Genomic DNA, 115,343 nt, shown 5'->3' on the forward strand with positions numbered 1-115,343 from the left:
AAATGTTTGGAATGGACAAACTGAGCCCAAACCGCGTTGCATCGCGGTTTGGGGTTACCCGAAGGCGTACAAAGGTACGTCGAGAGGCGAAGTTTGTTCATAGCAAAAACGCATTTATCAAAAGAAAACACGCAAAATTTTGCGTGTTTTCTTCATTTCGTGTCTTTCTCGTAAGTTTGCACAAACTTTGTTCGCCTTTATACTCGCGTTTTTGCGATCCGGACTTTTTTTACATTCCCTTTTTATTTTGTTTTCGCCATTCTCTGGGTGTTAGTCCTGTTTCTTTTTTAAAGCATTTGGAAAAATAGCCACGGTCTTCAAAGCCAGATAGGGTTGCCACCTCTGTTATTCCTGCATCCGTCGTTTTTAAAATGTGTTTTGCGGTCTTTATACGATAAAAATTAATGTATTCGGGCAGGCTTTTTCCCGTTTCTTTTTTAAACATATGTGCCACATAGGAACGACTGCAGAAAAACTTGTTACAAATATCTTCTGTGGTGATTTTTTTCAGAAAATTCCATCGACAGTGTTCTAAAATTTTTTCAGAGAGCGGTGTGCTCGGCTCGTTCTTGATTTTATCTTCGTAGGATAAGAGCTCTATCATGCTGAGAAGCGGATAAATCAATACATCCACGTCTTCTTTCGACGGAATATTTGTTTCAAGGGTTGAATAGGTTGTTTGCGTTACACGTCTGTCCAGACCGTACACTTTTTCAAGTTTATCAATATATTCGCTTTTATTTTCAGCAGCATAACCGCTTACACATAAAATTCCATCTGTTTTGCCGTTTATGGTCACGGGATAAACATACTCAAACACACCCGCGTGGCATACACCTGAAAAAGCGCCTGATTTCCGTACTTTTGATACCGCCTTACGCTGACATTCCAGACATTTGTTATGCACTTCATTGTTGTTTTGAGAGATATAAACACAATATGCCCCCTCATGTTCGCGAAAAGCACCCATTATTCTCAGAATACATGATGCGGGTGCCATATGAAAATGAATGGAAACAGAAAATCCAATCTTTTCTTTTAAATAGTGTATATAATTCAAAATTCTTTGCGCGGTTTGCATTTTTCTCCTTTACATGCACAATCATCATCTTTCTGTGCATTATCTTCCTTTTCATTTGGATTAAATCATGTTATAATAGTATTATAAAATACAAAAATGCACAAGTCAAGAGCCTTGTGCACAATTTTACACATTTTTTCAAGGAGGACAAAAAATGAAAAAAACAATTGCGTACCTGGTTATGGTTTGCTTGTTACTTTCCTGCATTCCCGCTTATGCGGCGGAAGCCACTGTAACCAGACCATCTGTAGGGTCACAGACCTTCACCACCGATTCTCTTCCCGGAGAAATTATCATTCCTTACGGTGAACAAACCGGCGAATGGAGAACATCGAGTGCAATCAAAGGCTACAACGGCGGTAAGCACATTTACAGTGCAACAGCAGGTTGCTCGGTAACTTACCCCATTACAGGTATTTCTGCCGGCAACTACGAGCTGTATTTCTGGACTATGCCTCACTCCAAAAGCTCTTCCGAAACCGTTTTAGATATTCAACACAACGGAAAAGTTTCTAAAGCGGCTGTTTACAGCAAAACAAACGGTGAAGAATTAGCACCCGGTTGGGTTTCCATGGGTGTTTACGATTTTGCAGGCAAAGGCGATGAAAAAGCATTACAGATTTCCAACAGCATGTCCGACCGCGCTTCTGCCATTCGTTTAGTTCCCACTAAAAAGGATTTACAGGCAGGCAACCAGCCTGTTGAAGAACGTGTAGAGGTATCCAAGCCCGCTCCCGAAACACCGGCAACACCCGGCAAGACAGATGGGTCTGCCACTTCTCTTACCCCTGCAATTCACACTTTTACTACCGAAAAATTTGCAAATGAAATTGTAACGATTGTAACTGAGCAGGTAGGTGGCTGGAGAGCATCTAATGCCGTTAAGGCTTACTCCGGCAAATCCGTATACTCCCAGACATCCGGTGACTATTTAACGTATGTGCCCAAAGGTTTAACGAAGGGCAATTATGAAGTATACTACTGGGCTATGCCTCACAAAAACAATGAGGCGGAAACTGTAATTGATATTTATCATAATGGACAGAAATCTCAAGCTGCGGTTTACACCCATGGTGACGCAGAAACCTATGCCTCCGGCTGGGTATCCATTGGTATTTACGATTTTGCAGGCACAGAGGACGAAAAGATTATGCAGATTTGCAACGGCGATACCGTTCGTGCAAATGCAGTTAAATTTGTTCCCACCTCTGCTGCTGTAAAACCGGGTCTTACCCCCACAAGTGCAAAGGATGTGGAGCTTAACACCCCCACCGAACCTGTTGTTCCCGAAACGCCTGCAGGCGTGATTGATGCAAATGCACAAACCGCACCCGTTCCTGCTTTTTCAGTTGCTGCTAAGGCAAAAGGCATCCCTACGGGTTCTGTTGGTGAATGCGTAATGAGCGAAAATTGGAAATCCTCTACTGCAGCTTCCTCACCCATGGTTCGTGCATCTATGACTTTTTATGTACAAAACAGCACAGATGCGGACACTATTTTGTACAAGCCGCAGTTAACCACCCCCGGAAAAGTACGTATTTCGGTATACGGTGTATTTTATAAAGCGGGCGATTTGACAAATGATGTGCGTTATGATGTGTTCTCCGCAGGCAAAACCGATGAAAAACACATTGACTTTTCAAAACTTTCCGAAAGCAAATGGATTGTTTTAGGCACCTATGATTTTTCGGGCAACGCGGATGAATATGTAAAGCTGATCTGCACCGGTGCAACCGGAAACGTGCGAGCATCTACCATAATGTTTGAGTACTTAAACGATGCAGGCGATGCAGTAACTTCCACACACTTTGTGACCCCTGATGTGGACTTAAACAAAGTTAAAGAAGAAAAGCTTGCTACCCTCGCCCCCTTGAACAAATTTACTGACATGGTAAGCCATTGGGCACACTATGATGTGGAATACATGGCAAACGAAGGTTTAATATCGGGCGTTGGCGAAGGCTTATTTGATCCCGAAGCGCAGATCACAAGAGCTGAATATGTAACCATTTTGGACAGAGCACTCGGCTACGAACTGATTACCGGTGAATCTTACGCAGATGTTCCTGCTTCCGAATGGTATGCAACCTATGTGGCAACCGCAAAAGCAAACGGATTGTTAAACGGCTTGCCCACAGACGTTGGCTTTAAACCCGAACAACCTATTACCCGTGAGGAAATGGCACTCTTTACTTACAATGCCATCAAGCAGATTGGTAAAAACGACGAATGGCTTTCCGATATGGCTGATGGCTGGGCAAGCTTTACCGACACCGATTCCGTTTCCCCCTGGGCAAAAGAAGCTTTGCAGTACTTAATCAAGACCGGCATCATCAAGGGTACCTCCGAAACCACCGTTTCTGCTCTGGAAAACGCAACAAGAGCACAGGGTGCGGTTATCTTGAAGAGATTTATGCAGATGTTTGTATGGGCAGGACCGCCGACAGACGAAGAATGGGTTTTAACCTTTAACGACGAATTTAACGGTGATTCTGTTGACTGGTCTGTATGGATATCGCAGGCAAGCACTGCCTCTAACGGCATTTCCAGATGGCCCGAAAATGTAATTGTAAAAGACGGTGCGGTACACCTTGAAATACAGCAGCGCGATGATATTCCAAGAGGCTGGACTTCCGGTAATATCTGGGTACGTCCCGAAGTATTCCGTCAGAGCTACGGTTACTGGGAAGCAAGATATAAAATTACTGATATCCCCCTTGCAAACAACTCCTTCTGGACCCACTCCGGTCTGGTAAAATTACCTGAAGTAACTGATGATACTTTAAAATACGAGCAGGACATCAACGAAGGTAAATATCCGAATATCGTAGATGTAACCTATCATCACTACAAGAATGGTCACGAAAAAGACCACGTTCGCTACGAAGCACAGTATGACCTTTCGGCAGACTATCATGTATATGCTATGGAATGGGATAAAGACGAAATGATTTTCTATTTTGACGGCAAAGAAGTTATGCGTTGCCCCACTTTAGACCATGTTCCCGTTTATCCGCTTTTATCCTCTGCTATCATGGTAAATTGCGGTGAAATGCGCAACTATCCGGCAGACGGTAAAGCACAGATTGTAGACTATGTTCGCATCTGGCAAAGACCTGCCGATGCAGAAAATCCGCAAATCACCATGTTTGGTGAGGTTGTGGAAGGCTTAGGACCTGCAGAGGCTTACCCGACAAAAACTGCTGAACAATAAATTACAAAACGGGTCGCTACATGCGACCCGTTCTATCCTTAAGGAGGAAATTCAATGAAAAAATGTATAGCATTTTTGGTATTGCTTTGTCTGCTTCTGGCATGCATTCCTGTTTTTGCAGACGAAGCACCTGTTGATGACGGCATGATTCACGATCCCCTCTCCGGTTATGTTTCGGTTAAGGGGAACTGGACATTCAGTTCCCGATTAAAGGGACCCATGGCGGATGCACCCCACTCCATGTGGATTGCAGGCGCAGGTGAAGAGGCAACCGTTACCTACTACCCCGGCATTACAAAAGCGGGCAATGTGCGTGTTCAACTTTATCTTTTATACTGGAACAAATACCAGACCACCGATGTTTTGTATGAAGTGCATCACAACGGCAAAGTAGACAGTTTCCATATTGACTTGTCTGCAGTAGAAAAAGATGGCTGGCGTGACATCGGTACCTTTGATTTTTCAGGCAATCCCGAAGAGGAATTTGTACGTTTAATATGCCAGGGCGTTGGTGACGAAATGACCAACAACCGTGCCTCTACCGTTGCGTTTGAAGCATTAAACGAAGCAGGTGAAATAGAAAAGACCTACTATGTATCTCCTCAAATGAGTGCAGATGTACTCTTAAATGCCGCAAAAAGCTTTTTTGCGCCCATGGACAATTTTGATGATATGACAGAACATTGGGCAAACTATGATGTGGAATACATGGCATCTAAAGGCATGGTACAGGGCGTAGCTGAAAAAACATTTGATCCGGAAGCACAAATCACAAGAGCAGAATACATCACTATTTTAGACAGAGCAATGGGCTATGAACTGATCACAGGTGAAAGCTATACAGATATTCCGTCAGATGCCTGGTATGCAACCTATGTAGCAACCGCTAAAGCAAACGGATTACTTAACGGCTTGCCCACAGAAGATGGTTTTAAGCCTGACCAACCCATCACCCGTGAGGAAATGGCACTGATCACCTGCAACGCGATTCGTGCAATCGGCAAAAATGATCAATGGGTAGAAACCATGCCTGAAAAGTGGGATACTTTTACAGATACTGAAACCGTATCCGAATGGGCAAAAGAATCTTTGCAGTACATGGTTCAGGCGGGATTGATTCAAGGTGTATCCGACACTTTAATCGCACCACAGGAAACTGCAACCCGTGCGCAAGCCACCGTGATTTTAAAACGGTTTATGGAGATGTGTGTATGGTCAGGTCCCCCGGCAGATGAGGACTGGGTATTAACCTTTAACGATGAATTTAACGGTGACAGTTTAGATTGGTCGGTATGGACATCCATGTCCGGGTTGCGCGGCGCATATTCCAGATGGCCTGAAAACGCCGTTGTAAAAGACGGTGCGTTGCATTTAATGATTTTAAAGGGCACACCCGAACAGCAAGCGGCATGGACATCGGGAAGTGTTTATGTGCGTCACGAGGTATTCCGTCAGGCGTATGGATATTGGGAAGCCAGATTTAAACTTCCGAAGGTACCTACCGTAAACAATTCTTTCTGGGTGCACTCCGGCTTTGTACCCGAAACCGCAGAAGACGAAACATTAAAGTTTGAATTTGACATCAACGAGGGCAAATTCCCCAACCTGGTGGACGTAACCTATCATCACTATAAAAACGGACATGAAAGAGATTTCATTGAATACAAGGCGAAATACGATTTATCTGCAGACTATCACACCTACGCATTAAAATGGACTCCCGAAGAGGTTATTTTCTATTTTGACGGCGAAGAATTGCTTCGGGCAGATAATTTAGAGCATTTGCCGGTGTTCCCGTTCCTGTCCAACGCAGTCCCCGGCGGACTGGCTGAATCCGAAAACTTCCCCATTGAAGGACAGGCACAAGTTGTAGATTACGTTCGCGTATGGCAAATGCCTGAATATGCAGAAAATCCTGAGTTTACCCGACACGGTAAGATTGTAGAAGGATTAAAGGCGACCGACCCATATCCCAGCGAAGTTTTACAATAATATAAAAAAATCCCGAAACGAATTCGTTTCGGGATTTAATTTTACAGTTCATAAACATGAGAAATAGGCGTAAATCCGGTATCTTCTTCCCACAGCATAATTTTATAGCTGTTATTTGCATTCTGCAGAACAAAGGTTTCGGTTTTGGAAGCCTTTTTCTGTTGTACATTTTTCAAGAATCCGTTTGAATCATATTCTGCAAAAATCAGTTTACCTGATTGATTTTCCGCAAAGTCCGAAAGAGTAACCGTAACAGAAGCATTTTGTTGCGTAACCGAAACCTCGGGACGTAACCAGTTTAACCGAACGCCTGCAACGCGCAACGTTCCGTTCTCTCTCCTTGAAAGCAACAATGCAAACTCTTCATTGGCTTCAAGCTCGTATGTGCCCACATCATACCAACCTGCCACACCTGTTTTTTCGTTCAGAAGGAAAGATTTCTGTTCTTTGTCGGTATACACGGTCACTAACGCCTCAGGGGTACTGTTTTCATGCACCGCAGAGCAGAATTGCAGGTTGTATACACCTGTCTCGGGGACTTTCTTAACCCACGCGGATCGTCCTGACCCCTGATTGTAATAGTTTGGAATAGAAACACTCGATTTCTTCCATTCACCCTCTTTTAAAGCATCATTGATACCGTATTCTGTGGTGCTGAGCGTCGAAACCGTCTCGCTTAAAGCAGGCTTTCTGATTTCCACACTGTGCTGTGCGGTCAGCAAATCAATAATCAAGGTCGTCAAAGTTGCTTCGTTCAGCGAATCAAAGCCTTTTGCAAGGTACAGGTACTCATCCTGCCATATTGCCTTTGCGCCGGTTTGCGAAAGAACTTCACTTAAAGAAATGTATGCATCATTTTCAGGAAGTGTAAGCCCAAATTCAGTGCACTCTTCGAGCAAAACACAAGGGATATAATACGCACCGTCTTTTTCATGCAAGGTTATATTTTTATTCTCGGGATCTGCAAAATAAACCTGACCTTTATAGCACATACGCATGTCATTCAGCTTGAATAGAGGTGTATAATACATTTGGCTCGTGGCTTCAGGTACAATGTTGATTTCCTGAAAACGCATGGTCCCCTTGGTCGAGCCGGGCGAAAGTTTGATTTTAACTATATCGTCTTTTTCAAGCTGAACTTTCCCTGCAACGGTCCAACCTTCCTCAACATTTACGGTCTGAAGCAAAAAGCTCTCTTTTTCTTCTTCGTTTACATAGATGGTGTATTTTTGCTTTTCCATCGTGCTTTCGTGATCCAAACGATACACCTCAAGATTATACATTCCGCTTTCTGTTGCTTTGTATTCCCATTCAAGGGCATTCTCTGCGGAGTAATAAGCAAATACAGCACCTTCACCTATGCCGGACTCTTGCCAGTTACCGACAACAGAAGTTGCCTTGTCAAAGTCCATAGCACCCTTACGGTAGTTTTTTTCGCCCGACTGAGAGGTGCGGAAATTGTAACGTTCATAATCAGGTGTTGCAGTCTGGTCATAAGTTATGCCATCCTGGATATAGAATGCTAAATTATCTACCATCAAAAACTTTTCGCCTGTTTCGGAAGAAGATTCAATGGCAACATAAGCGTAACCGTCAATTTCGATATCCGAAATGGACAACTCGGTCCACTCGGCAAGCCTTGGAATTGTTTTTTCAGCAATCACACTTCCGTCTTTGTCATAAATAACCATGCGCGCAGTTTCAGGTACATTTTCTGCCTTAAACATACCGGAAAAAGTGTATTTACCCGGAAGCAGACATTTCATTTCGTGTCCTGCAAAGGTAGAAAACGGTTCTTCACTCCCTTGTACCATACATTGAACGCCTTCATACGCATCCAATGTGCTGCAGCTTCGGGTTGCCTCCACATCTCCCTTTACATAAAAGCAACGGGGATACAATTCGTTTGTAGCCTGTCGGTCATACTCAAAATGTCCGTTTCCCAAAAGATTTAAGCCTTTGATGGGCATCTGATAATACCGCATATAATCAAACTCCGAGTAGCCCGGAAGTAAAGTATCGTCAATCTTATCTTCCCTGCCCTCAGGTTGCGCCAAAGCGGTCAGCCACATGAATGATGGTCCATATACACCAAAATTATAATGCGTACCAACCAATTCACCGTTAATATAGTAATTCATACGGTCGGGTAACCATTCAAAGCCGGCAATAAAGAAGTCCTCGCCACTGTCAATTTCTTCATAATGGAATCGTGGAATCTGTCTTTCCCCTTTTGCCCAGTTGAAATACGAGCCAATGGATATATCCGTGGAAGAATGCGAATTAATTTCAAAGCCGTCAATTTCAACCGTGTTGCTTTTCTGCGGTATATTTGCGGGTCGTCCGTCCGATTCGCTGAAGCCGTGCATCCAGAACGAAGTATGTAAAGCACCTGTGTCCTTAAATACTTTTGCACGGGTTTCGTAATAGCCGTAGCCCATGGAAAATTTGCTGATAACACCACCACAGTAATAGGTGCCGTCTTCTTTTGTGTAATCAATATAAAGCATACCATCCGCAACGCGAACATTCTCAGGACGGTTTACACCACCCGTTTTAGTGTTGGTACGGTATGCCCAATCATCCGTATTCAATGCGTCACCGTCAAATTCATCGGTATATACCAATGTATAATTTTCGTTAGGCGGTGCAGCATGCGTTACAACTGCAACAGCAAGCACCATGCACATAACAAGTGCTAAAAAAACAATCTTTTTCATATTTCCAATCGTTCTCCTATCTTTTTCTCCTAAGTATATCATAGCATAAAATTCAAAATCTTTCTTTGCAAATATTGTTGTAAACGTTGCATTTCTTGCGTTTTTTATATATATTCTTTTACAAATAATATTTTATAAATTCTTGACATCCAATTCACCGCATGGTAAAATGACAAAAAAGGAGTGATTTCATGTACAACAAAATACGATTTGACCGTGCTGCGTCCCTTTGGGAAGAGGCACTCCCTATCGGCAACGGAAGCTTTGGCGCTATGGTTTGGGGCGGTCCCGATATACATCGTTATTCAATAAATGCTGATACCTTCTGGAGCAATTCGGTGCGTGATGATTCGGTACCAAACCGTGCTGCACAAATCAAAAAGCACCGCGAGTTGATTGAAAGCAGACAGTTCGTGGAAGCCGAAAAACAGGCGTGGGATGAATTGGAATGCTTAAATCCCAGCGCACTTTATATGCCGCTTGGTGACATTGTGATGGAAAAAATAAGCGGTGCTGCTTTAAAAGGCTGTGTAAGGGAGTTGAATTTGCAAACCGCAACAGTAGAAGAAACCTACAGCTATTACTATCCCCGCAAGCACACCTGTCGCACTTACATTGCAAAGGATGCAGATGTATTGGTCAGCGAACTTCACTTTGATTATGCTTTGTCTTATGCCGTTTCTTTTACCAATCATTTGCCAAAAACGGTAAAAAGCGACGAAGACGGACTTTGTTTTATATTCTCCGCTCCCGACAACGCACGCTCTGTTCCGATTATCGGCGAACCGAAAAAGCAAACCATTTCTGCAGGTGTGTATATCAAGGTTATCACCGATGGTACACTTTCCGTTCACAATAACGAATTTTTTATACAAAATGCAACGCACATAGTCTTGCTTGCTGCAACCGAAACCAATTTTGTGGCATGGAACAAATATCCTGACAAAGAAAAAGACCTTTTCGGCATTACAAAAGCAAAAATTGAAAAAGCACTCGAAACCGGGCTTGACAAGGTATACGAAGAACATGTTCAAGCACACCGCGCTTTATATGACAGAGTTACCTTAGAGCTTCCCTTTACTAAGCCCGATACATTTACTGCAGACGCTGAGCGTTTTGAGGCTTCTAACGAAGCGATTGAACTGATGTTTAATTTCGGCCGTTATCTTTTGATCACCTCCTCTGCTCCCGGTGCACAGCCTGCGAATTTACAGGGCATTTGGAACAACAAATTCATTCCGCCCTGGTGCTCGGGATACACCTCAAACATCAATCTGGAAATGAATTACTGGCTGGCAGAGCCTGCAAACCTCTCGGAATGCCATGAGCCTTTGATGCAGATGTTAAGAGAGCTTAGAGAGGCAGGAAAACAATCCGCAAGAGATTACTACGACTGCGGTGGCTGGGTAGCACACCACAACATTGATATCTGGCGCAAGTGTTCTCCGGCAGACGGATACCCACAGCATGCCGTATGGCCCATGGGCAGCGGCTGGTTGTGCGAGCATTTGTGGACACATTACGCTTACACACAGGACGAAGATTTCCTGAAAGAAACGGCGTACCCCATTACCAAAGAAGCGGTACAGTTCTATTTAGATTTTCTTTACGAGGACAAAAACGGTCAACTGGTCACCATCCCGTCCGTGTCTCCCGAAAATGCCTACGATATTGACGGCAACCGTGTGGCAGTAACTAAAATGTGTGCCATGGACAAGGGCATTTTGTTCGAATTGTTTGAAAATTTCATGAAAATGACTGAAATTTTAGGCATTTCGGACGATTTTACCGAAAAAGTAAAAGCTTCGTATTCAAAACTTGCCCCCTATAAAATCGGTTCGGACGGCAGACTTTTGGAATGGGACGAAGAGTTTATTGAAATCGAAAAAGGACACAGACATTTGTCGCACCTTTATGGCTTATACCCGGGCAACACATTAGTGCGTGACGAAAAGCTGAAAGAGGCTGCAAAGCGCTCCCTTGAATGCCGTCTGGAAAACGGCGGCGGACACACCGGCTGGAGCTGTGGTTGGATTATTTTGCTTTGGGCAGCCCTGAAAAATGGCGAAAAAGCAAAACAATATGTGGATCATCTTCTTCAAAAATCTTCTTTCCCGAATTTGTTTGACGCACATCCGCCCTTCCAGATTGACGGAAACTTTGCTTTTTCAACCGGCATCATCCATATGCTGATGCAAAGCCGTTTTGAAAATGACGAGATTGTGCTTGACCTGCTCCCTGCCTGCCCGAATAAATGGAACAAGGGCGCGTTAAAAGGTGTTTGTGCTGTAGGCGGTCTTACTGTGGATTTAGAGTGGAACGAACAAAATGTAACCGTGAAAATCCAGTCCGACACACCGAAAAAAGTACATATTCTCTGTGGCGATAAAAAAGCTTCTGTCCTTGTTGACGGAACGCTCACAAAAAGCTTATAATAAAAACAAGGCTACCATAAGGTAGCCTTGTTTTAGTTTGTTTTGTTTATTGAATCTGAATTTCAAACACACGGGTTTCGGGATTGAAAGCAGCTGTACCGAATGCCAAAAGTTCATCTGCCTGAATTACAATTCCGCCATTCACCTTATACGTGTTTGCCAATTTCCCGTTTATATAAACCGGATTCTTGTTTTCCGATACCGGAAAATAATCCTGATTGATATCATTTCGGGCAGATACACCTGTAAAGTCCGTTTTACTGCTTCGCTCCAAAAATCTGTCATCACCATTTTGAGTTACGGCAAAACCATAATTAGGAAGCATGTACAACGGAATATACTGATTACCCGCAATAGCAAAACTGTCTACCATAATGCCGTTAATAGAGCAACGAATGTCGGTAGGCTCTGTATATTTAGTCGGGTCGGTAAGAATGGTTGCTGTATTGGTCTCATCATCCCACAATACGGTGTAGCCTAAATTTTCCGAAAGGAACCGCAAAGGCACATAGGTTTTGTCGTTAATCAGTCGAGCAGGCACATCCATAATTTCAGCTTCACCATTCACGGTTGCATTTACATTATCAATACCAAAAACAATAGTATTTTCTCCATTGGATGCTGTTGCAGTCATGGTCTCTTCATCCCATGTAACGGTATCACCCATTTGTTCAAACAGAAAACGCATTGGTACTAATGTTCTGTCATTTTCTACAACAGGAGATTGATCAAAGCATAATATTCTCCCATTCAAAACCACATAAATGGCCGGAGCCGGATCAAATTTATATTTATATAATGTATCTCCTGTTTCTACCATAACATAGCCATTTGCGTACCATATGTTGCTGTCAACCCTAATTTCAGACAAAATACTTCTTTCAAGCATTTCCGGCACTCTGGTAAAATAAACGCCATCCAAAGAGACGCAATGGTACATACTTTGTTGTAATATATAATAAGTGCCACACCAATCTGTTAAACCTTGTATTTGTTCGCTCTCATAAATCTTTTGATATTTGGAAAATCTATCTTTGAACTCGTATTTTATGCCATCAAAACCAAAAGTATCATAGCTGTCACTTGACTCAATATTTTCAAAATCCCTTGTCCTGAAATAGGTGTACTTAAAGTCAGACGAATCAATTGTGTTGGATGGATATTGTGGCGATATCCGTTCCATAGTTACATAATGAAACATCCCATCCCGGAAACCATATCGAATAATAGCTCCTGGGTGTTCTATTGTTTTTAATATGTTGAAATTTTCGTCCAGAATATAAAATGGGGATGTATAGTTACTGCTGTCAAAAAGATAGTCCTGTCCGGGTAAATATGTCGATATAGACAAGTATACAGATTTCTCCTTAAGCCAGATTAAATCCATTTTCTTCCACTGAGAATATTGCTCAATCTTTTCCAAGGAAAATCCGTCAACATCCACATACCAAAGCTCAAACTCGTCCGTTTCTTCGTTATATTCTTTGTGCAATACTTCTTTTCCGGTCCACACCTGTGTGCCGGGATATCTTTCTGCCTCTTCCTTTGTTATCACTTCAACATCTTCATTGCTTATCCGTGGTACATCTGCAAATACCACCTCAGCAGAAAAGATGCAACTTATGAAAAACAAAATAAATGTTAACATAATTTCTCTCTTCATAAGAGCGCCCCCTTTATGCAAGATTAGTATAGTACAGTTTTTTATTTTTGTCAACAATTCGGAACAAACGTTGCGTTTTAGGGAGCAATCGTATAATTAAATCTAAAAAAGTCAGATTTTGCAAATTTGTCCCGCTTCAGGGTTAGCAATTTTTCATAAATTCGTGAATATAACATAAATTGATTGACAGAAATTCTGTTTTGTGATAGGATTAACTCATCAAAAAACGGGAGGAAATACTATGCAGATTGTTCCGAAACCAAAACAGTATTCCGAAAACGGCAGGATAACCATTCCGCCTGAAATTACGGCAGACGAGACACTTTTATTTTGTGTAAAGGCGTTTTCACGCATGGTTAAAAAGCTGTATGGCATTTACTTAAATCAGGGTGACAACGGCATTAAGCTTTGCTGTAAGGCTGATTTGCCTGCTGATGCATATGAAATAGACGGTGCGACCATTTTTGCATCTTCTCCCGAGGGTGCAAGATACGGCTTAGCCTCGCTTTTACAGTTGATGGAGGTCAATGAAGATAAAAGCATTACCCTTGTCAATGCAAAATTCGCAGAAAAGCCCGATAAAGATTTCCGCGGATTTATGTCTGACCTTGCACGGCAATGGCATCCGGTTGAGGTCATTATTGAATACATTGATTTGTGCTATATCAACAAGATTAAATATCTGCAGCTGCATTTTACTGACAATCCCAGCTGGACATTGCCCTTTGATGCGTTCCCAAAAGCTGCAACACCGGGCAGAAGCTACACCAAGCAGGAAATTGCATTTATTGTAGAATATGCGCACGAGGCAGGCGTGGAATTGGTGCCCGAATTTGAGGGCATCGGACACTCGGAAGCCTTGATTGATACATATCCTGAGCTGTTTGGTAATGTATTCGAGGACGAAATGGACAACCGTGCCGCAGTGAGTGCCCACGCAGATGCTTTGCGTGCCGCAAAAGACAGACTAATGTGCATCGGCAGACCCGATATTTTCCAAAACATCCGTGCATTTTTAAAGGAAATCTGCGAAACGTTTGTGTATTCAAAATACATTCATGTGGGCTGTGACGAAGCGCGCCACGAAAACTGGGCAAAATGCACCCTATGCAAAGCGTATATGGAAAAACATAATATTCCCACTACCCTTGCCCTTTACAGCCACTTTGTAAAAAAGGTCACCGACATCTGCTTAGAGCTTGGCAAAACGCCAATCGTGTGGGAGGGCTTCCCCAGAGAAGGGGCAGACGACATTTCAAGAGACGTAATTGTTATGGAATTTGAAAGCTATTACCAGTTAGCGCCCGACCTGTTAGAACAAGGCTTTCGCGTAATCAACACCTCCTGGAAGCCTATGTACATTCTTCCGCCCTCCAGAAAGGACAGACAATGGACCGTTATCGAAAAGGACTGGAACGTACACAACTGGCAGCATTTTGCTGACTTTTCACCGGCATTCAAAAACCCCATCAATGTTACGCCCACCGACATGGTTTTAGGCGGTATGCTTTGTCAATGGGAATGCACGCCCGAGCAGGAAAAAGGAAGCTTTCTTACCAATCTGCCCATGGCTGCAGACCGCTTATGGAACGAAAAAAGCTACTATTCGGCAGAGGAATTTGAATCCGCGTGCAAAAAGCTTCGCTCACTCCAAAGCAAACTTACCCAATAATACAAAAGGAGAAGCTTATGGCATTTGAAATCATTGATTTTCATACACACCCCTTTACCTGTGCAGAAAATAACATCTGTGCGCACAAGGATGTGTGTGACATGGACATTCAAAAAACAAAAGAAGAATTCCTAAGCTTTGGGGTTTCAAAAATCTGTGGTTCTGTGGTATCGACCCAAAAGCCTGAAGACGGAAATTATTTATCCAAAATCAAAAAGAATAACGATGATGCATTACGTTTGAAAGAAATCTACGGTTCGTTTTATGTGCCGGGTTTTCATGTACATCCGAAATTCGTGGATGAATCGGTTAAAGAAATTCACAGAATGCACGAAAAGGGCATCCGACTAATCGGCGAACTGGTTCCGTATCTTGATGGTTGGGATTCTTATGCATGCGACGAATTTTCCTGTATTTTAGAGGAAGCACAAAAGTTTAATATGGTGGTAAGCTTTCATTCTTCAGCTGACGAAGACGGCATGGATGCACTTGTTAAAAGGCATCCGAATGTAACCTTTGTGGCAGCACATCCGGGAGAATACAACCATGTTATGCGTCATTTAGAGCGCATGAAAATGAGTGAAAACTATTACCTGGATTTATCGGGCACGGGACTCTTTCGTTACGGCGTGCTCAGAAAATTGATTGACAAAAGCAGTGCAGAACGTATTTTGTACGGTTCGGACTATCCCATCTGTAACACGTCAATGTTCTTAGGCGGTGTGCTTTGGGATAACCGCATTAAAGACAGCGAAAAAGAAATGATTCTTTCAGGAAACGCAAAACGTATACTTGGCATAAAATAAAAAAACAGCCTTGCATTGCAAGGCTGTTTTTATGCTTAGTTTAAGCCCATAGATTTTAAGTAATCGTAGCTCTTTTTAAGATTTACGAACGGGTCTTCGCCATAAGAATTATCCTGTTCTACAAACGCAAATTCTACGCCTAAGTCCAAAGAGGTCTGAATGATTTTTTCAAAATCCAGTTCACCGTGGCCAACAGGCGCGAATCTCTTTTCGCCGTCGGGCATTGTGATTAAATCTTTGTAATGCACGCAGGGAATTCTACCTTTAAAGCGGTTAAATTCCGAAATAACATCCTCGCCGCCGCGAACAATCCAATGGGTATCCAATGTAAAGCCCATCAAATCTGCCGGGAATTCATCTTTTAAGAAATCCATAGCACGTTTGCCGTTTACATCCATGTATTCTTTGTCATGGTTATGGTACATATAGTACGCACCGTTTTCCTGTAAGATTTTAAGTGCCGGCAACGCCTTTTCTTTAAATTCTTCCCAGTAACCGTTGTTTTGTTCACTAACGCTGTCCCAAAGATGCGGCATTGAGCCAAGGCCAACATATTTGCAACCAAAAATTTTGTGATCCTCTGCCACTTTTTTTGCATCCGCTACCACGGCATCAAATGCAAAATGTGTTAAATCACAAGTCAAGCCATTCTTTTTCAGTTCATCACGAAGCCATTCAGGCTCGTATGCGCAGGTACCCGAAACCTGCACAGAGGTATAACCGATATCTGCTACCTTTTTTAAGGTTTCGGAAAAATCTTCTAAAGTTTTGGTGTAATCATGTACAGTGTAAAGCTGTGCACCAATTTTCATAATACATCTTCTCCTTTGCATTTTTTCTTATTTTAATTGTACCACAAATCAGGAATATGTCAAGGTATTTTTCTTTCTTGACAAAGAATTTTTGCTGTGCTAAAATGACAATATCGAACAAAGGAGGAAAAGCAAATGTTAAACTATTCCGCATACATAAATACTGCATCCGACACCGTCTGCAAAGACATTGTCACCGTTTACGAAAAAGCCTCGGATAACGGTGTTACCGCTGTTTTTATTGACGCAATTGCTCCAAACAGTATTGGAATCGGTGAAGATTATACCATTCATCCCGATAAAGGTGTTGTGGCAGATGTTGCGATAAACGCCGATATCAAAAGCTGTATGGCAAACTACAGAAGATGCGAATACTGGTGTGCACCGTATTTTGCAGACAACACAAAGAATTTGCCCGACGAAACACAGCTTTTGATTATAAAGCTTAAAACCAATGAATTTTTGGTTGTTGTACCCGTGGTGAACGACAAATACAAGTCGGTTATCCGCGGTAAATCCGAATCAGAGTTTTCGGTGCGTTGCTTTTCCCACTACGAGGGCCTTTTTGACTGCAAAGGCTTATCCTTCTTGTACGCAGTTGGTAAAAACCCCTTTGAGCTTACCGAAAAATGTGTTAAAACAGCTCTTGAAATTTTAAACAACGGCACAAGACACCGTCACGACAGAAGATACCCTGCTATTTTTGATACCTTAGGCTGGTGTAGCTGGGATGCGATGCAAATCCGTGTCAGCGAAGAGGGCTTGCTTGAAAAGTGCGAAGAATTTAAAGAAAAAAACATTCCCGTAAAATGGGCAATTCTTGATGATATGTGGATGGAAGTGCATAGCTTCTACGGAAAAGAGTATGCAAATTTCGGGGAAATGGTAACCCTTATGCATCGGTCTGCACTCTCCCACTTTGACGCCGACCCCATACGTTTTCCGAACGGTTTAAAGCACACCATTGATAAAATAAAGGAATATGGCATAAGTGTTGGCTTGTGGCATCCCACCACAGGCTACTGGCGCGGTATCGAAAAGGACGGTGAAGCTTACCGCCGTTTAAAAGATTGCCTGATAAAGACTAAAAACCACCTATATGTCCCCGACTGGCACACCGAAAAATCCTATATGTATTACAAAACCATTCACGATTTTTATAAAAAGTGTGGTGCGGAATTTGTAAAAATTGACAACCAATCTATGTCAAACCGTTATTATAACGGCTTAGCACCTGTCGGGCAGGTTGCAAAGGAATTCCATGACGGTATGGAAGCCTCGGTGGGTGAACATTTTGATAACCAAATGATTAACTGCATGGGTATGGCAAGCGAGGATATGTGGACAAGAACCGTAAGCCCCATTTCCAGAACCTCGGGCGATTTCCAACCCGAAAACAAAGAGTGGTTCCAAAAACACATTTTGCAATGTGCCTATAATTCTATTTTGCAGGGACAGTTTTACTGGTGCGACTGGGATATGTGGTGGACAGATGACGGTCAGGCATCCAAAAACAGCCTGATGCGTGCGGTAAGTGGCGGTCCGATTTACATCAGCGACAAAATCAATCGTAGCAATGCTGACCTTTTAAAACCGCTTGCACTTGACAATGGTCAGATTCTCCGTTGCGACCGACCGGGCGTGCCTGCCATGGATTGCGTAACCGAAGACTGTACAATAAACGGCAAGGCTTTAAAAGTACAAAACATTGCAGGTGAACATGGCGTGCTTGCGGTTTTGAACATTGATAACGACGAAAAAGCGGTTACCGCAACCATTTGCATTGAAGATGTTGACGGATTAAAAGGTGAAGAATATGCGGTTTACGAGCATTTTTCCAAATCGCTTACTTTCTTAAAGCCGGGCGAAAGCTTTGAAGTGACTCTCGCCTCTCCCGATGCATACAAGCTATACATTTTCGCACCTGTAAAGGACGGCTTTGCAGTAATCGGCAGAACCGACAAATTTATTTCACCTAAAACCATAAAGTATGTTCATAACAAGGAAGTTGTACTTACAGAAGAGGGGCCTTACGCCTATGTAGAAAACGGAAAACTCATTTTTAAATAAAGCAAAAGTGCAGTCAATCTGACTGCACTATTTTTTACAAACATGTGGTTTTTCGTGCCACCACATCAATTCTCCGCATTTTTCGCAGAGATTTTCCTTTGTTTGCCGGTCTGCCCAGGCTCTTGCTCCGATTTGCTTCATCTCATTTAAATCTCTGATGATGTTTTCGTGATGGCAAATGCCGTTTACAATGTGAATTTTGCTGAAATCGAAAAGTCTCTGACACGGAAACGCACTGCATTCAAAGCAGTATGTTACACCGTGTTCTTTCGAGCAAGTGCGAAAACCGGGAACGCACTCTACACAGTTGCTTCTGACCTTATCGGAAAGACAACCGTGACACGCCTCCGGATAGCTCGGACAAGTCCCGCAAAACAAACCGCAGATACCCACCGCTTTTTCATCGGGTTTTCTCATTTTTATCTTCCCCCTTTTTTTACTTAGTATACAACTGTTATAAACACAGAATTATCGCTGCCATAGGCTTCACATCCCTTAGGCTGCATCCATTCCGCTGCCATCACAACCGCCTTTCCCTCTTTATAGGGCGCAACGCAAAAATTTCCGAGTCTTGCGCCTCTTTCTTTCACAACTACAAATTCGCTGTCCTTTAAAAGACGCATATTTTCAACCTTAGCTGCAAACAAGGGTGCTCTGTGGCGAAATACATGGTCATTATCCGCTCCTCGTCTTGTGTACACCAGATAAAGCGCATCACGAACTTGCATAAAATGCTGTTGGGTGTTGTAATTCTGTAAAATACTTCCATCCTCCCATTTCCAGAGCTGAAGATTTTTATAATGCAATCCGTCCTCACTTTCGGCAACCATACCGCATTCATCATTGCGAAGCGTCATGTAGTAAACACCGTTATGAAAAACAATGGATGGTTCATAAAGGCCTCTGCCTATTTGGGCGGTAATAGAATTTCCCATTTCCAGAAGCTTTACATTTTCTCCGTCAAAGGCGCAACGAATAACCATGGAATGATAATACTTTTCGTCCGCTTTTTTATAGTACACCGGAATAAGCAAATCACCGTTTGCAAGCTCTATACTTTGTCCGCTGCCGTTTCCGCAATCGAAATACCCCTCGGGCATTTCAAGAAACTTCATTCTAGAAAATGTCTGCGATTTTTCATCATAAATGCTGTAAAAGGTATATCTTCTGTTGTCAGCAGATGTCATCGCACCCTTTTCATACGCTGTAGTATGACCAAGCAAAAGAATTTTTCCTGTTTTTTTGTGATACATCGGCGTTGCATCGCAGCCAACCGTTATTGTATTTCCCTCCTCGATAGGCGCAAGTCCTGCCTGCGGTTTAAAAGGGCTCCAGGTTTTACCCCCGTCTGAGCTTAAACTTGAATAAAGTCCGGAAAAAAGATCACATCCGTCCACACTCAAATATTGCGCTGTTGCCAGCATAAAAGCATCGGTATAACAGCACCGTGCGTGTACAAAACACTGTTTTCCGTCATATCCGTTTTCAATTACATAGGTTTCACAGTTCACTCCCAATCACCCTCTTCCTTTCTGTAACCAGTATAACAGATTCAAACATTTCTTGCAATAAAAAAACAGACATTTTTGAAAGAAAATGTCTGTTTTACCATATTTATTTTCCTAAAAGCTTATGTACATACGGCCATGCGTCGTCTGCATAAAAGCGATGTCCGCCGTTTCCTTTAACCAGTACGCAGTTTTCTTCTTTACCCATGGAAGCATAGGCGTTTTTACCGTCATTAAATACTTTTTCTGCCGCCTGAACCGGGAAAATCGTATCTTCCAAGCCCGAAACCTGTATAAATGGCTTCGGATACGCCATCGCCATCAAATCGCCCATATCAAAGTATTCTGCAATATGCGGAACATAATTGCACGCACAATGACGCATTGCACCGATGGAATCTTTATATGTACACATTGCACAAGACGGCATAGCAAGCTTAATTCTGTCCTCTAACGCCGAAACATAAGCGGTTGCCGTACCGCCGCCGGAGTTTCCCATGCAACAAACAGTGTTTACATCTACTTTATCCGAAAAATCCTTTTCCAGAACGTCAATCAAACGGCAAACATCCCACACTCTTTCGCCAACTGTGGTTCTGCCCATCAAAAGAGCAGTCAGTGCAGGCTCAAAGCATTTCGGTCCGGTTTCGTCACCGCCGCATTCACCAAAGTTTCTCTGTTCTAAGGCGATTGCCGCAAAGCCTTCTTTTACCGCACGCACACAAAAATCTCTGTCGCCTCCGCTGATGGTAATTTCGTCTCCCTCAAACTTAGGTCTGCCTAACGAGATGTGCATCCCCTTAGAGTGCCCCTGCAGACAAATCATAACAGGCGGATTTTCAATGCCGTCCGGCAAAAGCAAATGGCAAGGCACACGGTATCCCGCTTCAGACTGAAAATTAAAACGGATTTCGGTTGCCCCCTCTATTTTCTGCTCATATTCGATGACTGTTTCAGGCAAAACATATGAAAATTTATCCATACCCAAAAGCTTTTTTAACTTTTCTCTGGCAACCGGCTGCCATGCGGAAAGATTTCCGTCATACGGCATAGACGGTGTTTGTTCCTGCACTTTTTCTTTTAAATACTCGTATGCTGTTTTCATAATTCCAAAACAACCTCCTTTAACAAATATTCGCTTCATATTAGCACATTTTTCACGCCTTGTCAAGTAAAAAGGAATACCCGGAAACGGCTATTCCTTGTTTATTCAGCTGTTCAGCAAAATGACCGATAAAACACCAGTACAAATGCCTGCAATCTGCAAAAGCGTAAATTTTTCTTTGAACATGAATCGGGATGCTAAAACGCTGAACAGCGTGCCGTAGATTGCATCTAACGGGAACATAATCATAGCATCCACTCTTGCGGCAACAAATAAGCAAACATACTGCATCGCTGCCACGCAAATGCCCGCCAGAGAACCATAGAATACTTTTGCAGAAGTTTTTTCCCGGTCTTTGCCGGCTTTCTTTTTATGTATGAAGCCGTTTATAATCATCAGCACCAAAAACACCACAAACGCAACCGCCAATGCATCGGCAACCATTTCATTCTGATACTGATTGGGGAAATGTGTCTGGTGCATTTTATTAATTACCAACAAACCGCCATTGCAAATGAACGAAATGCACACATATAATGGCCAGCCTTTTTGGGTTGTTTTATCTTCATCATCCTTCTTGTTAATCAGCAACATAGAAACGAGCAGCAAAAGGATACCGGCAATCCGCATGACTCCCAAAGCTTCATTTAAAAAGAACAAGCCGTAAAAGCAGGGTATTACAATTGCATACGAGCAAATAAGTGATGTTAACGCAAGCGGTCCTGCAGACAAAGCCTTGTAATCGGATATCATACCCACAAGATAAAAAACAGCATATGCCATTGCATAATAAAAAGTTGGCAGATGGAAACGCAGACTAAAGCCTGACATCACAAGCATTAAAAGTATGCCTGAAATACTTTGTACTGCATTAAAAGCAAAAATGTTTACCTTCTTTTCTCCTTTGGAGGATTGCTTGATGAATGCACAGCGAATAACCGACAAAAGCGGAATCAGCGGAATCAACAACATAGCCATAGTTAACTCTCCTTAATTTATTTTTTCAAAAGTTGCACCGGCATTTAAGGTGATTTCACCGAGTTTAAAACCGATTGCGTATTGGGGATTAACCGAAATTTTTAAGACCCGGTTTTGTGCAGAATTGTTTTGTAGCTTCAGATACACCATTTTTCCGTTTTCCACCTTCAGACTGACCGCAATGTTTCCGCTGACCCGGATATCTCTGCAGGAAAACGTTTCCCAGGGTGCATCTATACCGCCTGCTATAAGAATTTCATTTTCGTCCGTTGCACAGGCAAACGCCTCATTCACGGCAGCAACGCAAAGCCCTGCCGGTGAAGGGTAATAATAATTAATCGGGCATCCATCCAGACGGATTTTCTCGGGTAACGCCCCGAGCGAGGATGCCCCGTAACCGAAATGCCGAATCAACTCCATTGCCTTTTGGCTTTCTTTCAGCCGTATATAGCAACGTGCCGTTTTGGAATCATTCCAAGGCCAATGCCTGTATTCTTCCGAAGTGGTGTCATTATCCATGCCCCACGGTGTCTTCCCCACTTCAACTTCTGCATCCATAGATGCTTTTATGTCAAATCCCTTTGGCAAAAATTTATACAACTCTTTCATCGTGCCACCGATATAGGGGGCATTTTCATGGGAAAGAAGCACACCGTCGGCACGCACATTTTTTTGTAGTGCACGATACATTTTTTCAGAAGTTTCTATATAGGTTTCATCCTCTAAAATGATGCCTGCGTAGCGAAACGCCGCTGCAAAAAGCGCTTGTGTAAAGCTGTCCACCTCAACCGCATAGCCGGCTTCGGTCGCAGACTCTACGCTTTTGATGTATGCTACATCTTCTTTTTCAATCAGCATAGAATCCGTATAGAACAAAAGCAATTCTTTAAGCACTTCTTTCAAATCCTCACCGATTGCTTCGGGTTGATACACCCACTCGGAATAAATGGCAACCGCACAGTATGCACTAAAAAGCGGCTTAACCTGCGTAATCCAGTCAAAGGGATCGATATAGTGGGTCACATACGTTCCGTCAGTTGTTGTCCAGCCGTAAAAGGTTGTTCCTTTTACGCCTTTACTGCTGAGTATTTCTCTGCACACATCCGCAAACATAAAATACGAGTGCGTATATGCAAGGGATTCTTTAAAGTTGCCTGCGGTTAAAAACGCATCATGGGCAAAGGACGCATCGTACGCACAGCATATACCGCCCTGCCAGAGATTCGGAAGCATACCCAGACACACAAGTCCGCTTTCGGGATGCTGATGCGCCCTGATAGTATAACGGCTGAGCTCATAAACACCTTTAAGCTTTTCGTCGGGAATTTCAATGCCACAGCTTGAAAAATAGGTTTCCCATCCCAATTTATGCGCCACGTAGAGCACCGAATAGTTTTCTTTTGCTTTTTGCAAAAGCGAAAGATAATCAATCTGCTCTTCCGCGCCCACGCAAATCATTGCGCGTTCCACACAAAAACCGGATTTTACATTTTTATACATTCCCTTTGCGAAAGCACGTTTTTTGTTTTTGCTGTCTGCCGTGATTTCATCAAAGGGTATGGAAGGAATTAATGCACCTTTTCCTCTATAGGCAGACTTTTCCGGCGGTTGGTTTTCGTAGGCAAACAAAAGCATATCCCGCTTCGCATCTGTCGTCACCGCGGAATCATTTGCAAACTGCATACACCGAAAACCTGTATCGGGTGCGCTGATTTCAAAGCCTAAATCCAGTTCCGCACCATCAGGATTTTCAAGAACCGTCACTCTTTCGCACCAAATACTTTCGGCGTTAAGAAAGGCATCAATAGAAATCTTTATGCCTTTTGCAAAGGCAAGAACAGTGTGTGCTGTTGCCGTTTTTGCATCAAAGCTCTGCTCAAAAAACTTAGGCTCTGCAGGCGCGTTATATAAAATCACCTGCACACCTGCACGGATAAGCGGCTGCTGATTGGCAGCATAAGCAGCGGTAGACATTTTGTACCATCCGCAGGGCGCACCCTGATGGGATTCAGCGTGCGTATGTCCGTTTCGGGAAACATAATTGCTTCCGTCATAATTAATCAGCACGCCATCCCTGCCGTTTGCCAAAAGCAACGGATAATATGGTTCATTGGATAAAGGGGTTGCCTTCATAAAATTCTCTCCACTCTTTTTCTTTCATTTATGCTAAGATGCCTGCCGCGCTGTCTTCATCCAAATACAAAACAAAGTCGGGATGTGTTTTTAAAAGGGTTGCAGGGACCAAATTTGTTACTTCTTTGGCTTTAATGGTGTTCTCAATCGCCTCCGCCTTTACTTTATAGGGTACACAGGAAACGATTTTTTTGCACTGCATAATCTGGTATGCAGTCATAGAAACTGCCTGCTTGGGCACATCATTAATGGTAGCAAACCAGCCTTCACCCATCTGCTGCTGCTTGCAACGTTCATTTAAATTAACAATAATATAAGCTTCCCTGGTATCAAAGTCAGCCGGCGGGTCGTTAAAAGCAATGTGCCCGTTTTCGCCAATGCCGATTAACCCGATATCAATGGGTTCTTTGCGGATTTCTTCGGTAAGCTTTGCAATACATTCTTCTGTACCGTCCACAAAATGTGCAGCTTTTAAAGTGCCAACCTTTGCCACAAAACGTTCCTTTAAATATTTTCTGAAAGAAGCACCGTGGGTTTCGGGCAAATCCACATATTCGTCTAAGTGAAACATTTCCACGCAATCCCATTGAATGCCCGGTTCTTTCACCAAAGCTTTCAAGGTATCAAACTGCGATGCACCGGTAGAAAGCACAATTCTTGCACTTCCCTTTTCCGCAATTGCTTCTCTTAACACCTGTGCAGTGTATTTTGCCGCACTTTTGCCCAATTCCTCACTGTTTTTACAAATTCTGATTTCCATAATTTTCCCTCCGTTTTATCTTAATTTTTTTCCGTTTATTATAACTTCTTTTACGGATATGTTTGCATCAAAAAATACTAAATCTGCAAAATATCCGTCTTTGATTGCACCGCGTTTTTCAAGTTTCATGATTTTCGCAGGCGTTTCGCACATCATTTTAACGCATTCCGTAAGGGGTAAGCCTACCTCCTTATGCATCACGCGCATCAGCCGGTCACAGGTGGCAACACTCCCTGCAAAGGCGGACATATCGGTAAGATATGCCACATCATCCTTTTTTACAATGCAGTCCATGCCGTCTGCTTTCGGTCCTAAAACAGACGGACCGCTTTCCTGACAGGCACCGCGCATGGAATCTGTCACCATGCACATTTTGTCCGCACCTTTTATCTTATAGACAAGTTTTAAAAGCTCCACAGGCAAATGCACACCGTCTGCAATAACTTCAACCGTAACATCCTCTTCTAAAAAAGCCGTTTCCACCGCGCCAAGCTTTCGGTACATATTTCGTCTTGTGACACCGTTCATGCCCGAATACAGATGCGTTGCAATTTTGCACCCCATATCCACAAGGGGTTTAATTTCCTCATAAATCCCGTCGGTGTGGGCAAATGCAGACACTATCCCGTTTTCATTCAAGTATGTGCAAAGTGCTTCACTTCCCTCTCGCTCGGGCGCATAGCTGATTCGCTTTAATGTGCCGCAGCTCGCCTTGTTCCACGCCTTATATTCTTCGGGCACGGGCGATTTGATGTATTTTGGATTCTGCGCACCTCTCTGGGCATCCGCGAAATACGGGCCCTCCAGATGCGAGCCTGCAATATAAGGCTTGCCGGGTGCATTTTGCTTCATGGCATCTCTTACATTTTCAACAAATTTCAAAGTATCTTCGAAAGACACGGAAGGCGCGGTAGGATAAATGGTTGTAGTGCCGTGCTTTGCATGGGCGAAGGCCGCATTTAAAACATCTGAAACCGCTCCGTCTGCAAAATCGTATCCGCCGCCGCCATGCACATGAATATCTATGAATCCCGGAGAAACATACAATCCCTTTGCATCTATTTCCGCATCGAAATCCATTTCTTCATCTGTAAGCGCAAGAATTTTTTCATCTTGAATATATAAGCTTTGCCCTTCCACCGGTCGGTCGGTCAAAAAGACAGCATTTTTGATTTTTGTAATCACGGCTTCACTTCCTTTAATTCGTCATAAAATTCCGAAAGCTTCACATTTCGTCCTTCTGCCATGGATGCATTTGCCGCCATGCCGATGCCGATAGACATCATGCCTGCTCTTAAATCTGCCATCTGCGTGATGGGGTCTGTCCTGTCGGGATGGCGGAACAATCTGTCCCGAAGCTCGGTATCTGCACCACCGTGTCCGCCTGCTGTTGTTTGCGGAATGTACATGTTAATAATTTCACCCTTGCGATTGTAGATGGTCAGCGAGCTATTGGATTTAGAGTCATAATTGGCTGCAGTCGCCAAACCGTTCTGTTTGATTTCCATTCTGCCCTCTGTACCGTTTAAAACAAGGTTTAATCCTTCGTAGGGTGAATGCGCCGTAAGAGAATAGCTCATAATCGCACCGCCCGAATATCGCACATTTACGCTTACGCTGTCTTCAATATCAATTTCGTCTGCAAAAACACATTTATCTCTGTAATAACCGTCCACGTCCTCACAATCGCGGTAAATTTTTTTAAGAGAGATTTCTTTATCAATATCCAAAAAGAATTTGCAGGTTTCTTTATGCGGACAGTTTGTGCAACGCTCCGCACGTTCTTCCCGCGTATTGCCGTAAAAACGTCTGGTACCAAACGCCATAACCTCAACCGGGTCTTCTTCCAAATACCAGTTTACCAGGTCAAAATGATGGGTAGATTTATGTACCATAAGCGATCCGGAGTTCTTCCGTTCTCTATGCCATCTTCGGAAATAATCTGCCCCGTGAGAAGTGTTTAACATCCACTCATAGTGCACACTTAAAATTTTGCCGATTGTGCCCGATGCCACAATTTCCTTGATTCTTTTAAAAAACGGATGAAAACGCAAATTAAAGGTAACAATGACCTTTTTTCCCGTTTCCTCCTGTGCTTTTTTGATGCGCAATGCCTTTTCAAAGGTGGTGGTCAGCGGTTTTTCGGATATTACATCACACCCTGCATAAAGTGCTCTTAAAATGTAATCGTCGTGCGCACAGTCTTTGGTGGTAACAATAACCGTATCAGGCTTTACGATTTTAAGCATTTCGTCAAAATCGTCAAACACAGGAATATCCTTCCCCGAAAATTCGCTCACCAGCTTTGCACGCTTGAAATTAATATCATACACACCGCAAAGCACAGCACAATCTTCATATTCTTTTACAAGCGGTACGGCATAGGAATGAATGCCTCTGTGTCCGCATCCGACCAAAACGTATTTTTTCAAAGTCAAACAACCTCTTTCTCCACAAAAAGTTTTTTCTCTTGCATTATAGTATGGAATCCGCACAATGTAAAGAGATTATATTATGTAGTTCATGATAAAATTACGTTAAAAACAAAAATTCAAATCGCTATTTTAAAAGGTTTTTCCGACGAGTCAGGATTTTTTTATACTTCATCGGATTATATTACAATCCATTTTTCCTTTACTTTTTGACTGCAGTATGGTATACTGAATACAAGGAGGCGATAATATGCCAAACCAAATTTTCGAATTAAAAGAATTGTCTGTCTCACCCAAAGAGCTTTCTCTATACGTTCCGCCTATTGTTTGGAAAGGCGACTCTGTCGGTCACATTGGTGTAAACGATTTATTCTTCTGGGTGCTTGAAGGGGAATGCTTTTTAAATATTGATTCCAAAACCCACATCATAAGACCCAACCAGCTTGCGTTTTTGCCCAAAGGCAAAATGCGTGCCTATACACACGCCTCAGAACACTTTTCTATGTACGAAATGGCATTTTCCGCCACCTCAAACGGAGAAAACCTGATGAACATCTTAGGACTTTGTGAACAAAACTTTGTAGTTGATATTCCAAATCCTGCCGAAATGACTGCTCTGTTTGAAAATTCCAACCGGATTGAGTTCACTAAAAATCCCTTGCATGATTTAAAATGGTGTGCAAATATCATCAACATCATCAGCATATATACCGAGGAAAGACGCAAGCTTTCCGATAACGACAACAACACTTTCAAAGTTGTTTTGGAATACATGTCAAACAACCTTTCAAGCCCCATAAAAATTGAAGAACTTGCTTCCCTTGTGTATATGCAACCCACCTATTTTATCAAAAAATTCGGTGATACATATGGTCTGCCTCCCATGACCTATCTAAATCGCATGCGTATGTATAAAGCCATGGGTATGCTTGCAGGAACAGAAAAGAGCATAGAACAGATTTCACACGAAATCGGCATTTCGGACGTTTCCTATTTCGCGCGTGTATTCAAAAAGCATTGCGGCATTTCCCCGACCGCTTATCGGGCGGAATTTAAAAAGCTTTAACAAAGGAGAACAAAAATGAAAACATTAGATAAATCCCTGCTGTACGAAAAGGTTTCTGCCACCATCCAAAAAGATATTGAAGAATGTAATCTTGCAGGCGCAGCGGTCATGGTGGCACAGCACGGCGAGCTTTTGTTGGATGCGCGGTTCGGATTCAGCAACTATTTAACCCAAAAACCGCTTAAGCGAAATGCAATGTTCCGTTTAGCATCCATGACAAAACCCGTAACTGCCGTGGCAACAATGATTGGTGCACAAAAGGGCTGGTTTGACTTAAACGCCCCTGTAAGCAAGCATTTTCCCGAATTTGAAAAAGCTTTATGTAGGTCGGTTGGAAGGAGGAAGAGTTGTTCCGGACCATAAGCCCAAAAAGGCGGTTTGTCTGCATCAGCTTTTGTCCCACAACAACGGATTTATGGCATCAAGTCCCCTTTATGAAGTGCAGGAAAATGCCATGCCCCTTTCTGCTTTTGAAAACAACAAGACCGCTGTCAGATATTGTCTTGAAAATACCTGCTTAACTTTAGAGCCATACTTTGAAACGGGCTACAGTGGATATTTTGCCTATGATTTAATCGCGCTTTTACTTGAACGGCACAGTGGTCTGCAATATGCCGATTTCATTGCCGAATATATTTTTAAACCGCTCGGCATTCGGGATATTACCTACACACCCACAAGCGAGCAATGGCAACGCGCCGTAACCATGTTTGATAAAACCGTTGGCAGATGTGGTGCAAATGTGGATATGGGCAATCACACCTTTGAAGGATTTCCTTTAAGCTACACCTGTGCAGGTGCCGGGCTGATGGGCAGTATTGAGGATTATTTTGTGTTTGCCGAAATGCTTCGGAATGGTGGCACTTACAACGGCGTGGAAATTGTAAAACCTGATCTTTTTTCAAAAATTTATCAAAAATATGTACCTATGGAATATATGCCGAAAGGATCACGGCACACCTGGGGCTTAGGTGTAAGAATCGCCGTAAACGATTTAAACCTCCCGGACGGTTGCTGGGGCTGGAGCGGCGCTTATGGCACCCATTTCTGGATAGACCCTGTAAACGATATAACTGCTGTTTATATGAAAAACAACCGCTGGCACGACAGTCGAGGCTGCGGAAGCACCGGCGGAAAATTTGAAGCCGACGTTATGGCTTCTCTCAGATAAGAATAAAAAGGAGTGGTTTTATGTGGTATTCGGATTCGTACAGACGGCATTTGTGTGATATGCACATTGAGGATTGGAATGAGCAGTTTTTATCAGCGTTTTCCATTGAAGATTATGTGCAAAACTTAAAAACCGCAAACATTCAGAACGCAATGATTTACCTGCAGTCGCATGTGGGCTTGTGTAACTTCCCCACCAAAACGGGACATATGCACAAGGCGTTCATCGGAAACGAAGATAAGATTAAACGTCTGATTGATTTGTGTCATAAGAACAATATTTTAGTGACCGGCTATTACAGCTTAAATTACAACACAATCGAGCACGATATGCACCCCGACTGGCAGATGAAAACCCTTTCGGGCAAGTCACAGCGCGAGGGTGGAATGTCAGACGGTGAAACGCTCGACTTTGCATCTGTACGAAAAACCAGATACGGTTTTTGCTGTCCCAACAACCCCGATTACAGAAATTTTGTGTATGCACAGATAAAGGATATGACCGATTATTTTGATTGCGAGGGCTATTTCTTTGATATGCCCTTTTGGCCGCACACCTGCTATTGTGACAAGTGTAAGCAACGCTGGGCAAAAGAATTCGGTGGCGACATACCTGTAAAACCGAAAAACGGAACTGATGATTTTTACAGACTTGTAGAAGCTAAAAACAGATGGATGGGTGAATGGATACAGTCGGTAACCGATTGTGTGAAAAAGATAGATTCATCCCTTTCTGTAGAGCATAATTTTGCTTCTGCCATTGCTGCAGACTACTATTCCGGATGTACAGAGCCCGTAAATGAAGCCAGCGATTTTGTGGGCGGTGATTTGTACGGTGGTATTTTAAACCATTCCCTTGCCTGCAAATTTTATAAAAACATCACAAAAAATCAGCCCTTTGATTATATGTTTTCAAGATGTAAGCCCGCGCTTCAGTCCCACACACTTACCAAATCCTCTGACGAGATGAAAACAGAGGTTATGCTAACTGCCGCACATCACGGTGCAACCATGGTGATTGACGCAATCGACCCGATTGGTACCCTTGATAAACGCGTATACGAACGCATTGGCGAAGTTTTTGCATTTCAGAAAATGTACGAGCCGTATTTTAAAGGCGAAATGTTGGAAGATATTGGCCTTTATTACAGCTTAAAAAGCAATTTTATATTCAGGGATGAGCCATTTACTTCCAAAACCGCCTGCATAAACGCCTCCAAATTTATGATAGAGCATCATATTCCCTTTGGCGTCACAGGTCCTTATCATTCTCTTGACAAGTACAAAACCGTCATTTTGCCTTTGCTTGCCAAATCTGAACAAAATGACAACGAGCGAATTATAGATTATGTAAAAAACGGTGGAAAAGTCTTTTTAAGCGGCGCAGACAACCCTACGCTGATTGAGGCGCTTTTGGACTGCAAGATACAGGGCAGAACAGATGAGATAAACATTTATATTGCTCCCGAGCAAGGCTGTGAAGACTTGTTTTACGGATTCAACCAAAAGTATCCGCTACCCTTTTCGGGAAGCGCGCCTATCCTGCAATTAAAAGACAATTGCGAAATTCTGGCAAAAATCACACTGCCCTACACAAAGCCTTCCGAGAATCGCTTTGCTTCCATTCACTCCGACCCTCCGGGCATACCAACAGACTTCCCGGCAGTTGTTTTAAAAACTTACGGCAAGGGTGAAATTCTCTGGTCTGCCGTTAATTTGGAGAGTATGGGATTTTATGAATACGGCGAAATTTTCATGAATTTGCTGAAAAAATTAACAGATTTTGAGGCATTATCCTTTAAAAGCAATGCGCCCGAGGATGTGGAAATCACCGTTTTTGAAAACGGTGACGAAATGACCGTAAATACCGTTCTTGTAAACGAAAAAACGGTTGCCCCCATCATTTCTCCCTTTGAAATTCGGGTAAAGACGGCTCAAGAGCCAAAATCCGTGACCCTACTCCCCGAAAATGAAAGCATAAACTTTCGCTTTGAAAACGGATACACCGTTTTCAACACACGAGAACTTAAAATCTTTGATATGTATCGTATTCAAAAGTAATAAAAAACAGCCCGATTGTCCCGATTCTTCACAGATTTATAAAAAGTATGTACCCATAGAATATATGTCAAAAGGCACACCCGTTCTGACAGAGCAGGTGTGCTCGATTTTCATATGATTATGGTACATTTGTCCATTTACAGATATGCAGTTTAATGGTATAATAATTGCGCCCACAGAAAAAACACTTCGTGTTTTACATTTATGCAATTATTGTACCACGGAGTGATGAAGCAAGCCGACTGCGGCTTGCACTTATGGTATAATAATTGCGCCCACAGAAAAAAACACTTCGTGTTTTATATGTATGCAATTATTGTACCACGGAGTGATGAAGCAAGCCGACTGCGGCTTGCACTTATGGTACAAAATATTTAAAAAACAGAAATGGAGTGTTTTGACATGCAGTATCAATCCTTTTTGTTAAACGGTAATTGGGAGATGAGCTATCAACGCAAGGCATACCAAGGAATGGAAAACCCCTGGAATGTGTCAGATATGGCACTTTCTTCCAAAACAGCATTTGTCAGCAACGCAATACCCGGCTATTGGGAGGATATGACCGAAATTTTCACATCTTTACCTTTTGCGAATGACATTAAAATCAATCCGGAATTTGGCGGTCAAAGATACCCAATGACCGGTCGCTGTCCCGATATGGCGCTTCCAAATGTAATGGGTAATTTCTTTTATCGGCGTACCTTTGATTTTAAGCCCTCAGACGGAGAAAAAACACTGTTTTTTGAAGGCGTACAAAACACGGTGATGGTCTGGTTAAATGATGCATATATCGGCAGACACGAGGGCTACAGCACGCCCTTTGAACTGCCCGTTCCCGAAAACGCACTGAAGAACGGCGAAAATACGGTGGTGCTTTCTGTGTCTAACGATCGCCTTGCAGGGTATGGCGGTTATCCCGTTTCAGGTTTGACTTCCCGTGCCGCCAACGAATATACCGGCGGTATTACCGGAAAAGTAGAACTTAGAGTTTACGAATCACCTTTACGGGATGTGGTAATTAAAGTTTCCGAAGATGTCAAAACCGTTTCGGTGGAGGTTATTGCAACCCAAAAAGCACCCATTACCTGGAAAATCCGGGATGGCGAAACTGTATTAAAAAGCGGAAGTGCTACGGGTAATTTTTTGTTTGATACAAAGGGACTTGCGTGTTGGAGTCCCGAAAATCCGAAGCTCTACACACTTATTGCAGAATGCGAAAAGGGATATATTGAGCGAAAGTTCGGTGTACGGAAGTTGATTGCCGACGGACCGCATTTTAGTTTGAACGGCTATCCTTATTACTTAAGAGGTATTTGTGAGCATTGTTATTTCCCCGAAACCATACATCCCGCACATGATTTGAAGTATTATCGCAGTATCATCAGGCATATCAAAAAGCTTGGCTTTAATTTTATCCGTTTTCACACCTATATTCCGGAAGAGGAATATATGCAGGCAGCGGATGAATTGGGTGTTTTGGTGCATGTGGAAAGCCCGGGCAACACAACACTTGCTGAATGGGCAGAGATTGTACGGTTTTGTCGCCGACACCCTTCGGTAGTGATTTACTGTTGCGGCAACGAGTTACAGATGGATGACGCCTTTATTGGCCACTTGGAAAAGTGTGCTGCTGAAGTGCATGCGCAAACAGATGCTTTATTCTCACCCATCAGTGCACTCCGGGGATTAGAATATAATTTTATTGAGCCGGAGCAGGAGCAACACTTAAAGCACGAACCTTTTAAGCATCATCCGCCGCGGTTTAAGCGGACGAGTGGCTTTTGTGATTTGTATTCCAGCTACGCCGGCGGAGATCACAGCTATACTTCGATAAAATGTGACCCTGCCGCAGAGGATGCGAAAAGTGTAGTTTATCACCACAAGCCCAGAGTCAGCCATGAAATCTGCATTGACGGTACATACACAGATTTAAGCTTAAAGGACAGATACAAAGGAACAAGAGTGGGTCGAACAGAAATGTTTTCCTCCATTGAAGAACATCTTGCCGAAAAAGGGCTGTTAAAAAACGCGCCACTGTATTTTAAGAATTCTTGTGAATGGCAACGACGTGTCAGAAAATACTGCTTTGAAGCGGTACGGCGCAGTGAATATATTGCAGGCTATGATTTTTTAGGCCCCATTGATACCCATTGGCACACTTTTGGTTATGATGTGGGTATGATGAACGAATTTTACGAGTTAAAACCCGGGGAGTCGGTTCGCAATGTACGTATGTACAATTCCGAAACCATTTTGCTGACCGATCTGGCAAGGAAGAGAAATTTCAAGTCGGGTGAAATACTGTCCTGTAAAATTCTTTGCTCGTCCTATCACAAAGCAGTTCTAAAAAATGCTGTACTGGATATCCGACTCACCTTAAATGGGGATGTGATCGAAAGACAACAGGCTGTAATTGAAGAAATCCAAAACGGAAAAGTGTCGGAAATTTATCATTTGAAAATGACTCTGCCGACTGTACAAACGCCCGGTGCCATAGAGCTTTGCGTTGCTTTGAACGGAGATGTGCTTTATACTGAAAACGAATGGGAGCTTTATCTGTTCCCCGAGCATATAATTTCAGAACGAGATATTCTGGTATCAAGCGGTATGACAGAACAAGAACTGATTGCGGCACTGCGGGCAGGCAAGGATGTTCTGCTTCTTGGTGCAGACCCCTTTGCAAGTCTGCCGTGCACCTTTAAAATAGCGCTTGCAGGGCGTTGTGCAGGTAATCTTGCAACGGTCATAAACGACCATCCTGCCATAGGCGATATTCCGCATGAGGGCTTTTGCGGGTGGCAGTTTGCCGAGCTTTTTGAGGGTGGCAGGGCGGTTTGCTTTGAAGATAAGAGCCTGCCTTTCCATCCCATTATAGAGGTTGTGTCCACCCATAAATGTGTCATTCGTCAGGCAGCACTTTTTGAATTTGCGGCGTTTGACGGAAGATGTGTGGTTTGTTCCTTTAAGTTTGACTCAAAGGATCCGGCGGCAAATTATTTAAAAGCACAACTTATAAATTATATGCAAAGCAAAGCTTTTACCCCCACCGATGTTCTGTCCGAAGAACAATTGGGGGCACTCGTTCATCAAGAAGTGACAAATGTTTCGGGAAACACAAACTTTGCAGTAAATCCAAACGACAAAACGGCTGTCCGGAATAAATAAAGAGGTATACAAAACGAACTTCGCAGACACAAAAAGAACATTTTTAAACCTGCCTATTGGTTCAATGGGCAGTAATTGGTTCCCTTTGCAATGTACCGGAAGCTCCTGTAAACGATACAACCGCTGTTTATATGAAAAACAACCGGTGGTATTTCATTTCAGGGCTATGCCTTACCCGATACCGGCTGTGCACAAGTGCGCTTTTACCCATCTGCCAGCCATGCAATTATTACTTGCTGCCCATAAATGGATCGTTTTTTTGCAATCTTCCCCTTGAGGGCGATGATTGCCCATGGCAATCGTTTATCGCCGACCGAGTCGGCAGACGAGACAGCTGTCGAGCATAGCGAGACTGATGAGGTGTTAATTTTATAATCTTTCCATACCTACATTGCCACCTCATCCGAGTTTTTCTCTGCAAAACCCACCTTCCCCTCACGGGGAAGGCTTTCCACCAAATTGTTTGTGCAATTTTACAATATTTAAAAGTAATATACTTTTTTATACGCTTTACTTTGCTGTCCGTTCATCGGTTAACCTTTATTGAATCACGCGACCATCGCGTGGTTTTCGTTGCAAACAACGAAAAGAGACCGGCATATGCCGGTCTCTTTTATCGCTCATTTTCTCGCATCAAAGTTTTATAAAACGTATCAGCAATACACGCGCGTTTCTGCAAGCACATTAACTATCTGCTTTGCTTCAAACTGATTAAACAACCTCACTTTATCGGCTTTAATGTACCGCTTCCGCCGCTTACTGTCTCACCTGATAAAAGTTCGGATGACAAAGTATACTCAAAGGTTTTTGTTGAATCATCTACCTTTACAATAAATTCATACGGATATACATCGTCAGTCATTGTCATGGTTTCTCCACCAATACTGTAAGACAGTGTTACGTTCTTTGTAGTATTGGGTTTATCTGTTACATAAACATATGCATAGTATCCATCGGGAGACATCTGCAAAACGTAACCCTTACCATTTGTGTGTGTTGAAACGGTATTTTCAATTTTTGAATTTGTAGTAGAGTATTCTACCTTTGAAAATGCAGGTGCTTTTACTGCATCTGTTTTAATGATGATTGCCTTTAATGCTCTTGCAGGAATGGTAAGTTCGGCTTTTCCGTCTGTAAACATAACGGTTCCGATATTGCCTGTTTTATCATAAAGTGTTGCGCTTCCTGTGTAAGCACCAATCTTTTCACCTAAGGAAATGGTGGTTGTTACATCTTGTTGAGACTCATTCATAAATGCTATACCGGCAACGCCATCTTTCTTGGCTGCCATAAAGTCAATTTGAATATTTCCGGTTTCAACAATGCCTTCATCCAGCCATGCCCACATATTTTCTTCATCATAGAACTTTCCTGCTTCATGTCCGTACTGATTGGAGTTAAAGTACGCATAACCTTGCTGACGGAGGGATGGGAACTTAATATTTCCGTTTGACCACAGAAGCGTCTGGTTGATTAAGAAATCTTCCAGCATTGCCAAGAACGGCGTAATATGATGTGCATAAATAGCGGTATAGTCCGGTCCTTCAAACGGATATTGTTCGGTTTGCTGATATGTAGTAAAGCCTGTTAATTTATAACCCGGATAATTTGAAAATCTGCCGATGATTACATTTCGAGCAAGCATTTCATAGTATTCATCATCCGTATACAAGGAAAGTCTCATCAAATCCCCTGCCCATGTATTCATGGTAATATGTCCGGATGATCCCTGGAAAGTAGAAGATTGTTCAAGACCAAGACCGACACGAGACGGAATCCAGGAGGGTACTTCACCTGTAAGCTTAGTGATATTCACATTACTGGACAAGTCGCTGAAGTGTTCTCCCGGACGTCCTACACGGAATCTCTTGTCGCCTGCCCACCAGGAGTCGTTACCGTCTTTGTCCGCATCTCCGTTCCATTTCATGATTTCATTTATATCGTTCGCCAGTACAGTGCCGTTTTTCTTTTCTCCATCCAGACCCGGCACCCAAAGCGTGGTTGCAAGATAACGTGCAACTTCTTCTGCTGCATCTAAAAATCTTTGCTCTCCTGTTATCTCATAAATGTCGATTAATGAAGCTAAATTGGGGAAGTATGAAATGTTGATAAAGGAACTCCAGCCAATCATTGAGGTAGGTGTCGCATATACCACTTCCTCTAAATATTTATCGGCATCAGCAACAGCTTTATCCAAATACGTCTTGTCTCCTGTGTATTTATACATGTTCAGGAGATTTGAAAAAGATGCGATAGAACCATAGGAGTTGGTAACCTCGCTCGTTCCTTTTTTCAATGCATGTTCATGTAAGAAAGGAACCATACCACGTGTCATTTCATACATACCGCCATACACATTGGCGTTGAAACCTGCAATCGGTTCACCAATCGGCATGGGCAATTCTTTGAATGACCAGTACGAAAGTCCGCCTTTTCGGTCTGTAGAATTAAAATGTATATCCCCTCTTGTGAGTGTGGACGCAATGGTCGGAATCGCTCTTTCGGTTAAGACATTTTCATCTTCTGTCAGCAAATACTGTTGCATTGCATACATCGGATTACCCTGGGATGTAACATTCATACCTTCCATATTGTAGTGTCCCATGTTGTTTGCATCCCAACCACCGTAATAATCATCCATCATAAGTTTTCTTGTATTGAAGATTGCGGTTGTCAAAGATGTATTCACATTTTCACGGTAATCGCTTACATCAAATAATTCCTGTGTGATATATTTATAGGTATCAAACCAATCTCCCGGTGTACTTACAATACGATACTTAAAGGTATAACTGTCACCTGCATTCATTTTTGAGTCTTCTGTACCTAAAACAGGGGCAAAAGCTGACGCACGGTAATTGCCGTAAACGCCTTTCATATTTATACCAAATATACCATTGTCGTTATAAACCCAACGAAGCGGAATGAATGAGGGCTCTACTACAACACCTTTGGTAACCTGAACGCCGTTTTTGGTTGTTGTATATGTGCCCATAGGCGTAAAGAGATATTGTTCAATAAGAAGACATTTATCGCCATGAATTCTCTTACCTTGTACACGATAGGGTGCGAGAGCGAACGAAATGTCATCATAAGCCATTTCACTGCCTTCCCAACCGCCCATGGTATAGAAGCCTTCTTTGTTTGCCACCATATTCATTGTAACAAGAGGTGTTTTGGTATCATCCAGCGACCAGATAACTTCTAACGACACCCCATCTTTATCTTCAAAGAGGAGCTTCAACTGATTATCTGCAATTTTTTCCATTCCGATGGGCACAAACCAAGTTTTTAAACCACTTGCGTACAAATCATTACCTGCATACAGACGACTGATTCCGTCTTCTTTGAATTGCGTGCTGAACGTATACTTATCCTCAGCAGGCGCCATTTCCTGGGCATTATCTGCCGAAATAACCACATAGCCCAATTCTTCTTTACGTTCTTTTGTTAAAACGTATTGACCATTCTGTTTTGCGTAAATTTCGTTTTGAATTACAGGTCCTTTTGCAGTCGGAACATTATAAAATACAACCTTTACATCTGCATTTTCGAGTACAATTTCTTGTGTCGGTTCTGCTTGTTCTTTTGCATATTGCGGAAAACCTGCAGACTTGCCCGATGTAGGATTGAACGGAGATGCAATTGCATACATACTATTCATATTTTCCGGCGGAACGTAATTGGGATCCTCTGTCAATAAAATCGCATCACATCTTGCGCCAAAAGCGGAGGTATCTATCAGCGAAAGCTCGTTTTCACCTTCTTTTACAGATACTTCGCCTGCACGCATCCATATAAATCCTGTCTTTCCATGGGTACCAAATTCTGCATCCACACGTTTGCCGTTAACTTCAATCTGAAACTTTCTGGTTCCCTGCTGGTTGTACTGGAAGTCTTTAGATCTTGCCCAAAGGGTATATGTTCCGCTCTCAGGCGCATCAAAAGTAACCTTTGCGGGTTTTGTTTTAGATGGATCCGCGTCCTTGGGCGTAGGATTGCCGACATTCGGATGCATACCTCTTAAAGCTTTTCCGTCAAAAGCACCCGACACACCGGTTTCAAACGACCATGTACCGAGTTCTTTAAAAGAAGAAGGTACAAACCAATAGGTTCTCGGTGTAACACGCGCCATAATAACTACGGTTTGTGTTTCGTCTATCCATTCTACATTTGCGCCCAATGCTTCCGATACAAAACGGAGCGGAACCAAAGTTCTGTCGTTTACAACAATGGCAGGCTGATCCATAAACTTGCCTTCGTTGTCAATTCTTGCCATACTATCCCCGATGGGAAGCATTATTGTTTTACCGTTTCTTATACCGATTGCGGTCTGGTTGTCATTATCCCATTGTACATCGCAACCAAGTGCCTCAAAAATAGCACGGAACGGAACCATAGTTCTGTCATTCATTAAAATCGGAGGCACATCAAATTGCATATATTCGCCATTTAATTTTACCGCAATTTCATCTGCAGGTCTGCCAGTATTATCTTGTGCCTGTTGCTTTACAGTGCCCGGTACATATTGTTTTTTGGAAAGCTCTTTGAAATTTTCAACCGAATCATCCACCTTAAAATACAAGTCGTCCGTAATGATGATCATATCCACACGTGCATTGTATCCTTTATAGTCCATCACTTTCAGCAATTTTTCGCCGGAAGAAAACGGAAGTACGGCACTTTCCTGCCATCCCCAGGCATCCTTTCCGAGTGCACCAAAAACGATATCCGGATTTTCGCCGGCTTTCACCTTGAACAATCGGGTGCCCGGCATAGACGCAAAATCTCTTGTATGTACCATGACTTTGTAAAAACCGTCTTTAGGAATGCCAAACTTTGCTGTAGCCGGATTATTCGACGAATCCTTGTTATCATTTCTTCCTACCATAATATTGGGAAGCACGCTGTTTTTGGTATCCTGATTTGTAATTTCCCAACTTCCCAAGCTGTTCTTAAAGGTTTCGGGTGTATATACATAGTAGTTATACCCCTCTTTAAACTCTACAGGTTTTGCCTCTACGGATGGTGTATCGGAACTTTCTGTCTTGGTTTCGAAATCGGTAGCTAAGTAAGGAAGAACCCATGCCGGATAGGTTTCGGTCATTTTTTGGATTTCTTCTGCCGTTTCAGGCAAAGGAAGATTGTCATTTGTTGTTAAAATAATGCCCTCTAATCTTCCGTAAAACGCAGCAGTATCAAACACTTCTATTGCTGTTCTGCCCTCCTTGAGGGTAACAGAACCAACCTCTTCCCAGGCAAATCTGCTCTCGCCATGGTCGCCGATAACCGTATCAAAACGTGTGCCGCCGACCGCAATATGGAAAAATCTTGTTCCGGATTCTACGATTGAGCCGTTTGAGCTTATAAAAGCTGCATAATCTCTTGCCCTTGCATAAACCTTATAGGTGCCATCCTTCGGCACATATATACTTACCTGTGCCGACTTTGCGCTTTGCATGCTTGATGCGTTGGATTTTAAGATTTCTAAGGTTGCGCCCACTTCAGGTGCAGCAATATTCCAAGAGCCGGGATGTTCTTTAAAATCCTGTGCTTTAACAAATATCGTAGGTGCACCTGTATAACCTGCCGGCGGATCAGGCAATTTTACCGGCTCCGGCTTGGAAATAGTAAGATTCAATGTGTAGTTATTGTACGTATCTTCACCCTTAGGTCTTGAAGGCGCCGCCGCAGTTGCTTTGACAGCCAAAACCGTACGACCGCCATCTCTCATTTCGTTGGAGATGATGGTACTATCTAAGTTATACTTTACGTTTGCATCACTTAAATTTACAAGTTCAGCCGTAACTTTATAACCTGCAAGACTGTTTTCAGTAACCTCCATCGGAAATTCGCTCAAAGGCACAACAAAGCGAATGCTGTTGTCCCCTACACCGGAAGAAACAGCCGTTACCTGAAATGAATCCTCTTTTGTTCCTGCAAAAACGTTCATGCCAAGCAGGTTGCACAGCATACAAAAGAGCATAAAAATTGCAATCCATTTCTTCATTTTCTTCATCCTTTCTTTTAGTTGTAATTCTAATTTCTACCGACATTATGCTTGCAAACAAGCTTGGTCGATTAAAGTTTACATTTTTATTATAACATTTTTCTATTTACAAAGCACGAAAAAAGTTGTATAATACTAGATAAAAGTTATTATTTCAAAGGAGGAATCACAATGGCATTGCATCATTCTCACAATTCTGTCGGAAATTTCGACTATAAGGCAAGCATCTATAAACCCTGGTCGATACCTGCACATTTCCATAGAAATTATGAATTGATTTACATTTACGAAGGCACCTTGGACATATTTGTTCACGGAGAGCGCTTCACCCTTTCAGAAGGTGATTTTTTCCTGATTCGCCCCAATTCCATACACTCCTTCACGGTAACCGAAGAACAAAAGGTATGGGTAGCCGTATTTTCGGATGATTATGTCTATAAATTTGCAAAAGAGTATGAAAACTCCCAGTTTTCAAAATTCAGATGCGACCCTGATATTGAAGTATTCTTAAAGAAATATTTATTAATAGGCGGAATACCTCCGCTGTATATAATCATTTCATGTTTAAACTTAGTTTGTGATGCCTGCATCAACAATGCAACCGAAATCACAACGCAAGAAATAAATATGAATGTATTTAATCAAATTTATGAATATATATCGAAAAATTACAATAAAGCACTGTCTTTAAAAGAATTAGCCCGTGCGCTTGGCTATGAATACCATTATGCCTCCCTTTTGTTTCACAAATATTTTAATATGAATTTCAAAGCCTTTATCAATCTGTACCGGGTGCAGCTTGCCTGTGATTTTTTATTAACCACGAGCAAGGATATCCTCTCCATTTCCATCGAATGCGGCTTTGACAACCTACGTAATTTTAATTATGTATTCAAAAATTATACCGGTCAAACACCTTCACAATACAGAAAGCATATTAGCAAACCAAATATACAAATTTCAAATTGATAATAACTTCTATCTAATATTATACAACTTTTATCGTGCATTGGAAAGATAAATACGTTAGAATAAAATCAATAACTGGTATCGGAAATAATGAAAACGAAAAGAGGACAAACTTATGAAAATTGTTCAGTTGACCAACAAAACCGCTTATCAGACCATGGGTTATGTTTTACAGTCAAAAACTGGCGAAGTACTTGTTATTGATGGCGGTATAACAGGAAATGATGCGGAACTTTACAGGGTTATAAAAAAACTCGGCGGTAATATTTGCTTATGGCTTATTACGCACCCGCACAATGACCACTATGATGCAGTTATTGAGCTGCTTGCCAAATATAAAGATGTCACCTATGAAAAAATGGGCGCCGCTGTGTTACCTGATTCGTGGGCAGACGATATAAACGAAGAAGAACGAAAAGAACTGCATAACTGGAACGCTTTTGCCAAAACACTGGGTGACAGACTTTTTGAAATCAAAGAAGGTATGCAGTTTTCCCTTGGCAGTATGAAAGTGGAGGTTCTTGCCGGAAACAATCCCGATTTAAAGACAAATCCTATTAATGATCAGTCTTGCGTCTTTAAAGTTTCCGAAGATAATTTCAGCATTCTGTTTTTAGGAGATTTAGGTGCTGAAGGCGGAAACCGTCTGCTTTCCAAGCCCTGCGATTTAAAATGTACGGCAGTTCAGATGGCACACCATGGACAAGGCGGCGTTACGGAAGAAGTGTATAAAGCCATTGAGCCTGAATTTGCTTTTTGGCCGACACCCGACTGGTTATGGGAAAACAGAAAATATTTGGGAGAAGGAGAAATCGGAGAAGGTCCTTTTGAAACGCCCAAAACTGCAGAATGGATGAAATCCCTTGGCACAAAAAACATTTTTTCTTTTGACCACACGATACTATTTGATACAACCACAATGACCACAACCGAATTTTAGTCAAAAATTACACAAAAACGAAACACCCCCACCATTTCAGGTGGGGGTGTTTATTAAGCTAATTAATTGTTTTTGCAGGCAACAAAGGCGTCAGATTTGTACCATTATACAAGTCATTTTCCCAAACAAACAGCTTCTGATTTTCATTCAAAGTGTACACTTTAGAATTATTGACGCTTACAATTGCTTTATCCACCGTAAAAGATGTCATTCTGTTATCATCATAAGTAACAATTGCAACAAAGCAGTACTTTGCACCGTCACATTGCACAATGTACTGATTTCCATCCTGCACAATTTTAAGTTCTCCGTCTGTTTTGGCATCTACAATATAAAGATTTGACCAATCATAGGCTGTAGTCGCGCCATGGGTTACATTGATTACACCTTGTTTTTCGCCTATGTAATTTCCGTCACTATCATATTTGTGACAGTTATCTATATGCGCAAGATAAAATTGGGATACCGTAAAATCAGTTCTGGACTTTGATGAATTGTACATACTTTGCTCAATTTTCACCTTGTCAAAGATAATGTATCCGCTTTCCACAACATCCGTAGTAGCCTCCACATCTTTTACTTCCAAATAACCGCTCAAATAGCAATCAGTCAATGCATCGTCTGCTTTGAAATCAAATCCCCCAAATGTTTCTTCAGAATAATTTGAATCGCCAAGACAGAATTTCAATCTTCCTTTTGTGACAGGCGCACTCACACCTCCTGCTTGTGTAAGGTCTTTTAGTGACACAGGTTCAAAATGATTTTTACTAACCGTTTCTTCCAAAACAACAGCCATCGGTTCGATTGTATGCTCTTCTGCCAGAGTTTTAACCTCGCCGTTCCCAAACTCTGTTTCTACATTGAATACAATTTTCTTTGCTCTGTCATAAACCGGCAAATAAAATTCATAAGGAAAATGCGTGTCGGTTTCGGTATGCACCTCGGTATCTCCTTCGTAATGCCATGTAAGTGTGGATTTTACAATACCATTTTTGCCATCACCTGCCGGCACCCCTTTTTCATCAATGCGTGCTTCGGTAGACCTTCCGCCAACAAAGATATAGCCCATATAGTTTCTTGGGTCAACAGAAAGTGCATAAGCTTTTACATCATAACCCGTTTCTGTTTTATAACCTTTCCAGGTGTTTTCTTCGTAACTGCTCTTATATGTATTTCCTTTATACATAAGTCCCATAGCAGAATTTCCCATATAGAGGTTGTTAGCATTCGGTTCATTTTCAAAAACAACCTTGCTATACATAGGTGCTGCAATTCCGCTGCCTGAAACCGCAATTGTCCGAATACCTTTTGCAGGAATTGTAATTGTGACTGCACCATCCGTAACATCAACCAAAGATGCATTTCCTGCTTTGTCGTAAACGGTTGCTTTTGAACCGTCTTTAACCTTCATATCGCTGTTAAAGGCAATTGTCACTGTTTGATCGACATCGCTTGCATTGGTAAGCGCAAATGCCGCTCTCCCATCTTTTCTGCCACCAATCCAGTCAATTTGTTGTGCATCGTATAAAGATGCACCTGTGATGGTCAGCGTCCCTTCTTTAAGCCACGGCCACATATCCGTTTCATCATACATTACGCCTGCCTCTGCACCGTAATGACGGGTATTAAACCACACATAGCCTTGGCTTCTTGTGGTCGGAAAGTCAACTTTTCCCTCGGATTTTACCCAGGCATTTGAGAACAAATAATCCTGAACTGCCGCCATAAACACCGGAATATGATGAAAATATAAGCTTGTGGAATCAAAACCATCTATCGGATAATTCGGAAGACCGGGGGTTAAATAATAGCTGTCGATATAATAACCGGGATAGTTTGCAAAGCGACCGACGATAGAGTTTCGCGCCATATCCATCATCAACTGGTCATCCGAAAGATAACCCAATCTCAAAATATCTCCTGCCCAGGTTGACATAAAAATATTTGCATTTCGGCCATAGCAAGTTGTAAACTGCTCTAACCCAAGACCAACACGAGAGGTTACCCAGAAAGGATATTCCGTATCATCAACCTGAAGAGCACTCTCCAGGGCACCGGCGGTTGCGCGCTTTACATAATTGCTGTCATTCGTGTTATCGACAACATCAACCATGGTTGCACCTCGACGGTAGCCTTGTCCGTCTTTCCACCACCAGGTGTCTTTATTAAAAATCCGACTTTCGTTTTTGATTTGCTCAACATCTGCCACATACATATCTGTTTTGCTGCTTGGCATATCCGTTGTTCTTAAAGATGGCAAAAATCTTCTTGCCGCTTCTACAGCACCGTCTAAATACACCGCATTGCCCGTTGCTTCATACATATCTAGCTGCGATTGAAAATGAGGGCTGTAACTGACGTTGATGAACAATTTATCATTCAAGTAATTTGTTGCAGCAGAAAAGCTTCTGTTTTCAATATAGGAATCCGCATATTCAATAGCTGTAGACAAGGACACATTTCCTGTCGCTCTGTCGTACCACAAGGCATCAGAAGGGTTTCCAAGTCCCAGACCGCCCGATTCAACGCTTGTTAACATAAGATTGCTTTTTGCAATATTCCGAAGGATTGGCATTTGACCGCGCGTCATCACATAAGCGCCTTCAAAGTTGGAGTTTCCAAGGTCAAATTGCGTTTTTGTCAATTCTTTATTAATGGGACCTTCTGAACGGGATTCGTATGAAAATTCACTGTTAAAATGTGTGCTGTTGCGGGTAAGCTGTGTACCGATAGATGGTAATGTTCTTTCCATTAACAGTTCCTGATCCTCTGTTAACATATAGCATTGAAGATACGCCAATCCGTTAGAGTTGGTTACACGATAGGTATCTTCTATATTGTAGTGTCCCTGCATTTCTTCATCCCAACCGCTCTTCTCATCATCTTTCATCAAATTCAAAAGATTAAATACGGTATCTGTCATGGATGCATAGTAGTTATCACGATAGTCGTAAACATTTCTTAAATCTTTTACCACATGCGCATAGCAGTCATACCACCCTCTGTTGTCACCGCTTGTTGAAATGGAGGCAAGCGGTCTGTATGCAAAGGTATATGTATCACCTACAGAAAATGTTGAGTCCAATGTACCCATCAAAGGTGCAAAAACAGAAGGTTGCACACCACCGTTTTCACCCATCGTACCTAACCCAAAGTTGGATTGTTCCTCTGTGTAATCGATCGTAAATTCTTTGCCAAGCACATCCTTTTTGGTGTAGCCCGGAACGGTATGGGTCCAGCGATAAGGTGCAATGGAATCTAAATCTACTGCAACACCTAAGGTGATTTCCTGCCCATTTTCATTTGCTTTATAGGTCATTTGGGTATGGTCGGTGGTAGAAAATTCTTCAGGAATCAATCTGGGGTCTTCCGGAAATCTTCTTTCCTGCCACCGGAATGGGGTTAAGATATACCCAACATTCGCTCTTGAAATTTCATTGGGATCATTAAAGAATCCGAAAGAATACTCACCGTCTAAGTTTGTGGTGGCTGTCACCTCAACCTTTGGCTCTAAATCCCCTTCCTCCAATGTCCAGATTGCTGTTATATCTGCAAGCTTTCCTTTGGCTGTCATTTTAATTTTGTTTAGCGCAAGTTGTTCTAACGTGCTTGGTATTAACCATTCCGGTTCACCGGAACGATATATATCATACGAATAAAAATTATATTTCTCACCATTTACGGTGTAATCAACATAAAACCTCGGATAACGTCTCTCATCAACTATTTTTTGTACCGAGTCCGCACGAACCGCCAAAAAACCTAAGCCGGTTTCATACTCTAAAACAACTTGATTCTGAACTTTCAATTCACGCTGTACCAAATTGGTTCCATCCGCTAATGTGCCTAATTTAAAGTTCAATTCGGTTTTATCATTTTTCAATGACAAGGTTTGGCTTACACTTGTCATGGTTTGCTTTGCACTTTCAGGATAAGCAATTTTATCTCTGTATGCTAAATATGACGGGAAAGCATCTGCACAATCCGCATAAGATTTAACATTTTCAAGTGTGCAGAAAGGATCCTGCGTAATCAAAATAGCGTCAAGTCTTGCAGAATTTGCTTTTGCATTCAGTTTGATTTCTATTTGCCCATTCTCTACCATAAACGCCCCTGAAGGGTAAGTTGCCTGCTCCCACGCCCATGCCGGTGTATTGCTGCTTGCAGTTCCCGTATTTGTTCCCGGATATTGGTGTGTGCCGAAAAATCTTGTATTTTTTGACGAATCCCCATCTATTGCGTTTTCTCTTTTGCGATATTCGGTACCATTTACAGAAATACTGAAAATTCTGTTTGCTGTTGAATAATCCGAATAATCACAGGTTCTGGCAAAAAGGTAGTAAGCGCCGTTTTCAACATCGTCAGTCTTAAAAACAGCGGATTCTTTCGTTCCGACGCTTTTTAAAATATCGGACGAATACAGGTTATATTTACCACTCTCATCATGAATAAAGTCATCTTGCCAGCTACCGAGCATCTGACTGCTTGTTGCAGGAATAAGATAGGAAGCATATCCATTTGGATTTGCAACCAATTTAAAACCAGAAAGTCTGGTGGTGCCGCCATTTGTTGAAGATTTAACCTCAAGGGTTTCTCCGCCCTTGCCACTAAATTCAACCGTTGCAACCTTTACCCAACCTGCCGTTTGTTTTGCACTTCCCACTTCACAAGTGCGTTTATTTTCCTCAATATCCGTAAATGTAACCGAAACACTGCAATCCGACAATCCTTCGCCTACAAAGGATTTGTTCTCAGGCAAATAATAGTAAACATCAGTTTTACCTGAAGCAGTTGCGGGCACCGTCCATTTTGCGTAGCCCGATCCATGATATGTCTTTGTTCCGTCAAAATTTTTCAATGATGAAGACCACCAGTCTCTGAACTGATGGATATCTGTTTGATCCAAGTCGGCAGTCGATAAAAAGATTGGATTTGCACTTTCTGTTTTTAATGAGCCAATAACAGCTGTTTTACCATTATCCGTAATGGTTACTGTATCTCCGTTTGTAAAATTGTAGCATCCGAGCTCATACCAATTATCAAAAGCTGCAATTAAGTTCTTTGTTGTCACTTTCCCTTCTGAAGAGATGTCGATTTTAATATTTGAATTTTTTTGGACATATAATCTTAAATTTGATTCACCTGTATCCGGCAATGTCCATACAGCTGTTGCGCCCTCCGTCATTGCCGTTGCAAAATCAGAAGTTATCGTAAAACCATTGGACGAAAACGCACTGCTTGTTACCTTATATTCGATATTTCCTGTTGTTTCCGCTGTAGCCGGAACCGTTACCAACATGAATATAATGGCTACAATCAGCAATAAACTAATCTTTTTTTTCATACCTTCCCCCATCACTATAGAATTTGTTCTTTTTTGCAAATTTTGTAGTTAATTCGTATGCGTTTTTAAAAGCGCATGCCTACTATACTATGCATACTATACCCACATTAATTGTATAGCTTTCTCACTATTTTGTCAATTTTTCATGTAAAAAAGTTAATTTTTTTCGATAATATAGTAATTTTTATTCAAAACCGATAGCAGTTACATTATCTCCCCCAAAAGATGTAGTATTTCATATCGATAAGGCATTGTGCAATGGCTGTTTCTTCCTCGCTAAGACGGGATTCTTTAAAGGGAAACGCATATAAAACCTTGTCTTTAAATATCATTTTGTCGATATAAAATCCATCAAGCAATCTATATATTGAGTTTATTAGCAAGAACAAAGTATCAGCATATCCGGTATCAATTAGTATTAGCCCATCTCCTGTGTCTATCAAATGTGAAGATGCAGGGAAAGTTCCCACGAAATATGTGTTTCCAATAATTTTAAAAGGTTCAATCGCTCCCTCATAATGATTTTTAAAAGTCTTTCTTTCAAACATTTTAGTGTTTTGCTAACGGATGTTTTTTATTGCGTTTGCGTATATTTTTTGGGAGAAATTCCCATTTCCTTTTTAAAAGCTCTGCTGAAAGCATATATACTGCAGAAATTTAAGTATTCTGCAACCTCGCTTATGTTCATGTCTTCAGATTTTAGAAGTGCCGATGCATACCTCATCAGTAATGCATTTTTATATTTCACAGGCGACATTTTTATTTTTTCGCGAAACAGACTTCTGAAATGGGATTCGCTCAACCCGCAAAGTACGGCAAGCTCTTTAACAGACACAACTTTGTCGAAATTGGCTTCCAGATATTTTACAGCGGGACCGATTTTACCTAAGTCGTCGTTTTTATTCAGCTTCATCTCGAACATGGCGGCGATGCCGAACAGATTTGACAAAACGACATACTGCTCATTTTTGTAAAAGGCACGATGCAAATCATAAAACAGCCGTTTGCCATCTCCTCCTGCCTGAATCACTTCGGGATACACAGAAATAACAACTTCCTCATCTGTTTCCGGCTCAAAATCAGTTATGATAACCTCAGCAGTTTCAGATGTAATCACAAAGCTGTAGTCTGACTTTTTGGGCAGATACACCGCATCATTTTCTTTGGCACAAAATGTACCTACCTTAGTTTCAAATATAAATTCACCCTTAACAATAAAGAAAAACGCCGCTCGTATTCGATTGTTTTGAGCAAGTTGTCTTTTATTCGGATTTCTGTGTACCACCGTTATATCTTTTACGGAATATCCTTTATTCATAGGTAATTCACCTCTTTTTTCATTATATATAACTTTTTTGGACAAGTCAATAAAAATCGTCGAAATGGTTAAAAAATAGTTATATTCGTTATTGTAAACAGCCAAATAATCTTATATACTTTTTAAAAAAAGGAGGTTTAATTATGAGACTGATTTTAGCACAAATCGGCACAAACCAAACGGTTGCGCTTGCCGTAAAGGAAATTGTGCGTCTGATTAAAGCCATGGACAAAACAATCGCTTTGGATGTAAGACGCTACGATGAGAAAAAAGCAGACGTTAAAAATGCCTTATGGGTAGGTATTGACGGATCGGTAGAAAAAAGCAAAGACGACCATATCGTTATAAAGGTAAAAGATGCAGAGGGTATTATTACAGGTAGTAATGAAAGAAGTGTACTTATCGCTGCATATCGTTTTATGACAGAGCTTGGTTGTCGCTTTTTGCGTCCCGGTCCTGCCGGAGAAAAAATTCCGGAACAGCCCCTTGATTATGCGGATTTAACAGTAGATATTGACGAGTTGCCCAGCTACAGACACAGAGGTATTTGTATTGAAGGTTCTGTTGGTTATGAGCATGTGATAAACACCATTGAATGGTTGCCTAAAGTGGGCATGAACAGTTTCTATATTCAGTTTTTCACCCCCACAACCTTCTTTAAGCGCTATTACAGCAAATACTACGAAAACGAGCAGGATAAGGATTTTGGAAACAATCTCACCGATGCAGATATTGATGCAATGATGGAGCTTGTAAAAGATGAAATTCAGAAAAGAAGTCTGGTGCTACATGCAGTAGGACACGGCTGGTCAAGTGCACCGTACGGCTTTGTTGCAACCGGCTGGGAAAAATATGAGGGTGAAATTGATGATAAAATGAGAGCAGCACTTGCTCTTTACAAAGGCGAACGCAAGTTCTTCAACGATACGCCCATCAGCACCCAGCTTTGCTATTCCAATCCCGGTGTTATGGAGCATGTTACTGATTTCGCTGTAGAATACTGCAGAAAAAATCCACACATTCATTATCTTAGCTTTGGTATGGGTGACGGTGGCAGAAACCATTGTGAATGTGAAGAATGCATCAAAAAAACGCCTTCTGACCATTATGTGGATATGCTTAATTTGCTGGATATCAAGCTGGAAAAAGCGGGTCTTGATACAAAAATTGTATTTACCGTCTATGCAGACACCCTGTTTGCACCAAAACAGGAAAAACTGCGTGACAGCGGTCGTTTTTGTCTTAAATTTGCACCCATCGCCCGTTCTTTCTCGCAGTCTTATGACGAAATTGACCTTGATAATCTGCCCGAAACCGCACCCTTTGTGTTAAATCAGGATATGGTGCGCAACACGGTAGAGCTGAATGTGGCATATCTTGAAAAATGGCAGAGAAATTATAAAGGAGACGCATTTGTTTTTGATTATCACCTGATGTGGGACCACGATACCGACCCGGGTTATTATAATGTTTCAAAAATCATAAACCGAGATATGGCAGCCCTTGACAGAATCAAGCTCAACGGTATGTTAAGCTGTCAGTTACTCCGCTCGGCATTCCCGACAGGACTACCGACCTACACCATGGCAAAAACACTCTGGAACAAAAAATGCACCTTTGAAGAAATTAAAAACGATTATTTCACCACCGCCTTTGGCGAAGACGCAAAGCTGGTAGAAAACTATCTTTCTGAAATTTCAGACCTTGCCTGCCCACCCTTTGTGAGAGGCAACTTAAAGCTTTCTCCTGAAGAAGTGATTGAACGGTATACCAAGCTTAAAGAAGTCGTTATTGCATTCCGTGAAAAACATGCACAAAAAATGGCAGATGTATCTCCTGACTGGGAACATCTTTACATTCACACATTTATGATTCCGATATTTGCGGATGTGTATATGGCAAGATACAGCGGCGACGAAGATGCCGTGCAGGTTCATTCAGATGCGTTCCGTGCCTGCGTCCAAAAATATCAGCCTATGATTGACGATGTTTGCGACGATTATCATATGAAATTTACCTTACTTAAAAAATATCTGGCACGGCATAAACCCGAATAAGCAAAAAGGAGCTGTAATTTTATTACAGCTCCCTTTTATTTCGTCACCCATTCAAAAACATGGACATTTATTTTTTATGCAGTTTTAAGAATGCACCGTCACATTTTGAAATGCAATCGGCATTGCCGTAAACGGTTTCGGAGATTTCCCAGCCATCCTTCATTATAATTTCAGGTTTTATGTCTTTATCCGAATAATTAAGCAGCGTTGCATAACATTCATTGTCGTTTATGGGATGAATGGTAACACCGATATTGCGGTCATCCACTCTGACAATTTTGTCTTTGAGGATATCTTTACCCACCTCCATATAAAGCTTGTAGTAAGGCATCGTATTATACAGGTCGGTCCCTTCAAAAGCAATGCGTTCAACGGGCATATTCAGGAAATATACCGTACCTTTTCCGTACTTATTTTTCAAAAATACGGGATTGTCATTGTCGTTTGTCAAAAGCACCTCTGCTGTGGTTGGTTCAAGAATAATTTCTTTGCAGGTATAAGGAACTTCTTCCCCATCTATGTCAACTTTTCTGCTTGCATTATTTAAAAAGCCACAGGATTTTGCACCCACAAGTTCGGGAAAATCGGTAATCTGACCGCCATTAAATGACAGATACATGGTTGCACCCTTTTGCACACGGTCAAGTAAGGTCATCCAGGTTTTCTTGTAGAAATTTTTCCAACCGCCGATACAAGGAACAAAATAGATATCCCGTTCGGGTATATCGCCATTTTGCGTGTATACAACATCCATCTCGATACCTGCCTGTTTCCCCAGTAAAATGGAAGATATTGCGGTGTGTTCTCTGTTTTGTTCAATGGAAAGTACGCAAACTGCATTCACTTCTCTTTCAGGAAGACCATCGGGAAGCTTGTCTACAAGCTTAGACATTTCCTGCATGGTAAATGCTACAGGCTTCGGCGAAACATCCTGATTGAATAAGCCAAGCTCTCTTTCAATCATAGACCAGGAGTAAGGCGGAAAATCAAGATGCTTTTGTTCCCACGCACACCACCATTGATAGCCCTTTAAATTGTTTGCAAGGGCGGATAAAATCTGAATACGCATAAAGTCGGCACTCATATCCTGACTGCCTATGGTTTGCGAGAAAGTACCGCTTTCCTGTATGTAGGCAGGTTTGCCTGAAACCCCTGCATAGTATATGGTCTGTGCGGTGGGAAGACAGGTGGTGCGCATACGGTTGTAAGGCTCTACATCACCACATACAGTCAGCGACGGATAAGGATGTGTACAAACCATGTCGTTCAGCTCGCCCTGGTGCTCAAGCAGCCAGAGATTATTTTTAGTAGAGGACCCCCACACGCCCGATTCTAAGCTGTGCATATCGCTGCAAACAGGTCTTGTGGTATCCTCACTGCGTATAGCATCTACAACAGCAGCAGTCCAGTTGTAGGATTTGTAAGCATTATCAGCAGGGCTTAGACAGTTACATTCATTGCCAAGTCCCCACATGACAATCGCCTTTTCGTTTTTCAATTCACGCACAAAGCGTTTGATAAAACGACGCATCCACATCAAAGCTTCCGGGTCGGTAATTAAGTTTTTATCATTAAGTACGGGCGGACAGTATATTTTGCCACTCATCCAGCCTGTGACAATCGCTACAACAAGCTCTATTCCGTTCTCTTCGGCAGCCTTGCAAAAATCGCGGAAATGTTCAATCATTTCCATATCCACACCGTCGTCATATACAGGCTCGCCTGTTTTGGCGTTTATATATTCACCATGCAGACCGCACCATTCGCTTGCACGTTCAACCGGCTGAAAATCTCTCCAGTTAGGGAATACGCGCAGATTTTTCACACCGTATTCTGAAAGTAACTTCATTTCCTCGCGGATTTTTTTACCGTCATAGTGCAGCCACATTTCGGTCCCCCAATCACGTCCCCAATAATTTGCGCCTAAAATAAATTTCATATATTTACCTCCTTTGTTTGTTGACAAATTTCTTTTATAATGTTAAAATAACATAAATTTAGTTTTTTTGCATCATAAAACAAAACAAAATCTTCCCATTTATTTACTTTTTAAGGAGAAAATATGAATACTATCTTTTACGAGGCGATAAAAGATTCTGCAGATGCCGTTTTTGCAGAAGAGCAAATAGCTTACAGCGGACGGTTACATTTTCATCGCGCTTTTGAAATTGCGTATATCATAGACGGCAGAGCCGAGTACACCATAGAGGATAAAACCTTTATAGCAGAAGCAGGCGATATTGTTTTTGCCCATTGTTATTACAGGCATACCAGCTCGGACAGAATACCGCACCGAAAACATGTCATCGCTGTACCTGAGCGCCTGACCCGTGATATCGCCAAGCTTTTTGAAAACAAAACACTGCCTATGTTGCTTTCGGATAAGGCATTTAACCTGACCTTGTTTCCGTGCTTTGATGCTTTGGTGAAAAACCACGGAAAAGCACTTAAAATCACAGAAAAAGGGTATGCAAGTGTAATTTTCGGGTCGGTTGCGTCCCACTACGATATGGAGGACATCAAAAGACCACTAAGAGCCGTATCTCAGATTTCGGAAATTTTGCAATTTGTGGACGATAACTATACCGAACCGCTTTCACTGGAAAGTATTTCTGCGAATTTTGGTTATAACAAAACCTATTTTTCAAGAATGTTTAATCGGTATATCGGTATGTCGCTGACTGATTATATCAACATGGTTCGCTATGATAACTTTGAAAAACTACTTAAAAACAATCCTGAAAACAACATCACAAGCCTTGCCTTAGAGTGCGGTTTTTCTTCGCTCGCAACCTTTTACCGCGTGAGAAATGTGAGAAATAAATAATAAAGTTCCCATGCTGTTGCTACCTTATATTATCACTTGTCTTTATGTTTGATACAAAGAGTCTGCGCACTTCGATTCTTAGCATTTTTTCTTTTTTTGTAATGAACATATCTCCATAAATTTAAAGGTACAGCCCATAAGTTTCACGATTACTGTTAAACTTTCACGATTTGAATATAAAAAAATAACCGCCACCCAAAATTTAGCTCTCGGATGGCGGTGTTTTTGTGTGTAAAATTATAACGAAAAGCCCGAAAAAGGCTTAAATAAAGGCAAAAATAAAAGGACAACAATTCTATCAAAACTGTTGTCCTTATGTGGATAAAGACCACAACTTTAATAGAAAGTTTCATCTTTGAACCACAAGGTTTCATTTTAAAGTCAATGATAAATTTCAATATGAAAATTAAAGAAATTACAGATGGCGGTTTAAATACATTTCGAGTGTATTTCTACAGTAACTTGTTTCAGCGCAAACCATATCAATTATTTTTTCCGACTGTTTGACATAAGCACGAAACTTTTCTTTCAAAGCAGGAACTTTTTCCTTTTCACCGCTGTATGCGGCAATGTATGCATCTGCAAGAATATCGGTAAGCATTGCATGGACAGCTAAATATTGCCATTCCTTTGACAAGTCCCGGTACCGTTTAATATATTTTTCGGAAAAATCCTTTATAACAGCTTTAACTTTTTTGCAACGTCCTACATATTCTTCTTTCTCAAAAAGATGAACCTGACCGCGAATAAAATTCGGACAGAAAAGCGCAGAAATTTCCGCAAGATATTGCGAAACCGCATCTGCATTATCCTGAAAAGCGGCTGTAAAATATTCATTCTTGACATCTTCAAAGCTTTTGCTCTTATTCCACAAAGCCGATGCCATACAATATTGGGGCAAGCCTGTCGGAAAAGCAGAACGAAGCAGTTGACAACTTACCATACCGTCAAGATTCAATTTTTCCAATGCAACCATATCTCTGTGCATAAGTTCTGCCACGTTATAGTATCCCGGATCTGCGTGGTGGTCCCACATCAGATGATAATCAAAATCAAAAGCTTCGCCATTGTAGTGCTTTTGCCACTCTTTCAAATACGAAATGTTTATAGCGGTGCCGCATCTGTTAAACTCTTTGTTGCGTATATAAGGCGGAATTTTCGGCAAATTATCCAAATCAATTTCATCATAAAATTCAGAATACCAACGATTAATCGGTGCAAACATAAGCGTAAATCTGTCGGGATTTTTAAATTTTTCCTTTTCAGGTGCAAACAACAAATCCACATATATCAGAAAAACAATTTTGGTATCAATGCCTGCTAAGCTCAGCTTTTCATCCAGCATATTGAGCATATCCACATAATAGTCAGAGGGTCTTTTTTCAGCACATTTCTCACACTCACACTGATTAAGCGCCTCGTCTGCCAGCCAGAAATGCAAATAATCTACCGCTGGATGATTTTTACAGTACTCTACCACAGCATCCGTCATTTTATTTTGCACATATGGGTTGGAATAGCAAAGATTTGTGTTTTTCGGCACTCCGCCGAAAAATTCTCTTTTTCCATTTCTCAACGCAAGAATGTTTTTAACACTTTCATCTATCTCGCCCTCAAATTTCTCCCAGCCTGAATCATCAATGCCGAAAGGTGCACAATTCCATCCGTGTCCTACCGCATGATAAACAAGACCTCTTGTTTCTATTTCGCACAAAAGCGAGTCAATCATCGCATCAATGTCCCGGTTTGGAATTTCATTGCCGAAGTCACGGTCTTTGCTATCTTTATAAAACTTTTCATAATACTTTCGGAAGAAAATGCCGGGAGTGGAAAACTGTGTGAAGAAAGCACTCATTCCCACTTTAGGAAGCCAGTCAATGGTATTAAAAACATGCTCATACCCAACCGCTCCTTCAATACAAATACCTCTGTGATTATAGCTTGGTGTTTCTTGTACGTCTGCTGAAACATCTGCATAATCAAGTGTCCGTTTTGGAATTTTTTCACCGTCTGTGCCGGGATAAAGATATCTGCATCCCATCTCGTACATAAACCGATATGCCGCAATAAGAACACTTCGTTCATTTGCACCGGTTATTATACCTGCACCATTTTTGACTCTGATAAAAATGCCGTCTTTCTTTTGGTCATATTTCATAGAGCCGTCAAGCCCTACCCAAAGTGCATTTTTAACCGATTCATTCTTTTCGGGATATTTTCTGACATCCAAAACAAGCGAGTTGTCCATTGTTTTAATCAGACGCATAATTTCTTTTACGGCAAATCTTATCGTTTGGTTATCCCCGATTTGTGCCAATATCAATCGCATATCTATTCCTCCACTATTAAGACTTAAATATATATAATGCCGTTTCGTAAGCTTTTAATTGTAACGAAACCTCTCTTCCCGTTCCGCTTTCTGAAGTGCCTGCTTTTTTCCAGGCTTTTTCTTCGCCGAAATCCAAAGTTCCCGAAAACCCTTTATCATTTGCAATCACGGCAAGAAAACGGTTGTCGCCATATAAGATGTACTCTGCATCACAGTAAATATGACACCCTGCTTCTGCTGCAATTTCTTTCAAATCGGCAACAGAAAGAAACGGAATGGTATTCATAATAATTGTTCTGTCTTTTTCTTTTCTTTGTGCCAATGTCCCCTTTACAAACTTTTGGTAGATACAAGATACATCATATTCCGAAGGTCATTTATAAGCCAAATCCATCTGCCTTTTACCTCCTTGGGAGTGTGGCTTAACGAGCGCAGAATTTCATCTGCCTGATTAAAATATTCCTCCAACAATGCCATTTTTCGGCTTTCATCATAAGTAAGTGCCTTTTCTCTGAAATTCGGGTCATCTGTCAGTTTTTCAAGCGGCTGACGGGAAAGGGGCATAGCCTTCACCCGTTCACCCAACATAAGCATACGACCCTTGATATACAAATTTCGCCAGCACAAAGCCATTCCCGTACCACCATACAACGGATCAAGGGTTCCGGCATAAAATTTGTCTATGGACAAATTAAGATTTACTTTTCCCAATCCGCAAGCCTCTTCAAATGCCAGATAATTTGCTTCGTTGGGCGGTGCAAGAAAAGATTCTTCCCCGAATATGCTTACACCGTTTACATTGTGTTTTCTTGCTTCTGTAACCAACTGCCATATAAGCTCCACACCCCAATCGGCAGACCCGAGTATAGAATACTGACTGCCTGCGTGTACACGCAAAATGTTATCGGCTTTTGGGGTATAAATATTCTCCGTCCAACAATCTGTTGCATAATCGCCGATTGCTCTGTCGCCTGCCCACTGCAAAATGGCATCATCCGGCAAGGCAGACAACAGTTTTCGATCTTCATCGGGCATCGATTGCCAGTTGCCGTCAACATATCCACCTTTAGGATAAGCAAATCCCGAATAGGTTTCGCAAATCACCCACGCATCCGCCTTTTTCTTTTTGGATACATCAACTGCAACACGATAAGTATTTATCATATCCTCTACAGAATAATCCCGTTTTACATTTCTGTTTTTTCTGCGCTCTTCACAAAGCGGACAATGACAAACGCTGTAGTCACCCACTTCTACCTGAATACCGTCAACATCAATCTCATCATAGAGCCACCCCAATGCCTCTTTAAACCATTCTAAATTTTCAGGTCTTGAAGGACACGCGAGAATGTTCATAGGCCCGAAAGGATAAGGATTTCCATTTTCATCCACAGATTTATATTCCGGATGTTCCGTCAGCCATGTATTTAAAGAATATGGATGCGAACCAAATTTTCTGTCAATTCCGAGTGAAGCTTCTTCGGAAGGATCATAAAAAACACCTCCATAACTGAACGCACTTACCCCCGGCATAATTCTGACATTCTTTTTTCTGCCGTATTTTACAAGCTCCTTTAATTGGTTCAAACCGTCATTATGTGCGCGGAGTGCACCCCAGATCACAATTCCGTTGAAATGATGCGCACTTGCATAGTCCACCATTCGTTTGTAATCGCTTAAAAACGCCTCTCTTCTGAAATTTTTACCTGAGCAACCCATAATCTTGCTTTCAACAGATATATCCCAGTTCGAGCCTAAGTCCCATGTCCAAAGCACACGATATTTTGGTGTATTCACATTCATTCCTCCTACAACAACACTTTTACGAGCAGCATTTTTATTTTATTATATTTACATTTCCATCTTAGTTCCTTGATAATTTTGATTTATTGTAGCACAATTTTGACTTTTCTTTTTCTGTTTCCGTTGACTTTTCTTTTTGGATATTATATAATAGCATCAACAAAGTATTCACCACTACATGACAGGAGTTAAACATGAATCCTTTAACGCAATACGAAAAAAGTAATTTCCAAAAACAAAATTCCCCAATCCTTTTTAGTATTTGGCAAGAAAGAGGTTATTTCAGTGCGCATTGGCATGAACACACCGAAATTCTTTTTTTTAAGACTAACGGCTATAAAGTCACTGTAAACGGAACTACCTACGAAACCCAAAAAGGCGATATGCTGCTCATTAACGGCTATGAGCCTCATTCCTCGGTACGCCTGGAGGATGAAACCATTTTTTACGTACTCCGAATCAATACTTCCTTTTTAGCTGATGCCTCCTTTCAGAATTATTCCTTTCCCACACGCATACAAGGTGATCACGTCATTCGGGACTATTTTGACAAGTTGTGCGAGGAAAGCACACTGCAAGAGCCCGGGTATGAACTGGAATTAAAAGGAATCACTTACAGGCTTTTGTGCCACTTACTCAGAAACTATAAATCAGGGCAATTATCCCCAGAAGAGATTTCCCTGAAACAAAATAAATTGCGGAAAATTAACAGCATTTTAGAGTACATCGCCGCCCACTATTCCAATCCGCTTACCACCGCCGATCTGGCAAAGCAGTTTCATTTGAATGAGCAGTATTTTTGCCGCTATTTTAAAAAGGAAACGGGTCAGTCGGTCACCGGCTACATCAATCAGTATCGCTCGGAAATAGCCGCATCATTTTTAAAGGAATCCGATTACAGCATTACCGAAATTGCACTATTGGTCGGTTTTACCGATTCCAACTATTTCGCCAGAATTTTCAAAAAATATACCGGAGTTTCCCCGAGAGAGTATAAAAAAACACTTGGCATTCATTTAATTTAAAATCGGTCATTTATTAATAGCGACAGCACATAAAAAGCATCTACCTACTCAAAAATTTGACGATTATATAAAAATTTCACGACTACCCCATAAGTTTCACGATTACTGCAAAGTTTTCACGAATATTATAAAATTTCACGATTTGTTTATAAAAAATAACCGCTACCCGGAATTTTACGCTCGGATAGCGGTGTTTTTGTATGTAAAATTATAATGAGAAGCCAGAAAAAGGCTTAAATAAAGGCAAAAATAAAAGGACAACATCTCACAAAATTGTTGTCCTTATGTGGGGCACGGTGACTCTGCGTTTCGCATTTCTTCGGGCGACCTCGTCGCCGGCGAAGAAATTTGTTCACTCGAGACACGACAGTCCATCAGTTTGGTATTTTTCAAAAATGTTATCAGCAACATATATGCTACATAACGCATCCTATCTAGTGCGTGAGCGATCGGCACTACTCCATTCATTATAAATCTTCTCTGCAGGGCGCCCCTTTATCGGCCACCGACGGTCACCGAAGGGACGGTCGACCTGCTCGTCCCACTTCCACCAATAAAGACCGTACCACCAAGGCTCGCTTTCAAACATTTCAATAAACATTGCAAGATAATCGGCCTGCTCTTCGGGCGGAAGATTGCTTCCAAATTCTCCGAAGAGAATGGGCTTTTCATATATTTCGGCAACTCTTCTGAAACGGTGGAGCTGCGGAAGGAAATCTTCCTTTCTTTCCTCTTTTGTGAGACCGAGAATAGCGGCAGAATGATAGCAAGAAAGGGAAAGAAAATCCAAATCGTAAAACCAATGGTTTTTATCGTTTAAAACTTTTTCATAATCTATTATTCCCGTATGGGTAGTGTGGCAGGAGGTAACGGGTCCGCTGTAAACGGCACGCACCTTTTCTATCAGATTTTTCCAATAGTCGTTATAGTCAACAAGACGGTCAAGCTCACTGTCAATACAGTATATCTCGGCACCAGTTTTTTCTGCAATTTTTGCATAATAAACGGCGCGCTCGGTCATAGACGTAAACCAATCGGAAAGCTCGGTACGGATAAGACCGGGTATACGTTTTCCCGTGTGATCCGCTTTCGGGAACCATATACCAAGTCTACCGGAGCCGTCAAGAGTTTCTAACATAGGACGTAGCTGAACCTTAAGTCCTAAACTATGCAAGTAGTCTATCATTTCCATAACTTCCAAATCTGAGGGTGTCATAACAAAATCCTTAAACTGCTTTACCGAATAGGTATGTTCCTGATATACAGTCACAACAAGCACCACCCAATCGGCACCCGATTCCTTTATGGCTCTCGCTTCAGCCTTAGCTTCCTCGGTAGAAAACCAACCATTTTTTGCACGAAATCCGAAAGTAACCCCAAGATGCCAGTTGCTAAATATATTATTCATTTCACTTCTCCTTTGTTTTTTTATTTCATTATAGCTTCAATATAAATTTTATCATACATATCAATTACCGGAACATCATATTCTTCCAGGATGTGATTTCAAAGGTGTACACGCCACCCTCGGGGATGCAGGAAGAAATATAAACAAATGTATTCACGCTTCAAGTCCCTCCAGTAAGCCTTTTAAATAGCCAATGGCATACAATCTGCCCAACGCTGTATAGCCGTCTCCGTCTGTTTCGCCTGCCATAGCAGGAACATGATCTACACGGATGGGGACATTTATACCAAGACTTTGATAGAGTTTTAAAATTTTACCCATTTCAATTTCTCCGTTATCGTGGAATGTTTCACGAAAGCAGGTTTTGTTCCCTGTGGTATTTCTGAAATGGATAAAGAAAATTTTGTCACGAAGTTTTGGAATGATGTCATATAAATCTTCGCCCATCATCAGGTAGGTTGCCTGACACATGGTAACACCAAGGTTTTTACTATCAACTATGTTGATAGCTTTTTTTATATTTTCATAATTTATCATTATTCGTTCAACCGTTCCTAACTTTTCCAATGGCGGATCATCAGGATGTAAGGCAAGCTTTATATTGAATTTTTCAGCATATGGAATTGCAGCTTTTATAAAGTATTCATAGTTATTCCATAATTCTGTTGCAGTTATTTTTTTGTCAACTTCTTTAAAGTCACTCAAATCAAATCCGGTAACCAAAGCACCACCGCGTTCTTCGATGCTATCCGACGTCCTCAGCCATCCAATATGTGCCATCCAGTTAAAGCAAATGGTGCGAATGTCGAGCTTGTCCATATACTCAAACATTTTAATTACTTTTTCAATGCATGCATCACGATATTCATCGCCAATTTTGATGTGGTCATGTAATTCATTGGGCATTGGCTCTATAACAATTGGTTTTATCCCAAAATCGACAAAATCCTTATATACCTTTTCCCAATGCGAAAAATCTGAAATATCAAATTCTGTGTCCTCAGGCAAGCGGATAACACCGTGTTCTACGCCGCACTGTTTTGCATAGTCCCATGTCATATCGTGACTGCTCTTAAAGTAATCTGTTAAAATCATAATTAAACCTCATTACATAATCTTAAAAATTGTTCCGTATAATAAATTTTCAAATTTTACTTTTTCGTCACCAACACTTATTTTTGTGCTGTCATCTTCCCAAATCTTAAATTCTTTTATGCTTGTGCCATTAAAAGAGATTTCTTTTTCTTTTATTACAGTTGTACTCTTAAAGTCCCTTAACACTTTTTGCCAGCAATCCGACTTGTTTCTGATAAATCCAAGACTTACAGTCTTACCTTTTAAAATAAATATATATGCTTCATCATCAGAAAAATCTATACTTTCAAACTCTTCATTCTGAAAATCAATTTCCGAAACCATATCTGCAAGGGGTTTGAAATATTTATATAAATTTTTCGATTCCACATATCTTTGGTCCCAATGCCATATATGTCCGCATGACGCACTCCCCAAAAAAACCGGGGTATAAACACAATCCACAAATATAATTCCTCTGTCATCACATGAGTAATATTTAAACTCGCCACTATGATTGTTATTGACAGCACCCGTTTCTGCCACTATAAATGGCATGGTGTCATCTTTAATCATCTTCATTCCTTCTTGTATTACTTCAACGGGATGTCTTGTAGTATCAATATATTTTCCACCCTGGTCAAGATATCGATGCATCTGCTTAAAATCACATTTCCCCCACGGGAACTCATTATACACATCAAGAGTTTCCTCACAGTCTAAACTTCCGTTTGAATTTACAACTAAGTGGTCAGGAAAAAGCTTCTTAACCTTCGGAAGCATTTCTTCATTCCATTTTATAATATTTCCACTTTCTTCTCCCATGGCATTCATCTCATTCCAAAGCTCAATCGCAAAAATTACGGTATCTCCCGCATATCTTTTTGCATATTCCTCCACTTTTTTAAGCCATTCTTTTTTCCACTTATCTTCTGTGAGCCATTCTTTTGCAGAAGAGCATTTTTCACCATTTAAATAGAAATTTTTATTAAACATTTCGAAAATATAACTATTTTCTGATTTGTCGTAGTAAAACCATCTGAACTGCTCCAATGTGATTTTCAATTTAATCCGGTATTTTTTTGCCATCTCTACAATCATGTCAAGCTTGGCAAACTGTTCCCACTTATACTCATCGGCATTTTGGGTATCAGGTGAAAAATATGGATGTCCTACCCATATTCTTACAAGATTAACACCGTTTTCCGCACATTTTTTAAACCAACGCTCGTATTGTCGTAATCCCATATAATTAAACTTACCACTAAGACCAAACTCTTTCCCATTTGACACTCCGCAAGCCCTTGGAAATGCCAGGTTTACACCAATAGGATAAAAATCTTTTCCGGATGAATAGGAAAAATATCGTCTGTCCTTCTTGCTGACTTCGATATACCCATCATCAATATTCTCTTCTGCAACAAATTCTTCATTTTTGCTCTCTCCGGATTCAAAAGTTATCTGCAAAATATATTTGCCTTTACTTTTTAGCGTAAATCTTATTTTATGACAAATGTCTCCCTCCGGATAAAGATGTTCAATTCCCTCGTTATCATATTCAATTCGCACAGGTTGATATTCATACGAAAAAAGTTCTATCACTTTTTTATTTTCATCAACAAGATAAATACTTTTAGGTTTTTCTTTCAATTCCCTTTCGATTCTTTCATAGCATTTAATTTTCATATTCATACCTTCTTTTCTTTTTTTTCAGTGTAACATCAAAAAAAATCCATGTCAAGAAATTTCATATTATGAAATATTGAACTTTGAAACAATTTGTGATATAATTGGTGTCAGGAGAGTGATAGCATGATAGGTTCTGTACAAAAAGCAGTAAAGATTCTCAATACAATTTCCGAAGAGAAAAACAGACCGGTTTCTCTTTTGCATATAAACAAGATTACGGGAATCAACAAATCAACCTGCTCACACATAATATCCACACTTGAATCAGAAGGCTTTGTTAAAAAGATTTCTCACTCAAAGGGTTATGTACTTGGCCCTGCAGCATATTGTCTTTCGAGACATGGAAGGTATGAAAATGAATTTGTATCCACATGCCACCCATTGATAAACTGGCTCCATAAAAAAACAGGATATTCTGTAATTCTTGCTGTAATTGAAGGAGGTCAGAAATATACAATAGATTATATTGAGACCGAAAAAATACTTCCAGAATCTTCAGAGATTATGCCCGACGACATATATCGCACCGCAACAGGCAGAATTATAATGGCAAATATGAATAAGGATGATATAAAAAGAGTTTTTGAAAAAAACGGAATTCCGCCTGAAGGACACTGGGATGAAGTTACATCCTTTGATACATTGAATGCTGAACTTTCGGAGATTGATAAAAACGGTATCGTACAGACACACAATGCAAGAAATGATGGCAAAATTACACTTGGTTATGCTGCCGCCGTTTTCAGATATACCAAATGCGTAGGTGCAATCGGCATTGCTGTTTTATGCACAAGAGAAGAGTATGATCATTTTGAGGAAAAAGAAAAGCTTATAAAGCAGAATATTATAAAAGCAAGAACAGAAATAGGCAGACGCCTTAAATATTCATAGGCGAAGATGGTGTAAAATAAATTCAAAGCCATTTTAAAATTACTCCCTTTGCATCTTTTTTACCTTTACAATCAATATTGTGTCCACAACCCGGAATTCAAACTTTTAGTATGTCCATAGATTAGGATTCACACTTTTAAAGTGTCCATTTTATAGGGTACATTTTATCACGTTTATTCAAAAATTTAACGATTACCCCACAAGTTTCACGATTACTATAAAAGTTTCACGATTACTGTTAAAATTTCACGATTTGTTTATAAAAAAATAACCGCTACCCGAAAATTTGATCTCGGATAGCGGTGTTTTTATATGTGAAAATATAACGAAAAACCTAGGAATGGCTTAAATAAAGGCAAAAATAAAAGGACAACATCTCACAAAATTGTTGTCCTTATGTGTGTTGAAGGTATGCGTTTAATAGAATTTTCCCCAGGGGGGTGCAAGCCTATAAAGTTGTCATTTCAACTTCATTCTAACGCGAAACACTTGGCATGAAAGTTGAAAAATTTTATTTTACAGAATAATTATCAACTTCAAATTCGTTAAGTATGTTGCGATGCCATGTGTATCCATACAAACCGGTTTTGCCTGACGAAAAAGTGTTGTCTGTTGCGGTAAGCAAAGCTTTGCCGTTTACACCGCACTGTAGCTGACCACCTTGCATATCCAAAAACAATTCATACGCCATTCCGGTTTGAATGGCAGTTTCCTTGCTCGCAAGCAAGGTCATTTTTTTATTCTGCACTTTATAAAGCTCCAAGTTTCCGTTTTTGTTGTTTAAGCGAGCAAGATAATAGTTATCTTCATCCTTTGCCCTGCCGACAACGCCTGCTGTCTGTCCATCAGATAAAAGTTTGATTGTCGCCGTTACACGGCAGTTGTCATAAACATTTTTATGCAGAGCCAAAGCCGAGCCACCAACCCCTGTTTGCTTAAACGCACCATCTGCAATATGCCAGTTACCCTGCCGTATTTGCCAATCTGTACAGAAACGCAATCCGTCTGTAAAATCGTCTGTTACACCAACTTGCTTTGCAGGTGTTACCGTAACATTTTTGGAAAAGTCATTGCTAAGTACCTGTTCCAAAGAAGCAATGGACTCGCCTGAAATTTTCAAGCCATCTAACGTTATGTTTTCGGTAAGATGCTTTGCATCATATCCTAAGACCACAACACCCCTGCCGTTTTCTGCCACAAGATTTTTTACGGTAACACCGTCAATATGACCGCGATAATCTTCTTTTTCCACAGGGTCGGTAAGCTCTACATCGTTGCTGTAGTTTTCTTTTACAATCTGCATATGCAATACAGCCCAGCCCGGTTCATTTTCCACAAACACATTTTCAATGTGCACATTCTTAAGGGTTACCCAGTCTTGAATATCCAGCATCACAGCATTGCAGGAGGAATTTAAAATATATGTATTGGTAATCTTTATGTTTTCCCATAATTCTGTTTCCATAGACGAGCCGAAACGAATACCGTTGCCGCCTTCTGAGGAGTTATAAATGGTATTGTTATGCGCCACAACATTTCTTGTCGGTTCTTCTAATGTTTCCACCGCACGGACTGTATGCCAGCCAAAGCCATCATCACCCGACATAATAAAATTGTCGTGAATATGGAAATCTTCAATGGTATCTACATCCAGTCCGTCATTTTGCACGCGCATTGCCATGGTATTCATGTTTGAAATTTCAAAGTTCTTACACTTCAAATATAATGCCTGCCATTTATGTGCGTTTCTGACACTTATACCCTCTATTTTGCCGTTGGTGCACCCTTGGAAATACAAACCTTTTGTGCGGTTGTTGGTTTTCCACACACCTTCGTTTATTTCAGGATTGTCCACACCCGGATAAGGAGATGTGGTATATTTCTCCGCTTCAAGAACACCGCGTCCCAAAACCTTTATATTTTCCACATTAACACCCTGAATTCTTCCGTGCACAACCGCACCTGAAGCGATGTATACCGTCTGATTACTTTTAAGATTTATAACACCCGCCTCATGCACACCCGGTCCAAAATAAATCACATTCGGGTCATTTTTATCCGGAATTTCCGTTTCCGGTGGTGTAATCAGCAAAATCAAAGCAGGACTGTCGGGCATTTCCATCATAAGGTACATAGGCTCATTCAGTTTGAAAGAAACCGTGTTTTCCTGCACTGTTGCTTCAACGTCCCTTGCTGTAGGAGAAATTTTATACTTTTCAAGTCCTTTGCGTGCAGTAACGCTTACTTCGTACGCCCCCTCTGCAGAAAATGTGGCTACATCCCAGGAGTATCCATCCACCTTTTCGGCACGGACGGGCACTTTTATGCCATTTACCGTAACCGCATACACATCACTTTCAGGAAACAGAATATTCCCTTCGTGCGGGATTATTCTATCCTCTGCAGAAGCTGTAAATGTAAACAGCATCAGCATAAGCAGAAAAGATATTGTAAATATTATTTTCTTCATATTTCCACCTCCTTACTGAATGACAACCGCATTGCTTAGCGGATACGGTGCACCGATGTTCTCAAAAGCAGTAATCTCAATTGTATCACCTGTTTGCTTTACAAATCCATTAAGCGGAATATCAATCGCTTGTGCTACATCCTTCTGAAGCGTAACCAAATCACTCTGCCAAGCTTCTATCATGGTACCCTCGCTGTTATACCGGGTAACCAAAAGCTTTACCGTTTTATTTTCTGCGTCCAAAATCTTTGCCTTAACTGTCGCATCCTGCAAAACGCCTGTTAGCTTCAGCTTGTGACAGTATGCAGTAAACACGGTTGATTTATCCGTAAAAGTTTTACCGTCTGTGCTTGTGAACCGATTAAATGCCACCGAATATGTCTTTCCTGCTTTAAAGCCGCTTTCCGGTTTTACAAAAAGGACACCGTTTTTTTCAGAAACTTCAAATTGAATTTTCTTACCGTCTTCCAAAACATCGATAAAATCTTCTGTTACACCACTTGCATTTTGAAAACAGAACGCTTCGGTATTTTCTGAAAGATCTTTCAACTTTCCGTTTTGTGTACCATCCTTTTCATTAAGGAACGCAAATGTAGGAACAATTGCTTCTTTCACATGTTTGGCAAACAAAACATCATCATACACAACCATGCTTTCAGGTGCATCGGCTGACGGTGTATAGGCAAGTCTGAAACGGTAAGTACCTTCTGTTGCGTGAAAATGAATTACATTTGCAGGCTTTGCACCGGATAAAACCTTTTGTCCGTTCAACGTAAAATCAAAAGTTCCTTTCTCAACATCAAAATCAAGCACCACATGTTGCCAGCTGTTATCGGTAAAAGTTAAAGGTGTTCCGTCCGCCTTTAAAATCGGTTCATAGGTTGTAATACCCTTTTTACAAATCCCCACCGTACCGTCATACATAAAACCAATCAGACCGACTGCCGTAGTTGCACCCGGAACATCCTTGGTGTAAGTAGATACATCTGCTATAAGACCGCTTCCGGTTCCTGCTTTTCGAATAAAAACATTATATTCAAAACGGTATTTATCCGCACCGGTAATGTTTGCAACCGGTATGTTCCACACATCCAAAAGCGCACGTCCGGGCTTACTTTCGGCAGCTGTAAAGCGAATGCCGATATCTTGGCTTAACTGTCCTTCAGAAAGCGGAATTACATATGTTTTTTCGCCCAACTCGGATACATCTACGCCAACCATATTTGAACCGCTTGCCACCATACCCCAACCGGGCATTGATGTTATATCATTCTTTGTAAATGAGGCTTCCAGAAACTTCGGCTCTGTTCCGCTGAAATTCTCCGCCAGTATATTTTCGGCAGAACCTAAAATTGCCTCTAAAGCAATCGGAGCTTCCGATGCCTGCACCGTAAACCATGACATGCATAAACACAATACACATATAACACATAAAACTTTTTTCATCGGAATTCCCTCCTTACTCTACTGTATATGAAAACATCTGCGGTGTTCCGGTCAGTACACCATTTGAAGTTTCTACCCATTTACCGACCGTTACCATAACTTTATCTCCACTCTTTAATGCTTCGGAAACCTTAAAGCTTATTATGTCTGTCTGTATATCCGTTGCAGAAAGCGGTTTGTCGTTTACGGATGCAGTAATATATTTCAACGTTTCATTTTTTATGCTTTCATCAAATGCAATTTTAATTTCTTCATCACCGTTTTTCGGAATTTGTGGCAAAACAAACGGAGCATCTGTGTACCTTGCCAGGATAAAATCATCAATATAGGTTATAGAGCTTCCCTTGGTATCAGGGGTAAGAGACATACGCAAGCGGACTTTGTTAAGTCCCGGCTCCGCCTCGCCCGTACCGTCCCAGGGGAAGGTAGAATTGTTATATGGAATGTCTTTTGCAACGGCAACACCGTCAAGATATAAGGTATACACTTCTCTTTCAGCATCAAAATCCGCTGCTACATGTATCCATTTCTTTTGCGCATAGCTTCCGCAACGAATCGCTTCATTGCCCATTCCGTAATAGTACACACCGCCGTCACCGGTGAAGAAGAATAAACGCATTCTTCTTTCGCCGCGCATATGTACCCAGGAATAAAATTGAGAATCAAAAGTTTTGTAGTCTTTAGAGAGATTATCACTTTCTATATACAAATTCATTTCCAGGCGCATTTTTTTACTTGTTTCATAACCAAGCGGAAAAGGCTTCGTGTCAAAATGCCCTGCCGTAGTAGATTTTTCCGCCCGAATTGCAACCGCCATATCCTTTGCACCATCTTTAACCTGCTTTTCGGTAAAGGGAATTTCGTATAAATTTTTGCCAGCAGGCGCAGGCGAAACCGCAAGATATGTGGTCGTACCGCCCGGTACAAAATACCACCCTAAGTGCGAGAATTTATCTGCACCGTTGTTGTAAATCTCTTCGTTTTTTTGATTAAAATTGTTTTTATAAGTCACAAACGGATCGGTTGCAGCAATAGGCTGATAGCCTGTATGCTTTCTTACTGTGTAACCGCACTTTTGCATCAGGTTGTAAATCATGCATGCCGCCTCAGCTCGGGTTGCGGTACTGTGCGGTGCAAAGCTTCCGTCAGACATTCCGTTAATAACACCGCCTGCAGTCAAAGCATCCACTGCATCCTTTGCATAATCCGAAATTGTATTGCCGTCCGTAAAGATTTTGGGTGTTCCGTTTGTCTGATAACCAAGGAGCTGACCGGCACGGTAAATCATAGTCGCCATCTGCTCACGGGTGATTGGCTGTCCGACACCAAACGCCGTTTTGGAAACCCCGTTTACAATTCCGCTGTCCTTTGCCATCGCAACATACGGAGCATACCATTCATTGCTTTTAACATCTGAAAAACCGGAGTCGGTCATCTGCTCACCATCCCCCAGCATTGCCATAATCATTTTTGCAAACTGTTCTCTGGTCACCTGACCGTTCGGCTGAAAAACGCCGTCATTCACACCGTTTACAATACCCGCCTCATATAAAGCATTCACACTTGCAGATGCCCAGTCCGTCTCGGTAAAAACATCTTCAAAAATGATTTTTTTATCCGAATTTTTATGGATTTCCCGCTCAAATGCAACTAAAAAACTTTCTGAATTAAAGGTTTTGCCCGCCAGTGCCATGCCGATTGCTTCGGGTGTTTTTGTATACGCATCCATATTAAGCGAAAGCAAAGGTGCCATCACTTTTATAGCTCTGTCCACATCAAACCAGCCTTTTGCATTTGCGATTACAGAGAGACAAATCTCTATATCAAAAGCCTGATGAGCGGTCTCACCGTTTTCAAAATTCCTTCCGTTTAACAAAAGTCCGATTTGCTTTAGGTCAATCTGCTCCGAAAATTCCTTGTACGCCTCACTTTCCGAAAGCCCTGTATTTTCACCGTAAATGCCGGTTACCAGGTCGGCAAAATCCCCGGGATAAAACGCAATTGCCACCGCAACGGAAGCACTCTGAAAAACATCCCGTGCTTCATAAAGGTTATTCACCGTTTTTCCACCCAATGCCGTAAATTTTTCAATCACCACATTTTTAGAAGCATCAGGCAGAGTGCTATACAACACAAAATCGAAATTCCATTCTGTGCCGTGCTTTTCAATGATTCTTCGTGTATCTTCCGGCGAAACGGTCTCTTTCAACACGGCAAAATCACCGGTTAAATCGGATGTGCTTTTATACTCCGCAGAAATTGTCTGTTTCTGCCCACTCTCGTAAAAGAACTGCACCGGATAAGTGCCGGTTTCCATGGAATCATGTGCAGTAAATGCAACAGAAAACACACCGTTTTCATCAGCTATAACCTGCTTTTGGAATACAATATCCGATAAATCAGACGCCTCGCTTATACCGGGCTTTAGCATCTGCACCGTAACATTTTGTCCGCCACATGGTGCTATGCCTGAAATTTCTATTCTGTTTCCACCGTTCTTAACAAGCACATCCACCTTTTCGTCTGCCGCAAAAACGGGCTGTGCCAGCATCAAAAATACAAGCAATAACGAAATTACTTTTTTCATACACACGCATCCTTTCTATCTGCTTTTCAGTTACATTCTACCGCTTCAAACAGTGGTTTTAATGAAGAGCCTTTGTTTACATCGCATTCCCATACAAACATCCTCTGATTTTCTTCAAGTATATATTTTTTACTGTTATTTACACTCACAATAACTTTATCGGCTTCTATATCTTTCATTATACCATTCTTATATGTTGCAATCAATACAAAGCAACAACAAGCTCCGTCATTTGTAAGTGTATATGTGTTGCCATTACGTATCAGCTGCAACCCTTTTTTACCGCTTGCGTTGGAAATATAAAGGTTTTCCCATTCATATGTCTTTAGTGCGCTGTTTGTTGTATTAACCAATCCCTGTTGTTCACCTACATACACACCGTTTACATATTCAGCCGTATTTGTACTGATTGAAATGCCGTCCACCGAAAAATCCAGACGGTCATCTTTATCTGAATTTATCGCACTGTTGACAATAGGTACATTGTCAAACAGCACATACCCCGACTCAACTACATCGGCTGTTGACGCATTATCCTTCACCTCAAGGTAACCGCTTAAATAACAACCGACTAACGCGTCATTTGCTGTAACATCTATCGGGATACTGCCTAAATCTTCATTGAGAATACAGTATTTGCTTTTACCTGCTGTAAGAGGCGAGGTCACTCTGCCCATAGCATAAAGTACGGAAAGAGATATCGGCTCAAAACTGTATTTATCGCCTGTTTCAAGCTCGATTGCCTGTGGTGCAATTGTGTATTCTTTGTCAAGCGTTCTGCTTTCAGTCAGATATTCGGTTTCCACATTAAATACAATTTTCTTGTTTCTATCAGAAACAGGGATGAAAAATTCGTACGGAAATTTGTCATCCACAACGGTTGAAATTTCATCTTCTCCCTCAAAATGCCATTTAAGTGTTGCTTTCACAATTCCGTTTTCACCATCACCACCGCCAACGGAAGCAATACCTTTATCATTTGTAAACGGATACTGCTCAACAGACCGACCTCCCACAAAGATATACCCCATGTAGCTGCTTGGTTCGAGGGAAAGAGCGTACGCCTTTACATCATAGCCTTTATCGGTGTCATAGCTGAAGCTGTAATTTCCGCTTGCATTTACGGTATAGCTTTGTGTGTATGTGTTTCCCTCATACATAAGACCTAAAGCGGTATTTTCTAAATTTGTTTGTGCCGTTTCATCGAATTTAATTTTTGCATATTCCGGAATATGAATGCCCGTACCACTTACTGCAACTGTTGCAATTCCTTTTTGGGAAATTGTAAGGGTAAGTTTGTTTTCGGCAACAATTGCCTCTGTTGTGTTTCCTGCTTTATCGTACACAGTCGCACTTGCACCCTCTTTGATACCAAGGTCGGTATTAAAAGTTACGGTTACCGTTTCGTCACTATCTCCTGCATTGGTCAGCACGAATGCTGCTCTACCCTCGCTTCTGCCTGCAATCCAATCAATCTGCTTGGAAGAAACTTCTATCGTTCCTTCTTTTAGCCATGGCCACATTTGGTTTTCATCGTAAATTACGCCGGGTGCATGCCCGTATATCCTGTTGTTGAACCACGCATATCCTTGTGCTCTGGTGGTTGGAAAATCAACTTTTCCGTCGGATTTTACATACGCATTGGAAAAGAGATAATCATGAATTGCAGATAAGAACACAGGGATATGATGAAAATACAGACTTGTGGAGTCGAATGCTTCTGTAGGATAATTTTCAATTCCCGGAAGCATTGTATAATTTGAATAATAGTAACCGGGATAATTTGCAAATCTTCCTACCAATGAGGCGCGCGCCAAATCCATCATAAGTGTATCATCTGAAAGATACCCGAGTCTTAAGACATCTCCCGCCCATGTAGACAGGAAAATATTTCTTCCCTCTCTGCATGTAGAAAAGCGCTCTAATCCAAGTCCTGTTCTTGCAGTTACCCATGCAGGATATGCATCTTTTACATTTCTTACATTCAGATAACCTTCTTCGTAACCCACAACATTGTATTCTGTATAGTCAGCACCATTTTCAAAAACGTTAGTACCTGTAGGCTCCATACATGCACCTCTGCGGTATCTTCTATCACCCATAGACCACGCAGATGTTCTGTCTCGTTTATCCTGTGCAACCAGTTGCTCTGTTTTTTCAACGCGCATTTCCTCTTTGCTCTCCGGCATATCGGTTATACGGAGTGTTGGCAAAAATCGCCTTGCACCTTCCACTGCACCCTTTAAATACTTTTCGTCTCCCATAAACGCATAGGCATCAAGCTGTGCCTGGAACTGCGGCGAGTATCCTGTACTCAAAAAAGCCTCCACATCAGGACCGCTTTCACTCGAAAGAAAAGCTCTTTTTTCTAAATATTCATCTGCGTTTTTCACAGAAAGCGGATAATCGGAAGAATTGTTTGCGTGCTCATACCAAAAATAGTCAGTGGTATTTTTTAAATTTAAGCCTGCTGATTCCACCTCAGTGTTCATAAATCTGCTTTTCGCAATTTCTCTGTATATTGGCATCTGTCCGCGACTTAAAAGATATGCCCCCTCAAAGGTTGCGTTACCCATCGTAGCCTGCGTATAGGAAAGTTCTTTGTTTATAGGACCTTCCGATTGATTTTCAATAGAAAAGCCATTATGCATGTGACTGCCTCTTGTGAGCATATATGCCATGGAAGGAAGAGTTCGTCGCATTAAAAGGTCTTCATCCTCCGTAAGCATATAGCCTTGCAAATATACGAGACCGTTTGCATTTGTTGCCCAGGCAGAATCTTCTATGTTATAGTGGGCAAGCATATCAGAATCCCACCCGCTTGCTTCATCATCTTTCAAAAGATTCAGTATATTAAATGCCGCATCGGTCATAGAGGAATAATAATTATCGCGGTAATCATATACACCTCTTAAATCTTTTGCAACATGGCTGTAAGCATCATACCAACCCTGATTTTCTCCTTCTGCGGACACAACAGACAACGGTCTGTAAGAAAAAGTATATGTATCTCCCGTCTTAAAAGCAGAATCTATACTTGACATTTTCGGTGCAAAAACAGCAGGTAATACACCGCCGCCTTTTCCGGTAATATTCATTACAAAATCTGCATTTTCATCGGTATAATCCAATGTAATCTGTTTATATGTGCCATCCTCCAGCAAATCTTCCTTCCATGTACTTTCAAAGGTGTATCCTGTTGCGTCGTGCGGCCATCTGCCGGCTTCATAAGGAGAACCTTCCACGGGTACTGTTAAATCAATAGAAGATTGATCAACCGCAACACCAACCGTAATTTCCTGACCGCTTTCATTCATTTTGTAGGTCATTTGTGTATGGTCTGTGGTCGAATTGGTTTCGGTAATTGTAACGCCAGGTTCAGGCATTCTTTTTTCCTGCCATCTGAACGGATTTAAAACATAGCCTACCTTTTGTTTATCAATTTCACGAACATCATTGAAAAATCCGAAGGATAGTTCGCCATCTTTTTTAGCCGTTGCTGTAACAGTTACTTTGGGCTCTAAATCGTTTTCATCTAAAGTCCACACAGCAACTAACGATGCATATGTGCCCTCCGCAGTCATACGAACTGTTTTTTCATCCACTTGCTCTAACGTTTTCGGAATCAGCCATTCGGGGATGCCTGAACGAAATACGTTTTGTGTCGCAGACGTATAAAGCTCACCGTCTTCATCAAAGAATTCTGTATAAAAATTTGCGTAATAATTAGAGCCCTGATAATTGATTGCGCGATTTGCATAAAGTGACATAAAACCAAGTCCGCTTTCGTACGGAACGGTTATTAAGCCTTGTGTTTCGATTTCTCGTTGTACCGCCGTGTTTCCGTTATTTAAAACACCTTTTCTGAATTGTATGGTTGTGTTCTCATTATGTAAAACAGCGGTATTTAAAATTTCGTCCATTTCACCCAAGTATTCTTTTGGGAACGGGACTTTTTCGCTGTATGGAATTTTCGGTAAAATACGGTTTGCCAATTCAATTTCGTGACTTGCCGCAGCATTGGTATCAAAATTTTCATTCTGTGTAAGAATGATTGCATCAAACCTCGCATAAGTGGCATCTGCAACCATTTCAAGTGTAAATGTACCATCATTTCCCACCGTAACCGTTTCCGCCGGATATGACATTTTCTCCCAGGCAAAAATCGGTGTGGACTTTGCGGAATCATCAACCTTGTTTTCAAACTCTGTACCTACAAGATGTGTGCCAAACCATTCTGCCTTTTCCGTTTCAGCATCATACCCTTTGTAGCAGAGCTTGTCATTAAAGCGAATGGCAAACTTACGCTTACCTGTGTTATAGTTATAATCCACAGAATGGACATACACATAATACTCGCCCGGCTCAATGCCTACGGCTTTTATAATTGCATTTCCATCATTCAGATTCCTTGAAACCAGTGCCTGATTTTTGTATGCACCAATTTTTAAGTCTTCGGTTGACCTGTTCCAACCTCCAAGCACAGAAAAATCCTCCGGCAAAATGCTATAAGTCGCTTCTCCACCCGACACAAATTTTATATCGGTCAATCTGTTTTTACCCGAACCTTTACCGATTATATTTACAAATTCATCTTTATCTGCGTAGAAAAAGGCACTTCCTGCCGGTACCCACTCTCCGCCGTTTCCTTCAGCAACTCTGATTTGCACCGTGCTTGTTTTACCATCTGCATTTATAATTTCAACGGTCGCACAGCAATCAATATCCTCTGTATATCCGCTGCTGTATTGCGGAACCCAGTAGTAAAGTGTTGTCCAGCCGCTTATATCTTCGGGAACCTTGAATTTCGCAGCACCCGAACCTGTCGGTGCCATAGTAATTCCGTCCTGTCTTTTTAACCCGGAAGTACCTGTCCAACCGGAAAATTCAACACAGGTTTCTTCTGTTGGCGTAACTATAATGCCGTCCGAATTCTGTGCAGAAACCGGCATTGTAAATACAGATACTATCATTACAACAGCAATCAGCCATGAGATTTTCCGTTTTTCCATCCGTTTTCCTCCTTATTGTTTAAGGCTTACTTACAATTTTTACTTCGATCGTTCTATCATTCATGATATCCTCTTCCGTAAAAGAACAAAAGAGAATTTCTTTTTCTTCCGTTCTGCCGTGGTCAAATACCAAATAAATTTTACCATCGTAAAAATCCACGTCCGGATAGGAAGAATTTTCTTCATAAATACATTTTTTGTATTTAAATGTCTTGCCGTCATCTTCGGAAAGATATACAGTCATAAGAATTCTCTTATCTTTACAATCGTTATTTACAAGTAAAATTCTCCCTGACGGTGTTCTTGCAATAAAAAATCTTGTATTGGGATTTTCTATATCTGTAAGCTTGGTTTCTGACCAGGTTTTGCCACCGTCTTCCGACACAGTTTCCGCAAGATAGCCGGTGGTGTTTCGTGCGAGCATATGTAAAGAACCGTCTTTTCGCTCATACACCATGGTTTCGTCACAAGGCGTTTCAATTTTCTTCGCCCCATAGTGTCTTTTAAAGGTTTCACCCTTGTCCTCTGAAATACTGTAACCGTAACAATCGGTAATTTGGTCATAATTGCAATTAAACCATCTGCCGTCAGACAAAACGGTTGTTTTGCAACGCAGAAAACCACTGTCAACATACCGAGGCGCGCTGAAAGTCGGCACTTCGGCATCCGGTTCATCACAAACAGTCAACCATTGTGCATGATGAAAATCCGCAAAAATATATCCGTCCACCCAATGATAGCACTGTTCATCAGACTTAACCGTGTTATTTTGCACCCAATACACAAAAAGCTTACCCTGGGGTGATACAAAAAGCTGAATATCAAGCGCATGTATACAAAGCTCTTTATTGCTTGGAATAATTAAAACAGGCTCCGACCAGGTTTTTCCGTTGTCATCACTGTAAATCAGCAAATTATAGTTTTCCATATGCGGTTCTCTTGTACCTCCGGCGTACCACCCCATAAAGATTCTGCCCTTTTGCGTAATCGCTATGGTAGGACAACCCTGAAATTGGCGGATAGCTTCGCTGTATTTTTCATCTTTGCAATGATAAAGCATTTCACACGCAATTCGTTTTGACATTTCGTTTTCTCCTCATCAATTATAATATCTCAATCTATTATTTTTAATATAGCATATTTCATGTAACAACACCATGACTTTTTGCACACTGTTTAACAGAATGATATAAATTCGGCAAAATATGGTCAATGTAATAGATAATTGACAAAACACAAAAAGCATGTTATTATAATTGCAACACTATATACCGGTTTTAAAATGACTTTTTGCCATATTTTAGGAGGTAAAAATGGAAACAAATGTAACAAACCAAATGCAATTTATGCCAAAATACTACGGCCATGAGAGCTGTCTGCCCGGTCATTCTTACGGCCCTGTGGTACGAATCGAGTATTTAATTCACTATGTAGTTTCCGGCTGCGGTATTTTCAAAACACACGGTAATGAATATACTGTAAATCCGGGAGAAATGTTTGTTGTAACACCCGGCGAAGAATATTACTACCGTGCAGACGAGAAAACACCCTGGTCCTATATCTGGATAGGCTTCTCTTCAAGCGAGCCTTTACCGTTTGATGATATAATTGATTGCTGTGAGGCGGGAAAAATATTTGAAGAGATTAAAAATTGTGAGCATCAGCAGGCACAAACTATTCCGTTTTTAACTGCCAGAATCTGGGATTTGTACGCGCTGTTATCCAATCAAAATAACTACGCCACAAAATACATTGATAAAGCTTTAGATATTATACACACATGCTATATGAATGAATTATCCGTAAGCATTATCGCGGACAAGCTCAATTTAAGCCGAAACCATCTTACACTGCTATTCAAAGAAAAAATGGGAATCACGCCCAAACAGTATTTAATTCATTTCAGAATGAAGACAGCTGCGGATTTGCTTACCGTCTACCAAAAATCCATTGCCGTTGTTGCTGCATCAGTCGGCTATCCTGATCCGTTTGTTTTTTCCCGTACATTCAAAAATCACTTTGGTGTTTCGCCTATGCAATATATTCAGAGGCTTGAAAAACCTACTCGCAGCTTCAATGAATTTAAGTTAACCTGATGACAAAGAGCATTTACAGCAATCCGTTAAGAATGAGCCATCTTTTCAGTAAATCTGTCCACTGTGCAATATGAGGTTCATCTGTTGCAACACCAAGGCCATGTCTGCCGTGCGGAAATACATGAAGTTCTGTTGGAATGCCATTTTTATGAAGAGCGGACGCATAACTCAAACTATTTTGCACCGAAACCGCCATATCGGTTAATGTATGCCATATAAAGGCTTTGGGTGTTTTTTCGTGCACATTAGTTTGGCAAGAAAGCTTGTCCCTTAACGGATTAGACAAGTCGGTATCGCCAATAAGATTTGAGCCGGAATAGATATGCCCAAAATCAACAAGAGCAATCACCGGATAGCACAAAATCTGAAAATCCGGAAGATAATTTTCAGCGTCTATATTATCTTTTTGTACATATAGTTCTTCAAATTCATCCTGTAAAGTGCAAACAGAAGCTGCTAAATGTCCGCCTGCTGAAGAACCCATAATACCGACTTTTTCACAATCAAGACATAATTTCTTTGCATTACTTCTTACAAATTGTACCGCACGACGTGCATCCATCAATGGTAACGGATAGCAATGCGGAGCAACTCTGTACTGACAGACAAACGCATCCATACCAAAACTGTTTAGAAGTTGTGCGTAACTCTTTCCCTCATGTTCCGCTCGTTTTACATATCCACCGCCGGGGAGTATCACAACTGTTGCATCTGTTTTTTTAATATGTGCCGGATAGTATTCAATAATCGGAATTTCCTCACATATTCCGGGAACAGTTTCCCATAAGTTTATTTGTTTCATTCTGATTTCAACCTTTCTTTAAAGCATATTACAAAAACTAACCTCAAAATTTCAAAGAACCTCTTAAAACAAGAGGTTCTTTTGATTTATTCTGCTGTAAAAGGAGCGGATAAAGGTTTCATTGTTGTACCATTATAAGGCGTATCTTCCCAAACATATATGGTTTCTCCTTTGTTTGGATTGGGAATATATACATTTCCGGGTGTTAATACAACCTGCTCCGTTTTAACCACACCGTCTGCTTTTTTCGTAATCACACGAATCAAAGCAACGCCGTCGGTACGGATAACAACGTCATCACCAACCTTCTCACATCGCACATCATTTGTGGTTGTGCTGTTCACCCAATAAAGATTATCGGTAGAATATGTGGTTGCTGCTGCCGTGGAATTTGTATATAACTTATCCGGATTGTGCACTGCTACACCATTTACATCTATAGTTGGCACCGCCTTATTACTTCCATACTTGCTTACATATTCCGGCAGCACCGCACCGCTTGGATTTGACCATCCACCTGCTACAGATACATGAGAAGGTGCTTCCGAATAAAAGTAAACCTTGTCACCTTCATACTCGTCTTTTGCAATCCATGTCATATATCCGGCAAGCTTTGCATTTTTAAAAGGTGCTGCGTCGGCTGAAGTTTCATTGTTGTAAAGGAACGGCTTAACATAGGATGCATCAATCATAATTCTTGCGCGTTCCGGATTGGTTGTTCTGTGAATTGCACTCAGTGCACCGCTTAAATGAATTGGTGCAAAGTTGTGAACAGTAACCGCTTCTTTCTTTATTTCCACCACATCATTCGGCATAATATATCTTTGACTTGGTCTGTATTCACGAACACCATTTACATAAACCTGATATGTGTCGGCTACTGTATCTGCAGCGATGTCAGTCCATTCATTCTCTTTAATTTCAACTAAGTACTGACCGATAAAATCGGAAACCGTTGCATATTTTGTAGGATGACCCACTATACTGTTTTGATTATAATCGTAAACTTCTGTTCCTGCCATACGGCTTCTTCTGTATAATGGTTTAACCGTAAATGCAGATTCGGAAGTCGTTTCACCCATTGAATCTTTTACGATAATATCGTACGATTCTACATTTTGATTTACAAAGTCAACAACAGACAAAGCTTTGACATTATCAGCTACTATCAAATCAGATATAACTCTGTTGCTGTCATCCAAAGTAACATTCGATGCACTACTTACAGGCACAAAAGCCAATGCGAGTACGCCACCCTGTTCGTAAGAACCGCTGTTTACAGTCGTATCCATAACAACAACAGGCTTTCCGGCTGTAAATGTAATAGTTGAATTATTGGCATTGGTAGCAGCAGACCAATAAATACCCCAACCGTCAAGTGCAGAACCACCTACATCTTTAAACTGATAATGTGTGCCGTTAATATCCACTCGTGCATCTTTTTCAGAGCTTTTGTGTCCGTATTTTAATCCGTACACCCTATACTCACCGCTGAAATTCGGCACAACTACCTGGTAAGGTCCTGCAATATTCTTATGCACACCGCTTTCCATAAAGTTGTACCATATGGTCCAGTCATTAAAGGTTAAGGTGTTCCACTTCTCACTGTCAGCCGCACCTATATACATGTTATCCTGTTGCAAAGACACAAATTTTGTATCAGCTGTAAACGGATTAACATCAAAGGAAAGTGTACTGCTATATCCTTCTCCGGTAAAAATCTGACAATTTGTTACTTCATACGGATCGCTGTATGCAAGAAATTTTGACATATCTATTTCTTCGTCCATGTCTATTTCCCGTTTTTCAATTTTTGTAGTTTCTGTCAATGCTGCCAAATCAATGGCAGCGTCGTATTTTTTTGCTACTACAATGGCATCTGCAATTTCTACCTTTGTTGCTTCTACTACAACATCCCCACTTCTGCTTGTTCTGATTCTGGATATTCTAAGGTTTTCAAATTCAAAAGATGTGGGTCCGTATTCCAATGCCCAGTTTGACTGTTTTTCATTTGAAGTCAGATTTTCAGAAACAGTATACACCCATGCAGCATCTTCAATTTTAACTGTTCCGTTCATATAAAGTCCGTTGTATACAGAATTTTCAGTCAAAATGGGTGCTGTGATATTCGCCGTATCCATTCCCATTTCAGTTGCTGCTGATTTTGGCAAAACAAAGCTGAAGTAATCACCGCTACCTCCCAAACTGCTTATTTGAACGTCTAATACTTCTTGCGGCATATTAATAAAACAGTTTGAAACTGTACGAGTATTTTCCGTAGCGCTTGCGCTCACAGTACAATTTCCAGCGAAACTAAACACCGCCATCATGCACAGCAGAATGCTTAACATTCGTTTGCATTTTTTCATGTAACTCAATTCCTCCTTTTTGATAATCGGAATTTGAAACCGATTGGTTAGATCGGTTTCACTTCAAAACAAACTATTTTGGTTAAGAACAGTCACAAGGCATCCTTTTTATTTCAGAGCAGGCTATCTCGTTTTTAGCAGATACCTTTTGTTTTTTCAGTTTTCTTCCGAAATTTGGACACCATGGATAATGCCCGGTTTAGCAATAACTCTGTTTAAAAAACGCTCAAGATTTTATTAGGCAGCACACCAAACCGCATAGCAACAGTCGGCACTTTGATACTTAAACAGTCTTACTGCTTTGTTACTTAACTAATATAACATACAAACAAGTCCATTTCCATGACATTTTGCACATATCTTTACTTTTAAAAAACACGGCTTATTTATCAAAAACACATTGGTTAGCACACATAAAAATGACTTTTTGCCCTATATTTCAAAAACGCGTTTGCTCAAAAATTCTACGAATACCCATAAGTTTCACGATTACTCAAAAATTTCACGAATACCCCATAAGTTTCACGATTACTGTTAAAATTTCACGATTTGTTTATAAAAAAATAACCGCTACCCGGAATTTTACGCTCGGATGGCGGTGTTTTTGTATGTAAAAATATAACAGAAAGCCTTAGAATGGCTTAAATAAAGGCAAAAACATCTCACAAAATTGTTGTCCTTATGTGAGTGTAGGGAGACTCTGCGTTTCGCTTTTCTTCGGGCGACCTCGTCGCCAGCGAAGAAATTTGCTCACTCGAGACACGACAGTCCAATCCGCTTCGCATCTTAGCTGTCTCAACGAACTGCCTTCGGCAGTTCTCCTCCCGATTTAATATCTGCACAAATAAAAAGGATACCATAAAGGTATCCTTTTTATTTGTGGATAAAGACCATAACTTTGATAGAAAGTTTCATCTTTAATCCGTATGGTTTCAAATTCCAAAACATGGTTTCATTTTTCAAAGTATGGTTTCATAGCAAGATACATAGTTTCAAAACAATGTTGTACACAAAAAATCATGTACATTACACCGGCTTCACATCTACAAAAAGGATGGTCTTTTTGCCGTTCGTGTCCGGTTCCCGGATATTCACCTTGATACGATGCTTTAAGTTCATAAGCATTCTCCTTTCTGCAAGTGAAATCTGTCCCTTGCAAAATTTCCGTCAAGGGAAACCACCCAAAACCGAAGTCATTTGAAAAAACTTTTTAAAACTTCATCATCTGCAAGCAGCTTCTGTATTTTCTTTGCAATCTGGCTCACCCGAACGTCCGAAATTCCAAGTTCTTCTGCCACATCTTTTTTCTTTTCTCCGCCTACCAACACAAGCCAATAGACGCTCTGTTCCTTGGGCGGAAGTTTGCCTATAATTTCACGCATACGCTCCACCGGCGAAGAAAAATGGGGACAAAAAAAGAGCAGTGATAAGGCAGACTTATCTGCATCATCACTGCTCTCTTGTAATTTCTCTAACGATTCAGTCCAATTTTTCGGAAACCTTTCATTTACAGCATCTTCTACATCTTTCGGATGCGGCGAATAACCGTATTGCTTTATAAACTCCTCTATGTACTGTTCTCGCCACTCCTCTCTCTTATTTTTCAACTCCGTATCCGTTCCCGGTTTGGATGCTTTTAAATTGTAATACACCTCCGAATCATCAAGAGCATGCAGCGCCTTAATATCCACTTCAGTAACACCCTCCTCACCGGGTCGTATTACAATGCTCGGAAGCCTTGTTCCGTCTGAATCATACACCTCATATGTGTATGTACTTCTTTTACTTCTTGGTGTCTTATGGAATTTCATAAAAAATATCCTTTCCTCTTGTTTAAATAAAAAAGCCTGTGCTATTTCATGCCCAGGCTTAGTTTATAAAATCGTCTTTTTTACTCAAATCAAGCTTTAAATTATAAATAGTAAATAGAACAAGGCTACTTTGCAGTAGCCTTGTTTTGATTTAGACATTTAGTCTGTTATCTCCAAATCAGATGCCAATACTTCGGATGCGTAATTGCTGATTGCAGGATATCCTTCTTCGAACTTAATCCACGTATTACCACTCAAAACGTATTTTACACTATTGACATAGCGAGCATTGTCTGACAAGAGCAAGGATGATCCGTCATAAACCAAGCAATCGCCTTCTTGTTCATTTTCAATATCAAAAAATGCCACTTCTGTGCGGTTGTCTCGTGTCGCTTCTTTGTAAATAGCATAATGCTTTTGTGTTACATCCGGAAAAGCGGGATACCCTTCAATTTTCCAAGGTTCTTTTTCCTTGTATGGTACGGTGTAAAAATCAGAGGCACTGATTGTTTCAAATTGTTCTGTAGTAATAACACCCTCGTCAAGTAAATTTTCTGCGACTGTTTTGCCATTTGCTGTAACCACATTCAAGGCATGGGATGCAATTGTTGCCATATGTCCTCGTTTTAAATCTTGAACGTCATAAAAGTCTGTGTTAAAGCCGACTTTTTTAGCAATTTCATTCGCATTTTCTAAAGTCAGTGTTTCGCCCTCGTAACTGTCATATCCCATCGCACGAAGCAACATCACCATAAACTGTGGTGCAGACAATTTTTCTTCAGGAGAAAATGTAGTTTCACTTGTTCCTTTTGTTAGACCTTCCGCATAAGCATACGAAATGTTAGCACATGCCCAATGGCTTTCGTCCACGTCCGAAAAAACATTTGCCGGCTGTGCTTGACTTGCGTTTTCCTCTTCGCCAATCATCCGAAGCAACATTGTAATGCCCTCGGCGCGGGTTAGATTATCAAAAATCATCAAATCTTCGCCATTTCCCTTTATTAAGCCAACCTGTTTCATTTTTTCTGCCATTTCACCGGATGTTGCCATAATATTATTTTCCGGTATAACAAAGCTTTCACGAATTTTTGGAATATCGTCTGGTGAAAGCTTTACACCACCATAAAAAACTTCTTTTTCATGATCTTTAATGAGTTGTTCAATTGTAGCTTCATATTGTTCTGCGATAGAGCGATACATCTCTTCTGCGGTATACAATTTGCCTTCTTCAAACTCAAACTCCAATTTGAATACTGCACTTGAATACACCATCATTGAGTATCCTGTAGAAAATGGAATTGCATATTCTGTTCCGTCTGCTTTGATATATATGTAAGTAACAGGCTCGTGACGAATGATTTTTACACATTCCACATCGCCTATCCCTGTCAAATCAGTTACAGAAAACAGATAATCAACCAAAGCCTGGGTTTTAGCACTTGTTACATTATATATCCAATAATAAGAGCCTTCCGGTCGGTCTCTATACCTTTCTTCCACATTCTGCGTTCCCCACATGGAAGTTATATATTTTTCGGCACTGATTACAGGCCCTTCCCAATTTGATGTTTCGGTAAATAATAATGATAACTCGTTATTCTTAGCATAATTAACAAAATCATATACACTATGATATCCTAAATCCATAGAAACGGCACTGTTCCGAATCCGATATATCCTATAAGTTTTATCTTTGTCTATCCAAATATAACGTCCGCGCACTTCTGATGGAAACCAATTTGCTCGAGTGTATTCGTATGGTAAATTATTTCTAATTTCTCTGTCCACATCTGAGCCTGCATACTTAAAAACACCCTCCTTGTTTTCATCTGTAGAATAAATCCAAAAATTTTCATTTAATGCCTCTCTTAGCGACTTTGCATGTACAACAGGTTGCATTAGAAACATCATACACGCCAATATGAGCATGCCAAATTTCATTTTATTCATTCTCATTCACTTCCTTTACAATTATACGATTGGCAATTCTGCCAGGATCTCCTGTGGGTAATATCACCGTGATATCAAATTCGCTTATTCTATTCGCCGGCAAATCAAACTCAAACAAGTTATGGAACACTTCTTCATTCTTGTCATTCTTAACATCACCTTTTATTTTCACCTCTTTACTCAAATTATCAATACCAATAATGTGTGATATGGTAGCAACATCATAGAAAACTTTTCTTTTTCCTCCCTTATTATTAATCGAAATTTTATAACGATAGCGTACACCGTAATTGGCCATACTACATGCTACATTCGTATTTTCAAACTGGTATGGAGCATTAGGAACTTCTAATATAAAATTAGGACCTTGGTCAACATATTCAGCTCCCGCTCTTTGATTACCTTGCCACGTTGTATCACTTCTTTTAGTGTTAAATATCCAGTTTTCTTCTCTTTCTACATTTGGAGCACTTTCCGTATAATGAAAAAGTTTAAGTCCATCGCTATATATAAGCTCTAACATTCCACTTTCGTCAGCTCTATCAGGAGTTGGACTTGTTAAAATATCTGTACGTAAAGGCGTACCATCCGAATTGTTTCTTCCTCTTATATCATCAGACTGCGCATTTATATTTGTTAACCACGACCATGCTTGCTTCGCATCATAAAATTGATTTTGGACAACAACAGGAAGCGACATGTACTTCTCCTTGTTCTCTGTTTTTGGTTTGTCATCAAACTTTAAACTGCTATCTAGCTCAAACGCAAGCTCTGTTTCAACCTCTGCAAGACTGTTCGCCATACCTTTTATAGTTGAATCCCAAGTATCATGGTAATAATACCCTGCCTGAGCGACACCGTTCACATTCGAAAAATCTTTATACGCCATTACATTCATTTGAACAGAACCCTTAACACTAAATTGAGTTAAAATCTGAATCAAGTCTGCTCGTGAATAATTACTTTTATTTCCATAAATATTTGGAACAGCATATTTAGTATTACCTTTTTGTGTCTCGTTAATATCAAAGAGCCAAAAACTTTCACCTGATTCAAGTGTAATACCTTCTACACCATCGCCATCGTCTATCAGTCTCAATGGCAATGTATCCGAACAATAATAATCTGCATAATTATCGACTTCCTTGCCATCTCCTATATAATTACTCTTGTAAAACGGCAACTGATAATAATCGGAAAAAGCATTTAAACATGCGTAACTCTTGCAATTGTATGGTGCTTCTTCCTTGTTGCTTGGTATTTGATATCCAAAACGTTCAAAATTAATTGTAACATCTTGATCCGTATGATTAAAAAATTGTATATTGACAAAAATATCATCAACAAATGGTTTCTCCTCAAGATCCTTATACATATCAATTGCACCATTCATATGTAAACCATTATGAAAAAAAGCAAAAAGCTCATAATTATCAGTATCGAGATTTTGCTGATATAACAATCTAGGTATAATAGGCGCGCCAATCTCATTCAAATACTCGTCTGTACTATATAGTTGTGCTAACGCTTCTTCATTCACCTCGTCCTGCGTATAACCATTAGGATTATCTGCCAAGTCTCGCTCTGTTATCCACTCTTTATTGCTAATATAGAAGTATTTACCTCCGCCTACCGGAGTAAAATTAATTTTGTTGTTTGTGACAAAACTACTGATAGTCTTATACCCAATCGCCTCACCATTCAGCTTCAAATCCACTATTGTCATTAAGCCGTCTCCAAAGTCTTCTATTTCAATATTTTTACACAAAGACTTTGTTTCGGATTCTGGTACAACCACTTCCTTTATAGTCGCAGGAGCTTTTCCGCCTTGCCAACTAAAACTGATTTGACACTCATATTGCTTTCCAACTTCTAATCCGTTTAATTCAATTTTCAAAGTGTTTGTTCCCATCTTTGGAGCTACTCCACCATTATATTGCACCGAAGCAATTTTTTGTGTAGTATCTTCTATGCGCATCGTATAAGTAATTTTGGAAGAATAATTTGACGAGCTTGAATAGACAGCAAAATAGTAGATGCCTCCCGGTTGCGCCATCCACGTTTCTCCACTTTGCGTAGCAATTGTATTGCCGGATATATCGTGTACTAACAGACGCAATAGTTCGGAATCTGATGATTCCAATGTTACTTTTTTTACTACTGCACCATTAGCTTCAGGAATTTCAATTTTGTACCAATCAATATCCAATTGATTATCCAATGACAAATTCGAACATACACCATCCTCTACAAGCACAGAAGTATCAATAAATCCATATTGCGGATCTTGTCCTTCTGTTTCAGAAATTTTGGCTAAATTCCCTCTAAAGTCATTCGAATATTCTCCATGGCTTTCATACGCATCCAACTCATTTTTCGGAACATGTGTAATAAGCAGCTCATACCCTTTACCGAATGATGCATTGTAATATCTATCATCCGCACTATGAACTTGAACATAGAACGTCTCTGTATCTGGGGCAATGAAAGTTACATATTTAGTATAGTTATTTTTCGCATTAAACGGATTGTCAAAGGTTTTTTGCTGAAAATTCACATAGCCCCGATTATATTCGTCAACATCTTTGTCTAAATCTTCCAGGATACTGATTCGATATTCACCTTGGTCGTTGTCTTGTTTGTTCCTAAGCTGAACACTTAGTTTGTCCCCTGCTTTCATTTGAACAGGATAAATGTCTTTATCTCCCGGAGAGTCAATAGAGCTTCTAATCACAGTCGCTTTCTTCTCATGCGATCCTATGCTGTTTATTAACAACGACTCAGATTCATTCACTTCAAACCAGTCATTGACTTCAAAGCTTTCGTATGTACCTTGTGGACTTTTATACAATTTCAACGTATAGTTTTTTGCCGGACTAAAACTTTCATCATATTTATCTAAATGATTGCTTGCATTAAAGATTTTGCTTGGATACACTACCACATAATAAGTACCGGTATTTTCAGCAATAGCCTCGGTTTGCATACTATTTTTGTTTGATGCCTTCCACGAAGTGCTTATCACTTGTTTTTCGGTATTGAAAATTTGTGGTGAATATAAATCGCTAACACCATCCGGAGTTTGTAAACGCAAAGACAGTTTATCGCCTGCATTCAAGGTAACCTTAAAAAAGTCAACATCCAATGCATGATCCAGCTTACCGACCTGAACCGCATAGTTGTTGGCATCAAACGAAATAGTCGTCAACTCCCCTGTCGATACACTATTTTCGCGCGAATCGTTGAGGACTGCGTAGTCTTCTGCCCCGGAAGAATTATATAATAATGTAACTTTTAAAGTATATTCTCCGGAACACCGAACAGATATAGCAAATTGCGGAACTGTTACCGCATTCGCACCTTCTACTAAAACAGATAAACTTTTTGCGTTATTACCATAATCATAGAATGCAGAATTCAAAACAGTATATCCATTTCCGCCCATAAGGGAACTACTTGCCGGAGCACACAAGAATTCATCAGCTTCATCAGAAGACGCTAACGAAACAACTATTTTACCTCTAAGATTGGGATTTTCTTGCAGTTCTTGCAAAAAGGAAGTTGCACCATTTATACCTAAATCATGATATGTAGAACTACTGCTATTTGTCACATAAAACGAATCATATTCTAAATAGGACAATTCACTTGTACTGTTTGCTACCACTGTATCCTCGGATACAGTGGCAATAGCTTCAGCCGCTCGAGCTTCTAAAATTTCTTTTACATAAGGAAATGTTTCATCATAATCGGATACGTCCGAATTTATTGAAAGTACAACACTATCCTCTTTAACTTGTTCACTTCCAACATTAAAATCGGCATCAGGATAATCTTCTATGCTGTTCAGCTGAACACTTTCACCTGTCATTTCATAACTATCAGGCATTAACAAATCAGCATATACTCTTTCGGGTATTTCATCAGAATAAACTTCTTCAAACTCATAAGACAATGTATATTCCTGCTCTGCATTTACACCTGATGTCGGGAATACTCTTATATAGTAAGTATAAGGCTCAATTGAAAAATTGTCAATAGTCATTTCCCCGTTATCATTTTGACCTAAAGCAAGAATTACGCCACTATAGTCGCAAAGTGCAATCTGATACTCGCAATTTTCCGGAATATTTATCAATTTTAAATTCAATGTCCCTAAATGGTCTTTTTGAATTTTATACCAATGCGTATCAAATTCATTGCTAAATGCTCTTGAATACGAATCTATATCAGAAATATCGATTGCATCCGACATTTGTTCGCTTTCGTGATTGCTTACAACTTTACTCCACGCATATTTTTTTCCATCTTTTTCAGCTCGAACACGAAACGCATGTACTCCTGCACCCGAATAAGGATATTCCTTATAAGTGGTAGATAATTGTTCAGAAACTACGCCATCTTGCTCCACATAATAATGTGTTGCACCGGGTAGTGAATCCCAAGACACACGTATTTTGTCGTTCTGCATAACTACAGAAATATTCTGTGGAACATTAAATCCTTTGTAAGATGCCGTCTGATCCAAAATTTCGCCCATCCAACCACCTAAATAATACAATTCATTTTGGTAATACACTGTTGCTGCACCAGATGCATATACATCCAAATCAAGCAAGGAAGACCATGAATTGTTTACTATATCGTATTCAAATGCAGAATTCGACATAGATTGTGCACTTGAGGTGCTATTCTTTATAACTCTGTCTTCACCATCTACCAATACGTCATTTTGACCGCCAACAACATATATTTTATCTTGCATTGCAAGTGCATAAGCATTGCGTTTGGGTTCCGGCATATTTCCTACAACCGTAGTTGTGTTTTCTTCAGGGTCATAACACAGCACTTGCTTCAAGCACTTCTCGTTGTTACAACCACCAAACAAATACACCTTACCATCTTTTGCTAAAGCGCCTGCCATAAATCCAACCGGAGCCGGAAGATTTCCTTTAACACTCCAACTGTCATCAGAAATATTATATTCGTATATAGTTTTCACATAATCGCCATTTACAACGCCACCGAACAAATAAATATTATTACCTGCAGCAACAGCTGTTGCTCCTGTAATTCCCACAGGCACAGCTTCTAAAACTTCCCACTGGTCAGTCTTCGAATTATATGCCTCCGCACCTGTTAAAACACCTGTACTATTCATGCCACCAAACACATACAGTTTTGAGCCTACAACTGCAGACGCGTGATTGGCGCGTGATGACGACATGGGAGTTTTGGAAGTCCATTCATTCGTATATACATTATATTCGCTAATGGTATTGAGATAGCCGTCCTCAGTATATCCACCGACACGGTACATTTTATTAGCCATTGTTTCAGCGGTTGCCGCATATGCTTTGGTATGATTATCACCATTAGGTATAACAGGAACACAAAGGGCGTTTGCTGCATTTAGAAAGCCGCCGCATTTCACTTTATCCGTTAGAGAATCTGCTAAAGTAGCCGAACTTAAAATTCGCTGCTTAATTTCCTGTGCAGATATGTTATTTTCATGGCCTTTCACCAATGCTGCTACACCTGTTACAAAAGGTGCTGCCATAGAACTACCGCTTAAATATCCGTAATCATCATTTGGAATTGTGCTAATTATATCGGTGCCCGGAGCAACAATATCTACGTTTTCACCATAATTCGATCTTGTGTCCAAAACACCTTTATTGTTCATAAACGCTACCGATATAACATTAGAAAGTCCAAAACTAGATGGGTATCTTTTAACTTGTGATAAGTCATTTCCATTGTTGCCTGCTGAGCAAACAAACAACATGTTACTTTTTTGCATGGCGTCCTCTAATGCCGCTGAATAATTTGGTAGGCTCCAGCTGCAATTTACAATATGAACTCCCATTGCATCAGCATACTGTATTGCTTGAATTGCATCATACACTGTACCTACGCCATCGTTCATAATCTTTAACGGTAGAATCTTTGCTTTAGGCGCAACACCTTGCACGCCAACACCATTTGATGCAGCACCAATAATACCCGCTACATGTGTTCCGTGCTTGTCCAATGCACCGACAGATGAATCTTCTTCACTTTTTTCACTATCATCTATGGGATCGTTTGTTTCCAAAACAAAGTCCCAACCACGTACATCGTCAACAAACCCATTTCCATCATCATCTAACGAATTTCCAGCAATTTCGGCAGTATTGACAAACATAGCATCTAGCAAATCAGGGTGATCGTATTGAATTCCACCATCAATCACAGCAACAATAACGCCTTCCTCATCAAACCAGCTTTCTTTCCAAGCAGATGCCGCTTGTATATCCATACCGGAAATACCTGTCGAACTTTCTATTCTTTGACCGGAATTTTTCAGAGCCCACTGCTCATTAAAAAGCGGGTCATTCTGTGTGCTGTCCGCATAAAGTTTATAATTAGGTTCAGCAAATTCAACATTTGGATCTTCGTCATAATACGATAAGACTTCCTCTGTTGAAACATATTCGGAAACTTTAATAAGTTCGACATTACCACTTCTCGTTTCAATGCTACGAACAACTTCTAAAGGAGACTCGCCATCTTCTGTCATGAATAATGCAACAGGAGCTTCTGCTGTGGTCCCTTCTTTAAATTTTACAATTATTTCTTGATATTCTTCAACTGCTGTTGTGCTTGTCTCTGCAAAAGAATTAACGGACAACAATCCAATTATATACACAAATATCAAAAAAACTGAAATAGATTTTTTCATAAATGCTCTCCTATTTTTATTTTTCTAAAAACGCTGATTCAACTTTAATAGTAGATTCGCTATCATCTTTGGCTTTCATTCTAACTATAATAGGTTCAGACCCCTTCACTTTGACAATTAATATTCCTGTTTCCAGATACTCTACACTTAGGTTTTCAAAAACACCTGGCGCAATAATTCTTTCAGGAATTGTTGCTATAGCATCTACTACTTCAATCAACTCCGGATTAAACATAAATTTATACAAGCCAAATTCTGAATAGCCGTTTTGGCCAACAGTAATAATCATTTCTTGATTCATAGAAGCTGTAACTGATAAATCTATATCATTAATGTCCTCAAATAAAATAAGCTTATAATCGTCTTTAAAAGACGCATTAACACCCAACACATATCGCTTACCTTGTTTCAAAGAATAGGTTGCATTCCCGTAATACAATTTGTCTTGTCCTACATAGTTTAAATTTATAATAGGCTGTACAATTTCGCCATCGTCTTCATAAATTGAAACTTGCGGCACTCGCATTTTGCCTGAAACATCTATCATTATTTTTTGGTCTTTTTCAGGTATAAATACATAAAAGTCGGTATCACCACCGTAATCACAGCTACCTTCCATCACTACGTTAGGTGTAATCATACGGTTAGTGTAGATATTATCGCAATTTTCCACAATAACATTATTATGATAATCGTAGACTTTCAATCGAATTTCACCCTCCGAAACATCCGAATCCTTCGAATAATGATATGCAGAAATAGGACCCATTACACGCTCTAATAAATACTCCTCATCTTTATGAACATAAAATATTTCATTTTTCCACACTTTAGAAAAATTTTCTGCTGTTTTAAACGAAAGATCAATATATGTTTCCGTCTCCTCCTCTACCACTGGCACATCAATAAAAACAGGTGCTATCGTATCTTCATAAGATAAATATTCAAGACTATATTGATATTTACTCTCAGGCATTTGCAAAGAATTTTTTGAAAACACAATATAATCCATACCAGCAAGAGACAAACCGTACAGTGTTATTATGTTTTCTCCGGCATTTAAATGGACTTTACCATCAACTTTATAATTATAGAATTGTAAATCTGTAATATTGTTGTTTCTCGCCCCAAATAAATAAGCTCCATTTATTGCATATATACCACTTGAACCGCCCGAACCATCCCAAATTGCATAAGTATTAAAATTGTCGCTTTCATATAAATAATTAACCGGATTAGTGGTTGATACGACATCGTTATTTATAGTTATCGCAAAACAACGATTCAACCAAACATCTTCATCACCACCTTTTCTAGACAATGCTCTTGCTCCCACATAATACTCTCCTGCTTCTGGTACATATAGTTTAAACTGTGTACGTACCGGAACCGATTGAAGTTGTCCTGTACGCATAAAAATTTCATTTTGATTGAATACCCCCTTTGTTTCACGTGACATATAAGGATCGAAAACCGGCTCCTGCTCACGCCACCACGCATGTCCGCTATTACTGGCAACATCTTCATCATTATTTTGATATCGATTCGCCGCTGTAATAATGAAAGTATCAGTATTAATTACATTTGTACCGCTTACTGTCACAACATCACTTTGCACATGATTACCGCAAAAGTCATATGCTTCGATTTGAAAACTCACCCACGGATCACCTTGTACATTAGTAACTTCATATTGTGTTACTGTACCATCCACCTCGCCTAAAACAACATTTTCGGTTTTTCCTGTATTAACTTGCAATATTTTATAACCTGAAACACCGATGTTATCAGTAGCAGCAAATGCTATTTTATATGAGTTGTTGCCTGTTCTTTCAACAGATGGAACATCTAAAAAAACAGGAACTTCAACATCTTCATAAGAAGCAATATACTTGTCGTACTTCGGACGCGTAAGCTCGTAATTCATTTCAAAATCAGAAATAGCTAAAAAATCTACTTTTGCAAAATCAAAGCCTCTGATTTCAAGATTTACAAAACCCTTTTGAAGATATATTGGTTGTGCATCTATATACAAATAACCAGCCAATCTATTTACTTCGCTACGTCTAGCTCCAAATAAGTAAACATTCATACCATTAGTTCCAACTACGCTGTCAAAATGACTGTCATATTGATTCTCCATAGGATCAATGCCCAAAACTTCATTATCTCCAATTCTTACAGCAAACGTATGTGCTCTACCATAGTCTGCATTTGTGCCTGTTCTTGTTGCGGCACGTCCCCAAACATAATACATACCTGTTTCTGGAATATAAATTTCCTTGCCAATTTTTGAGTTTTGCATGGCTTCACCTGTAGCAGTGTGTTCTTCTGAAAGCAATTCACCTGGTGAGTAATATTTACCTGTAGAATTGTTAAACGCATCTCCAGGTTCTTCGATTAGTTCCCATTGTACAGTTTCCTGTGATACTTCATCTCGTATCATTTCAAAACCACTTGCACCCGTAAACACTGCTAAAAAATAATCATTAATCGGCGTATTATCAACGCTAACATATTTATAACTATTACTGGACAATAAATAGATTAATTGTAATTCTGAAAATTCCTGAATTTTTTCATTTAAAACATTCACTGTGCTGCTATTAGAAGAAACTATGTACTCTTTTGTTTCATCTTCATTTATACCAAAGACCAAAAAGTCTGCCGCTCCTGCATCAATTGTTGTTTCAAATACATTCTCTTTTTTTAACGTCAGTTGTTGTGATAACTCACCCTCATCATGTATCAAGTTTAATTGATGTGGCAACAAAGCTAAGTCATATTCTTCTTTCGTGCATGGCACATATACGTCCTTACAAACGACTAAATAATCTAAGCGAGCATAATTATAACCATAAATCTTTAAACATGCTGGTCCTGCCTCTAAATAAATTGGCTCCGCATCATAATAATGATATGCTCCCAGTTCTTCGTTTTCATAACGATTAGAACCAAACAAATAACGATTTTCATTTCCGACTAAACTATAATTATAATCATTTTCATCATCCCAAACTGAACGATTACCGGAAACGAAATTTACATTTTCACCTTGACTAACCGAGACCATAATTTTTCTCTCATTGAGTGCATCATTTTTATTATATGTTCTGCCATACACATGATAATAACCGGCCTCAGGAATAATCATATATGTCTCTGCCACTTCAATCCCCTCGGTTCTAAGAGTCGTAAACAATTGATTATTACTGTTATAAATTCCTGCTGAACTACTAACTGTCGAATCCCAACTCCAACCATCACTTTCAACAAAGGAGCTTCCGGTTAACACAATAGGCGTTGCTAAATCACTTACAGAAATATTTACGTCAATTATATTACTCCACAACACATTCATATTTACATCAGTTGCCACTACCCAATATTGGAGTAATTCTTCATTTTGAACAACATAATCTACAAAAGATGTTCTTTTTTCACTTATCTCGGCAACTAACTGACTAGAATTATTATCGTTTTTTTTATATATTTTATAAGATTCTACATTTTTACCCGATGTTTTATTAATACTTAAGCTTACCTTATTTCTTTCAACCGAAGCCTGCAACTGAATTTCTGTTGTCTCGTACTGTCCGTATTTCACATCATAAATTTCTTTTGTTTCGCATTTTTCTTGTCTACTTCGTGAAATAGCCAAGTAATCCATACGTGCATAGTTGTAACCGAAAACGCTAACTGTCGTTGTCCCTTTTGTCAAATATACTGGCTCAGCATCAGTATACTCGTAATAACCTAGCGAGCCTACTTCTGAATTTCTTGCACCAAACAAATATCGATTAATCCCATCATCACCTATAAATGAATCAAAATCGTCATCATCTCTATCTGTAATCGGATCGTTTCCTGACAAAAATTTAGTTGTTCCATCTTTTACAAAAGCAACCCAAAATGTTCGATTCATTGATTTATCAGTTGCTGTTCCTTTCTGTGTTACAGCTCTACCAGAAACATAATAGTAACCATCAGCGGGTACATAAATTTGGAAATCTGCTCTTTCAGGTTCTTGTCCTCCATTTTTAAGTAATGGTTTCCCTAACGAATTATTAAATGCTCCAGAACGATTTTCGACACTCCACACACCCGAAGTTGAAGTAAATTCATTTGCACCTGTAATTATAATAGGGTTAGAACCATCTGTCAAAGTTTCGTCTTCGATCAATGTAAGTTCTTCCTCCTCGGTAATTTCGACACTTTCAGAAACATTGGACTCGTCAACAACTTCATCGTTCATGTAGTTTTCTTCATTGTTTTCCGGCAATTCTTCTGCCCCAACACCGATTCCCGATGAAAGCAAAATACATAATGCTACCATAAGACTTACTATCTTTACAAAAAAATCCTGCTTAATCTTAATCATTTACCATCTCAACTCCTTCACTAATTTATCAGTACTATTAGCATGAAATACGCTAAAAAGCAGACTGTACTGATTAGCCTGCTTTTTAACACAATTACATTCGATACGCATTCATCTCTTCGGGCACTTTTGTTTGATAAAAATATGTCCAACATGCAGATTCCATAGTTTTAACACCAACAAATAATGCAAGAGCTGCTATAGTTGTAGCATGTTTAAACAAAAACGCTTTTATTTTTTTCATAATCCCACCTCCTTTACCTATCTTTCATTTAAAGCGAACAACTTCAAACCAATCGTTTTCTATTTTTCACCCACCCGAAAATTAGTGAAATTGTCGCAGAAAAACTACCAAACAAGTAACTCAAAACAAATTCTGTACATGCTGTTTCTTTTGAGATTATATACAATAGAAGTGAAATTAGCAGCATATACATTCGACTAGTGTGCTTAAAAAATCTTTGTTCTGCTTTATTAAAACGACGATGTTCGTGATCAATCGGCGCTAAAAGCCAAACTACAAGCAACATCAAACTCAATATACATATTGTAAAAACATTAATATATTTTACTGGGAAATTTTTGATGAAAAGAACAAACGCAACATGATTTATGGAAAAAAGCATATGGCAAAGTTTATAAGAGTTTGCATGTGCGCCACCAGCATATTTACGCAAAATGGAAAACGAAAAAACAAATATCATGGATGGAATAAATGTTTTGGTTGCAAAAGCAATGATTATAGCTATTGCCAAATACGAAAAATAACTTACCAACACTTCGAAACCATATGAATAAATATTCTGCTTTTTTTCATCTATCAAATTATGTTTTAACAATTTTCGAGTTATTTTGGTTGAAATTACATTATACATTGTTTTCCTCCATAAAAAAATAAATGGTATCTTGTTAAATACAAAATACCATTTATTTACAAATTTCTCAACATCTATTGCTTATTCGTCGATTTTCACGACACATTCGTTGCTGAATTATTTAAAATTATCACCGTTTCGAACATTTTATTCTCACACGACAATATTATTTCACCTTTATATTTTGCTGCAATGCTTTTCATTGTAGAAATTCCGAAACCATGAAGTTTTTCATTTTTGCTCGTCTTCAAATGTTGAACATCTATGTTTTCATCAACTGCATTTGATATTGTAATAATCAACATTTCTTCTTTATGTATAACACTTATATCAATTACTTTATCTTCGACCTTTTTCAACCGCGCAGACGCTTCAATAGCATTATCAAGAGCATTCCCTATCAAGATTGAAAAGTCAATTAAAGAAATCTTTATTTCACTTAAATTTTTATGTGCAAAATTTACTGCTATATTCAACTTGCCTGCCTCTTCCATCTTGTAATTCATCAATGTATCCACAACACTGTTTCCGGTTAAAACATTCTTTTTATAATCATCTAAAAATTCAAGTTCTTCTTTTGCTCTAGCTTTAACACTTTCAACATTGTCATTATTTAACTCTGATATTATTCCAAGCAGAAAATTTTTATGGTTATGTCGCATTTTCACAATCTCATTATTTTTGTCAAGCATTAAAGTGTATTGCTCTGTTTGTTGTTTAATTAATGATTCAGCCCACAAAATTCTATTCTCATCATATATTGAATTGTACATACTATCTATCACTTTGAAAATGAGTAAATTGCAAATTGCCAAAAGAAAAATACATATAACACCGATTACTTGCAAAGACACTTCGTTTGTAAAACGCCATGCATAAAACTCAAACAGTATTACAAGGAAAGTTGCAATCGGTAACAAATATACTGATAAATATTTCAGTTTAAAACGACCAAATAGCGTTTTATGTTTAGCTTGAAAGATAATGTAGCAACAAAATAAAGTTAAACTATTAGACAGAATTGAACCCATGTATGTATATAGCATATCTCCTTTGATGGTAGCAACATCTATCCTGAGTATAATTTGCATACATAAACCAACTATAAATTCCAAGGCCGAGGAAATGCCCGCGAACAAAACAGTATACAAAATTCTATTATATGCTCTAAATTGGTAAAAACATGTAATACTGAACAAGCAAGTAAGCATTATACCACTTCTCAGTAAAACATTTTTCACAAATGCTAAAGAAATACTAAAAAGAATAAAAATACAACTAACTGCAATAACATTTCTTCGGTTTTTGCGGGGTGCAAAAGCACCAAAAAAGATTATTGCTGCCCCTAACATCATGGCAGAACATATAATTGCTAAAATTATAGAATGAATCACACTCATCATTACTAAATCACCTTTCTTATATACTCCGCATAAGCTTGCATTACTTCAATGCGCTTGCGAATGCTCATCATTACTTTTTCTCCGTTTTTCAGGATCACATCATTCTTTTCAAATTCTCGCACCTTATTGAAATTTACGATATAACCTTGGTGTGTCTGATAAAAACCATGTGGCCTTAATTTGTCCATAGCATCTTGTAGCGTACCAAGAGTATCATAAACCTTTTGGTCAGTATGATATAATACATGCCGTTTATAACATTCTACATAATTAATATCTGTAACATTTATGTTTACCATCCCAATCATAGCGCGAGCAACTATTTGCCTGTGTCCTTCTTTGTATCGTTCTACGGCTTTGTAAACAACTTCATAAACTTTATCATAACTGCATCCTTTTAACAAATAGTGAAAAGCGTTGCAGTCATACGCATCAATAGCAAATTCCGGATAACTGGTTACAAAGATTATTATGACATCCTTATCTACTTTGCTAATTCTTTTCCCGGCATCTATACCATCACACATAGGCATATCTACATCAAGAAAAATAATATCATATTTCTCTTTGGCCTTATAACTTTGTAAAAGAGCAAGTCCGTTATCAAAAAAGAAATACTGTGCACCTTCAAGAAGTTTTGTACCCGACAACAAATCAAGTAGCACTTTTTGATCGGATTTCGCATCTTCGCAAATAGCTATCCTCATTCGCTCACCACCTTTACCATATTATACCATAGAATTCGACTAAAAACAAAAAAAATCTTCTTTCAGTTCGAAAGAAGATTTTATTTGCACTTTTCCATTCTTTTTATTTGCTGCTCAATTTCTTGTTTTATTTTTGCAACAACTGCGTACGTCATTTTGATGTTTTTTTGCCCACATAAATTATATACGATACTACTGTATCGCCTGTCCGCATCCATACCAGATAATTCTTTGAGTCGGGTTAGAGTTTCTGCGGAGATTACATTCTCGGGACAATAAATTTCTTTTTTCGGAATACGATATATACGCATAAACATCGTTTCATACACCAATGAGATATCTCGTTGGTTCTTTTCCAACCCATAATATGTATGTACTGTTATATTTAAAAGAGAAGACAGTTCTTTTGCTGTCACACCGGTCAATTCTCTTAAAAAACGTAAATTGTTCATAGTTACTCCTTTATTTTTTTGTTCAGTATATCAAAAAAACACAAAAAAGTCAATGGTACTACTAAAAGTTATTTATGTAGTACAATATTCATAATTATATTTAAAAAATATATACTATATAGTAGTAGTAAAAGAGAGGCGATAATATGCAAAAAGATGACGCATTAAATATTGCACTGGGTGCAAGAATTAAAGAAATACGAACTCAAAAAGACATTTCACAAGAGAAACTCGCGGAAATGATCGGCGTATGCAACGGAACACATTTATCTAACGTTGAACGGGGTTATTGCGGATTATCCATCCCAAAACTTGTCAACGTTTGTGAAGCACTGGATGTCAGTGCCGATCACCTGTTATTCGGCACGACAGTTCATGATGTAGAAACGGTTTTACATGAATCTCTTAATCAGCTAACTCGTAAGCAGGCGGATTGTTTGATGGATATCATTCGTGCATACATCAAATCATGCGACATATAATAAATAAATGACTTAATAAAACTTGATAAAAGGACTACCTTGTGTAGTCCTTTTATTTGTTAAGCATAATTAAACTGCCATATTGCAGTTTAATTTAAATCATCCAAAATTCTTCATGTTATTCTGCAATTGATGTTCACTATTATTTAACAGTTTTACAGTTTCTTTTTTTATACTTTTTAACGTCTTTGTTCTCTGTTTTGATGCTCCACGAAAATCTGTTTTGAAGTTCTTTATAACCTCTTTATCATGCAGCGTAAGTCGGATGTTAGTCCCTCGACTTGCTATAAAAGTGTATAATGTTGCAATATCAAATAACCGAAAATAGTATATCCTCTTTTCTTTGGATAACATCTCACTTAAAGTTTTATCAACATTAAGCTGTGCTAATCTCGATATTCTTTTTTTGCATGATTTTTCACAAGGATATGAAGTATCGTCTTTAAAATTAATCACATCATTTTCTTGCGTTATAACATCACCATAATATACAAGAGTATGTGAGCGATTAACCAAATCATAGTTCTCAATATACTCCTTTCCCCAACATTTTAGCATGTGCGAAACATAATCAAGTTCTATTTTTTCACCTCCCATAAATGACGAACTAATCGCACAACATCTTCTAAGCACAATCAGATTATACGCCTTATCAAAGTCTGGACATTCTGCATTAATAATATTGTCATCGTTATAATATACAAATTCTAGGAATTTTTTGATATTAATGTCTTCGGAATTCAATCGTCCCAATCTAAATATAATGGTATATTTCAATTTGAAAAAATGTTTTGGCCTAAGTTCATTAATTTGTTTTTTTACATTTATATATTTTTGTTCCTGGCAGAATTGAGTAAATTCCTGTTTAAATTTTGTATAGATTTTTTGTGAAAATGTACAGCTATAAATATTAACGAATCCACTTATACAATCCGATATTTTCTCCAATAGTAAACCATCTGAAATAAAATCGGCAATTTTATTCGTATATTCACATGCCAAAACCTTCACTGCACCATTAGATAGATCAAAAACATTCTTCAAAAAATAATACGCTACGAAAAACTCATAAAAAGTATCGTGTTTAAATATCCACTCACCAGATTTCTCTTTTAATAATACTTCAAAAACAGCTAAATCTTCATTCCGAGATATATTATGTACACCACCTAAATAATATGAGTCGTATGTTTCCTTTGATAAACAAGCTATATCACTATCTATATTGTGTTCAATATTTTTTTCAGCATAGTAAATTCTAAAAAGTTGCACAACAAAAGTCTCATAAAAAGAAAACTTGTTTTGGGTTAATTCATAGCTTTCATTATAAAGTTTTATACTTATCAACATTTTACACATAAGAGGATTATAATCTATTATTTTCCAATCTACAGCTTTTTTGAAATATGCAACCATATCATCATAATCTTCTTTAATATGATTTTTTATGTGTTTTAAAATTTTTAACGAAAATCTTTTCAAATTTTCTTCGTTCCATGTATCAATTTCATAAAACTTAAAATCATAAGCATTTTGAGTTGCCGTTACTATATTTACAAAATCTGGACGACAAGAAATGCGTATTATAAGCTTTTTTGTCACTCTATTTATTATTCTTAATCTTTCTAGTAAGTCCTCAAATTGTGCTGCATTTTCTATAGTTTCATCTACCCCATCAAGGTATAATATCAATTTCGATAAAGATGCATCTGTGACTAAATTAAGAAAATTATCAGTTGTCATTATTTCATTATAAATATCATGTGCATCCAAGAACAATGCAACTTTTTTTCTTGAAAACCACCACTTTATTAAATTTCTCCTGAAAACATCCTTCAGAAATGAGGACTTCCCGCACCCCGGTCCCCCCGTAACTACATAAGATGATCTAATAAATTTTGAAGAAACTTTCTTTTCGCTTTGTTGATTTCTTAACACAATTGACTTAAAAAAAATATTTTTATGAAAAAAAAGTCTATTGTTTCTCATATTGAATAGTAACTCTTCATTTTTTAACTCTCTCATTTTTTCAGTTGCAATTCTCTTTATTTCTTTTCGTCTCATCCTAACACATCTAGGTACAAACAAATCCTTTGCAACACCCCAAACCAATCCTGCAAATGCTATTAAAACGCCCCACACTTCCGCATAGTCTTTTATTGCTTTCCAGTTCATAATATATCCTCCAATAATTAATTTTTATATTAAAACATCATTCGCTTTACCACTTTATATATTATATAAGTGCTCCTCTAAAGTCAATAGCTATTGCGCGTTCGTTGTGTTTTAGTGCCTATTTGTTTCAAAAGCATGTGTAAATATAAAAATAGACCGCCCGGTGGCAGTCGTGGTTCTATACATTAGTTTAATTTAATTTTATCATATCCTTTCCATTTTAAGCACTGGCCGCAGCGGTCACAGTATGCTTGGTATTCGCGGTTGAAAGCGCATTGACAGCGTGGGCAAACCGGGTATACGTATCCATTACCATATTCTACTTTTTTTGTTACCTGCATTGGTTCTCTATAAAGTAATTTTTCTTGAATCCGTTTTTCTTTACTTGTTTTCATAAGCTTTCCCATTACAAATATATTTTCTTAAGTTTATACTACCGAACAATTGGTTAAATGTCAACTATTGTTCCCTATTCGTCGGTTTTCAGTACCTATTCGTCAGTTTAAGCATAAAAATAAGGCTACCATAGTAGCCTTATTTTTTGTGAACAATATGTTTGCTGTCAAGTCGCCTGCTGTTTTTTGGGTTAAGCGGTTTGCGCCCTCACAGGTTTGGCGGTGCTGATGCCCTTGCGGTCGGTCATGGATTTTACGGTACCATCTAAGTTGTACACATAGGTTACGCTATCGTCCAAGGCATCGGTAACGGTAATAGGCTGATTGAGGAAGTTATATTTATAGGTGGTGGTAGACTGTTCACCTGTGTTGCCTACTGTTTGGGTGAGCATTCTGCCACCCTTGTCATAGGTATAGTTGACCTCGGTGCTATCGCCCTTGTTGTTTTGGCTTACCTTTTTTAAGTTGTTATTGGCATCATAGGTATAGTGGATATAGGAAACTTCGTTTACTTCTCCAAAGGGGTTTGTAAGATACCCTTCTTTAATCATATTGCCGTTTCCGTCATACCAATAGTTATGCCAAACGGTGGTTTCGCCCTCGTCATAAGCTTCAGAAACCAACTCGTTACGGGGATTGTAGGCATAATTCATAATAAAGCCGTTTGGCGCCTGTGTTGCGTACATATTGCCATAAGCATCATAGTAAAAGGAATGAGTCCGGCACAATACCGAACTCATTCTCAAGCAAGTTAATGTTTAATTTTTGGTCTAAACTTTTAGGCTATCTTCGTTAGAAAGTCACCATTTTTTTATTATTTCGACTAAACATTTTTCTTCTTTCCCGAAAAACAATTTTCCACTGAACATGAGCAACGCAATAACGAGATATAAAACTATGAAGATAAACTGCACTAATGCCTTTTCTTGATTTAGAAGAGTTGTTGCTCCTAATAATGACCAATTACCATACAACAAAACAGATAAAATTACTAGAAAAAATATCATTGGAATAGTTTTGAATTTAAAGTTCCCGTCTAACACAATACTATCGTTTTCTTTCTGTGCTTTACATTTAAAAACTCTTCGAAACGGATGTTGTAAAGTATTATTCACATAAGTAAGATATACATAGCTATTATTTTTTTTGAAATATAACCCTTTTTGAAAAAAGAAAGGCTTCATTTCTTGAGCATTTGACTTCAAATATTCTAATAGTTCTGTCTCCGATTTAAAATTAGTTATATATTTCATAAATTCACCAACTCCAAAGAATTTTTCCAAAATTTATATCAGCATGTAATTCAGCAGGCAAAACACTAACTCCTCCCGAAACACTCCCGCCTTTAGATGTATCGAAGTCTCCTCCTACATATCCCGCTGACCCACCTGCTGATATTGACATTCCTTCTAAATCATATATAGTATCTGCAGAATTGATAACTATTGTCCCGCTAACAGACGCATTGGGTGTGCCTGCACCAACACCACCAAATACTATTATTCCTTTGTTACCATAGTCATCCCAAACGAACATAATTTGAATATTGAGTTTAATTCCAAATGCCGCAGATGCCGAAATCCCCGTTCCATATGCTTCTTCTCCAGTAACATCAACATATGTTATTGGATTATTCAGTGCATAAACATATACGTTAGCACTTTGCAGTACGGAATTTATATCAGGTATGCGTGCAAAGGAACTATCTACATCTTTATGTTTTTCTCCATAAATCATGTTATCAAGATTCCAATGGGTGTCTTTCTGTGTAAATCTACCGGTATTGGGGGTATAATAGCGTGCACGGAGATAGATGGAGTCGGATTCCGCATCGTAGTATTCACCGCAATATCTAAAGGGATTTGTGTCGTTGGTGTCTATATTTCGTTCCACACCAAAGCCATCATATTCATAGTGTTTTACACTTTCACCTGCACTATTGGTTAAGTGTACAACATCACCATGTGCATTATGGACATAGTACTGTGAATTATTACTGATTAAGTCAAGACCATAATAATAGTTTTGTATACCATCCTTAACCAAATTCATGCCGTCCCAAATTTGGTTGGTGGTTTTTCCATTTACTGTCTTGCTATTTCTTAAACCATCCGCAGTATAAGTATATGTTGCTTGCTCGGTCCCTTTTCCTCTAAATTCTACTAAACGGTTAAAATCGTCATACTCGTAATGTGCAACATTGGGTACTTGTTGCGGTGTCCAGAAGTCGGCAGTCAATTCACTTTCTGTAGGTGTTGTTCCGTCTTTGGATGTATAAGTTTCGGTTATTTCAGACATCAGGTTGCCATTCTCATCATAGCTATAGGAAGTTAATTCCTCTACCTCACTTGCAGTATACATCTTACTGCCTGTCAGTTGTTTGTTGTTTTTGTCGAAGGTGTTTATTACTGTAAAACTTTCTTCGCCCGTTACAGATAAAGCTGTACGGTTGCCACGGCTGTCATAGCTATAAGTCATGTCAATATCGCCGACTGTTTCTGTTTTCAGTCTGTTTACACCGTCATAGGTGTAGGCGGTGGTTACACCGTCCTCGGTTTTGGTTGCCACATTGCCGTCTGTAAAGTAAGTATAGCTGATATTGGAAAGCACATCTGTATCGTTAGAAGCGGTTACATTGGTTGTCCAACCGGCATTGTTATAGGTATAATCTGTGGTTACGCCGTTGCCCAGTACAGATTTGGTTAATCTGTTATTTACATCATAGGTATAGCTTGAAATGGCATTATTGCCTTGCTTTACAGTTGTTAAGCGGTTTGCATTGTCATACACATAAGACAAGCTATAGTTTGGCATAGAGAAGGTCAAACGGTTACCGCGTTTATCATAGGTATAGTTTTTTGTAACGCCGTCTGTTACCTCTTTGGTGAGCCAACCCAAGCTATTATAGGTATAGGCAGAGCTTGTTTGTTGCGTTCCGTTTTGGGTGATGCTTGCCCCTACTCTATTATTCATCATATCATAATTATAGGTTGCTGTCAAGTTGCCAGCCGTTTTTTGGGTTAAGCGGTTTGCGCCCTCATAGGTATAGGCGGTACTGATGCCCTTACGGTCTGTCATGGATTTTACGGTGCCGTCTAAGTTATACACATAGGTTACGCTATCGCCCAAAGCATCGGTTACAGTAACAGGCTGATTGAGGAAGTTATATGTATAGGTGGTGGTAGACTGTTCGCCTGTATTGCCTACCGTTTGGGTGAGCATTCTGCCGCCCTTGTCATAGGTATAGTTGACCTCGGTGCTATCGCCCTTGTTGTTTTGGCTTACCTTTGTTACGTTATTATTGGCATCATAGGTATAGTGGATATAGGAAACTTCGTTTGCTTCTCCAAAGGGGTTTGTAAGATAGCCTTCTTTAATCATATTGCCGTTTCCGTCATACCAATAGTTATGCCAAACGGTGGTTTCGCCCTCGTCATAAGCCTGAGAAACCAATTCGTTACGGGGATTGTAGGCATAATTCATAATAAAGCCGTCGGGAGCCTGTGTGGCGTACATATTGCCATAGGCATCATAGTAATTGGTGGTTGTGTTACCTAAAGCATCTTTTACGGTGCGCGGCTGATTGACACCGTTATAGGTATAGGTTGCAACTGTTCCTTTTTCGTCGGCAACCGAAAGGACATTACCCATCTTGTCATAGGTATAGGTGGTTGTACCTGTGTCGGGTGTAGTTTGTGAAGTCATAAACCCGAGTTCGTTATACTTTTGCGTTACATCAAAATGTTGATTATTGGTTTTATAGGTTCGGGTTTTGATTTGGGTGCCGGTATGGGTGCCGTCATCCGAAGCAATGTCAAACAAGGTATAGGTATACTGTTGTTTTGCCTTTAACTCGTCATTATAGAACTCTTTCTGCTCTAAGATTTTGCCGCCGTCGTTAAAGGTGTACTCGATTTTGGTATAGTCGCCATCGGTATTTTCAAACACTTTGTTTGTGCTTATTCTGCCACGGTTGTCATAGGTCACTTCGTCCATTTGTACCCAGGTTTCGCCATCTAATGCATAGCTTGCGGTGTACCGACCCAGTCCGTCATAGATTTGTTTTACACGGTTGCCGTTGGAGTCGGTGGCGATGATGATGTTGTTTTCATAATCATAGCTATAAAGACTTGTGCTGTTTAAGGTTAAATTGGTTTGAGACAGCACATCACCCGAAATATTGTATGTGGTGGTATGGGTATTGCCATTGGCATCGGTTGCGCGAACGGCTCTGCCTAACATATCGTAGGTTTCGGAGGTGGTATGGTCCGAAACGGCTCTGAAGCCTGTGGTTGCTGTGTTTACAATTAAGCTATAGTCGTTTAAGTTGTTCGCTTCGGTATTTAATTCCGGATAGGTATAGGTATAGGTTGTGGTGCCTTCATCTTCATCATAAGTAACAGATGCCAATGTGCCATCCGCATTATAGGTATAGCTTTGTGTTCTTGAACGCAGGTCGGTACCGCTTACCGTCATGGATGCAGGGGTTTTGCCGTCCGAGCTGAAAGTATAGGTTGTGGTAAGATTTACCGCTCTGTTTGATGTACCGCCATTTACGGTATGGGTTTTAAGTTGTTCGTAGGGGCCATAGGTATAGGTTTCGGTATAGCCTGCAACACGTTTACTCCATATTTTATCCAATCCTCCGGTGTATGAGGTTATTGTTGTATAGGGAAGTCTGTTCTCCGGCACTTCAGCATCAACAGATGTTGCGTTTATTTGATACAAATCTGTTCGGGTAATTAAATTAGGATTCACTGCACCAGACTCATATGTATAGTTCGTTTTAGTCAAAATTCCATCTTGTAAAACGCGACTTTCCGTCAAGCGTTGTTTAGAATCATAGATGTCTTTTTGTATACCATTCGGACTTTGGATTATAGTATAATGTGTATACTCTTCATCGTTTGTTATTTTTCCTTCCTGTGGATTGTTATAAGCATAGGTTGTTTCCATTTGTTTTTCGCCATCAAACATGTAATATGTTTTGGAAACCTTCTGTTTTTCTGTTTCATGCTCGGTATAATTGAAATATACATTTGATGTATCATACTCGTATACTTTTTTAGTGTTATCTGAAAGTTCAACTTCGGTAAGTAACATCTTCCAATCTGCACGAGTAGCATTTTCTGAATATCCAAACTCTACCAAGTCCTGAACAAGCTTATGTGTATATGTCGTTTTGTCTTGGCTTGTTTCTGTTCCGCGATACACATTTAAAGTGTAGATATTATCTGTATATAAATTATTACCCGGATCGACCATCGCATCGTTTTCAGATATTGTTTCATATGTAACAATTATGTTTTCGTCAAATGCTCCTTGTTCTTCCGTTTGTTGATCGTAAGGAACACTTCCTACCGTGATATTTGCCAAAAGATCTCCATTATAATTAAATCGTATAGAACGTCCATAAGTGTCTACAATATTTAACAACTTATCTCCAGAGAAATTGTATGTAATATAGTTTCCAAATCGATCTTCTATTGCTACCATTCGTTGATCATACAAATTGTAATAACGTTTTGTCCCTTCAGGGTCTGTTACCTTCGCATTATATTCGCAATACGGAAGCTCCCGATAATATTCCGAATCAAAATTATCGGTAAATTCAACATCCCAATCATTCAAAACGTTAACCTGTCCGTTATTTGTATAGGTTGTTACTTTTTGATATGTAACCGTCCCATAATCTGCATCTTGACGATATGAAATGTAAAGTTCATCGTCTTTTTCGGTGCTGAAATGAGCTGTTCCAACATAAAATCTATCGTTTATCGGCCCATCTAAATATTTGTTTTCCCATTCGGCAAAAGGAAGTTGTATACGCCAACCATTACCTATTGATGTGCCCATTGCAGGATCTGTAACATTCATTAACTCTACTTTTGTTTCATAAGAAACTTCGGCACAAACTGCACCCAAATTTGTATTTCGCACTAATTTAACTGCGTTCGCATCTGATGATTGAATGTCCTCATACATATATAAAATACTGCTTGAATCTAATGATGGATTCGATTCAGGCAATATAGTCATGCCGGAAACATTATTTTGCCCATACTCAGAATAGTTCATTAAAACAGATATTCTATGATTTTCATCTTCTGCCAACAACATTTCTGTTTCGCTATTAAATACAACATATATTGGTTGCGTAGTATTATTTTCCAGATAATACGTGTAAATATATTGGTAGTATTTTTCATTTACTACTTCGTTATTTGTTTTATAATTAATAGGATAACGACTTGAGTTGTTTGTGTAATCAAAATCAGATCCCATTTCATTTGAAATAGTTTGTAAGGCACTGTTATACACGCGGTTAACAGAAACGTCCAAACCAGCTTTGCCCGGCAAATATAAATCCGTTGATGAATAGTGCAATGCACCAGTAGCACTGTTTATATAGCTGTTGCCCGATTTATCAAAAATTGCTCCCTGGTTTCTTCTATCGCCTAAAATACTATTCAAATATTGTTGTTCTTCATAAACAACCGGGTCAAAATCTGCAGTTTCGGCACTTGTTGCTTCAACACTATATGTTGCTCCGATTGTCTCGACATCCACCCCAGCAACTTGCATCGCAAAAGAAACGTTGTTCTCCATAACCAACAAAGGATGTTCATCACTATATACTGTTTGCACTACACTTTTTTGTGAAACCGATTCAATTGCAAATGCTGGTGCAATTTGAAAAACCATTAATGCTGAAAGCACCCACGCTGTAAATTTTTTCATTTATAATCCCTCCTCACTCTTGATAACATTTCAAATTAATATGACCTTCTACTTTTGAAGTGAATTCTAGCACATGAACCAGACCACTCCAATAGCTTTCGTCTAAAACTTCCTCTGTTGTGTACTCAATTTTAAGTATACCTTCGCTGTTCTCAACAACCTCAGTTGCCCCATGATTATTCGGAATTACATGCTGAATAATGTTGTCCACTTCATCATCTGTAAGCTCTAACATATGCGCATCATATTCAATAACCATAACTGTTTTACCTTCTGCTTTTTCTTTTGCCGTCACCGAAACATATACTTTTTCACCCGGTTTTACATATTTAATTAATCTGCCGTCCTCAACAACTGAAACGTCTTGAAGCACCTGTAAATAATATGGTGTTGCAGTTCGTCCTGCAAATGTTTTAATATAAAAATGTGTTACGTCGGTATCTGTTTCATCTGTATAATATCCTCCGTTTACAGGCTCTACTTTCTCCCACTCTCCTTGATGCTTTTTATATACATAAAATGTTGCATCCTTGTTTTCAGAAGACATTGTGATATTATACTTTGTAGCAAATCGACTTACAGGAAATTTATAATAATCTCTATCGGTTTCGTAGTCAAAGTAAAGTGTTTTTTCACCCTGATTATATGTATGTTCGGCACTTGAAAAATCTGAAAAATCGATATAGTATTTTCTGGTATACCCATTGTTACCTTCCAGCAAAATATACCCTTCACGATTTTGAGTTTCACTATTCAACGGCAAAACTGCTTCTAATGTAGTTGCTGCACTCGCTATACATGTATCATTTCCATTATATACATCATGCAATTCAATTCTCGCACCACCCTCAACCGGATCTTGCGCTGTCACTTTTACTTTAATACCTTCTTCGGTTCGCACAATCGAAGGGCCAAAGGTAAAATACGGCAAATTCATGTCTTCGTATTTTGCAAGTGTTGCATCATACCCTTCTTGCGTATCTGGCAGAATAATATCATAATCTGTAATTGTTAAATAATCAAGACGTGCATATCCATACCCATAAAATGTAAGTGTCGCTTGGCCTTTTTTCAAAGCAACAGATTCCGCTTCATCATAATTATAAAAAGCATATTCATTTGATGTCAAAAAATTACGCTTCATGCCAAAGCCATATAAATTATAGAGGTTGTCTGTTCCACCTATAATCCTATCATAAGTAATATCAAAATTATCATTACTATTTTTTCCTGTGATTGGGATTTCATCCCCCTCGCCTTGCTTAACAGTAATGCCAAATACTCTCTCAAACGCCTTTTGACTATCTTGAACATTTGGCGAACTTGCGGCACGGGCAGAAATTTCGTATTGCCCATCCTTAGGAATTTGCACAGTTGCAGTCATACGCACAACTTGTTTTCTATCGTTTACGCGTTTGTCTTTTGCTTGCATAATCGGATTTCCATAATTTGAATTATACACGCCAAAACCGCTTGTACTTTCAAACCAAACATCCTCGCCAAAAAACTCGGCATCTGTCGGATGAACTGTAAAATTATTTCTCGGTGTAAGTAAAATCGTTGTTTTGGATGATGGAACACTAAAAAGGTCTTCTGCCCGTTTCCCGCTACGATTGAATGCTGTAAATATCATTGAGTTGTACGAACTGTCATATAATCCTTCTGCCACAAAATCGGTTACATTACCATCGTAATAACCAAAAACTTCTAAAGTGCCGTTGCTTCCGATACCATAAACTGCATATCCGTCTATGTGTGTTCCTTCAACTTCGAAAACAACTTCCTCATTTTCGACTTGATAACCGGATTTAGAATAATAGGGTGACGGATAATTCAGCACTGCCCCAACAGATGCTTCATACATCGCCTCATTCATATTTTGTGACATGGGTTGAGATGCTAAAATTATAAAATCCATAATCGCACCGGGATATGCGTAAATGTTTAATGTATTAAATCCCTGCTCCAAATAAATGGGTTCAGCATCAGTATACATATGCGGTTTATGTTCAGCAGTAACATAGCTTCTTCTTGCTCCAAACAAATATCTCGGTTCATCGTTTATCATAAGAGCATTATAGTCGTCATAATCCGATAATTGATCCGATTCCGTAACCGCCTTATCACCCTGCACATACTTTTCGACACCATTTTCATAATAAGAAATCATAAATGTACCGAATTTGGGATCATTACTCTCCTGCTTCTGAGATAACGCTCTGGCACTTACATAATAATTCCCAGATACAGGAACAAAAATCTCTGTTGTATGCTTTAGAGGTTCTCCGTAGTTATTATTTAAAACAGTATATCCGCCCGATTCTTTTGAGAACGAATATGCAGAATACATATAGTCAATTCCCGCTGACGGAATATTATCTGTAAACGCGCTCCCGGTCACAAATTCTGTTTCAGCATTCAATACAATCGCATAATTATCATTTCCGGGATTATATGTAATTGTCTCTTGTAAAAAATTCCCGAATGCATCCCATGCCGTTATATCAATTGTTACAGGTTCAAGACGACATAATGAACTTAAATTCAAGCTATGCTCTTTTGTCGAATAAGAATTTGTTCCATAAGTATCTGTAAATGAAATTTCATAAGCAACCGGCTTGTTAGGACCTGCTTCGTATTCTAACCAAGAATTTCCTTCTTGTACAGATATAGCAGGTTCTTCTAAAAAAGCAAATGTAGTATTTTCAAATACACCATAAGTCTGTTGATATTCTGTTTTTGTCTGCACATTAACAAGCGGTTGCTCAGAAATAACCAAAAAATCTAATCGAGAATAACTATTCGCATACAAATTAACCGTTGCTTGTCCTTCTTCCAGATAAACAGGTACTGCATCAAAGTAATTGTATGACTGTAAATCAGTAACAAATTCCCGCATAGAACCAAACAAATATCTGTTTTGTCCGTTGATGTCACAGCTATCAAAATCATACATATTCTCATCAGACCACGGATTGCTACCTGTTACAAAACTTTCAACTGAATTCTGCGTGAACGAAACCTGCATAGTTCTGTTCATGTGGTAGTTGGTCTGCGTTACAGGTGTTGTCGTTGTTTTCATTCTGGCGCCTACATAATACATACCTGACTCAGGAATAACAATATCACAATTTGTATAACGTGCGCTCGAGCCTGTCGTTACCAAAAGATAAGAACCAAAATTCCCGTTAAACGCGCCACCCGCATTTGCGTCATATGTGAAATTTTCATCATTAAAGTCTTTACCTGTTAGCACAATAGCATTTGTTACAGTTTGGATGTCTCCATCTGTTGATACTGTGCTTTTTTCTACCGATTCGACACTAATTATCTCTGCATTTTCTTCTTCAAGTATCAAATCGTTGCTTAAATCTGATTCTGCAATGGATAATGTTGGAATGCTTAATAGCAACCCAATGCTTAACCACAATGCAATCATTTTTCTCATACCTATCACTCCTTTTAAATTTTTGGATAGTTGCGGGATAGAACTATCCACTATGAGAATACAACATATTATATCAAAAATCAACATTTACGACTTATTCGTCGATTTTCAGTACATATTCGTTAAATGTAGTCTTTAAACGATTACTCCATAAATTTGACTGATTAACCATAAATTTCACGGTTTCTTAAAAATTTGACGATTACCCTATAAATTTCACGAATACCCCATAAATTTCACGAATACCCCATAAATTTCACGATTACTATAAAAGTTTCACGATTACTGTTAAAATTTCACGATTTGAATATAAAAAAATAACCGCTACCCGGAATTTTACGCTCGGATAGCGGTGTTTTTGTGTATGAAATTATAATGAGAAGCCCGAAAAATGCTTAAATAAAGGCAAAAATAAAAGGACAACAATTCTATCAAAACCGTTGTCCTTATGTGGGTAAAGACCACAACTTTAATAGAAAGTTTCATATTTAACCCGTATGGTTTCAAATTCAAAAATACGGTTTCATTTTCAGAGGTGCGGTTTCATTTAAGTAATTATGGTTTCATTTTAAAAGGTACGGTTTCAAATATCATTATTGTCAGAAAAGTCTTGATTCCATAAAATATAACAATGTCCGCCCCCACTCTTACGCAAATAATCGTACACCCAACAAAGCAGAAAGCATGTTTTTCGCTAAACAAAGCCAATAATATAAAAAAGCAATCGAACACATCCGGTTCGATTGTAATTTTTTTATTCAAACTAAATCAGGCAAATATTAATAGGGATGAAAAGGACAGCTTTACGCTGCCCTTTTCTGTCTGTTTGCTTTTAAAGCAATCCGATTCTTACATGCAACAGATAAACACGTAAAAAGTTCTGACATAAGGGTGAATTGTTCCTTGCATGAATACAAGCAAAAGTGCAAAGAAAATTAAAATGCCGGATTGTTTTTTAGTTGATATACATATCATGGATTATGTATAAATTGTACCGTCAAAAACAAGAAAATCCGGTGCAAGGTGACGAAGCTTGCAACATTTCTCCGTCGCTGTCTTTTGGTTAGGAAGACCGAAAAGTTGGTTAGGTTTTTCGGACAGAAAAGTTTGAATTTTCATAATATTTAGCGCAGATAAGGAAGGTTGAGTATATTTTACGAGCAAAGGCTAGCAACCTCTTTGCCGCCCCTTAGGCGTAAGGGGAATTTCTTTATCTGAGCCATGCAAACAAGGATTCATTTCCTTGGTGCAGACAAAATTATCGTTCATTCAACAGGGTTCACCAAAACCTCTGTCATAGGAACCATGGTTGTGCCACCTGTACCTGCACCTGTATAGGGGGTGTAACCCCATACAATAGCTTTTTCATCATCTTTAAGTGTCAAAAAGTAGGGCTTGCCTACTGTTACATACACATCTTCTGCAGAAGAAATGGAAACAAACTTACCATTCTCATCCACTTTATATGTTGCAACAAAAACATGCTTGCCACCATCGGTATAAAGTTGCCATTTGTTATCTTCAGCAATGTATCTTGACTTAAGTTCAGATGTAGTAGAACTGTTTGTAATCCAAACATTGGAGAAATCATATCCCTCCTGCTGAATTCTGTAGGGGTGATTAATAACAGTTCCATCGGGAAGTGTTACGTGTAACGGTGTTGAGCCTTGGTTCGCATAAGTCACACCATACATCTGAACGCCGTGTGTTCCGCTTCTTATAACTGTACCGTCGTAATATGCGCCGTCAAAATAAACCCGTGAACCTTTAGGGATTGTTACTGTTACACCGGCTAACGAGGAGTCGGTATAAGTTTTCTCAAAATCTGCTTTAACCACCGCATAACCACTCACTTTGGCATCTTTCAAGGCGTCATCAACGTAGTCCGATCCGTTATGGACAAAAGAAAGAGCACTTGTTTTCAGCGATGATGTTGTGGTAAAGCAAGTCTTCATACCACCATCGCTGCTACCATGGATACTTAAGATATCTGACATTTTAACAGGCGAAAAATTTGTTACATCGACAGTTTCAGGGAATGTTGCCGTAATTTCTTCACCGCCATAAAGCGTCCATTTGTCATAATTGGTAATAGTTGTACCATTGAGTTTGACATTAATGACAGCATTATAGGTGCTTTTATTGCTTGAAGTGATAACCCCTGCCTTGACAAGTGCATCCGCAACAGTTACATTGTCTACAATTTCGCCGTCAAAGTCGGTATACGAAACAGTAAGTATACTATCAGCATCAATACTTGACACATCATAATTTGTGCCATTAACCTTAATGGTGGCATTAACCGGATCGGGTAAAACCAAAGGTGTCGTTGTAGCTTCATATAAAAAGTCCAAATTTGCCTGAGTAGGAATATTCGCCGCAGCATATTCCCAACCTACCGTCTGGTTTATGGTATCAACATATTCTGTAGGAACCAACGCAATTGCACTCAAACGGTCATAAGTATCATACTTATACTGTTCTACTATA

At 39.8% G+C, this 115,343-nt stretch carries 64 protein-coding genes (1 of these 64 running past the window's edge); 19 read left to right on the forward strand and 45 right to left on the reverse strand.

Features of this window, described 5'->3' with window-relative positions; genetic code table 11:
* Window positions 1–229 precede the first annotated feature (229 nt).
* The gene (locus tag IJE10_07235) at window positions 230–1,081 is read right to left on the reverse strand and encodes a helix-turn-helix transcriptional regulator (GenBank protein MBQ2967891.1); all 852 of its coding nucleotides are present in this window, start codon (window positions 1,079–1,081) and stop codon (window positions 230–232) included.
* Window positions 1,082–1,235: 154 nt separating this feature from the next.
* On the opposite strand from IJE10_07235, the gene IJE10_07240 reads away from it, so the two are divergent.
* Both IJE10_07240 and IJE10_07245 read left to right on the forward strand, forming a co-directional pair.
* Window positions 1,236–4,295, forward strand: a complete 3,060-nt coding sequence (locus IJE10_07240; GenBank protein ID MBQ2967892.1) for an S-layer homology domain-containing protein — start codon at window positions 1,236–1,238, stop codon at window positions 4,293–4,295.
* 54 nt (window positions 4,296–4,349) lie between these two features.
* Window positions 4,350–6,287 (forward strand): S-layer homology domain-containing protein, encoded by a 1,938-nt coding sequence (locus IJE10_07245; protein ID MBQ2967893.1) that lies wholly within the window; start codon window positions 4,350–4,352, stop codon window positions 6,285–6,287.
* Between the two features lie 41 nt (window positions 6,288–6,328).
* Here the strand turns inward: IJE10_07245 and IJE10_07250 are convergent, their stop codons facing one another.
* The gene (locus IJE10_07250) at window positions 6,329–9,007 is read right to left on the reverse strand and encodes a family 16 glycosylhydrolase (protein MBQ2967894.1); all 2,679 of its coding nucleotides are present in this window, start codon (window positions 9,005–9,007) and stop codon (window positions 6,329–6,331) included.
* 191 nt (window positions 9,008–9,198) lie between these two features.
* Between IJE10_07250 and IJE10_07255 the strand changes: the two genes are divergently transcribed.
* Window positions 9,199–11,442 carry a glycoside hydrolase N-terminal domain-containing protein gene (locus tag IJE10_07255; GenBank protein ID MBQ2967895.1) on the forward strand — a complete coding sequence of 748 codons (2,244 nt, stop codon included), beginning with the start codon at window positions 9,199–9,201 and terminating at the stop codon, window positions 11,440–11,442.
* 46 nt (window positions 11,443–11,488) lie between these two features.
* Here the strand turns inward: IJE10_07255 and IJE10_07260 are convergent, their stop codons facing one another.
* A complete protein-coding gene (locus IJE10_07260) occupies window positions 11,489–13,105 on the reverse strand; it encodes a copper amine oxidase N-terminal domain-containing protein (protein ID MBQ2967896.1) in 1,617 nt (538 codons plus the stop codon).
* Window positions 13,106–13,346: 241 nt separating this feature from the next.
* Between IJE10_07260 and IJE10_07265 the strand changes: the two genes are divergently transcribed.
* Together IJE10_07265 and IJE10_07270 are read left to right on the forward strand one after the other, a co-directional pair.
* The gene (locus IJE10_07265; GenBank protein ID MBQ2967897.1) at window positions 13,347–14,777 is read left to right on the forward strand and encodes a family 20 glycosylhydrolase; all 1,431 of its coding nucleotides are present in this window, start codon (window positions 13,347–13,349) and stop codon (window positions 14,775–14,777) included.
* 17 nt (window positions 14,778–14,794) lie between these two features.
* Entirely contained in the window at window positions 14,795–15,583 is a 789-nt protein-coding gene (locus IJE10_07270; protein MBQ2967898.1) for an amidohydrolase, read from the forward strand.
* 35 nt (window positions 15,584–15,618) lie between these two features.
* Here IJE10_07270 and IJE10_07275 read toward each other — a convergent pair whose 3' ends face one another.
* Complete coding sequence (locus IJE10_07275) at window positions 15,619–16,395, reverse strand: sugar phosphate isomerase/epimerase (protein MBQ2967899.1); 777 nt, start codon at window positions 16,393–16,395, stop codon at window positions 15,619–15,621.
* Window positions 16,396–16,530: 135 nt separating this feature from the next.
* Here IJE10_07275 and IJE10_07280 point away from each other — a divergent pair, with 135 nt between their 5' ends.
* Window positions 16,531–18,465 carry a hypothetical protein gene (locus IJE10_07280; protein MBQ2967900.1) on the forward strand — a complete coding sequence of 645 codons (1,935 nt, stop codon included), beginning with the start codon at window positions 16,531–16,533 and terminating at the stop codon, window positions 18,463–18,465.
* A 27-nt stretch (window positions 18,466–18,492) separates the two neighbouring features.
* Here the strand turns inward: IJE10_07280 and IJE10_07285 are convergent, their stop codons facing one another.
* The 8 genes from IJE10_07285 to IJE10_07320 form a co-directional block, all read right to left on the reverse strand.
* Window positions 18,493–18,882 carry a DUF3795 domain-containing protein gene (locus tag IJE10_07285; GenBank protein ID MBQ2967901.1) on the reverse strand — a complete coding sequence of 130 codons (390 nt, stop codon included), beginning with the start codon at window positions 18,880–18,882 and terminating at the stop codon, window positions 18,493–18,495.
* 23 nt (window positions 18,883–18,905) lie between these two features.
* A complete protein-coding gene (locus IJE10_07290; protein MBQ2967902.1) occupies window positions 18,906–19,976 on the reverse strand; it encodes an exo-alpha-sialidase in 1,071 nt (356 codons plus the stop codon).
* 103 nt (window positions 19,977–20,079) lie between these two features.
* Window positions 20,080–21,078, reverse strand: a complete 999-nt coding sequence (locus IJE10_07295; GenBank protein MBQ2967903.1) for a hypothetical protein — start codon at window positions 21,076–21,078, stop codon at window positions 20,080–20,082.
* A gap of 105 nt (window positions 21,079–21,183) precedes the next feature.
* Entirely contained in the window at window positions 21,184–22,056 is an 873-nt protein-coding gene (locus IJE10_07300) for an EamA family transporter (GenBank protein MBQ2967904.1), read from the reverse strand.
* Between the two features lie 12 nt (window positions 22,057–22,068).
* Window positions 22,069–24,189 carry a hypothetical protein gene (locus IJE10_07305; GenBank protein ID MBQ2967905.1) on the reverse strand — a complete coding sequence of 707 codons (2,121 nt, stop codon included), beginning with the start codon at window positions 24,187–24,189 and terminating at the stop codon, window positions 22,069–22,071.
* Between the two features lie 28 nt (window positions 24,190–24,217).
* Window positions 24,218–24,949 carry a glucosamine-6-phosphate deaminase gene (locus IJE10_07310; protein ID MBQ2967906.1) on the reverse strand — a complete coding sequence of 244 codons (732 nt, stop codon included), beginning with the start codon at window positions 24,947–24,949 and terminating at the stop codon, window positions 24,218–24,220.
* A 15-nt stretch (window positions 24,950–24,964) separates the two neighbouring features.
* Window positions 24,965–26,134 (reverse strand): N-acetylglucosamine-6-phosphate deacetylase, encoded by a 1,170-nt coding sequence (nagA, locus tag IJE10_07315; protein MBQ2967907.1) that lies wholly within the window; start codon window positions 26,132–26,134, stop codon window positions 24,965–24,967.
* Window positions 26,131–27,381 carry a Gfo/Idh/MocA family oxidoreductase gene (locus IJE10_07320; protein MBQ2967908.1) on the reverse strand — a complete coding sequence of 417 codons (1,251 nt, stop codon included), beginning with the start codon at window positions 27,379–27,381 and terminating at the stop codon, window positions 26,131–26,133. Before IJE10_07320 ends, nagA begins: the two co-directional genes overlap by 4 nt.
* A 250-nt stretch (window positions 27,382–27,631) precedes the next feature.
* Here IJE10_07320 and IJE10_07325 point away from each other — a divergent pair, with 250 nt between their 5' ends.
* From IJE10_07325 to IJE10_07345, 5 genes are all read left to right on the forward strand, one after another.
* Complete coding sequence (locus IJE10_07325) at window positions 27,632–28,447, forward strand: helix-turn-helix transcriptional regulator (GenBank protein MBQ2967909.1); 816 nt, start codon at window positions 27,632–27,634, stop codon at window positions 28,445–28,447.
* A gap of 15 nt (window positions 28,448–28,462) precedes the next feature.
* Window positions 28,463–28,810, forward strand: a complete 348-nt coding sequence (locus tag IJE10_07330) for a beta-lactamase family protein (GenBank protein ID MBQ2967910.1) — start codon at window positions 28,463–28,465, stop codon at window positions 28,808–28,810.
* Window positions 28,779–29,618, forward strand: a complete 840-nt coding sequence (locus IJE10_07335) for a beta-lactamase family protein (GenBank protein MBQ2967911.1) — start codon at window positions 28,779–28,781, stop codon at window positions 29,616–29,618. The genes IJE10_07330 and IJE10_07335 overlap by 32 nt, the downstream gene beginning before the upstream one ends.
* Before the next feature lie 20 nt (window positions 29,619–29,638).
* Window positions 29,639–31,678, forward strand: a complete 2,040-nt coding sequence (locus IJE10_07340; protein MBQ2967912.1) for a beta-galactosidase trimerization domain-containing protein — start codon at window positions 29,639–29,641, stop codon at window positions 31,676–31,678.
* Window positions 31,679–32,080: 402 nt separating this feature from the next.
* Window positions 32,081–34,843 carry a beta galactosidase jelly roll domain-containing protein gene (locus tag IJE10_07345; protein ID MBQ2967913.1) on the forward strand — a complete coding sequence of 921 codons (2,763 nt, stop codon included), beginning with the start codon at window positions 32,081–32,083 and terminating at the stop codon, window positions 34,841–34,843.
* A 721-nt stretch (window positions 34,844–35,564) separates the two neighbouring features.
* Here the strand turns inward: IJE10_07345 and IJE10_07350 are convergent.
* Window positions 35,565–40,853, reverse strand: a complete 5,289-nt coding sequence (locus tag IJE10_07350) for a hypothetical protein (protein MBQ2967914.1) — start codon at window positions 40,851–40,853, stop codon at window positions 35,565–35,567.
* A 171-nt stretch (window positions 40,854–41,024) separates the two neighbouring features.
* Between IJE10_07350 and IJE10_07355 the strand changes: the two genes are divergently transcribed.
* Together IJE10_07355 and IJE10_07360 are read left to right on the forward strand one after the other, a co-directional pair.
* Entirely contained in the window at window positions 41,025–41,822 is a 798-nt protein-coding gene (locus IJE10_07355) for an AraC family transcriptional regulator (protein ID MBQ2967915.1), read from the forward strand.
* A 115-nt stretch (window positions 41,823–41,937) separates the two neighbouring features.
* The gene (locus IJE10_07360) at window positions 41,938–42,762 is read left to right on the forward strand and encodes an MBL fold metallo-hydrolase (GenBank protein MBQ2967916.1); all 825 of its coding nucleotides are present in this window, start codon (window positions 41,938–41,940) and stop codon (window positions 42,760–42,762) included.
* A gap of 58 nt (window positions 42,763–42,820) precedes the next feature.
* Here the strand turns inward: IJE10_07360 and IJE10_07365 are convergent, their stop codons facing one another.
* From IJE10_07365 to IJE10_07375, 3 genes are all read right to left on the reverse strand, one after another.
* Window positions 42,821–48,106: a hypothetical protein gene (locus IJE10_07365; protein MBQ2967917.1), complete on the reverse strand. Its 5,286-nt coding sequence runs from the start codon at window positions 48,104–48,106 to the stop codon at window positions 42,821–42,823.
* Between the two features lie 209 nt (window positions 48,107–48,315).
* Complete coding sequence (locus tag IJE10_07370; protein ID MBQ2967918.1) at window positions 48,316–48,654, reverse strand: hypothetical protein; 339 nt, start codon at window positions 48,652–48,654, stop codon at window positions 48,316–48,318.
* Between the two features lie 26 nt (window positions 48,655–48,680).
* The gene (locus IJE10_07375; protein MBQ2967919.1) at window positions 48,681–49,424 is read right to left on the reverse strand and encodes a helix-turn-helix transcriptional regulator; all 744 of its coding nucleotides are present in this window, start codon (window positions 49,422–49,424) and stop codon (window positions 48,681–48,683) included.
* A 143-nt stretch (window positions 49,425–49,567) separates the two neighbouring features.
* On the opposite strand from IJE10_07375, the gene IJE10_07380 reads away from it, so the two are divergent.
* Window positions 49,568–51,481: a DUF4838 domain-containing protein gene (locus IJE10_07380; protein MBQ2967920.1), complete on the forward strand. Its 1,914-nt coding sequence runs from the start codon at window positions 49,568–49,570 to the stop codon at window positions 51,479–51,481.
* A gap of 67 nt (window positions 51,482–51,548) precedes the next feature.
* On the opposite strand, the gene IJE10_07385 is transcribed toward IJE10_07380, so the two are convergent.
* Complete coding sequence (locus tag IJE10_07385) at window positions 51,549–53,420, reverse strand: cellulase family glycosylhydrolase (GenBank protein MBQ2967921.1); 1,872 nt, start codon at window positions 53,418–53,420, stop codon at window positions 51,549–51,551.
* 123 nt (window positions 53,421–53,543) lie between these two features.
* Here IJE10_07385 and IJE10_07390 point away from each other — a divergent pair, with 123 nt between their 5' ends.
* Window positions 53,544–54,308, forward strand: coding sequence for a helix-turn-helix transcriptional regulator (locus IJE10_07390; GenBank protein MBQ2967922.1), 765 nt, complete (start codon window positions 53,544–53,546; stop codon window positions 54,306–54,308).
* Between the two features lie 415 nt (window positions 54,309–54,723).
* Here IJE10_07390 and IJE10_07395 read toward each other — a convergent pair whose 3' ends face one another.
* Genes IJE10_07395 through IJE10_07405 form a run of 3 tightly spaced genes read right to left on the reverse strand, consistent with a single transcriptional unit; the run spans window position 54,724 to window position 58,434 of the window.
* Window positions 54,724–56,637 carry a DUF4838 domain-containing protein gene (locus tag IJE10_07395; GenBank protein ID MBQ2967923.1) on the reverse strand — a complete coding sequence of 638 codons (1,914 nt, stop codon included), beginning with the start codon at window positions 56,635–56,637 and terminating at the stop codon, window positions 54,724–54,726.
* Between the two features lie 16 nt (window positions 56,638–56,653).
* Window positions 56,654–56,959, reverse strand: coding sequence for a hypothetical protein (locus IJE10_07400; GenBank protein ID MBQ2967924.1), 306 nt, complete (start codon window positions 56,957–56,959; stop codon window positions 56,654–56,656).
* An 8-nt stretch (window positions 56,960–56,967) separates the two neighbouring features.
* Complete coding sequence (locus tag IJE10_07405; GenBank protein MBQ2967925.1) at window positions 56,968–58,434, reverse strand: hypothetical protein; 1,467 nt, start codon at window positions 58,432–58,434, stop codon at window positions 56,968–56,970.
* A gap of 200 nt (window positions 58,435–58,634) precedes the next feature.
* Here IJE10_07405 and IJE10_07410 point away from each other — a divergent pair, with 200 nt between their 5' ends.
* Window positions 58,635–59,465 carry a helix-turn-helix transcriptional regulator gene (locus IJE10_07410; GenBank protein ID MBQ2967926.1) on the forward strand — a complete coding sequence of 277 codons (831 nt, stop codon included), beginning with the start codon at window positions 58,635–58,637 and terminating at the stop codon, window positions 59,463–59,465.
* 430 nt (window positions 59,466–59,895) lie between these two features.
* On the opposite strand, the gene IJE10_07415 is transcribed toward IJE10_07410, so the two are convergent.
* From IJE10_07415 to IJE10_07425, 3 genes are all read right to left on the reverse strand, one after another.
* Complete coding sequence (locus tag IJE10_07415) at window positions 59,896–60,873, reverse strand: hypothetical protein (GenBank protein ID MBQ2967927.1); 978 nt, start codon at window positions 60,871–60,873, stop codon at window positions 59,896–59,898.
* A gap of 153 nt (window positions 60,874–61,026) precedes the next feature.
* Complete coding sequence (locus IJE10_07420) at window positions 61,027–61,968, reverse strand: mannonate dehydratase (protein ID MBQ2967928.1); 942 nt, start codon at window positions 61,966–61,968, stop codon at window positions 61,027–61,029.
* A gap of 12 nt (window positions 61,969–61,980) precedes the next feature.
* Complete coding sequence (locus IJE10_07425) at window positions 61,981–63,633, reverse strand: cellulase family glycosylhydrolase (protein ID MBQ2967929.1); 1,653 nt, start codon at window positions 63,631–63,633, stop codon at window positions 61,981–61,983.
* 126 nt (window positions 63,634–63,759) lie between these two features.
* Between IJE10_07425 and IJE10_07430 the strand changes: the two genes are divergently transcribed.
* Window positions 63,760–64,527, forward strand: a complete 768-nt coding sequence (locus tag IJE10_07430; GenBank protein MBQ2967930.1) for a helix-turn-helix domain-containing protein — start codon at window positions 63,760–63,762, stop codon at window positions 64,525–64,527.
* Between the two features lie 511 nt (window positions 64,528–65,038).
* On the opposite strand, the gene IJE10_07435 is transcribed toward IJE10_07430, so the two are convergent.
* Genes IJE10_07435 through IJE10_07455 form a run of 5 tightly spaced genes read right to left on the reverse strand, consistent with a single transcriptional unit; the run spans window position 65,039 to window position 77,126 of the window.
* Window positions 65,039–66,997, reverse strand: coding sequence for a hypothetical protein (locus tag IJE10_07435; GenBank protein MBQ2967931.1), 1,959 nt, complete (start codon window positions 66,995–66,997; stop codon window positions 65,039–65,041).
* Window positions 66,998–67,009: 12 nt separating this feature from the next.
* Window positions 67,010–68,443: a hypothetical protein gene (locus IJE10_07440; protein MBQ2967932.1), complete on the reverse strand. Its 1,434-nt coding sequence runs from the start codon at window positions 68,441–68,443 to the stop codon at window positions 67,010–67,012.
* Between the two features lie 13 nt (window positions 68,444–68,456).
* Window positions 68,457–71,030 carry an S-layer homology domain-containing protein gene (locus IJE10_07445; protein MBQ2967933.1) on the reverse strand — a complete coding sequence of 858 codons (2,574 nt, stop codon included), beginning with the start codon at window positions 71,028–71,030 and terminating at the stop codon, window positions 68,457–68,459.
* A gap of 26 nt (window positions 71,031–71,056) precedes the next feature.
* Entirely contained in the window at window positions 71,057–76,042 is a 4,986-nt protein-coding gene (locus tag IJE10_07450) for a hypothetical protein (protein ID MBQ2967934.1), read from the reverse strand.
* A gap of 19 nt (window positions 76,043–76,061) precedes the next feature.
* Entirely contained in the window at window positions 76,062–77,126 is a 1,065-nt protein-coding gene (locus tag IJE10_07455) for an exo-alpha-sialidase (GenBank protein MBQ2967935.1), read from the reverse strand.
* A gap of 229 nt (window positions 77,127–77,355) precedes the next feature.
* Between IJE10_07455 and IJE10_07460 the strand changes: the two genes are divergently transcribed.
* Window positions 77,356–78,138, forward strand: a complete 783-nt coding sequence (locus IJE10_07460) for an AraC family transcriptional regulator (GenBank protein MBQ2967936.1) — start codon at window positions 77,356–77,358, stop codon at window positions 78,136–78,138.
* Window positions 78,139–78,151: 13 nt separating this feature from the next.
* Here the strand turns inward: IJE10_07460 and IJE10_07465 are convergent, their stop codons facing one another.
* The 11 genes from IJE10_07465 to IJE10_07515 all read right to left on the reverse strand — a co-directional run bounded on the left by IJE10_07465 (window position 78,152) and on the right by IJE10_07515 (window position 99,612).
* Window positions 78,152–78,940: an alpha/beta hydrolase gene (locus tag IJE10_07465; GenBank protein ID MBQ2967937.1), complete on the reverse strand. Its 789-nt coding sequence runs from the start codon at window positions 78,938–78,940 to the stop codon at window positions 78,152–78,154.
* Between the two features lie 86 nt (window positions 78,941–79,026).
* Window positions 79,027–81,087: a hypothetical protein gene (locus tag IJE10_07470; protein MBQ2967938.1), complete on the reverse strand. Its 2,061-nt coding sequence runs from the start codon at window positions 81,085–81,087 to the stop codon at window positions 79,027–79,029.
* A 1,415-nt stretch (window positions 81,088–82,502) separates the two neighbouring features.
* Window positions 82,503–83,120 carry a sigma-70 family RNA polymerase sigma factor gene (locus tag IJE10_07475; GenBank protein ID MBQ2967939.1) on the reverse strand — a complete coding sequence of 206 codons (618 nt, stop codon included), beginning with the start codon at window positions 83,118–83,120 and terminating at the stop codon, window positions 82,503–82,505.
* Window positions 83,121–83,279: 159 nt separating this feature from the next.
* Complete coding sequence (locus tag IJE10_07480) at window positions 83,280–85,070, reverse strand: S-layer homology domain-containing protein (GenBank protein MBQ2967940.1); 1,791 nt, start codon at window positions 85,068–85,070, stop codon at window positions 83,280–83,282.
* On the reverse strand, window positions 85,063–91,794 hold the full coding sequence (locus IJE10_07485) for a S8 family serine peptidase (protein ID MBQ2967941.1): 6,732 nt from the start codon (window positions 91,792–91,794) through the stop codon (window positions 85,063–85,065). The genes IJE10_07480 and IJE10_07485 overlap by 8 nt, the downstream gene beginning before the upstream one ends.
* 16 nt (window positions 91,795–91,810) lie before the next feature.
* Entirely contained in the window at window positions 91,811–96,175 is a 4,365-nt protein-coding gene (locus IJE10_07490) for a hypothetical protein (protein MBQ2967942.1), read from the reverse strand.
* A gap of 94 nt (window positions 96,176–96,269) precedes the next feature.
* Entirely contained in the window at window positions 96,270–96,419 is a 150-nt protein-coding gene (locus tag IJE10_07495; protein ID MBQ2967943.1) for a cyclic lactone autoinducer peptide, read from the reverse strand.
* A gap of 43 nt (window positions 96,420–96,462) precedes the next feature.
* Window positions 96,463–97,050 (reverse strand): accessory gene regulator B family protein, encoded by a 588-nt coding sequence (locus tag IJE10_07500; protein ID MBQ2967944.1) that lies wholly within the window; start codon window positions 97,048–97,050, stop codon window positions 96,463–96,465.
* A 95-nt stretch (window positions 97,051–97,145) separates the two neighbouring features.
* Window positions 97,146–98,453, reverse strand: coding sequence for a GHKL domain-containing protein (locus IJE10_07505; GenBank protein MBQ2967945.1), 1,308 nt, complete (start codon window positions 98,451–98,453; stop codon window positions 97,146–97,148).
* 2 nt (window positions 98,454–98,455) lie between these two features.
* Window positions 98,456–99,160 carry a response regulator transcription factor gene (locus tag IJE10_07510; protein ID MBQ2967946.1) on the reverse strand — a complete coding sequence of 235 codons (705 nt, stop codon included), beginning with the start codon at window positions 99,158–99,160 and terminating at the stop codon, window positions 98,456–98,458.
* Between the two features lie 80 nt (window positions 99,161–99,240).
* Window positions 99,241–99,612 carry a helix-turn-helix transcriptional regulator gene (locus tag IJE10_07515; protein MBQ2967947.1) on the reverse strand — a complete coding sequence of 124 codons (372 nt, stop codon included), beginning with the start codon at window positions 99,610–99,612 and terminating at the stop codon, window positions 99,241–99,243.
* A 146-nt stretch (window positions 99,613–99,758) separates the two neighbouring features.
* On the opposite strand from IJE10_07515, the gene IJE10_07520 reads away from it, so the two are divergent.
* Window positions 99,759–100,094: a helix-turn-helix transcriptional regulator gene (locus IJE10_07520; GenBank protein MBQ2967948.1), complete on the forward strand. Its 336-nt coding sequence runs from the start codon at window positions 99,759–99,761 to the stop codon at window positions 100,092–100,094.
* A 99-nt stretch (window positions 100,095–100,193) separates the two neighbouring features.
* On the opposite strand, the gene IJE10_07525 is transcribed toward IJE10_07520, so the two are convergent.
* The 6 genes from IJE10_07525 to IJE10_07550 all read right to left on the reverse strand — a co-directional run.
* Window positions 100,194–102,269, reverse strand: a complete 2,076-nt coding sequence (locus IJE10_07525) for a hypothetical protein (protein ID MBQ2967949.1) — start codon at window positions 102,267–102,269, stop codon at window positions 100,194–100,196.
* Between the two features lie 586 nt (window positions 102,270–102,855).
* Window positions 102,856–103,350: a hypothetical protein gene (locus IJE10_07530; protein ID MBQ2967950.1), complete on the reverse strand. Its 495-nt coding sequence runs from the start codon at window positions 103,348–103,350 to the stop codon at window positions 102,856–102,858.
* 114 nt (window positions 103,351–103,464) lie between these two features.
* Window positions 103,465–103,917 carry a hypothetical protein gene (locus IJE10_07535; GenBank protein MBQ2967951.1) on the reverse strand — a complete coding sequence of 151 codons (453 nt, stop codon included), beginning with the start codon at window positions 103,915–103,917 and terminating at the stop codon, window positions 103,465–103,467.
* A gap of 4 nt (window positions 103,918–103,921) precedes the next feature.
* Window positions 103,922–109,405: an RHS repeat-associated core domain-containing protein gene (locus tag IJE10_07540; GenBank protein ID MBQ2967952.1), complete on the reverse strand. Its 5,484-nt coding sequence runs from the start codon at window positions 109,403–109,405 to the stop codon at window positions 103,922–103,924.
* 13 nt (window positions 109,406–109,418) lie between these two features.
* Entirely contained in the window at window positions 109,419–112,853 is a 3,435-nt protein-coding gene (locus tag IJE10_07545) for a hypothetical protein (GenBank protein MBQ2967953.1), read from the reverse strand.
* Between the two features lie 1,265 nt (window positions 112,854–114,118).
* Window positions 114,119–115,343, reverse strand: the 3' portion of a protein-coding gene (locus IJE10_07550; protein ID MBQ2967954.1) for a hypothetical protein. The gene runs 968 nt beyond the window's last position; only the last 1,225 of its 2,193 coding nucleotides appear in the window; its start codon lies beyond the right edge, outside the window — the gene reads right to left on this strand; the stop codon is at window positions 114,119–114,121.

This window comes from Clostridia bacterium, from assembly GCA_017410375.1.
Lineage (GTDB): Bacteria > Bacillota > Clostridia > RGIG6154 > RGIG6154 > RGIG6154.

Excerpts from the sequence above, each read along its gene's own strand:
- IJE10_07470 (MBQ2967938.1), bottom strand. The coding sequence starts at position 81,087 with ATGGGAATGGATACGGCGAATATCACAGCACCCATTTTGACTGAAAAT.
- IJE10_07465 (MBQ2967937.1), bottom strand. The coding sequence starts at position 78,940 with ATGAAACAAATAAACTTATGGGAAACTGTTCCCGGAATATGTGAGGAA.
- IJE10_07425 (MBQ2967929.1), bottom strand. The coding sequence starts at position 63,633 with ATGAAAATTAAATGCTATGAAAGAATCGAAAGGGAATTGAAAGAAAAA.
- IJE10_07530 (MBQ2967950.1), bottom strand. The coding sequence starts at position 103,350 with ATGTACGCAACACAGGCGCCAAACGGCTTTATTATGAATTATGCCTAC.
- IJE10_07545 (MBQ2967953.1), bottom strand. The coding sequence starts at position 112,853 with ATGAGAAAAATGATTGCATTGTGGTTAAGCATTGGGTTGCTATTAAGC.
- IJE10_07490 (MBQ2967942.1), bottom strand. The coding sequence starts at position 96,175 with ATGATTAAGATTAAGCAGGATTTTTTTGTAAAGATAGTAAGTCTTATG.
- IJE10_07435 (MBQ2967931.1), bottom strand. The coding sequence starts at position 66,997 with ATGAAGAAAATAATATTTACAATATCTTTTCTGCTTATGCTGATGCTG.
- IJE10_07310 (MBQ2967906.1), bottom strand. The coding sequence starts at position 24,949 with ATGGAAATCAGAATTTGTAAAAACAGTGAGGAATTGGGCAAAAGTGCG.
- IJE10_07440 (MBQ2967932.1), bottom strand. The coding sequence starts at position 68,443 with ATGAAAAAAGTTTTATGTGTTATATGTGTATTGTGTTTATGCATGTCA.
- IJE10_07480 (MBQ2967940.1), bottom strand. The coding sequence starts at position 85,070 with ATGAATAAAATGAAATTTGGCATGCTCATATTGGCGTGTATGATGTTT.
- IJE10_07450 (MBQ2967934.1), bottom strand. The coding sequence starts at position 76,042 with ATGGAAAAACGGAAAATCTCATGGCTGATTGCTGTTGTAATGATAGTA.
- IJE10_07540 (MBQ2967952.1), bottom strand. The coding sequence starts at position 109,405 with ATGAAAAAATTTACAGCGTGGGTGCTTTCAGCATTAATGGTTTTTCAA.
- IJE10_07360 (MBQ2967916.1), top strand. The coding sequence starts at position 41,938 with ATGAAAATTGTTCAGTTGACCAACAAAACCGCTTATCAGACCATGGGT.
- IJE10_07340 (MBQ2967912.1), top strand. The coding sequence starts at position 29,639 with ATGTGGTATTCGGATTCGTACAGACGGCATTTGTGTGATATGCACATT.
- IJE10_07535 (MBQ2967951.1), bottom strand. The coding sequence starts at position 103,917 with ATGAAATATATAACTAATTTTAAATCGGAGACAGAACTATTAGAATAT.
- IJE10_07420 (MBQ2967928.1), bottom strand. The coding sequence starts at position 61,968 with ATGATTTTAACAGATTACTTTAAGAGCAGTCACGATATGACATGGGAC.
- IJE10_07350 (MBQ2967914.1), bottom strand. The coding sequence starts at position 40,853 with ATGAAGAAATGGATTGCAATTTTTATGCTCTTTTGTATGCTGTGCAAC.
- IJE10_07525 (MBQ2967949.1), bottom strand. The coding sequence starts at position 102,269 with ATGAACTGGAAAGCAATAAAAGACTATGCGGAAGTGTGGGGCGTTTTA.
- IJE10_07430 (MBQ2967930.1), top strand. The coding sequence starts at position 63,760 with ATGATAGGTTCTGTACAAAAAGCAGTAAAGATTCTCAATACAATTTCC.
- IJE10_07455 (MBQ2967935.1), bottom strand. The coding sequence starts at position 77,126 with ATGTCAAAACGAATTGCGTGTGAAATGCTTTATCATTGCAAAGATGAA.
- IJE10_07255 (MBQ2967895.1), top strand. The coding sequence starts at position 9,199 with ATGTACAACAAAATACGATTTGACCGTGCTGCGTCCCTTTGGGAAGAG.
- IJE10_07415 (MBQ2967927.1), bottom strand. The coding sequence starts at position 60,873 with ATGAATAATATATTTAGCAACTGGCATCTTGGGGTTACTTTCGGATTT.
- IJE10_07520 (MBQ2967948.1), top strand. The coding sequence starts at position 99,759 with ATGCAAAAAGATGACGCATTAAATATTGCACTGGGTGCAAGAATTAAA.
- IJE10_07395 (MBQ2967923.1), bottom strand. The coding sequence starts at position 56,637 with ATGCGATTGATATTGGCACAAATCGGGGATAACCAAACGATAAGATTT.
- IJE10_07300 (MBQ2967904.1), bottom strand. The coding sequence starts at position 22,056 with ATGGCTATGTTGTTGATTCCGCTGATTCCGCTTTTGTCGGTTATTCGC.
- IJE10_07375 (MBQ2967919.1), bottom strand. The coding sequence starts at position 49,424 with ATGAATAAAGGATATTCCGTAAAAGATATAACGGTGGTACACAGAAAT.
- IJE10_07275 (MBQ2967899.1), bottom strand. The coding sequence starts at position 16,395 with ATGAAAATTGGTGCACAGCTTTACACTGTACATGATTACACCAAAACT.
- IJE10_07270 (MBQ2967898.1), top strand. The coding sequence starts at position 14,795 with ATGGCATTTGAAATCATTGATTTTCATACACACCCCTTTACCTGTGCA.
- IJE10_07260 (MBQ2967896.1), bottom strand. The coding sequence starts at position 13,105 with ATGAAGAGAGAAATTATGTTAACATTTATTTTGTTTTTCATAAGTTGC.
- IJE10_07495 (MBQ2967943.1), bottom strand. The coding sequence starts at position 96,419 with ATGAAAAAAATAAAAGCGTTTTTGTTTAAACATGCTACAACTATAGCA.
- IJE10_07295 (MBQ2967903.1), bottom strand. The coding sequence starts at position 21,078 with ATGAAAACAGCATACGAGTATTTAAAAGAAAAAGTGCAGGAACAAACA.
- IJE10_07280 (MBQ2967900.1), top strand. The coding sequence starts at position 16,531 with ATGTTAAACTATTCCGCATACATAAATACTGCATCCGACACCGTCTGC.
- IJE10_07250 (MBQ2967894.1), bottom strand. The coding sequence starts at position 9,007 with ATGAAAAAGATTGTTTTTTTAGCACTTGTTATGTGCATGGTGCTTGCT.
- IJE10_07345 (MBQ2967913.1), top strand. The coding sequence starts at position 32,081 with ATGCAGTATCAATCCTTTTTGTTAAACGGTAATTGGGAGATGAGCTAT.
- IJE10_07460 (MBQ2967936.1), top strand. The coding sequence starts at position 77,356 with ATGGAAACAAATGTAACAAACCAAATGCAATTTATGCCAAAATACTAC.
- IJE10_07245 (MBQ2967893.1), top strand. The coding sequence starts at position 4,350 with ATGAAAAAATGTATAGCATTTTTGGTATTGCTTTGTCTGCTTCTGGCA.
- IJE10_07410 (MBQ2967926.1), top strand. The coding sequence starts at position 58,635 with ATGAATCCTTTAACGCAATACGAAAAAAGTAATTTCCAAAAACAAAAT.
- IJE10_07500 (MBQ2967944.1), bottom strand. The coding sequence starts at position 97,050 with ATGTATAATGTAATTTCAACCAAAATAACTCGAAAATTGTTAAAACAT.
- IJE10_07240 (MBQ2967892.1), top strand. The coding sequence starts at position 1,236 with ATGAAAAAAACAATTGCGTACCTGGTTATGGTTTGCTTGTTACTTTCC.
- IJE10_07330 (MBQ2967910.1), top strand. The coding sequence starts at position 28,463 with ATGAAAACATTAGATAAATCCCTGCTGTACGAAAAGGTTTCTGCCACC.
- IJE10_07515 (MBQ2967947.1), bottom strand. The coding sequence starts at position 99,612 with ATGAACAATTTACGTTTTTTAAGAGAATTGACCGGTGTGACAGCAAAA.
- IJE10_07380 (MBQ2967920.1), top strand. The coding sequence starts at position 49,568 with ATGAGACTGATTTTAGCACAAATCGGCACAAACCAAACGGTTGCGCTT.
- IJE10_07445 (MBQ2967933.1), bottom strand. The coding sequence starts at position 71,030 with ATGAAAAAAGTAATTTCGTTATTGCTTGTATTTTTGATGCTGGCACAG.
- IJE10_07510 (MBQ2967946.1), bottom strand. The coding sequence starts at position 99,160 with ATGAGGATAGCTATTTGCGAAGATGCGAAATCCGATCAAAAAGTGCTA.
- IJE10_07325 (MBQ2967909.1), top strand. The coding sequence starts at position 27,632 with ATGCCAAACCAAATTTTCGAATTAAAAGAATTGTCTGTCTCACCCAAA.
- IJE10_07505 (MBQ2967945.1), bottom strand. The coding sequence starts at position 98,453 with ATGATGAGTGTGATTCATTCTATAATTTTAGCAATTATATGTTCTGCC.
- IJE10_07385 (MBQ2967921.1), bottom strand. The coding sequence starts at position 53,420 with ATGAAATTTATTTTAGGCGCAAATTATTGGGGACGTGATTGGGGGACC.
- IJE10_07390 (MBQ2967922.1), top strand. The coding sequence starts at position 53,544 with ATGAATACTATCTTTTACGAGGCGATAAAAGATTCTGCAGATGCCGTT.
- IJE10_07285 (MBQ2967901.1), bottom strand. The coding sequence starts at position 18,882 with ATGAGAAAACCCGATGAAAAAGCGGTGGGTATCTGCGGTTTGTTTTGC.
- IJE10_07365 (MBQ2967917.1), bottom strand. The coding sequence starts at position 48,106 with ATGAAAAAAAAGATTAGTTTATTGCTGATTGTAGCCATTATATTCATG.
- IJE10_07235 (MBQ2967891.1), bottom strand. The coding sequence starts at position 1,081 with ATGCAAACCGCGCAAAGAATTTTGAATTATATACACTATTTAAAAGAA.
- IJE10_07475 (MBQ2967939.1), bottom strand. The coding sequence starts at position 83,120 with ATGAAATTCCATAAGACACCAAGAAGTAAAAGAAGTACATACACATAT.
- IJE10_07265 (MBQ2967897.1), top strand. The coding sequence starts at position 13,347 with ATGCAGATTGTTCCGAAACCAAAACAGTATTCCGAAAACGGCAGGATA.
- IJE10_07355 (MBQ2967915.1), top strand. The coding sequence starts at position 41,025 with ATGGCATTGCATCATTCTCACAATTCTGTCGGAAATTTCGACTATAAG.
- IJE10_07485 (MBQ2967941.1), bottom strand. The coding sequence starts at position 91,794 with ATGAAAAAATCTATTTCAGTTTTTTTGATATTTGTGTATATAATTGGA.
- IJE10_07305 (MBQ2967905.1), bottom strand. The coding sequence starts at position 24,189 with ATGAAGGCAACCCCTTTATCCAATGAACCATATTATCCGTTGCTTTTG.
- IJE10_07370 (MBQ2967918.1), bottom strand. The coding sequence starts at position 48,654 with ATGTTTGAAAGAAAGACTTTTAAAAATCATTATGAGGGAGCGATTGAA.